Annotated in this window: 115 protein-coding genes (2 of these 115 only partly in view); 47 read left to right on the top strand and 68 right to left on the bottom strand. The window is 59.6% G+C overall.

What is annotated here, in order from left to right; translation table 11 throughout:
• Positions 1 to 400: the 5' portion of a response regulator gene (locus tag JNB91_RS00865; protein WP_220323625.1), read on the bottom strand. The gene continues 323 nt to the left of window position 1, outside the view; the window shows 400 of its 723 coding nt (coding positions 1-400); its start codon is at positions 398 to 400; its stop codon lies beyond the left edge, outside the window.
• A gap of 454 nt (positions 401 to 854) precedes the next feature.
• Between JNB91_RS00865 and JNB91_RS00860 the strand changes: the two genes are divergently transcribed.
• From JNB91_RS00860 to JNB91_RS00850, 3 genes are all read left to right on the top strand, one after another.
• Positions 855 to 1,151, top strand: coding sequence for a hypothetical protein (locus JNB91_RS00860; protein ID WP_220323624.1), 297 nt, complete (start codon positions 855 to 857; stop codon positions 1,149 to 1,151).
• A 404-nt stretch (positions 1,152 to 1,555) separates the two neighbouring features.
• On the top strand, positions 1,556 to 1,945 hold the full coding sequence (locus JNB91_RS00855) for a group II truncated hemoglobin (RefSeq protein ID WP_220323623.1): 390 nt from the start codon (positions 1,556 to 1,558) through the stop codon (positions 1,943 to 1,945).
• A 55-nt stretch (positions 1,946 to 2,000) separates the two neighbouring features.
• The gene (locus JNB91_RS00850) at positions 2,001 to 2,318 is read left to right on the top strand and encodes a DUF423 domain-containing protein (protein WP_220323890.1); all 318 of its coding nucleotides are present in this window, start codon (positions 2,001 to 2,003) and stop codon (positions 2,316 to 2,318) included.
• A gap of 22 nt (positions 2,319 to 2,340) precedes the next feature.
• Here the strand turns inward: JNB91_RS00850 and JNB91_RS00845 are convergent, their stop codons facing one another.
• From JNB91_RS00845 to JNB91_RS00825, 5 genes are all read right to left on the bottom strand, one after another.
• Complete coding sequence (locus tag JNB91_RS00845; protein ID WP_220323622.1) at positions 2,341 to 2,562, bottom strand: hypothetical protein; 222 nt, start codon at positions 2,560 to 2,562, stop codon at positions 2,341 to 2,343.
• Entirely contained in the window at positions 2,543 to 2,953 is a 411-nt protein-coding gene (locus JNB91_RS00840) for a DUF2325 domain-containing protein (RefSeq protein WP_220323621.1), read from the bottom strand. Before JNB91_RS00840 ends, JNB91_RS00845 begins: the two co-directional genes overlap by 20 nt.
• Before the next feature lie 263 nt (positions 2,954 to 3,216).
• Complete coding sequence (locus JNB91_RS00835; RefSeq protein WP_220323620.1) at positions 3,217 to 3,540, bottom strand: FliM/FliN family flagellar motor switch protein; 324 nt, start codon at positions 3,538 to 3,540, stop codon at positions 3,217 to 3,219.
• Between the two features lie 166 nt (positions 3,541 to 3,706).
• Positions 3,707 to 4,132, bottom strand: coding sequence for a hypothetical protein (locus JNB91_RS00830; RefSeq protein WP_220323619.1), 426 nt, complete (start codon positions 4,130 to 4,132; stop codon positions 3,707 to 3,709).
• Between the two features lie 376 nt (positions 4,133 to 4,508).
• Positions 4,509 to 5,504, bottom strand: coding sequence for an MDR family oxidoreductase (locus JNB91_RS00825; protein WP_220323618.1), 996 nt, complete (start codon positions 5,502 to 5,504; stop codon positions 4,509 to 4,511).
• A 222-nt stretch (positions 5,505 to 5,726) separates the two neighbouring features.
• Here JNB91_RS00825 and JNB91_RS00820 point away from each other — a divergent pair, with 222 nt between their 5' ends.
• The 3 genes from JNB91_RS00820 (at position 5,727) to JNB91_RS00810 (ending at position 9,824) form a co-directional block, all read left to right on the top strand.
• Entirely contained in the window at positions 5,727 to 7,088 is a 1,362-nt protein-coding gene (locus JNB91_RS00820) for an NAD(P)-dependent oxidoreductase (protein WP_220323617.1), read from the top strand.
• Between the two features lie 15 nt (positions 7,089 to 7,103).
• Entirely contained in the window at positions 7,104 to 8,417 is a 1,314-nt protein-coding gene (preA, locus tag JNB91_RS00815) for an NAD-dependent dihydropyrimidine dehydrogenase subunit PreA (RefSeq protein ID WP_220323616.1), read from the top strand.
• Between the two features lie 450 nt (positions 8,418 to 8,867).
• Positions 8,868 to 9,824 carry a hypothetical protein gene (locus JNB91_RS00810; protein ID WP_223217997.1) on the top strand — a complete coding sequence of 319 codons (957 nt, stop codon included), beginning with the start codon at positions 8,868 to 8,870 and terminating at the stop codon, positions 9,822 to 9,824.
• On the opposite strand, the gene JNB91_RS00805 is transcribed toward JNB91_RS00810, so the two are convergent.
• From JNB91_RS00805 to ftrA, 4 genes are all read right to left on the bottom strand, one after another.
• Positions 9,808 to 10,665: a Gfo/Idh/MocA family protein gene (locus tag JNB91_RS00805; RefSeq protein WP_220323614.1), complete on the bottom strand. Its 858-nt coding sequence runs from the start codon at positions 10,663 to 10,665 to the stop codon at positions 9,808 to 9,810. The two genes, JNB91_RS00810 and JNB91_RS00805, sit on opposite strands and share 17 nt — an antisense overlap.
• A gap of 9 nt (positions 10,666 to 10,674) precedes the next feature.
• Positions 10,675 to 11,760 carry an NAD-dependent epimerase/dehydratase family protein gene (locus JNB91_RS00800; protein ID WP_222857413.1) on the bottom strand — a complete coding sequence of 362 codons (1,086 nt, stop codon included), beginning with the start codon at positions 11,758 to 11,760 and terminating at the stop codon, positions 10,675 to 10,677.
• Between the two features lie 20 nt (positions 11,761 to 11,780).
• Positions 11,781 to 13,094 (bottom strand): class I SAM-dependent methyltransferase, encoded by a 1,314-nt coding sequence (locus tag JNB91_RS00795; protein WP_346269236.1) that lies wholly within the window; start codon positions 13,092 to 13,094, stop codon positions 11,781 to 11,783.
• Positions 13,095 to 13,571: 477 nt separating this feature from the next.
• Entirely contained in the window at positions 13,572 to 14,591 is a 1,020-nt protein-coding gene (gene ftrA, locus JNB91_RS00790; protein ID WP_220323612.1) for a transcriptional regulator FtrA, read from the bottom strand.
• Positions 14,592 to 14,673: 82 nt separating this feature from the next.
• Here ftrA and JNB91_RS00785 point away from each other — a divergent pair, with 82 nt between their 5' ends.
• The 3 genes from JNB91_RS00785 (at position 14,674) to JNB91_RS00775 (ending at position 18,257) form a co-directional block, all read left to right on the top strand.
• Entirely contained in the window at positions 14,674 to 15,078 is a 405-nt protein-coding gene (locus JNB91_RS00785) for a rhodanese-like domain-containing protein (RefSeq protein ID WP_220323611.1), read from the top strand.
• A gap of 389 nt (positions 15,079 to 15,467) precedes the next feature.
• The gene (locus tag JNB91_RS00780; protein WP_220323610.1) at positions 15,468 to 17,375 is read left to right on the top strand and encodes a methyl-accepting chemotaxis protein; all 1,908 of its coding nucleotides are present in this window, start codon (positions 15,468 to 15,470) and stop codon (positions 17,373 to 17,375) included.
• A 261-nt stretch (positions 17,376 to 17,636) separates the two neighbouring features.
• A complete protein-coding gene (locus JNB91_RS00775) occupies positions 17,637 to 18,257 on the top strand; it encodes an acetate uptake transporter (RefSeq protein ID WP_148145775.1) in 621 nt (206 codons plus the stop codon).
• Positions 18,258 to 18,320: 63 nt separating this feature from the next.
• On the opposite strand, the gene JNB91_RS00770 is transcribed toward JNB91_RS00775, so the two are convergent.
• Positions 18,321 to 19,241, bottom strand: coding sequence for a LysR family transcriptional regulator (locus JNB91_RS00770; RefSeq protein ID WP_220323609.1), 921 nt, complete (start codon positions 19,239 to 19,241; stop codon positions 18,321 to 18,323).
• Positions 19,242 to 19,355: 114 nt separating this feature from the next.
• Between JNB91_RS00770 and JNB91_RS00765 the strand changes: the two genes are divergently transcribed.
• Positions 19,356 to 20,393: a YeiH family protein gene (locus tag JNB91_RS00765; RefSeq protein WP_220323608.1), complete on the top strand. Its 1,038-nt coding sequence runs from the start codon at positions 19,356 to 19,358 to the stop codon at positions 20,391 to 20,393.
• 46 nt (positions 20,394 to 20,439) lie between these two features.
• On the opposite strand, the gene JNB91_RS00760 is transcribed toward JNB91_RS00765, so the two are convergent.
• On the bottom strand, positions 20,440 to 20,631 hold the full coding sequence (locus JNB91_RS00760) for a DUF2735 domain-containing protein (RefSeq protein WP_220323607.1): 192 nt from the start codon (positions 20,629 to 20,631) through the stop codon (positions 20,440 to 20,442).
• Positions 20,632 to 21,050: 419 nt separating this feature from the next.
• On the opposite strand from JNB91_RS00760, the gene JNB91_RS00755 reads away from it, so the two are divergent.
• Positions 21,051 to 22,085, top strand: coding sequence for a glutamine synthetase beta-grasp domain-containing protein (locus JNB91_RS00755; RefSeq protein ID WP_220323606.1), 1,035 nt, complete (start codon positions 21,051 to 21,053; stop codon positions 22,083 to 22,085).
• 181 nt (positions 22,086 to 22,266) lie between these two features.
• On the opposite strand, the gene JNB91_RS00750 is transcribed toward JNB91_RS00755, so the two are convergent.
• Positions 22,267 to 22,905 carry a TetR family transcriptional regulator C-terminal domain-containing protein gene (locus JNB91_RS00750; RefSeq protein ID WP_220323605.1) on the bottom strand — a complete coding sequence of 213 codons (639 nt, stop codon included), beginning with the start codon at positions 22,903 to 22,905 and terminating at the stop codon, positions 22,267 to 22,269.
• Positions 22,906 to 23,146: 241 nt separating this feature from the next.
• On the opposite strand from JNB91_RS00750, the gene JNB91_RS00745 reads away from it, so the two are divergent.
• The 9 genes from JNB91_RS00745 (at position 23,147) to JNB91_RS00705 (ending at position 31,200) form a co-directional block, all read left to right on the top strand.
• Positions 23,147 to 24,397: a Zn-dependent hydrolase gene (locus JNB91_RS00745; protein ID WP_346269246.1), complete on the top strand. Its 1,251-nt coding sequence runs from the start codon at positions 23,147 to 23,149 to the stop codon at positions 24,395 to 24,397.
• On the top strand, positions 24,394 to 24,870 hold the full coding sequence (locus JNB91_RS00740) for a GNAT family N-acetyltransferase (RefSeq protein ID WP_346269235.1): 477 nt from the start codon (positions 24,394 to 24,396) through the stop codon (positions 24,868 to 24,870). The genes JNB91_RS00745 and JNB91_RS00740 overlap by 4 nt, the downstream gene beginning before the upstream one ends.
• Before the next feature lie 112 nt (positions 24,871 to 24,982).
• The gene (hydA, locus tag JNB91_RS00735; RefSeq protein ID WP_220323603.1) at positions 24,983 to 26,437 is read left to right on the top strand and encodes a dihydropyrimidinase; all 1,455 of its coding nucleotides are present in this window, start codon (positions 24,983 to 24,985) and stop codon (positions 26,435 to 26,437) included.
• A 7-nt stretch (positions 26,438 to 26,444) separates the two neighbouring features.
• Positions 26,445 to 27,236 carry an ABC transporter ATP-binding protein gene (locus tag JNB91_RS00730; protein WP_220323602.1) on the top strand — a complete coding sequence of 264 codons (792 nt, stop codon included), beginning with the start codon at positions 26,445 to 26,447 and terminating at the stop codon, positions 27,234 to 27,236.
• 181 nt (positions 27,237 to 27,417) lie between these two features.
• The gene (locus JNB91_RS00725; RefSeq protein ID WP_220323601.1) at positions 27,418 to 27,801 is read left to right on the top strand and encodes an endonuclease domain-containing protein; all 384 of its coding nucleotides are present in this window, start codon (positions 27,418 to 27,420) and stop codon (positions 27,799 to 27,801) included.
• The gene (locus JNB91_RS00720; protein ID WP_220323600.1) at positions 27,798 to 28,133 is read left to right on the top strand and encodes a hypothetical protein; all 336 of its coding nucleotides are present in this window, start codon (positions 27,798 to 27,800) and stop codon (positions 28,131 to 28,133) included. The genes JNB91_RS00725 and JNB91_RS00720 overlap by 4 nt, the downstream gene beginning before the upstream one ends.
• Positions 28,133 to 29,032, top strand: coding sequence for an ABC transporter permease (locus JNB91_RS00715; RefSeq protein WP_220323599.1), 900 nt, complete (start codon positions 28,133 to 28,135; stop codon positions 29,030 to 29,032). Before JNB91_RS00720 ends, JNB91_RS00715 begins: the two co-directional genes overlap by 1 nt.
• A complete protein-coding gene (locus tag JNB91_RS00710; protein WP_220323598.1) occupies positions 29,029 to 30,156 on the top strand; it encodes an ABC transporter permease in 1,128 nt (375 codons plus the stop codon). Before JNB91_RS00715 ends, JNB91_RS00710 begins: the two co-directional genes overlap by 4 nt.
• 78 nt (positions 30,157 to 30,234) lie before the next feature.
• Positions 30,235 to 31,200: an ABC transporter substrate-binding protein gene (locus JNB91_RS00705; RefSeq protein ID WP_220323597.1), complete on the top strand. Its 966-nt coding sequence runs from the start codon at positions 30,235 to 30,237 to the stop codon at positions 31,198 to 31,200.
• On the opposite strand, the gene JNB91_RS00700 is transcribed toward JNB91_RS00705, so the two are convergent.
• Complete coding sequence (locus tag JNB91_RS00700; RefSeq protein WP_220323596.1) at positions 31,178 to 31,321, bottom strand: hypothetical protein; 144 nt, start codon at positions 31,319 to 31,321, stop codon at positions 31,178 to 31,180. The two genes, JNB91_RS00705 and JNB91_RS00700, sit on opposite strands and share 23 nt — an antisense overlap.
• 223 nt (positions 31,322 to 31,544) lie before the next feature.
• Here JNB91_RS00700 and JNB91_RS00695 point away from each other — a divergent pair, with 223 nt between their 5' ends.
• From JNB91_RS00695 to JNB91_RS00685, 3 genes are all read left to right on the top strand, one after another.
• Positions 31,545 to 32,756: an efflux RND transporter periplasmic adaptor subunit gene (locus JNB91_RS00695; RefSeq protein ID WP_220323595.1), complete on the top strand. Its 1,212-nt coding sequence runs from the start codon at positions 31,545 to 31,547 to the stop codon at positions 32,754 to 32,756.
• Positions 32,753 to 36,091, top strand: coding sequence for an efflux RND transporter permease subunit (locus JNB91_RS00690; RefSeq protein WP_220323594.1), 3,339 nt, complete (start codon positions 32,753 to 32,755; stop codon positions 36,089 to 36,091). Before JNB91_RS00695 ends, JNB91_RS00690 begins: the two co-directional genes overlap by 4 nt.
• A gap of 151 nt (positions 36,092 to 36,242) precedes the next feature.
• Complete coding sequence (locus JNB91_RS00685; RefSeq protein WP_220323593.1) at positions 36,243 to 36,926, top strand: Crp/Fnr family transcriptional regulator; 684 nt, start codon at positions 36,243 to 36,245, stop codon at positions 36,924 to 36,926.
• Between the two features lie 190 nt (positions 36,927 to 37,116).
• Here the strand turns inward: JNB91_RS00685 and ureG are convergent, their stop codons facing one another.
• Positions 37,117 to 37,728 carry an urease accessory protein UreG gene (gene ureG, locus JNB91_RS00680; RefSeq protein ID WP_220323592.1) on the bottom strand — a complete coding sequence of 204 codons (612 nt, stop codon included), beginning with the start codon at positions 37,726 to 37,728 and terminating at the stop codon, positions 37,117 to 37,119.
• Between the two features lie 288 nt (positions 37,729 to 38,016).
• Between ureG and JNB91_RS00675 the strand changes: the two genes are divergently transcribed.
• On the top strand, positions 38,017 to 38,208 hold the full coding sequence (locus JNB91_RS00675) for a hypothetical protein (RefSeq protein WP_220323591.1): 192 nt from the start codon (positions 38,017 to 38,019) through the stop codon (positions 38,206 to 38,208).
• Between the two features lie 39 nt (positions 38,209 to 38,247).
• Here the strand turns inward: JNB91_RS00675 and JNB91_RS00670 are convergent, their stop codons facing one another.
• From JNB91_RS00670 to urtA, 18 genes are all read right to left on the bottom strand, one after another.
• Positions 38,248 to 38,919, bottom strand: coding sequence for an urease accessory protein UreF (locus JNB91_RS00670; protein ID WP_220323887.1), 672 nt, complete (start codon positions 38,917 to 38,919; stop codon positions 38,248 to 38,250).
• A gap of 54 nt (positions 38,920 to 38,973) precedes the next feature.
• Entirely contained in the window at positions 38,974 to 39,471 is a 498-nt protein-coding gene (gene ureE, locus JNB91_RS00665; RefSeq protein ID WP_220323590.1) for an urease accessory protein UreE, read from the bottom strand.
• A 135-nt stretch (positions 39,472 to 39,606) separates the two neighbouring features.
• On the bottom strand, positions 39,607 to 40,149 hold the full coding sequence (locus tag JNB91_RS00660) for a peroxiredoxin (protein WP_220323589.1): 543 nt from the start codon (positions 40,147 to 40,149) through the stop codon (positions 39,607 to 39,609).
• Positions 40,150 to 40,403: 254 nt separating this feature from the next.
• Entirely contained in the window at positions 40,404 to 41,231 is an 828-nt protein-coding gene (locus JNB91_RS00655; RefSeq protein WP_220323588.1) for a D-hexose-6-phosphate mutarotase, read from the bottom strand.
• 661 nt (positions 41,232 to 41,892) lie between these two features.
• Positions 41,893 to 42,333 carry a GNAT family N-acetyltransferase gene (locus JNB91_RS00650; RefSeq protein WP_220323587.1) on the bottom strand — a complete coding sequence of 147 codons (441 nt, stop codon included), beginning with the start codon at positions 42,331 to 42,333 and terminating at the stop codon, positions 41,893 to 41,895.
• Between the two features lie 6 nt (positions 42,334 to 42,339).
• Positions 42,340 to 44,049 (bottom strand): urease subunit alpha, encoded by a 1,710-nt coding sequence (gene ureC, locus JNB91_RS00645; RefSeq protein ID WP_220323586.1) that lies wholly within the window; start codon positions 44,047 to 44,049, stop codon positions 42,340 to 42,342.
• 72 nt (positions 44,050 to 44,121) lie between these two features.
• The gene (locus tag JNB91_RS00640) at positions 44,122 to 44,514 is read right to left on the bottom strand and encodes a lysozyme inhibitor LprI family protein (RefSeq protein WP_223218014.1); all 393 of its coding nucleotides are present in this window, start codon (positions 44,512 to 44,514) and stop codon (positions 44,122 to 44,124) included.
• Between the two features lie 27 nt (positions 44,515 to 44,541).
• Positions 44,542 to 44,901, bottom strand: coding sequence for a GFA family protein (locus JNB91_RS00635; RefSeq protein ID WP_220323584.1), 360 nt, complete (start codon positions 44,899 to 44,901; stop codon positions 44,542 to 44,544).
• Between the two features lies 1 nt (position 44,902).
• Positions 44,903 to 45,208: an urease subunit beta gene (locus tag JNB91_RS00630; RefSeq protein ID WP_220323583.1), complete on the bottom strand. Its 306-nt coding sequence runs from the start codon at positions 45,206 to 45,208 to the stop codon at positions 44,903 to 44,905.
• A gap of 11 nt (positions 45,209 to 45,219) precedes the next feature.
• Positions 45,220 to 45,483 carry a DUF1272 domain-containing protein gene (locus JNB91_RS00625; RefSeq protein ID WP_220323582.1) on the bottom strand — a complete coding sequence of 88 codons (264 nt, stop codon included), beginning with the start codon at positions 45,481 to 45,483 and terminating at the stop codon, positions 45,220 to 45,222.
• 10 nt (positions 45,484 to 45,493) lie between these two features.
• Positions 45,494 to 45,796 carry an urease subunit gamma gene (locus tag JNB91_RS00620; RefSeq protein ID WP_220323581.1) on the bottom strand — a complete coding sequence of 101 codons (303 nt, stop codon included), beginning with the start codon at positions 45,794 to 45,796 and terminating at the stop codon, positions 45,494 to 45,496.
• Between the two features lie 33 nt (positions 45,797 to 45,829).
• A complete protein-coding gene (locus JNB91_RS00615) occupies positions 45,830 to 46,651 on the bottom strand; it encodes an urease accessory protein UreD (protein ID WP_220323580.1) in 822 nt (273 codons plus the stop codon).
• Entirely contained in the window at positions 46,588 to 47,820 is a 1,233-nt protein-coding gene (locus tag JNB91_RS00610; protein WP_220323579.1) for a CE1 family esterase, read from the bottom strand. The genes JNB91_RS00615 and JNB91_RS00610 overlap by 64 nt, the downstream gene beginning before the upstream one ends.
• A gap of 128 nt (positions 47,821 to 47,948) precedes the next feature.
• Entirely contained in the window at positions 47,949 to 48,644 is a 696-nt protein-coding gene (urtE, locus tag JNB91_RS00605) for an urea ABC transporter ATP-binding subunit UrtE (protein ID WP_220323578.1), read from the bottom strand.
• Between the two features lie 265 nt (positions 48,645 to 48,909).
• The gene (gene urtD / locus JNB91_RS00600) at positions 48,910 to 49,671 is read right to left on the bottom strand and encodes an urea ABC transporter ATP-binding protein UrtD (RefSeq protein ID WP_220323577.1); all 762 of its coding nucleotides are present in this window, start codon (positions 49,669 to 49,671) and stop codon (positions 48,910 to 48,912) included.
• Between the two features lie 4 nt (positions 49,672 to 49,675).
• The gene (urtC, locus tag JNB91_RS00595) at positions 49,676 to 50,851 is read right to left on the bottom strand and encodes an urea ABC transporter permease subunit UrtC (protein WP_220323576.1); all 1,176 of its coding nucleotides are present in this window, start codon (positions 50,849 to 50,851) and stop codon (positions 49,676 to 49,678) included.
• Positions 50,848 to 52,455 carry an urea ABC transporter permease subunit UrtB gene (gene urtB, locus JNB91_RS00590; RefSeq protein ID WP_220323575.1) on the bottom strand — a complete coding sequence of 536 codons (1,608 nt, stop codon included), beginning with the start codon at positions 52,453 to 52,455 and terminating at the stop codon, positions 50,848 to 50,850. The genes urtC and urtB overlap by 4 nt, the downstream gene beginning before the upstream one ends.
• A 247-nt stretch (positions 52,456 to 52,702) precedes the next feature.
• Positions 52,703 to 53,992, bottom strand: coding sequence for an urea ABC transporter substrate-binding protein (gene urtA, locus JNB91_RS00585; RefSeq protein ID WP_220323574.1), 1,290 nt, complete (start codon positions 53,990 to 53,992; stop codon positions 52,703 to 52,705).
• Positions 53,993 to 54,209: 217 nt separating this feature from the next.
• On the opposite strand from urtA, the gene JNB91_RS00580 reads away from it, so the two are divergent.
• The 5 genes from JNB91_RS00580 to JNB91_RS00560 all read left to right on the top strand — a co-directional run bounded on the left by JNB91_RS00580 (position 54,210) and on the right by JNB91_RS00560 (position 60,336).
• On the top strand, positions 54,210 to 54,941 hold the full coding sequence (locus JNB91_RS00580; protein ID WP_220323573.1) for a DUF1194 domain-containing protein: 732 nt from the start codon (positions 54,210 to 54,212) through the stop codon (positions 54,939 to 54,941).
• Positions 54,942 to 55,036: 95 nt separating this feature from the next.
• Positions 55,037 to 55,603, top strand: a complete 567-nt coding sequence (locus JNB91_RS00575; RefSeq protein WP_220323572.1) for a TetR/AcrR family transcriptional regulator — start codon at positions 55,037 to 55,039, stop codon at positions 55,601 to 55,603.
• Positions 55,600 to 55,944 (top strand): DMT family transporter, encoded by a 345-nt coding sequence (locus tag JNB91_RS00570; protein WP_346269232.1) that lies wholly within the window; start codon positions 55,600 to 55,602, stop codon positions 55,942 to 55,944. The genes JNB91_RS00575 and JNB91_RS00570 overlap by 4 nt, the downstream gene beginning before the upstream one ends.
• 86 nt (positions 55,945 to 56,030) lie before the next feature.
• A complete protein-coding gene (locus tag JNB91_RS00565; RefSeq protein WP_220323571.1) occupies positions 56,031 to 59,417 on the top strand; it encodes a hybrid sensor histidine kinase/response regulator in 3,387 nt (1,128 codons plus the stop codon).
• A complete protein-coding gene (locus JNB91_RS00560; protein ID WP_220323570.1) occupies positions 59,410 to 60,336 on the top strand; it encodes a response regulator in 927 nt (308 codons plus the stop codon). The genes JNB91_RS00565 and JNB91_RS00560 overlap by 8 nt, the downstream gene beginning before the upstream one ends.
• Positions 60,337 to 60,668: 332 nt before the next feature.
• On the opposite strand, the gene JNB91_RS00555 is transcribed toward JNB91_RS00560, so the two are convergent.
• From JNB91_RS00555 to JNB91_RS00500, 12 genes are all read right to left on the bottom strand, one after another.
• Positions 60,669 to 61,169, bottom strand: coding sequence for a PAS domain-containing protein (locus JNB91_RS00555; protein WP_220323569.1), 501 nt, complete (start codon positions 61,167 to 61,169; stop codon positions 60,669 to 60,671).
• Between the two features lie 182 nt (positions 61,170 to 61,351).
• Positions 61,352 to 62,473: a branched-chain amino acid ABC transporter substrate-binding protein gene (locus tag JNB91_RS00550; protein ID WP_220323568.1), complete on the bottom strand. Its 1,122-nt coding sequence runs from the start codon at positions 62,471 to 62,473 to the stop codon at positions 61,352 to 61,354.
• Positions 62,474 to 62,615: 142 nt separating this feature from the next.
• A complete protein-coding gene (locus JNB91_RS00545) occupies positions 62,616 to 62,969 on the bottom strand; it encodes a DUF6867 family protein (protein ID WP_220323567.1) in 354 nt (117 codons plus the stop codon).
• Positions 62,970 to 63,008: 39 nt separating this feature from the next.
• Positions 63,009 to 63,737: an ABC transporter ATP-binding protein gene (locus JNB91_RS00540; protein ID WP_220323566.1), complete on the bottom strand. Its 729-nt coding sequence runs from the start codon at positions 63,735 to 63,737 to the stop codon at positions 63,009 to 63,011.
• Positions 63,737 to 64,600 carry an ABC transporter ATP-binding protein gene (locus JNB91_RS00535; RefSeq protein WP_220323565.1) on the bottom strand — a complete coding sequence of 288 codons (864 nt, stop codon included), beginning with the start codon at positions 64,598 to 64,600 and terminating at the stop codon, positions 63,737 to 63,739. The genes JNB91_RS00540 and JNB91_RS00535 overlap by 1 nt, the downstream gene beginning before the upstream one ends.
• The gene (livM, locus tag JNB91_RS00530) at positions 64,600 to 65,988 is read right to left on the bottom strand and encodes a high-affinity branched-chain amino acid ABC transporter permease LivM (RefSeq protein ID WP_220323564.1); all 1,389 of its coding nucleotides are present in this window, start codon (positions 65,986 to 65,988) and stop codon (positions 64,600 to 64,602) included. The genes JNB91_RS00535 and livM overlap by 1 nt, the downstream gene beginning before the upstream one ends.
• Before the next feature lies 1 nt (position 65,989).
• Positions 65,990 to 66,892 carry a branched-chain amino acid ABC transporter permease gene (locus JNB91_RS00525; RefSeq protein WP_220323563.1) on the bottom strand — a complete coding sequence of 301 codons (903 nt, stop codon included), beginning with the start codon at positions 66,890 to 66,892 and terminating at the stop codon, positions 65,990 to 65,992.
• A 268-nt stretch (positions 66,893 to 67,160) separates the two neighbouring features.
• A complete protein-coding gene (locus JNB91_RS00520) occupies positions 67,161 to 69,587 on the bottom strand; it encodes a GcvT family protein (RefSeq protein ID WP_220323562.1) in 2,427 nt (808 codons plus the stop codon).
• 180 nt (positions 69,588 to 69,767) lie between these two features.
• Entirely contained in the window at positions 69,768 to 70,316 is a 549-nt protein-coding gene (locus tag JNB91_RS00515; RefSeq protein ID WP_220323561.1) for a sarcosine oxidase subunit gamma, read from the bottom strand.
• Between the two features lie 5 nt (positions 70,317 to 70,321).
• Positions 70,322 to 73,279, bottom strand: a complete 2,958-nt coding sequence (locus tag JNB91_RS00510; RefSeq protein WP_220323560.1) for a sarcosine oxidase subunit alpha family protein — start codon at positions 73,277 to 73,279, stop codon at positions 70,322 to 70,324.
• Entirely contained in the window at positions 73,276 to 73,548 is a 273-nt protein-coding gene (locus JNB91_RS00505) for a sarcosine oxidase subunit delta (RefSeq protein ID WP_220323559.1), read from the bottom strand. Before JNB91_RS00505 ends, JNB91_RS00510 begins: the two co-directional genes overlap by 4 nt.
• Before the next feature lie 8 nt (positions 73,549 to 73,556).
• The gene (locus JNB91_RS00500) at positions 73,557 to 74,810 is read right to left on the bottom strand and encodes a sarcosine oxidase subunit beta family protein (RefSeq protein ID WP_220323558.1); all 1,254 of its coding nucleotides are present in this window, start codon (positions 74,808 to 74,810) and stop codon (positions 73,557 to 73,559) included.
• A gap of 271 nt (positions 74,811 to 75,081) precedes the next feature.
• Between JNB91_RS00500 and JNB91_RS00495 the strand changes: the two genes are divergently transcribed.
• Both JNB91_RS00495 and sciP read left to right on the top strand, forming a co-directional pair.
• The gene (locus JNB91_RS00495) at positions 75,082 to 76,113 is read left to right on the top strand and encodes a DUF2793 domain-containing protein (RefSeq protein WP_220323557.1); all 1,032 of its coding nucleotides are present in this window, start codon (positions 75,082 to 75,084) and stop codon (positions 76,111 to 76,113) included.
• A 243-nt stretch (positions 76,114 to 76,356) separates the two neighbouring features.
• Positions 76,357 to 76,632, top strand: a complete 276-nt coding sequence (sciP, locus tag JNB91_RS00490; RefSeq protein ID WP_105414767.1) for a CtrA inhibitor SciP — start codon at positions 76,357 to 76,359, stop codon at positions 76,630 to 76,632.
• 68 nt (positions 76,633 to 76,700) lie between these two features.
• On the opposite strand, the gene JNB91_RS00485 is transcribed toward sciP, so the two are convergent.
• Entirely contained in the window at positions 76,701 to 77,165 is a 465-nt protein-coding gene (locus JNB91_RS00485; protein ID WP_223217996.1) for a paraquat-inducible protein A, read from the bottom strand.
• A 111-nt stretch (positions 77,166 to 77,276) separates the two neighbouring features.
• Here JNB91_RS00485 and JNB91_RS00480 point away from each other — a divergent pair, with 111 nt between their 5' ends.
• Positions 77,277 to 77,555: a GNAT family N-acetyltransferase gene (locus JNB91_RS00480; RefSeq protein WP_220323555.1), complete on the top strand. Its 279-nt coding sequence runs from the start codon at positions 77,277 to 77,279 to the stop codon at positions 77,553 to 77,555.
• A gap of 124 nt (positions 77,556 to 77,679) precedes the next feature.
• Here JNB91_RS00480 and JNB91_RS00475 read toward each other — a convergent pair whose 3' ends face one another.
• On the bottom strand, positions 77,680 to 78,030 hold the full coding sequence (locus tag JNB91_RS00475) for a flagellar export protein FliJ (RefSeq protein WP_112454130.1): 351 nt from the start codon (positions 78,028 to 78,030) through the stop codon (positions 77,680 to 77,682).
• A gap of 423 nt (positions 78,031 to 78,453) precedes the next feature.
• On the opposite strand from JNB91_RS00475, the gene ctrA reads away from it, so the two are divergent.
• Positions 78,454 to 79,155, top strand: a complete 702-nt coding sequence (gene ctrA / locus JNB91_RS00470) for a response regulator transcription factor CtrA (RefSeq protein ID WP_046794530.1) — start codon at positions 78,454 to 78,456, stop codon at positions 79,153 to 79,155.
• Positions 79,156 to 79,299: 144 nt separating this feature from the next.
• Here ctrA and JNB91_RS00465 read toward each other — a convergent pair whose 3' ends face one another.
• On the bottom strand, positions 79,300 to 79,662 hold the full coding sequence (locus JNB91_RS00465) for a response regulator (protein WP_220323554.1): 363 nt from the start codon (positions 79,660 to 79,662) through the stop codon (positions 79,300 to 79,302).
• 122 nt (positions 79,663 to 79,784) lie between these two features.
• The gene (gene chpT / locus JNB91_RS00460; protein WP_220323553.1) at positions 79,785 to 80,432 is read right to left on the bottom strand and encodes a histidine phosphotransferase ChpT; all 648 of its coding nucleotides are present in this window, start codon (positions 80,430 to 80,432) and stop codon (positions 79,785 to 79,787) included.
• A gap of 507 nt (positions 80,433 to 80,939) precedes the next feature.
• Between chpT and JNB91_RS00455 the strand changes: the two genes are divergently transcribed.
• Together JNB91_RS00455 and JNB91_RS00450 are read left to right on the top strand one after the other, a co-directional pair.
• Complete coding sequence (locus JNB91_RS00455) at positions 80,940 to 81,449, top strand: DUF1134 domain-containing protein (protein ID WP_394344639.1); 510 nt, start codon at positions 80,940 to 80,942, stop codon at positions 81,447 to 81,449.
• A 106-nt stretch (positions 81,450 to 81,555) separates the two neighbouring features.
• A complete protein-coding gene (locus tag JNB91_RS00450) occupies positions 81,556 to 82,707 on the top strand; it encodes a hypothetical protein (protein WP_220323551.1) in 1,152 nt (383 codons plus the stop codon).
• Positions 82,708 to 82,710: 3 nt separating this feature from the next.
• Here the strand turns inward: JNB91_RS00450 and JNB91_RS00445 are convergent, their stop codons facing one another.
• Both JNB91_RS00445 and JNB91_RS00440 read right to left on the bottom strand, forming a co-directional pair.
• Complete coding sequence (locus JNB91_RS00445) at positions 82,711 to 83,532, bottom strand: TrmH family RNA methyltransferase (protein ID WP_220323550.1); 822 nt, start codon at positions 83,530 to 83,532, stop codon at positions 82,711 to 82,713.
• Complete coding sequence (locus JNB91_RS00440) at positions 83,532 to 83,918, bottom strand: hypothetical protein (RefSeq protein WP_220323549.1); 387 nt, start codon at positions 83,916 to 83,918, stop codon at positions 83,532 to 83,534. Before JNB91_RS00440 ends, JNB91_RS00445 begins: the two co-directional genes overlap by 1 nt.
• Before the next feature lie 27 nt (positions 83,919 to 83,945).
• Between JNB91_RS00440 and JNB91_RS00435 the strand changes: the two genes are divergently transcribed.
• The 7 genes from JNB91_RS00435 (at position 83,946) to JNB91_RS00405 (ending at position 90,062) form a co-directional block, all read left to right on the top strand.
• The gene (locus JNB91_RS00435) at positions 83,946 to 84,971 is read left to right on the top strand and encodes an RluA family pseudouridine synthase (RefSeq protein ID WP_220323548.1); all 1,026 of its coding nucleotides are present in this window, start codon (positions 83,946 to 83,948) and stop codon (positions 84,969 to 84,971) included.
• A gap of 123 nt (positions 84,972 to 85,094) precedes the next feature.
• Complete coding sequence (locus tag JNB91_RS00430; protein ID WP_430736231.1) at positions 85,095 to 85,925, top strand: helix-turn-helix transcriptional regulator; 831 nt, start codon at positions 85,095 to 85,097, stop codon at positions 85,923 to 85,925.
• 119 nt (positions 85,926 to 86,044) lie between these two features.
• Complete coding sequence (locus tag JNB91_RS00425; RefSeq protein ID WP_220323547.1) at positions 86,045 to 86,218, top strand: hypothetical protein; 174 nt, start codon at positions 86,045 to 86,047, stop codon at positions 86,216 to 86,218.
• A gap of 81 nt (positions 86,219 to 86,299) precedes the next feature.
• Positions 86,300 to 86,599 carry a DUF1127 domain-containing protein gene (locus JNB91_RS00420; RefSeq protein WP_220323546.1) on the top strand — a complete coding sequence of 100 codons (300 nt, stop codon included), beginning with the start codon at positions 86,300 to 86,302 and terminating at the stop codon, positions 86,597 to 86,599.
• A 326-nt stretch (positions 86,600 to 86,925) separates the two neighbouring features.
• Positions 86,926 to 87,711 carry a class I SAM-dependent methyltransferase gene (locus JNB91_RS00415; RefSeq protein WP_220323545.1) on the top strand — a complete coding sequence of 262 codons (786 nt, stop codon included), beginning with the start codon at positions 86,926 to 86,928 and terminating at the stop codon, positions 87,709 to 87,711.
• Between the two features lie 196 nt (positions 87,712 to 87,907).
• A complete protein-coding gene (gene rpoH, locus JNB91_RS00410; protein WP_220323544.1) occupies positions 87,908 to 88,810 on the top strand; it encodes an RNA polymerase sigma factor RpoH in 903 nt (300 codons plus the stop codon).
• A 196-nt stretch (positions 88,811 to 89,006) separates the two neighbouring features.
• Complete coding sequence (locus JNB91_RS00405) at positions 89,007 to 90,062, top strand: 2,3-butanediol dehydrogenase (RefSeq protein WP_220323543.1); 1,056 nt, start codon at positions 89,007 to 89,009, stop codon at positions 90,060 to 90,062.
• Between the two features lie 78 nt (positions 90,063 to 90,140).
• Here the strand turns inward: JNB91_RS00405 and JNB91_RS00400 are convergent, their stop codons facing one another.
• The 4 genes from JNB91_RS00400 to JNB91_RS00385 form a co-directional block, all read right to left on the bottom strand.
• A complete protein-coding gene (locus tag JNB91_RS00400) occupies positions 90,141 to 91,550 on the bottom strand; it encodes a PepSY-associated TM helix domain-containing protein (protein ID WP_220323542.1) in 1,410 nt (469 codons plus the stop codon).
• Positions 91,551 to 91,665: 115 nt separating this feature from the next.
• Positions 91,666 to 92,109: a DUF2946 family protein gene (locus JNB91_RS00395; protein ID WP_220323541.1), complete on the bottom strand. Its 444-nt coding sequence runs from the start codon at positions 92,107 to 92,109 to the stop codon at positions 91,666 to 91,668.
• Between the two features lie 150 nt (positions 92,110 to 92,259).
• The gene (locus JNB91_RS00390; RefSeq protein WP_220323540.1) at positions 92,260 to 94,602 is read right to left on the bottom strand and encodes a hypothetical protein; all 2,343 of its coding nucleotides are present in this window, start codon (positions 94,600 to 94,602) and stop codon (positions 92,260 to 92,262) included.
• Between the two features lie 58 nt (positions 94,603 to 94,660).
• Entirely contained in the window at positions 94,661 to 95,959 is a 1,299-nt protein-coding gene (locus tag JNB91_RS00385) for an adenylosuccinate synthase (protein ID WP_220323539.1), read from the bottom strand.
• 272 nt (positions 95,960 to 96,231) lie between these two features.
• On the opposite strand from JNB91_RS00385, the gene JNB91_RS00380 reads away from it, so the two are divergent.
• Positions 96,232 to 97,122, top strand: coding sequence for a DMT family transporter (locus tag JNB91_RS00380; RefSeq protein ID WP_220323538.1), 891 nt, complete (start codon positions 96,232 to 96,234; stop codon positions 97,120 to 97,122).
• 86 nt (positions 97,123 to 97,208) lie between these two features.
• On the opposite strand, the gene JNB91_RS00375 is transcribed toward JNB91_RS00380, so the two are convergent.
• On the bottom strand, positions 97,209 to 97,439 hold the full coding sequence (locus JNB91_RS00375; protein ID WP_220323537.1) for a hypothetical protein: 231 nt from the start codon (positions 97,437 to 97,439) through the stop codon (positions 97,209 to 97,211).
• 167 nt (positions 97,440 to 97,606) lie between these two features.
• Positions 97,607 to 98,944, bottom strand: a complete 1,338-nt coding sequence (locus JNB91_RS00370) for a DUF3422 family protein (RefSeq protein WP_220323536.1) — start codon at positions 98,942 to 98,944, stop codon at positions 97,607 to 97,609.
• Between the two features lie 212 nt (positions 98,945 to 99,156).
• Here JNB91_RS00370 and JNB91_RS00365 point away from each other — a divergent pair, with 212 nt between their 5' ends.
• Entirely contained in the window at positions 99,157 to 99,726 is a 570-nt protein-coding gene (locus JNB91_RS00365; protein WP_220323535.1) for a transglycosylase SLT domain-containing protein, read from the top strand.
• A gap of 105 nt (positions 99,727 to 99,831) precedes the next feature.
• Here JNB91_RS00365 and JNB91_RS00360 read toward each other — a convergent pair whose 3' ends face one another.
• The 7 genes from JNB91_RS00360 to galE all read right to left on the bottom strand — a co-directional run bounded on the left by JNB91_RS00360 (position 99,832) and on the right by galE (position 107,319).
• Positions 99,832 to 101,706: a diguanylate cyclase gene (locus tag JNB91_RS00360; protein WP_220323534.1), complete on the bottom strand. Its 1,875-nt coding sequence runs from the start codon at positions 101,704 to 101,706 to the stop codon at positions 99,832 to 99,834.
• Positions 101,707 to 101,952: 246 nt separating this feature from the next.
• Entirely contained in the window at positions 101,953 to 103,377 is a 1,425-nt protein-coding gene (locus JNB91_RS00355; protein WP_220323533.1) for an aldehyde dehydrogenase family protein, read from the bottom strand.
• A gap of 88 nt (positions 103,378 to 103,465) precedes the next feature.
• Entirely contained in the window at positions 103,466 to 104,086 is a 621-nt protein-coding gene (locus tag JNB91_RS00350) for an alpha/beta hydrolase (RefSeq protein WP_220323532.1), read from the bottom strand.
• Positions 104,087 to 104,140: 54 nt separating this feature from the next.
• Entirely contained in the window at positions 104,141 to 105,070 is a 930-nt protein-coding gene (locus JNB91_RS00345) for a VOC family protein (RefSeq protein ID WP_220323531.1), read from the bottom strand.
• 146 nt (positions 105,071 to 105,216) lie between these two features.
• Positions 105,217 to 105,909: a uracil-DNA glycosylase gene (gene ung / locus JNB91_RS00340; protein WP_220323530.1), complete on the bottom strand. Its 693-nt coding sequence runs from the start codon at positions 105,907 to 105,909 to the stop codon at positions 105,217 to 105,219.
• Positions 105,910 to 105,921: 12 nt separating this feature from the next.
• Positions 105,922 to 106,317 carry a VOC family protein gene (locus JNB91_RS00335; RefSeq protein ID WP_220323529.1) on the bottom strand — a complete coding sequence of 132 codons (396 nt, stop codon included), beginning with the start codon at positions 106,315 to 106,317 and terminating at the stop codon, positions 105,922 to 105,924.
• Positions 106,318 to 106,329: 12 nt separating this feature from the next.
• Complete coding sequence (gene galE, locus JNB91_RS00330) at positions 106,330 to 107,319, bottom strand: UDP-glucose 4-epimerase GalE (protein WP_220323528.1); 990 nt, start codon at positions 107,317 to 107,319, stop codon at positions 106,330 to 106,332.
• Positions 107,320 to 107,507: 188 nt separating this feature from the next.
• Here galE and JNB91_RS00325 point away from each other — a divergent pair, with 188 nt between their 5' ends.
• Positions 107,508 to 107,864 carry a YbaN family protein gene (locus tag JNB91_RS00325; protein WP_220323527.1) on the top strand — a complete coding sequence of 119 codons (357 nt, stop codon included), beginning with the start codon at positions 107,508 to 107,510 and terminating at the stop codon, positions 107,862 to 107,864.
• Positions 107,865 to 107,867: 3 nt separating this feature from the next.
• On the opposite strand, the gene JNB91_RS00320 is transcribed toward JNB91_RS00325, so the two are convergent.
• Genes JNB91_RS00320 through JNB91_RS00310 form a run of 3 tightly spaced genes read right to left on the bottom strand, consistent with a single transcriptional unit; the run spans position 107,868 to position 110,628 of the window.
• Positions 107,868 to 108,650, bottom strand: a complete 783-nt coding sequence (locus JNB91_RS00320; protein WP_220323526.1) for a heme ABC transporter ATP-binding protein — start codon at positions 108,648 to 108,650, stop codon at positions 107,868 to 107,870.
• Entirely contained in the window at positions 108,647 to 109,717 is a 1,071-nt protein-coding gene (locus JNB91_RS00315) for a FecCD family ABC transporter permease (RefSeq protein WP_223217994.1), read from the bottom strand. Before JNB91_RS00315 ends, JNB91_RS00320 begins: the two co-directional genes overlap by 4 nt.
• A gap of 14 nt (positions 109,718 to 109,731) precedes the next feature.
• A complete protein-coding gene (locus tag JNB91_RS00310; RefSeq protein ID WP_220323524.1) occupies positions 109,732 to 110,628 on the bottom strand; it encodes a heme/hemin ABC transporter substrate-binding protein in 897 nt (298 codons plus the stop codon).
• 165 nt (positions 110,629 to 110,793) lie between these two features.
• On the opposite strand from JNB91_RS00310, the gene hmuQ reads away from it, so the two are divergent.
• Positions 110,794 to 111,141, top strand: coding sequence for a heme-degrading protein HmuQ (hmuQ, locus tag JNB91_RS00305; protein WP_112454187.1), 348 nt, complete (start codon positions 110,794 to 110,796; stop codon positions 111,139 to 111,141).
• Positions 111,142 to 111,150: 9 nt separating this feature from the next.
• Positions 111,151 to 111,669 (top strand): heme utilization cystosolic carrier protein HutX, encoded by a 519-nt coding sequence (gene hutX / locus JNB91_RS00300; RefSeq protein WP_220323523.1) that lies wholly within the window; start codon positions 111,151 to 111,153, stop codon positions 111,667 to 111,669.
• 79 nt (positions 111,670 to 111,748) lie between these two features.
• Here the strand turns inward: hutX and JNB91_RS00295 are convergent, their stop codons facing one another.
• Positions 111,749 to 111,792, bottom strand: the final stretch of a protein-coding gene (locus JNB91_RS00295; RefSeq protein WP_220323522.1) for a DUF3008 family protein. 145 nt of this gene lie beyond the right edge of the window; the window shows 44 of its 189 coding nt (coding positions 146-189); its start codon lies off the right edge, out of view; its stop codon occupies positions 111,749 to 111,751.

Raw genomic sequence — 111,792 nt, 5'->3', positions numbered from 1 at the left:
CATGCTCTCCACCCAGCGATGGTGCGGACGGCTCGTAACGCCTCAGAATGGCCTTGATCCTGGCCACGACCTCACGCGGATTGAACGGCTTTGCAAGATAATCGTCTGCACCGAGTTCCAGCCCGATAATACGATCCGTCTCTTCGTTGAGAGCACTCAGCATCAGGATGGGGATTTTACTTGTCGTGCGAAGACGATGGCAAATGGCCAATCCATCTTCACCTGGAAGCATGACGTCGAGAACGACCAGATCGATCCCTCCGGACATCAATACCCGGTCCATCTCCTTGCCGCCATCGACTGCGACCGCCCGCATGCCGACCTTCTCCAGATAGAGTTTTAGCGCCTCGCGAGTTTGCGCATGATCGTCGACAATCAGAATGTTGGGCGAATTCGTCATTGGAGCGATTTATCCGATGGCTGACCACCACGCATCAGGAATTTTGTAACGGCACGTCGCAAAAGGCGATCATGCGACAGGCTGATACCATAATGGCTTTTGTCAGGGATAATCCCGAGACAAAAATCCGCTATGAAATTCCTGTCAATGTCGCGTTGAAGGGTTTGAGTTCCCTTCCCCGGTCAACTGACAGGGAATGCATCCGTCACAGACGTTGACGCCGTGAAAAGAACCACCTTTCATGGCTATCCGCTTTGGAAGCGCAACTGTAAACGCCGGTTCAATCTCGACCTCCAGTCAGGACACCACTCAGTTGCGCTTCCAGCCTCAGCTTTCCGCCTTGTCGGATTTGCCCTGCGCGCCCTATCTTTCTTTCACCGCGTCCTTGAACTAAATCCCGTCTTGCGGGTTTCCTGAGATCGGAAAATCCGCGCCGACTGAAGGACGTTATCAAATGAAACGACTGCTTGTCATGGCCATTGCGGCTTTAGCGCTGACGGCCTGCAATTCCACGGGCAATCCCGAATTCCGTGCCATCGATTACGGGCCGGGCATTGCGCCGATCGCCGGCAGCATCACCTATGGCGGGCAACCGAAAGGCCGGCGTGCCAACATGCCGGTGGGCCACACCTTCACCCACGAGTTCATCAGCAGCTTCGGAAACCGCGTCGAGGAGCGCTATCGTGTGCTCGAGGATGGCAGTCTCGACATTTACAGCCGCAGGATCACATCGATCACCATCGGCCGCTAACCTCTGGCTGCGTGATCCGGAAGGAACCGATGACCGCAGAAACCGTTTTCCTCCAAAGAAGAAAACGGAGGCAACAATGGCCGAAGATAGAGAAGCGCGGGACGCTGTTGAGAGTGGCAGTAGGTACACGGGAGCCGGACGGCATCCCGTAGCAGGTCCCCATGCGAAAGATCACCTGACAGATCACGACAAGACACCGGGCACAGGCTCCCTGCCAGCAAAGGACAGCAAGGACACCGATTCCGGCCCCGAATGAGGCAGCGGGCGAAGTGTATTTTGGATGCCTCACTGCCGTTACCCCACTGGCGCTACCCCACTGGCGCATGCGAGCGATACCATCAATCTCCTTGCCCACCACCTTCCCGCCGGTTAACACCGCATGACGACAATGCGGGCAAAGCGGAATGACGGGAGAGACCATCACACTCTATGAGGCGATCGGCGGCGATGCCACTGCGCGCGCGCTGGCGAAGCGTTTCTATGAGTTGATGGATACGCTGCCCGAAGCAAGGAACTGCCGGGCAATCCATCCGCCAAGCCTGGAAAGCAGTGAAGCCAAATTCTACGACTATCTGACCGGCTATCTTGGCGGCCCACCGGTCTACGTCGAGAAATATGGACATCCCCGCTTGCGTTCCCGCCACTTCGGCGCGGCCATCGGCCCTGCGGAACGCGACGAATGGCTGCTGTGCTTCAGGCGCGCGCTGGACGAAACCATCGAAAACCCGAAACTTCGCGAGATTATCTGGCCACCGATCGAACGGCTTGGCCACCACATGCAAAACAAGGAATAGGCTCTTGGAAAGCTTAGGGAAACTGCGGCCGTTGGTTCTTTTTGTCAGCGGGCTGATGGGGCTGTCGGGAGTAGCTTTGGCCGCAGCGGCAAGCCATGGCGGCGACACGCATTTCCTCGGCAACGCATCGACCATGTGCCTTGCGCATGCCCCGGTTCTTCTGGCGCTCTATGTAGGACACGCCACGTTCAGAACGGCAACGCTCTCCGCGCTCGTCCTATGCCTCGGCACGATCCTGTTTGCCGGCGATCTCGTCGCGCGGCACTATTTCGGGGACCGACTGTTCCCGTTTGCGGCGCCGATGGGCGGCACGTTGATGATGCTCGGCTGGCTGCTGATCGCGGCGGGCGCTTTTTTCGGTCGCCGCGCCTGACAGTTCACTGGTTCCGCCGTTCTTACCGGCGGAACAACAACACCTTGCCTGCTTCCGACGACGGAACGGTCGTGGCGCTCACCGTGGCATGGGCGGGAAAACGGATGACATTGTCATCGCGCCGGTCTTCCCGGCTGCGGCCTGCCAGAATCTCATAAAGCTCCGGCACCAGTCCCTCACCATTCTGCTCCGCCAGCTTGTGCAGGCCGATAAACAGGCTGGTGTCAGGACGCTCGTCTCTCATCACTCTTTTCCTTCATCGTCTGGAGCGCACGTTCAAGGCTCGATTTCGAGCCATTGCGCAGCGGGACGAAGGTGACGCCGAACTTCTTGCAGCCGGTCTTCACCCTCAGACACGCATCGTGGCTGATACAGTCGATGGGGCAGAAAACGCAGTCGACGGATGGCAGAACGGTATCGATGCGGGAAACCGCCTCGCGCAGACCACCATCGTGGTGGATCAGCTCGGCGCCGTGTCGAGTGGCGATTGCACGCAAATGAGCGACCTGACAGTCACGGCCGCCGACATAGAGGAAGCTGCGGACATCGATCGCGTCGCGATCCGGTTTTGCCTGCTGGGCTGCAGCCGCCACCTCGTTTGCGCCGCCGTTCTTCCGTTTCTGCTTCTTCGCCATCACGCCTCGCCTGATCGATTCTCATCTCGGGAACCTTCGGTGAGCGGCACCATAGATAAGTTGACTATCAGAGTAAAGATTAAACGTGAGGATCATACTCATATTTATTTTTGAGCAATTCCGGCAAAAATGGAAACCGGCTTTACGCCCGAAATTGCTGCTCGATAAAGAGACGCACCAATGCTTCGCTTCAACGATAGGCGGAAGTGTTCGGCAGAAAGTATGCAGTTGGCAACGGCTGCCGATTGCCTTCCCCAGCCTGATTAAAGGCGGTTCTCGACGGACGTCATGCGGATGCCGACGAAATTGTCCCGATCATCGGATACGATTTCACCATGGCCGATCGTCTTTCCGTTCACCTGGATCTCGACCGGCTCGCCAAAGCGCTTATCCAGTCTAAACCAGGATCCCTGCTTGGCTGCCGCGAGTTGAGCAACGGAAACCTTCGCCCTGCCGATCACGACCTGGACCTCTACGGGGATCTCTCCGAGCAGCGCACGAGACGGCGCCGGCTGCATGGAGCTCTCCTCCGACAACGGAAACTCGGGAAACAAGGGAGACGGCTTGCCGGCAGCGTCATCGATCATAATGGTCACCTTCTGAAATATATTTGCGGGGCGCGACTCACTCAAAAATAAACGCCGCGACACCTCGCTTCGCGCCGGACTGCCCACGACGCTTAACGATCCGTTAACATCCACAATTGACGGATCATAAAGATCCAGTTTCGATGCTGGTCGGTAAAAGGACCGATTAATGTCCGCTGCGCGTCGTGCGGGTTCGCACAACCGTCGAAGCCCGCATCCGCTTCAATGTTGCGAGCGGCAACCCACCCTTAGCCAACGCATTGATAAAAAAAGCATCTTCAGCTTGAGAAAAGACGAGGACCATTTTGTCCTTCATCACGTTCCGCTTGGCACAGGTGAAAATCACCTCGTTTTCGCCAAGACACAGATAGAAATGGTCAGGCAAAAACTCCACCGCGGCAGTCTGGATGAGAGCGCCGGTCTCGCATATGCCCACGATCCGCAACTGAAGGCTGGAAAAGGATTTTACACCGCCACCATTCGGATAAACCGCACGCGCAACAAGATTGGTTCGGCGATATCGAACCTTGGGATTATCGTTCGCCCCATAGAACTGGGCAAGATAATGCCGAGGCTTGCCGTTCTCCAACATGGTGCGGTCCTGAAACAGTTAAAACAATCCTAACCATGTATCGTAATGGGAAAAGGCGGACAATTATCAGATTTAGGGGTAATTTCAGTAGTTTGACATATATGAAGTGCAATAAAACCTCGTCGCCGCTCAACAATACGCTGTCCGCGGGACGTCCATTCTTCAGCCGGGATGGTCATTGATCGGGGCGAATAAATATGATCGGCAGGATTGGCTTGCTGCCAAATCTAACCAGAAGATCGGGATGGTGAGGCGTGTCTGCGCCACTGAGATCCGAATGAAACCCGGTTCACGACACAGGCATTGTTGAATAGGCAGTTAACTACGGCAGCCCTCACGTGTTGCAAGGGCTGCCGTTGTCAGGTTGGACAGACGATCAGGCTGTCACGTCGATCACGACCCGACCCCTGACCTTTCCGTCGACGATCGCCTGCGCAAGTTCCGGCAGTTTCGACATCGGCTCGACCGTCGTCATGGCGTCCAGCTTGGCCTTGTCCATATCGCGTGCGAGCCTGCTCCAGGCAGAAAGACGCTGTTCCCTCGGAGCCATGACGGAATCCACGCCGATCAGCGCGACGCTGCGCAGAATATGCGGCAGAACGGTTGCCGGAAGATCCGCACCTCCCGCCAGGCCGCAAGCGGCAATCGCTCCGCCCCGCGCGGTCTGCGCCAGCGCATTGGCAAGCGTGATCGAACCGACGCTGTCGATGCCGCCGGCCCACCGTTCCTTCTGCAAAGGTCCGTCCTTCTGCTGCAGCTCGGCCCGATCGATGAATTTCGTCGCCCCAAGCGATTCCAGATAGGCATGGGTTTCAGGCCGCCCAGTGGAGGCCGTGACATTGTAGCCGCGAGCGGAAAGCAGCGCGATCGCCACCGAACCGACACCGCCGGCAGCGCCGGTCACCAGCACCTCGCCCTCACCCGGCTTGATCGCGCCCCATTTTTCAAGCGCATCGACGCAAAGCGCGGATGTATAGCCCGCCGTGCCGATCGCCATCGCCTGCTGCAGGGAAAATGCGTCCGGCAGCGGGATCAACCATTCGGCCTTTACGCGCTGATAGCGCCCATAGGCGCCCGGTTCGGTCTCCGAAAGACCCCATCCGTTCAGGATCACCTTGTCGCCCGGCTTCCAATCTGGAGACCGCGACTCGATCACCGTACCGGAAATATCGATCCCGGCGATCAAAGGCGTCCGGCGGGCGATGCGCCCCTTTCCCGTAATAGCCAGCCCGTCCTTGTAGTTCAGCGTCGAATAGGCGATCTCGACGAGGACATCGTTGTCGGGCAAGTCCTTGAGGGAAACCTCGCGAAAACCCGCTGCCGGCTTGCCGTCGACAGTGTCGATGACCATCGCTCTGAACGTTTCAACCATTTCGTCACTCCAATTGCTTTGATCTACGGTTCGGTATTTAGGGCCGCCGCAGGTTCCGGCTATTGATGCAGGTCACGATAGCCGGAACCGGAGACCATGTGATCCGCCGCATGAGGCGTTATCGGCACCTCCTTCGGTAGAAATTTTACCGTTTGATAAAATTTTGAGCCGTGTTACGATCTGCCCAATAGTTGTCCATAACCATATAATGAGGGAACTCGGATGGAACGACTGGGAAGCGGGATCGAGGCCGGCAGGCTCTCGACCAACGAATACGCATCGAATTTTTCCGACCTTCACCCGCGCCTCGACCGCCACGAGGCACTGGTGGCAGCAGACCGCTGTTACTTCTGTTACGACGCGCCGTGCATGACGGCCTGTCCCACCGCCATCGATATCCCGATGTTCATCCGGCAGATATCGACTGGCAACCCGCTCGGATCGGCCCAGACCATCTTCGCCCAGAACATTCTCGGCGGCATGTGCGCCCGAGTCTGTCCCACCGAAACGCTGTGCGAGGACGTCTGCGTCCGCAACACGGCGGAAGACCGCCCGGTCGAGATCGGCAGGCTGCAGCGTTATGCAACCGACATCGCCATGGAGGAAGGGCGGCAGTTCTTCGAGCGCAAGGCCCCAAGCGGCAAGAAGATCGCCGTTGTCGGCGCGGGCCCCGCAGGCCTTGCCGCAGCGCATCGCCTGGCGGTGAACGGCCACGACGTCACCATCCTCGAAGCCCGCGAAAAATCCGGCGGCCTCAACGAATACGGCATAGCCACCTACAAGGCGGTTGATGACTTTGCCCAGCGCGAGGTCGATTATGTCACCGCCATCGGTGGCATCACCATCGAGCACGGCAAGGCTCTCGGCCGCGATTATTCGCTGTCCGACCTGAGTGCAGAATATGACGCCGTCTTCCTCGGCATGGGCCTTTCCGGCGTCAACGGCCTCGGCATCGAGGGCGAAGACCTGTCCGGCGTCGAAGATGCGGTCGATTTCATCGCAACGCTACGCCAGGCTGAAGACAAGGCGACCATCCCGGTCGGACGCCGCGTCGTCGTCCTCGGCGGCGGCATGACCGCCATCGATGCCGCGATCCAGGCAAAGCTGCTCGGCGCGGAGGAAGTGACGATCTGCTATCGCCGCGGCAAGCAGAACATGAACGCCTCGGAATACGAGCAGGATCTCGCCGCCTCGAAAGGCGTCATCATCCGCCACTGGCTGGCGCCGAAATCGATCATCGGCAAGGATGGAAAGGTGGTCGGCATCGAGGTCGAATATACCGCGATGACCGATGGGAAGCTCACCACCACCGGCGAAACCGGCATCATCGCCGCCGACCAGATTTTCAAGGCCATCGGCCAGAGCTTCTCTGCTACCGGCCTCGGCGCACTGCAGTTCGACAAAGGCAAGATCGTTGTCGACGATCAGGGCCGCACGTCGATCGAAAACGTCTGGGCCGGCGGTGACTGTATCGGCACCGGCGAGGACCTCACCGTTTCGGCCGTCGCGCAAGGGCGCGATGCTGCCGAAAGTATCAACCGCATGCTCGCAGCCGGTGCTCAACCGGCCAGTGCAGTGGCCTGAGGGGAGTTTTCAACCATGGCTGATATCCGCAACAACTTCATCGGCATCAAATCCCCCAACCCCTTCTGGCTCGCCTCTGCCCCGCCGACAGACAAGGCTTACAATGTCGAGCGCGCCTTCAAGGCCGGCTGGGGCGGCGTCGTCTGGAAGACGCTGGGCGAACAGGGCCCGCCGGTCGTCAACGTCAACGGCCCGCGCTACGGCGCGATCTGGGGCGCAGACCGCAGACTTTTGGGCCTCAACAATATCGAACTGATCACAGACCGCGACCTCTACACCAATCTCATCGAGATGAAGCAGGTGAAGAAGAACTGGCCGGATCGGGCCATCGTCGCCTCGATCATGGTCCCTTGCGAGGAAAACGCCTGGAAGGCGATCCTGCCGCTGGTGGAAGAGACGGAAGTCGACGGCATCGAACTGAATTTCGGCTGTCCGCATGGCATGTCGGAGCGCGGCATGGGCTCCGCCGTCGGCCAGGTGCCGGAATATATCGAAATGGTGGTGCGCTGGTGCAAGCAATATACCCGCATGCCGGTCATCACCAAGCTGACGCCCAATATCACCGACATCCGCCATCCCGCCCGCGCCGCCAAGCGCGGTGGCACCGATGCCGTCTCGCTGATCAACACCATCTCCTCGATCGTCTCCGTCGATCTCGACAGTTTTTCGCCCAACCCGTCGATCAACGGCAAGGGATCGCACGGCGGTTATTGCGGCCCGGCGGTCAAGCCGATCGCGCTCAATATGGTCGCCGAAATCGCCCGCGATCCGGAAACCTACGGCCTGCCGATCTCCGGCATCGGCGGCGTGACGACATGGCGTGATGCCGCCGAATTCCTGGCGCTGGGAGCCGGCAACGTGCAGGTCTGCACCGCCGCCATGACCTACGGCTTCAAGATCGTCGAGGAGATGATAACCGGCCTGTCCAACTGGATGGACACCAAGGGCCATCGTACCCTCGATGACATCACCGGCCGCGCCGTGCAGAACGTCACCGACTGGCAGTATCTCAACCTCAACTACATCGCCAAGGCGCATATCGACCAGGACGCCTGCATCAAATGCGGCCGCTGCCACATCGCCTGCGAGGACACCTCGCATCAGGCGATCACCGCGATGGTCGACGGCGTCAGGCATTTCGAGGTAAAGGAAGAGGATTGCGTCGGCTGCAATCTCTGCGTCAACGTCTGTCCGGTGGAAAACTGCATCACCATGGAAGCACTGCCCGCAGGTTCCCTCGACCAACGCACAGGTCGGCCGGTCGATCCAAACTACGCCAACTGGACGACCCACCCCAACAACCCGATGGCGCGGCAGGCGGCGGAATAGCGAAGCCTGCTGAAAAGACGTATCCCGGCAGGCCACCCGCCTGACCGGGAACACGGATGCCGTCAAAGATTCAAAAAAATGATGAGCGCTTGCGCAGATGCCAGGCGTGACAGTGTTGGAAGCGATGACACGCAGGGATGAGAGCCATCCAGCTGCAGAAAGTCTCATGCGGCTCTCTACACAGCAATCGAAGATCTAACTGCGGCAGAAGCTTAAGCCGCTGAAGTCAGCTTCGACATCATTATAGATAACGGGTGAATTTTTCGCGGGCCTAAGCGCAAAGCCAACCTCACGCAAGTAAGAGTGTTCTATAGTCCGGTCGAAATTCATAAACATTTCAGGAACATTTAACTTCAGAGTTTTAGAAAATTTTCCGGAAAAGCTGGAGCGGAAACAACCCCATGGTACAAGGTTGAGACGATCGGGCGAAAAATATTATGAGAGATGGGCATGCAGCTAGAAGAGTGGAACGTGCAGAAGGAAGCCCGCCGAAAGGTGTTTTCCGAGGGCATGGCCCTGCGTTCGCAGACGCAGGTTCGGTTGAGTGAAGGGATATTCAGCAAGGCCGAGACTAGCGACCTGATATCATTGGTAAACCTGAAGGCCATCGAAAAGTTCGAGCCCGACACGATCTATATACTGAACAGCAATGATGTCGCCCAGATTGGGCAGAAGTATATGGGCATGTTTCTCCAGCAGCCACGTGCTCATATCTGCATCTGGGATTTCGATAATCATCATGCGATTAACGAATCACAGAAATTGGCGCTCTTGTCCGACTTCTACGTGCCCTGCCATCCTCACAACAATGAGATTTACGCTGGCCTGACCAAGGCGATGGGAACGCCAGTAAGCGCCGCGGTCATCCAGTGGTCACGCGCCTTTCTGAGCGAACATCGCGATCGCCTTCTGGCCGCAGCGCGTGATCCGCAACCCCTCGGGCGTCACATCCTCTATCCGCAATTCCCCGAGCGCAATGCGATGCTCAGGACGTTGAGCGCGTATTTCAAGCACGTCGGCCCGGCAACGCGGGTGTATCATGAGCGCACGGAATTGGACCGGCTAGACGAATGGGCGGCCCATATGAGCCACTGGATCGTCCCGACCCGAGGCGATCTGCCGATCCGCGTCTTTGATGCATTGATTACCGGGGGTGTACCGATCCTTCCGGCCAGCCTGAAAGATCTTCCGGCCCTAGCCGATCTGCAGGAGCATCTGTTTTATTTCGAGCCGAACGATGTGGAGGCTCCTCTGGCCATTGCTGCGGCGGCGAATGCACATTTCGGCAAGCAGGGCGAGGCCGGCATAATCGCGCGTCACGAACTTGCCATGGCAAAAGGCCATATGGACTCGCGCGTTCAGGACATTCTCGCGCAGATCCACGAACACCTCAAACCGGCCAATTGATCGCGACCGGAGCGCCTTCTGCTGCTGCGGAGCGCTCGATGGCATCCAGGCTGCGCAGCACGTCCTCTGCCGCATAGAGTGGAGAGGGATTGTCGCGCACGCCACGGATCAGATCGACGAAGGCGCGAAGTTCGCGGGTTAGAGGCAATTCGGGATCATAGGCAAGGGCGACACTCTCACCGTCACGCATCAATGTGACTTTCTGCGCGGCCTTGTCGTCAAGGATGAGGCGCCCCCCCGTGCCCGTGGCGGTGATCCGAAAGGCCGGTTCGGGCGATAACCAGCTGGCCTCGAGGTCGAAAACTCGGCCCTCGTAGGACAGTTGCGCAGCCACGCGAAGTGGTCTCGCTCCGCCTTCAAGCGACCGGGCCGTCGCGCGGTCTGCCGGAGTGCCGAAGATCCGCGCCGCCAGCGACAAGGGATGCGGCAGCCAATCCCAGATCACGGAAGTATCGTCACGCGGCTTGCCATTGGCGCAGAACGCGGTTGCCGATTGAAGCTCACCGATCTCCGGCAAAGCCGCACAGAAAGCCTCTGCGGCGTGGTTGAACCGGTGCAGGTGCCCGGCAAAGACATGGCTGCCCGAAGCATCGGCCGCCGCCTTGAGGCGCAAAAAATCCTCAAGGCTGGTTGCGACAGGCTTTTCAATAAAGCACGCCACCCCCGCCTCCACGAACGGGAGGGCCGAGGAGACATGGTCCTTGCTCCTGTTGGCGATGATGACGCCGTCGACAGAAACGCCGGGGCCGCTCAACGGCACCCAGCGCAGTTCGGGCAGGCTGTCCAGGGTGGCGCCAATGATGCGCGCCCAGGCACCCCGCCCGATAAGACCGATAGTCACCACCTGCCGTTATCCGGCCAGCTTGACCGCCACCTCAGGCTCGAAATCGATATAGCTCTGCTCACGGCGGGCCCAGTCGATAAAGCGCGCCAGACCTTCTTCGACATCCACCTCGGCGGTATATCCAAAGGTCTCCCGTGCCTTGGTGATATCGGGGCAGCGACGGTTCGGTTCTCCAGCCGGATAGGTGTCCGGGTAATCGATCCTGGTGAAGGAAGCGCCGGGCACCAGCTTGGGATACATCTCCGCCAGGCTGGTCATCGAGATCTCGTTATCGGGGTTTCCGATATTGTAGGCCTCGCCGCGCCGGCCGTTGAGCAGCGTCATCAGGAAGCCATAGATGGCATCGGTGATGTAGCAGAAGGTGCGTGTCTGCAGGCCGTTGCCATGCACAGGGATCGTTCGGCCATTGAGCGCCTGATAGGTGAACATCGGGATCACGCGGCGGTCATTGTGACCCATGCCGGGACCAAAGACGTTGAACGGGCGCACGATCTTTGTCGGCACGTTGTAATGCTCATTATAGATCGTGCAGAGCGTCTCGCCCAGGCGCTTGGATTCGTCGTAGCAGGCGCGCGGACCGACTGTCGAAACGTTGCCGTGGTAATCTTCCTTGGTCGGCACCGCGCGAGGATCGGGGTCGCCGTAGATCTCGGAGGAGCTGAAGAACAGGAAGCCTTCGAGGTTATTGTTGCGCGAAGCCAGATCCAGAAGGTTGCGTGTGCCATGCACCGCGCTCTCGATGGTCTCGAGCGGATAGCGCATGTAATAAACCGGCGAGGCGATGCCCGCGCCCTGGATGATAAAGTCGATATCTTCGCGCACCGGCAGCGGATGGGTCACATCGGCCCAGACCTGCATGATGTTGGGATCGCGCACGATGCTTTCATCGAGGTTCTTGGTGCCGGTGATGTAATTATCCACCGAGATGACCGAGCACGGCTTGTCCAGCACATCGCGGTTCAGCGCCTGAAACACCTTGAGGAAGTGCTTGCCCAGGAAACCAGCCCCGCCAGCCAGCAGGACAGTCTTTCCCGAAAACCGATGGGCATCGGCACCAAGACGCTCGACGATACGTTGAATTTCTTTCGACATTTCTTTCACCACTTCAGTGATCAGGAAGCTTTGAGTTCGACAAGCGGAATCGGCATGTAATAGTCATACGCATTGCCAGTTTTTTTCCGGATGTCATCGATGTATTCGTATGCGAAGACCAGGAGAACCTCGGGCTTGTAGGTCTCAAGTTCAGAGGCAGCCACGACCGGAATATGCGCGCCGGGCGAGGTGCGTCCCTGTTTCAGCGGGCTGTCATCAATCGTGAAGGGCAGCAGTTCGGCGTCGATGCCACCGAAATTGGTAATGGTCGAAAGCCGTGCAGGTGCGCCGTAGCCCGCCACCTTGACGCCGTCCTGCCGCCAGCGCTTCAGGCCGGCAACCAGCTTGTCGGTCAGATCGCGGCAGCGCTGGCCAAAGTCCGTCAATGCGGCAGTGTTCAGCACCTTCAACTCGGTCGCAATCAGCGCCGCCAACTCAGGCGCCTCAATGCCAGCGGTAGCGCGCATCAACGTGAAGCGAAGGGAGCCGCCATGCTGGGCCACGGGCTCGACCGCAGTGATCACCATGCCGTGCTTGCCGAACAGCTGCTTCATCGACGAGATCGAGTAGTAGAAGATCCGGTCGAGATAGAATCGCTCGAACTGAACCTGACTGATCATGTTGAGGATATACTCGACTTCGATCACCAGCTTGCCGTCTTCAGCCAGCAGGATGTCTGCCGCACGGATGAACTGATCCGGAGCGTCGAGATGTGTGAAGACGCTGCTGGCAACGATCACATCTGCCGGCCCATGGCTCTCCAGCACCTGCCGCGCCGAGTTTTCCTCGAAGAAGGCGCAGAGTGTTTCCAGCCCCTCGTCATTGGCAAGCTTGGAAACATTGATGGAAGGCTCAACCCCCAGCGCCCGAACGCCTAGACCTTTGAGTGGACGCAGCAACACGCCATCATTGGAGCCCACATCGACGACGAATTTGGCCGTTTTCAGCTGCTCGGCGAGCGCTTCGAAATGGCGAACCAGCCCCCCGTTGACCGAACTCAGGTAATAGTAATCCTCGAACATGATGGATCGCGGGACCATTTCGCCGAGCTGAACATTCTTGCAGTCATCGCAAAAGAACACCTCAAGCGGGAAGAACTTCTCCTCCTGAAAATCAGCCGGCTTGGGATACTTGTTTGCAAGAGGCTGGCGCCCCAGATCCAGAAACTTGTTCAAAAACTGCCCATCACACAGGGAACAGCACTTCGACATCGGGAACCCTTTTAATAAAACGTGAAAAACTACTTCGAATCGACGGTAGCGGCGGTGCTCTGGACAAAGGTTCCTCAAGGAAAGACTCCGGTGGCGAGAGCGTTTCGCAATCTGCCTTTCCACCCGCTACGGCATACTCCCGAAACTTGGTTTGCACTCCCAAAACCTGTTCATTCCCGGCCTTTGCCTCGACATTCGAAACGGCCAGGCACCGAAAAAGGGATGCCAGACAGTTCGCTGCGCCATTGTGAAGGGCATGCGCGTTTCCATTGCTTTACGGTACCCGCAGTTAAGCTTGCCTACGTCAGCCCACTACGCTTTCCGTTAGCTGCGTTCCTAGAGATTTAAGCTTGCGGGAAGCTGTCTAGTGCCCGATCCAACTCTTGCAATATTTTGCGCCTTGCTTTGGCAACACTACGTGACAGAGACCGATACTCTCTGCCCTTGCCAAATGAACATTGCCTCTCTCTGGAAATGGCGCTCCGTTTCAAAAAAAAGCATTTGGCCTGTCGATGGACACGTTGATGCGAATGCACAACAGCCTCGATATCGCTCGGGCGCAGTGCAGGAAATAGGAGAGCAACCTCCTCCTCTACTGCCTCAAATCGCGTCCGTGAGACGGCCCGCAAACGTCTTCCTGTAAGCCGCCGGGCTCGTCCCCAGCCGCTTGCGAAAATGATGCCGCAAGGTTGCCTGCGTGCCGAAACCACAGGCGATCGCGATATCGTCCAGCGAGGATGATATTTGTTTTTCGAGCAGCTCGCGCGCCAGCCTCACACGCTCTTTGACCAGCCATTCCCCGACACTGTCGCCGGTCGCCGCCTCGAAACGGCGCTGGAAGGTACGCGTGCTCATGCCGGCCCGTTCCGCCAGCATCCGGATCGGCAGCTCCTCGAAAAGCCGCTCGCGCATCCATTCGATCAGCGGGCCAAGCCGAAGCCCCTCCCTTTCCTGCGGCACCGGCGAGGTGATGAACTGCGCCTGCCCTCCTTCGCGATGCGGCGGCACGACAAGCCGGCGCGCAACGCTGTTGGCCGCTTCGACACCGAAATCGCCGCGCACCACATGCAGGCAAAGATCGATCCCGGCAGCGCTTCCCGCAGCCGTCAGCGTATTGCCCTCATCCATATAGAGAACATCCGCATCAAAGGCGGCATCGGGATAGGCCGCGGCGATCGCCTCGACATACCGCCAATGCGTGGTCGCACGCCTTCCGTTCAGCAGGCCGGCAGCCGCAAGAACCGCGACGCCCGAACACAGCGACATGACCCGCGCGCCCTGTCTATGCGCCGTCTGCAGCGCCTCGATCAGAAGACCCGGCACCGGCTCGCCGATCCCGCGCCAACCCGGAACGATAATAAGGTCGGCCTCCGCCAGCGCCTCCAGTCCTGCATCGACGGAAACGGTCAGGCCGCCGGCGGCGCGCAACGGTCCCGGTTCGACGCCCGCGACAGAGAACCGATACCAGCCCTCACCCATCTCCGGTCGCGCCAGACCGAAGACCTCATGGGCAATGCCGAATTCGAAGGTGCAGAGCCCGTCATAGACAAGGGTGACGACATGCGGGCCGTTTGTTCGGTGAGTAGACAGTTTTGGCATGATCTTTACGCTACAAGTCATGATGGCCAATTCCGAACATCCCTATCATCAGGCATGATCACCCGCAACAGAGCCTCCCGCAACACAAGGAAAGGAACGCCTCATGCCAAGCCCCGTCTCGGATTTTCCCGCCGCCGCCCCACAGGATGCCGTCGACCACTTTTCCCGCAAGCTCGCCTTTGAAGCTGACTGCTGGGACGTGCATGCCTCTTTTGCCTCCGGCATGGTCGATTTCGTCCTGCTTGATGTGCGCTCCCCTGCACTCTTCGCTCAGGCTCATGTTCCTGGCGCGCTCAATCTGCCCCACGGCAAGATGACCGCACATAAGATGTCGCAATGGAAGGCGGATACCTTGTTTGTCGTCTATTGCGCCGGGCCTCATTGCAACGGCGCAGACAAGGCCGCACGGCGCCTCTCCGGCCTCGGCCTCGCCGTCAAGGTGATGATCGGCGGCATGACCGGCTGGGCCGACGAAGGCTTCATCTACGACACCGCTGCAGCGGCATGACAGGAGATGAAACGGTTGCGCGGTTGCATAAACGGCGCCCGTTTCTGACAAAAAGCAGGAGGGTCGAGAAAATTCCCGGCACGCCAAACAAAAAAATCAACTATATGCTGCACTGCAGCAAAGCATCCAGTTAATCACACGCGCAGAAGATGAAGTGTCGGGCAAATAAGGAATTTTAGTCGCATCTTTTACGAGCAATTGCTCGAGTTTAGATGTTTTGCTCAAAAATAATCATGAAAGTGCGGCAGGCCTGAAAGCAAATAACGCGGCATCGAAAGCATTTTAACTCACAATTAGTTCAACCCTGACAATAATTTAGCGCGGCATCCTGACACGTCTCTGAAGACGGCAGCGAGCTGACGTGTTGGGCAAACTAAGTGGTGTGCATTATGGCATTTCGAGATATGGCTATTTCGAAGAAACTCGGTCTCGTCACCGTCGTGATGGGCCTTTCTTCCCTGATTATTGCAGGTGTTGCAGCGTCCGGCCTTTTCGGCCTGCAGAAAGCGATGATTTCCGTCGGCGCGCGCGAGGAAGTCGCTCGCGAAGCGATGGATTTGCGCGTCGATATCATCGCCATCAGCCGCATGACCTACCAGCTGGCGGCAGCGCCGGATAAGGCGAAGGATTTCCGCGCCGAAACGGACAAGCGCTCTTCCGAAATGCTCGGCCGCCTGCCGAAGATCGAATCCACCGCAGATGCGACCGAAAAGGATCAGCTCAAGGCGATCCGCGGCGCAATGGATAGCTATTTCGGCATGATCCGCGCCATGGTCGACACCGCCGAGAAGAACCCGGCCGATACGACAGCGATTTCCGCCGCCCTGAAGACCGCGCTCGATGGCCAGAAGGTCGTCACAGATACGGTCAAGGTCTACAGCACCTATTCCGGCAAGTCGCTGGCCGAGGCGCGTGAATCCGCCGTCGCCTCTTCGACGACCGCAATCCTCATCTCGGCCGTCTCCGCCGTCGTCTTCATCATCATCGGCGCAGCAATCAGCCTGATGGTTGCGACCCGCGGTATCGTCAGCCCGATCCGTTCGCTGACCCAGGCGATGAGCCGCCTTGCCAATGGCGAACTCGACAACCTCAAGATCGACGCTGCCCGCAAGGACGAGATCGGTGAAATGGCCCGCGCGGTCGAGGTTTTCCGCACCAATGCGCTCGCCATGGATGAACTGAAAGCCCAGGAAGCCGCCCTGCATCGCAGCAGCAGCGACCTGCAGTCGAGCATTTCGACGGTCGTCGCTTCCGCCGTGGCCGGCGACTTCTCCGGCCGCATCTCGAAGGACTACCAGAACGAAGACCTCAACCGCTTCGCCTCCGGCGTCAACGAACTGGTCGCAAGCGTCGAATCCGCAACAACCGAAGTCCGTCGCGTCATCGCAGCCCTTGCCGATGCCGACCTGACGCAGAGCATGAACGGTCAGTTCCAGGGCGCCTTCGCCGAGCTACAGACCAACGTCAACCACACGATGGTCCGCCTGCGCGGGACTATGAACAACGTTCGCGGCGCTGCCGGTACCATCAACAACAACTCCGCCGAACTGTCGTCCGCCGCCAACGACCTGTCCAAGCGCACCGAACAGCAGGCCGCAGCACTGGAAGAAACAGCAGCCGCTCTCGACGAGATCACCGCAACCGTCCGTGCCGCCTCGTCGCGCGCCACCGAAGCACGCGACATGGTTCATGCCACCAAGCAGAGCGCAACCAAGTCCGGCGACATCGTCCGCTCGGCCGTCACCGCCATGGGCCGCATCGAAGACTCATCCAGCAAGATCAGCCAGATCATCGGCGTGATCGACGAGATCGCCTTCCAGACCAACCTGCTGGCCCTCAACGCAGGCGTCGAGGCAGCCCGTGCGGGTGAAGCCGGCCGCGGCTTTGCCGTCGTCGCTCAGGAAGTCCGCGAGCTGGCCCAGCGCTCCGCAAATGCTGCCAAGGAAATCAAGACGCTGATCAGCGCGTCTGCCGCCGAAGTCGAAGGCGGTGTCTCGCTGGTCCGTTCGACGGGTGACGCACTGCTGGAGATCGAAGGCCTCGTCAACAAGGTCAACGAGCATGTGGAATCGATCGCCACCGCCGCTCGCGAACAGGCAACGGCGCTCGCCGAGATCAACTCCTCGGTCAACCATATGGACCAGATGACCCAGAAGAATGCGGCCATGGTCGAAGAAACCACCGCCGCCAGCGAAACGCTTGCCGAAGAAAGCCGCCAGTTGCAGCAGATCCTGTCGAGCTTCAAGCTCGGCGGCGTCGAGGCAACTGCCTCCCGCGGCATGCGCTACGCAGCCTGACCGAAACATCGACAACAAACGCGAAAGCCCGGCATTGCCGGGCTTTTTTGGTTGAAGCGTCGCACAGTCCTCCGTCACTCGAGACGCATCATCGGGGCCGGATATTGCAAAACGCAAACGGCAGATGAGACCAACCGCCGCATTTGATCGAGATCACTCTCACCGGGCAAACACCACGCTAGTCAGCGCACCCTAATGCGCGCTGCACACATGAGGAGGGTGGCAGCATGTGAACACAGCCACCCCAACCATGGATCAGTTATGAACGCGAACGTCCCCCCATCCTCCACCAGCACGGCAACACCGACTGAACACGCCGCAGCCTCGCATGGCGGCCACGGCAACCCTGCTGTTGTCGGCCTTGCCGGTTTCGGCATGACCACCATCGTCCTGCAGTTCCACAATGTCGGCTGGGCCTCGCTCGGACCGGTCATCTGGATGGGTCTGATCTTCGGCGGCCTCGCCCAGCTGATCGCCGGTTTGCATGAAGGCAAGATCGGCAACAATTTCGGCTACAGCGCCTTCACTGCCTATGGCTGCTTCTGGATCGCCCTTTGCCTGATCCAGATCGGCAATGCGATGGGCCTTTTTGCCGTCAGCGAAACCGATCTCGGCTGGTTCCTGGTCATCTGGGCCATCTACACCGCCATCATGACCCCGGGCGCGATGCGCGCAAGCACCGGCCTCGGCCTCGTCTTCATCACCCTGTTCATCGGCTTCGTCCTGCTCGTCATCGGCCATTTCGGTCCGCATGTCTTCAATGTCATCGCCGGTTACGAACTGATGGTCTGCGGCGCGCTGGCGCTCTATGTCATGGCGCACCAGATCTATAAGGACGCCTTCGGCCGCGACGTGCTGCCGGTCGGCAAGCCGATGATCTGAACCAGATAGCGACACTATCGGAATTGCACGGCCTCGTCATTTCAAGGACGGGGCCGTTTTGTTTCATCTCACCTCGGTCACGCCTGCCAACTCCTCGTCTCCAAAGTCCTGGTCGAGAAGATCGAGCATCGAGCGCAAGGCACGCGTCACATGGCGCTCCGAGTGATAGACGGCGGAAAACTGGCGTAGCGGCATGGGAAAATCCACCACATGCAGCCGCCCGGCCATCGAGTGAAACTGGGTTGCGCGGCTGGAAAGCACAGTCGCCGAAAGCCCCGCCTCCACCGCCGCCATCACCGCCTCGTTCGACGGCAGTTCGAGAACGACCGACAAAGCCTGCTGATCAAGGCCGAGGCTTGAAAGCTGGCTCTCGAATGCGGCTCTCGTGCCCGACCCTGCCTCACGCATGATCCAGTTGGTCTCAAGCAGGTCATCCGCCTCAAGCTTTCGGCCATCCGCCCAGGCATGACGCCGACCGACAACGAGAACGAGCCGATCCTCCGCAACCGTCGAGCGCGTGAGACCCGAAGCTGTAACCTCGCCTTCGACCACGGCAAGATCCGCCTCGCCCGTCACCACCGCCTCAACCGCACTCTGTGTATTGCCGACGGAAAGCCTCAGGTCGACGCGCGGAAACCGCTCGTGATAGGCGACCAGCCGCAACGGTAGCCAATAACTCGCCACCGTCTGGCTCGCATGGACGCGCAGAACGCCGGAAGCCGAACCGCCGAGATCGGCAAGCGCCAGCTCGGCCGCCCTCGCCCGCTCCATCACCGCCCGCGCCTCATCGACGAAAAGCCGCCCCGCCTCCGTCAGCGCGATACGCCGCCCGACCCGATCGAACAGGATGACCCCATGACGGGCCTCCAGCGCCGAGATTGCGGCGCTGACCGCCGACTGCGTAAGACGGAGCGCTTCCGCCGCACGCGTCACATGCTCCAGCCGCGCAACTTCAAGAAATATCTTCAACTGTTCCAGCGTCATCGGCTCACCATTCGATTTTATCGAACGATATCACAAAACTTATGAATTTGATTTGTTCTTTCTCGAAATGGAGAATGACATTCGAGAATCCTGTAATTTCGTGGAATTTAAACAATGTCATTTTCAGACTGGGCAGAACGTCCTTATTCATCCCTTTCGGGATTGAAGCCGCTTCTGCCCGGCTTGGCACTGACGGCCGCAATCGCTGCGGCGGCATTGACGATCAGATCGGCGACCGGGTGGATGGCGCTGAGCCCGCTAATTCTCTCCATCATCCTCGGCATGCTGATCCGCAACACCATCGCCCTGCCGCAGGCCGTCGAAGCCGGCATCCAGTTCTCGCTGAAACGCATCCTGAGGGCCGGCATCATCCTGCTCGGTCTGCAGGTCACGATAGCCCAGATTCTGTCGCTCGGCGGCTCGGCCCTTCTAATGGTGGCACTGACGCTGGTGGCGACATTTCTCGCGATACGCCTGACCGGCAGGCTGATGGGGGTCGACAGGCAACTGACCGATCTGATTGCAGCCGGAACCTCTGTCTGCGGCGCATCCGCCGTTATCGCGGCCAATACCGTCGTGCGCGGCAGGCAGGAACATGTCGCCTATGCCGTCGCCTGCGTCACCCTTTTCGGCTCGATCTCGATGATCGCCTATCCGCTGCTGGCTGCGCCGCTGGGTCTTGATGAACGCGCCTACGGCCTCTGGTCCGGCGCCACCATCCACGAGGTCGCGCAGGTCGTAGCCGCGTCCTTTCAGGCCGGCGACGTGGCTGGCCAGTTCGGCACGATCTCCAAGCTGGCACGCGTCGTCCTGCTCGCCCCACTGATCATGACGCTGGCCTTGGCCATGCGATCAGGGTCCGGCGCCAACTTGAACGACGGCCAGCGCGTATCGTCACCCATTCCGTGGTTCGTCCTCGGTTTCGTCGCAATGATGTTGGTAAACAGTGCGGTTTCCATCCCCGCGGATCTGACCGGAAACATCGTCATGCTGACGAATTTCCTTCTGTCCATGGCGCTTGCCGCCATGGGCCTGCAGGCGAATATCGGCAAACTGCGTGCTGAAGGATGGCGACCGCTGGCGCTCGGCGCATTCGGCTGGATTTTCATCGCTGCCTTCGGCTATGCCGCATTGAAGCTCTTCGGCTTCTGATCAGACCACCCGCGATCGGGTGGCTTCAGACATTATGAAACCGATGTCAGCAGGGTTTCGGCGCGTCGTGCGCGTGCTCATCCTCGCGAATGGCCTCGCCGTGGTACCAGCAGGTATCCACCACGGAGAAAATCACCTCCTTGGAAGAAACCGGCGCGGTCAGCCCATTATCAAGACGTCTCCGCTGCATCAGGGGAAACTCATAAATCTTTGCTGTTTCACGATGGATGCTTGCCATCTATCGCCTCCTGAACGACTGCATCACATTGGACAGGCATCATTTCTGCCTATTTTTTAATCCAATTGCTGCATTTTACATCATTCCAACAGATTCCGCCAGCGGAGATTGTAAGCAAATAAGATTGCACAACGCCGCATGCTGTGAACTACGCTCAACGGTGATGCAGTCATTCGGGTTCCGGATGAAGCTGCCCGCATCCAAATTCGGCTTGTTTATTAAGCAAATCCAAACGCGACCGGCTTGTCCAAAACAGCCTGTTTGAGCGGCAGTGACATTTTTTTCATCGCTCGACACCGTAGACATCCAAACTGGCACGCAGCATGCATTCATTTGTTCAAGCCCGGGATGCCGACCCTGATGCAGGGAGGCGGTCTTCGGACGGCTCAACGATGAACACACGGCCTGAGAGACAAAACATGACCAAGTATAAGCTCGAGTACATCTGGCTGGACGGCTACACCCCCGTCCCGAACCTGCGCGGCAAGACGCAGATCAAGGAATTCGATTCTTTCCCGACGCTCGAGCAGCTTCCGCTTTGGGGCTTTGACGGTTCCTCGACGATGCAGGCCGAAGGCCGTTCGTCGGACTGCGTTCTGAAGCCTGTCGCCATCTACCCGGATCCGGCCCGCACCAACGGTGCTCTGGTCATGTGCGAAGTCATGATGCCGGACGGCGTCACTCCGCATTCGTCCAACAGCCGCGCAACCATCCTCGACGACGAAGATGCATGGTTCGGCTTCGAGCAGGAATACTTCTTCTACCAGGACGGCCGCCCGCTCGGCTTCCCGGAACAGGGTTACCCGGCTCCGCAGGGTCCGTACTACACGGGCGTCGGCTACAAGAACGTCGGTTCGGTTGCCCGCGAAATCGTTGAAGAGCACCTCGACCTGTGCCTCGAAGCCGGCATCAACCACGAAGGCATCAACGCCGAAGTGGCCAAGGGCCAGTGGGAATTCCAGATTTTCGGCAAGGGCTCCAAGCGCGCCGCCGACCAGATCTGGATGGCACGTTACCTCCTGCTCCGTCTGTGCGAACAGTACGGCATCGACGTCGAATTCCACTGCAAGCCGCTCGGAGACACCGACTGGAACGGCTCGGGCATGCACTGCAACTTCTCGACCAAGTACATGCGCGAAGTTGGCGGCAAGGACTATTTCGAAGCCCTCATGGCGCAGTTCGAAAAGAACCTGCAGGCTCACATCGACGTCTACGGCCCGGACAACCACCTGCGCCTGACCGGCAAGCACGAAACCGCTCCGTGGAACAAGTTCTCCTACGGCGTTGCTGACCGTGGCGCTTCGATCCGCGTTCCGCACTCCTTCGTCAACAACGGCTACAAGGGCTACCTCGAAGACCGTCGTCCGAACTCCCAGGGCTGCCCCTACCAGATCGCTTCCCAGGTTCTGAAGACGATCTCGGAAGTCCCGACCGCAAAGTCGGCCGCCGCCTGATAAAAGTCCTCCCAAGGATAAACGGAAAACGCCGGCTTCACGCCGGCGTTTTTCGTTTTGTCTCCAGGAGATCGACGAAGCATTCTAGGGAAAAATCCCCTCAACAACAAAATCTAAGACTTGGCTGAAGCTAAGATCTTAGAAATCGCAAGTGAGGGGATCCTGTCCGGGCAAAACGCCCTTACCGCACCCGCAACCCATCCATGAACAGCGCCTCCAGAAACCGCGCCGCATCCTCGAACCGTCCCTCGCCGGAATGCGCCTGCCCCAGCACCGCCCTCACCTGCACGTCGAAGTCGGCATAATGCTGCGTCGTCGACCAGATTGAAAAAATCAGGTGATAGGGATCGCATCTGGCAATCTTGCCAGCGCGCGCCCAGGCGCGGATGACAGCGGCCTTTTCGTCCACCAGCTCCTTCAGCGGCCCCTTCAACTCATCCTCGATCCGCGGCGCACCCTGTAGAATTTCATTGGCGAACAGACGGCTTTCACGCGGAAAATCCCGCGCCATCTCAAGCTTACGGCGAATATAGGAGCGGATCTCGCTTTCCGGGTCGCCATCGGCGTCGAACACCCGAAGCGGCTCCAGCCATGTGGTCAGAACCCGGTCGATCAACTGCCGGTGGATCGCTTCCTTGGTGCGGAAATAATAAAGAAGATTGGGCTTCGACATGCCCGCCGCCTCGGCGATCTGGTCGATCGTCGAGCCGCGAAAACCATTCTGCGAAAACACGTCGAGAGCAGCCTCGAGGATCAGTTCTTCCTTCTCCTCCTGGATGCGCGTGCGCCGCTGCGTCTTCGCCGCTCTGGAAATGGCCATGCCGTCCGGTACCCCTCGTGGCTCCCCATCGCCAAATCCTTCAAAACATCTGATGTGAGACGATTTTCAGCTTGAGTGCTGCTGGGGAAATTGTAAGCTTTTACCAAGCGGTTAAATTATCGGCGACAAGCGGTTCAAACGCAATGCCGATCTTCCGGCTTCAAAGCCGGACGAGGCCCATGGGAACGAACAGATTTACTGCCGGTCGGCAGAGCATAAACAGATAAGGAATTTGAAAATGGTGGCAGCACCGGGCGAGAACTTGCGCGTCAACGGCGACCGTCTCTGGGACATGTTGATGGATATGGCAAAGATCGGCCCCGGCATTGCCGGCGGCAACAATCGCCAGACCCTGACAGATGCCGATGGCGAAGGCCGCCACCTCTTCAAACGCTGGTGTGAAGCGGCCGGCATGACGGTCGGCGTCGACAAGATGGGCACGATGTTCGCCACCCGCGCAGGCAGCGACCCGGATGCGCTTCCCGTCTATATCGGCTCCCATCTCGACACCCAACCGACCGGCGGCAAGTTCGACGGCGTGCTTGGCGTGCTCGCCGGCCTTGAAGTCGTCCGCTCGATGAACGACCTCGGCATCAAGACAAAGCACCCGATCGTCGTCACCAACTGGGCAAACGAGGAAGGCGCCCGTTTTGCGCCTGCCATGCTCGCCTCCGGCGTTTTCGCCGGCATTCATACGATCGATTATGCCTACGCCCGCAAGGATCCCGAGGGAAAAACCTATGGCGACGAGCTGAAGCGCATCGGCTGGCTGGGCGACGAGGAAGTGGGCGCGCGAAAGATGCATGCCTATTTCGAATATCACATCGAACAGGGTCCGATCCTTGAAGCCGAGGAGAAGCAGATCGGCGTCGTCACCCACTGTCAGGGCCTCTGGTGGCTTGAATTCACCCTGACCGGCAAGGAAGCCCATACCGGCTCCACCCCGATGGCGATGCGCGTCAATGCCGGCCTCGCCTTCGGCCGCATCATGGAAAAGGTGCAGGAAATCGCCATGGCCGAACAGCCGGGCGCTGTCGCCGGCGTCGGCCAGGCCTTCTTCACCCCGAACTCCCGCAACGTGCTTCCCGGCAAAGTGGTCTTCACCGTCGACCTGCGCACGCCGAGCCAGGAAAAGCTCGACCGCATGCGCGCCAAAATCGAGGCGGCGGCAACGGAAGTCTGCGAAGCCTTAGGCGTCGGCTGCGCGGTCGAGGCCGTCGGCCATTTCGATCCGGTGACCTTCGATCCGACGCTGGTCGGCCGTGTTCGCGGTGCGGCAGAAAAGCTCGGCTACAGCCACATGGACATCATTTCCGGCGCCGGCCACGATGCCTGCTGGGCCGCAAAGCTTGCCCCGACCACGATGATCTTCTGCCCCTGCGTCGACGGCCTGTCGCATAACGAGGCCGAAGAGATCTCGAAGGACTGGGCCGCCGCCGGCTGCGACGTGCTCTTCCATGCAGTGGTGGAGACGGCGGAGATTGTCGAGTGACCGTCACGATTGCCATTGAGGAGCCGAAGCAGCCTGAAGTCGCCGCCCTGATCGGGCTTTCCGACGACTACATGGCATCGCTTTATCCGCCCGAAGGCAATTTCGCCGTCGATCTCGATGCTTTGTCCCAGCCCAACATTTCCTTCCTGGTCGCAAGGCTGGACGGCAAGGCGGTCGGCTGCGGCGGCATCAAGTGGTTCTCGGATGGCAGCGCTGAACTGAAACGCATCTTCGTTCATGACGATGCACGCGGCCACGGCATCGGCCGAAAGATCATGGCCGAACTCGAAACGCTGGCAGCGGTGCGTAATGTCATCCGTCTCTATCTCGAAACCGGCCCGCTGAATATCGAAGCCGTCCGGCTATACGAAGCGCTCGGCTACCAGTCTTGCGGCCCGTTTGCGGATTACGAGGAAAATCCGCACAGCCTGTTCATGATGAAGGATTTTAAACAGCGGGAGGCAGCGCAATGAGCGCCTCCGTCGCATCGAAACCAGGAATACAACGATCACCACCCGAGATGTTCAGTCCCTGAGGTCCTCGATCTCGGGCGATTGACTGCGGCACACGATAAGGGGAACAACCATGGCCACAGTAATCAGAAACGGAACCATCGTTACCGCCGACCTGACCTACAAGGCGGATGTGAAGATAGACGGCGGCAAGATCGTCGAGATCGGCCCGGACCTTGCGGGCGAAGAAATACTCGATGCCACCGGCTGTTATGTCATGCCGGGCGGCATCGACCCGCATGTCCATCTCGAAATGCCCTTCATGGGCACCTATTCCGCCGACGATTTCGATAGCGGCACCCGCGCGGCACTTGCTGGCGGCACGACGATGGTGGTCGATTTCTGTCTTCCCGATCCCGGCCAGTCCATGCTGGATGCGCTGAAACGCTGGGACAACAAGGCGACGCGCGCCCATTGCGACTATTCCTTCCACATGGCCGTCACCTGGTGGAGCGAACAGGTTTTTGACGAGATGAAGACGGTGGTTGAGGAAAAAGGCATCAACACCTTCAAGCATTTCATGGCCTACAAGGGCTCGTTGATGGTCAATGACGACGAGATGTTCGCCTCGTTTTCGCGATGCGCCGAGCTTGGCGCACTGCCCCTCGTTCATGCCGAAAACGGCGATGTCGTCGCCGCCATGCAGCAGAAATTGATGGATGAAGGCAATAACGGCCCGGAAGCTCACGCCTATTCGCGCCCGGCCTCGGTCGAGGGCGAAGCCACCAACCGCGCCATCATCATCGCCGACATGGCCGGCGTGCCGCTTTATGTCGTCCACACTTCCTGCGAACAGGCGCATGAAGCGATCCGCCGGGCGCGCCAGAACGGCATGCGGGTCTATGGCGAACCGCTGATCCAGCACCTGACGCTCGATGAGAGCGAATATTTCGACAAGGACTGGGATCACTCAGCCCGCCGCGTCATGTCGCCCCCCTTCCGCAACAAGCAGCATCAGGATTCACTCTGGGCAGGCCTTGCCTCCGGTTCGCTGCAATGCGTCGCGACCGACCACTGCGCCTTCACCACCGATCAGAAACGCTATGGCGTCGGTGATTTCAGAAAGATCCCGAACGGCACCGGCGGTCTGGAAGATCGCTTGCCGATGCTGTGGACCTACGGCGTCGCCACCGGCCGCATCACCATGAACGAATTCGTCGCGGTAACCTCGACCAATATCGCAAAGATCCTCAATCTCTACCCGAGAAAGGGCGCGATCCTCGTCGGCGCCGATGCTGATCTCGTCGTGCTCGACCCGAAAAAGTCGAAGACCATCTCGGCCAAGACCCAGCAATCGGCGATCGATTACAATGTCTTCGAGGGCAAAGAGGTTACCGGCCTGCCGCGCTACACGCTATCGCGCGGCGTCGTCGCCGTCGAGGACGGCACGGTAAAAAGCCGTGAAGGCCACGGCCAGTTCGTCGCCCGCGAACCCTATCCGGCGGTATCGAAGGCGCTTTCCACCTGGAAGGAACTGACCGCACCGCGCAAGGTCGAACGAACGGGAATTCCGGCAAGCGGCGTGTGATCGTGACATGGCAGAGAACAATTTCTCCGTCGTTTCCGCGAAAAAACTCGGCCTGACCTTCGAGACGAGCGACGGTCCGGTTCATGCGCTGTCCGATGTGGATCTGGAGGTGAAGCGAGGCGATTTCGTCTCCTTCATCGGCCCGTCCGGCTGCGGCAAGACCACGTTCCTGCGCGTTATCGCCGATCTCGAAAGCGCCACGTCGGGCGAGATCACCGTCAACGGCATGACGCCGGAAAATACCCGGAAATCGCGCTCCTACGGTTACGTCTTCCAGGCACCGGCGCTTTATCCCTGGCGCACGATCGAAAAGAATATCGCCCTGCCGCTGGAAATCATGAACTACTCGACGGCAGAGCGGAAGGAGCGCATCGAGCGCACGCTCGATCTCGTCAATCTTGCGGGCTTCGGCAAGAAATACCCGTGGCAGCTTTCCGGCGGCATGCAGCAACGCGCCTCCATCGCCCGCGCACTCGCCTTCGACGCCGATCTCCTGCTGATGGACGAACCTTTTGGCGCACTCGACGAAATCGTCCGCGACCATCTGAACGAACAGCTTTTAAAGCTCTGGGCGCGGACGGAAAAGACCATCTGTTTCGTCACCCACTCGATCCCGGAAGCCGTCTACCTGTCGACCAAGATCGTCGTCATGTCCCCCCGCCCCGGCCGGGTGACGGACGTGATCACCTCGACACTGCCAAAGGACCGCCCGCTCGAAATCCGCGAGACGCCGGAGTTTCTGGCAATCGCCCATCGGGTTCGGGAAGGTCTGAGAGCGGGGCATAGTTATGAGGAGTGATGCCGCCTTGGGCAAAAAGTCCCCCTCTGGCCTGCCGGCCATCTCCCCCACAAGGGGGGAGAAGACGCGCGGCACTGTCTCACTCCATTACAAAACGACGGCAATGGGGGAACGGCAGGTTAAGCCCCTCCCCCTTGTGGGGAGGGGTTGGGGAGGGGACTTCCTTTTTGGAGGAGTGGGGATGCCGCATTCCAACATCGATCCGAAAACCCGCACCCGTGCGAAACATCTGCGCCGTGAACTCACCAAGGCCGAAGCGGCCATGTGGAACATGCTGCGTGACCTTCGCCCTTTCGGCGCCCGCTTTCGCCGGGAGACGCCGATCGGCCCCTACATCGCCGATTTTGCCTGGCTCTCGGCACGTGTCGTCATCGAAGTCGATGGCGACAACCACGAGACCAACTACGGCCGTAGGCACGATCAAAAACGCGACGCGTTCATGCGCGCCGAAGGCTTCACCATTATAAGGTTCGACAACCTTCAGATCCTCGACGGACCGGATTACGTTTTTATCGAAATCGAAAACCAACTGGCTGCCTTTCTGAGAAAGGGGCCCTCCCCATGACCCCCGCCTTCCTCCTCTGGCTCACCGGCGCCATGGCCACCTTCCTTGCTGCCGCCACCGCATCGCGCGCCTATATCGCCTCCAGCAACATGGCTCTGCTGATCCTGTCCCTGACCCTCTACTGCATCGGCAACCTGATGATGGTGAAGCTGATGCGGGAAGGCGGGCTGGGGCTGGCGATCTCGGTCTCGGCGATTGCGCAACTGCTGCTGATCAACCTCATCGCCTTCGCCATCTTCGGTGAACGCCTGACCTCCACCCAGCTTGCCGGCGTCGGCCTCGGTGTTGCGGCCATGGTGCTGATGCTGTTTCCGGTTGGAGCGAAAAGCTGATGGGACAGGAAAAACTCATCAGGCACAGGATCATGCCCGTCACGGTGATCGTCATCGCCATCATCGCCATCTGGTATGTCGGCGCTTACTTCATGAACGCGCCCTTCCAGCGCGATCTCGACCGCCGCGCCAACGTCACCTCGACAGTGATCGAGTTCCTCGAAAAGACCATGTCGCAGCCGAAGCCGACACTTCCCGCCCCGCATCAGGTCGCCGCGAACGTTTTCGAAAATACGTTTCTCAGGAAGGTCACCTCTAACCGCAGCCTCGTCTACCACGCCTGGGTGACGCTATCTTCCACCGCCGTCGGCTTCTCGCTCGGCACCATTCTCGGCATCCTCATCGCCGTCGGCATCGTCCATGTGAAGGCGCTGGATCGCAGCCTGATGCCGTGGATCATCGCCTCGCAAATGGTGCCGATCCTCGCGATTGCCCCGATGGTCATCGTCGTCCTCGGCGCGATCAACATCACCGGACTTCTGCCCAAGGCGCTAATCTCGACCTACCTCTCCTTCTTCCCCGTCGCCGTCGGCATGGTGAAGGGCCTGCGCTCCCCCGAACTCATCCAGCTCGACCTGATGCGCACCTACAATGCCAGCACCGCCCAGACCTTCTGGAAATTGCGCGTGCCCGCCTCCGTACCTTTCCTGTTCACCTCGATGAAGGTGGCGATCGCGGCAAGCCTCGTCGGCGCGATCGTCGGTGAACTGCCGACCGGCGCCGTCGCGGGCATCGGCTCGAAACTGCTCGCCGGCGCCTATTACAGCCAGACCATCGACATCTGGGCAGCGCTCATTGCCGGTTCCGTGCTCGCCGCCCTTCTGGTCACCATCGTGGCGCTGGCCGGCAGGCTCGTTGACCGCGCGATGGGTGCAAGACCGAGCGGGAGGCCGGCATGAGCAATCTGATGCGACCATGGCAATCTCTGCTGGCGCTGGCACTGTCGCTTTTAGCACTGGCCACGCTTCCGCTGCTGATGCCGCAAGCCCCGCTGGCCTTCAGCCTGATGCTGATGTTCTCCATCTTCGTCCTCACCATCGGCGCAGCCCTCGTCTCGCTGCTTCCCCTGCCCGCCCTGTTCCTGTCGGTCATGCTCTTCGTCTGCGCTCACTTTTCCACCGGCCTCATGATTGCCCGCCTTGCCGGCAATGAAGGTGCTGCATCCCCGGCATTCTTCCTCGTGCTCGCAGCAAACTGGCTGCTCGCCTGGCGCTGCGTCAGTCTCCTCTGCGAAATCCGGGTTCGCTCCAAGATGGCGGACAACCTTCTGCGCCTCGTCATTCCGGCGATCTTCGGCGCCTGGATCCTGATCCTGTGGGAAGCACTCACGCGGGGCCTCGGCATTCCCTTCATCATCCTGCCGCCCCCCTCCGCCATCGGCGCCCGGCTTGTGGCATCTGTCCCGACACTCTGGGCGGATGTGCAGCAGACCGTCTTCAAGGCCGTCATCTTCGGTTATGTCGTCGGCTGCGCAGCAGGCTTCGCAGTGGCAATCCTTGCCGACCGCATCGCCTTCTTCCGCCGCGGCTTGCTGCCGGTCGCCAATCTCATGTCGGCCCTGCCGATCATCGGCGTCGCCCCGATCATGGTCATGTGGTTCGGCTTCGACTGGCAGTCCAAAGCCGCCGTCGTCATCGTCATGACCTTCTTCCCCATGCTGGTGAACACGATCGCCGGCTTGGAAGCCGCAGGCTCGATGGAGCGCGATCTGATGCGCTCCTACGCTTCGGATTACTGGCAGACGCTGACGAAGCTCAGGCTTCCCGCCGCCATGCCCTTCATCTTCAACGCCCTGAAGATCAACTCGACGCTGGCGCTGATCGGCGCGATCGTTGCCGAATTCTTCGGCACGCCGATCGTCGGCATGGGCTTTCGCATATCGACCGAGATCGGCCGCATGAATGTCGATATGGTCTGGGCCGAAATCGCCGTTGCAGCCCTCGTCGGCTCGGTATTTTATGGTGTCGTCGCGCTCGGGGAGAGAGCCACGACATTCTGGCATCCGTCTAACCGCAGTCGTTAGGCGCCGATACCCGGCACGGGGAAATCCATGCCGGCACATGACCTGAGTAAACAAGCAGGCAACCAGAGGGAAACGACCATGAAAAAGATGATGATGGCATTGATGGCAGGCGCAATGTCGCTTGCCGCAGCACAGGCGCTCGCCGCCGAAAAGCTGACGCTGCAGTTGAAATGGGTGGCCCAGGGCCAGTTCGGCGGTTATTTCGTCGCCAAGGACAAGGGGTTCTATGAGGAAGAAGGCCTTGACGTGACGATCAAGCCGGGCGGCCCGGATATCGCGCCGGAACAGGTCATTGCCGGCGGCGGGGCGGATGTCACTGTCACCTGGATGGGGGCCGCCCTCGTCGCCCGCGAAAAGGGCGTTCCGCTCGTCAATATCGCCCAGCCTTTCCAGAAATCCGGCCTGCAGATGATTTGTCCGAAGGACGGCCCGGTTAAGACCGAGGCAGATTTCAAGGGCCATACGCTGGGTGTCTGGTTCTTCGGCAACGAATATCCGTTCTTTGCCTGGATGAACAAGCTGGGCCTGAAGACCGAAGGCGGCGCCGATGGCGTGACCGTGCTGAAACAGAGTTTTGACGTGCAGCCGCTCGTCCAGAAGCAGGCCGACTGCATCTCGGTCATGACCTATAACGAATATTGGCAGGCGATCGACGCAGGCTTCAAGCCGGAAGACCTCACCGTCTTCAACTATACCGCGCTCGGCAACGACCTTCTGGAAGACGGCCTTTATGTCAGCGAGGACAAGCTGAAGGATCCTAAGTTCAAGGAGAACATGGTCAAATTCGTCCGCGCCTCGATGAAGGGATGGAAATACGCCATCGACAACCCGGATGAAGCCGCCGAGATCGTCATGGACAATGGCGGCCAGGACGAAAACCACCAGAAGCGGATGATGGGCGAAGTCGCCAAGCTGATCGGCGACGGCAAGCTCGACATGGCAACCTATGAACGCACGGTGAAAGCGCTGACCGACCAGAAGATCATCAGCAAGGCTCCGGAAGGCGCCTATACGGCCGACATCACCAGCGCGGCGCTGAAATAGGAGCCAATCCGGCAAAAGCGGAAACCGGTTTTGCCAGCGAAACTGCGTTGAAATGGTGCTGAAACAATTCAGCACCAAAAGTCTCTGCTACTTCTTCCTGCCCGGCGTCATAGTCGGGCATTTTTTTGCCATCAGAACATGTCAACGCGTCTTAACTTGCATGGATTGATCGCCTGAAGACGAACACGTAAAGGTAGCTGCCCAAGCGAGCCCGAACTTTTCTCGGTTGAACCGAAGGAAAGTGTCGGATCAAGCTTTGGTCCCGCGTCATACAGGGAGGAAGTATGACCAGGGGATGCCGATGGTCGGCGCATGCCTGTTCCTCCAGACCGTGGATTTGCCGCATGCCGTATCGCCTGTTGAAATCGATCCCCGCCCTTGTTCTGCTGCTGTCCTGCGCCGCAGCGGCACCACTCGCAGCACAGGAAACCGGCCGGCCGGCAGCGGCGGAAGCCAAGCTTCCGTCGATCATCGTTACGGAAGCGGTCACGAAACCGCTCACCGACCGCATCATCGCGACGGGCAGCATCCGCCCCATCGACGAAATCTATGTGCAGCCGCTGGTCGAAGGCCTCTCTGTGAAAACGATCAATGTCGATGTCGCCGACGAGGTCGAGGCCAATGCCGTTCTCGCAACCCTGAACGACGACGCGCTTCTGCTCCAGAAGAGCCAGTACCAGGCAAACAGGGCAAAGGCGAAGGCCTCGGTCGCACAGTATCAGGCGCAGGTGATCGAGGCTCAGGCCAATCTCGACGACGCCACCAAACAGCGCGACCGTACCCAGAAGCTGAACCAGAGCGGCACGAGCACCGTCTCGCAGCTCGAACAGGCGAATGCCCAGGTGGATGTCGCCCGCGCCCGGCTGAATGCCGCCCGCCAGTCGGTTGCGGTCGCAGAGGCCGATGTCAACGTCATCGAAGCCCAGCTCGCCGATGTCGAACTGCAACTCGCCCGCACCGGCGTCAAGGCGCCGGTTGCCGGTGTCATCTCGGCCAAGAACGCCAAGGTCGGCGCGATTGCATCCGGCAATGGCGATCCGCTTTTCACCATCATCAAGGACGGCGCGATCGAACTGGTCGCCGACATTTCCGAATCCGACATCCAGAAGGCCAGGGTCGGCCAGAAGGCGCTGGTCACCGTTGCCGGCGGCCAGCGGGAGATCGAAGGCCGCGTGCGGCTTGTCTCTCCGACAGTCGATCAGACCACAAGGCTCGGCCTCGTCCATATCGAGATCGATCCCGATAGCGGCGCGCGCGCCGGCATGTATGGGCGCGCGGCAATCATCGTCGATGAAACCGAAGCGCTCGCCCTTCCACTTTCCGCCGTGACGACGGATCGGCAAGGCTCCTTTGCCCGCAAGGTCGAGGACGGCGTCGTAAGGCAAGTGAAGATCGACATCGGCTTCCAGGATGGCGGCTTTGTTCAGGTCTTGAATGGCCTTGAGGCCGGCGATGTTGTCGTCGCCAAGGCCGGCGCCTTCGTCCGTGACGGCGATCATATCGCGCCGGTTCCGGAAAAAGCGGCTACGGCCAAGGGAGCGGAGGTTTCGCAATGAACTTCTCCGCCTGGTCTATCCGCAATCCGATCGCTCCCCTGCTCGCCTTCGGTCTGCTGCTCTATGTCGGCCTGCAATCCTTCTTTGCGCTGCCGATCACCCGTTTCCCGAATATCGACGTCCCCGTCGTCTCCGTAACGGTGGTTCAGAGCGGCGCCTCGCCGGCCGAACTCGAGATGCAGGTGACGAAGGAAATCGAAGATGCCGTCGCCTCGATCAGCGGCATCGACGAGATCCAGTCGACCGTCACCGACGGACAGTCGCAGACCGTCATCGTCTTCCGCATCGAAAAGCCCACCGAAGAGGCTGTTCAGGACACAAAGGACCAGATCGACAAGATTCGCAGCGATCTGCCCGCCGGCATCGAAGAGCCGATCGTCACCAAGGTCGATGTCGAAGGACAGGCGATCCAGACCTTTGCCGTTTCTTCGCCGAACATGACGCTGGAGGAACTCTCCTGGTTCGTTGACGATACGATCACCCGTGACCTGCAGGGCAAACCCGGCATCGGCCGTATCGACCGCTACGGCGGCTCGGATCGCGAAGTGCGCGTCGCCCTCAACCCTGCCAAGCTCGACGCTTACGGCATCACCGCGGCCGACGTGAACACCCAGATCAAGGGCACCAATGTCGATCTCGGTTCCGGCCGCGGCCAGGTGGCGGGCAACGAGCAGACGATCCGCACGCTCGGCGACGCCCGCAATGTCCAGCAGCTTGCCGATACCAATATCGCGCTCTCCAACGGCCGCTTCGTAAAACTGTCCGAGCTCGGCCGCGTGACCGATACCTATGAGGAGCAAAAGTCCTTCTCGCGCTTCAACGGCACGCCGTCAGTCACCTTCGCCGTATTCCGCGCCAAGGGAGCAAGTGAAGTCTCGGTGGCCGAAACCGTGGCTGAGGGGCTGGACGGAATTCGCAAGTCGCATCCCGACGTCGCGATCGAAATGGTCGATGACTCGGTCTATTTCACCTACGGAAATTACGAGGCGGCACTTCACACGCTGGTGGAAGGCTCGATCCTCGCCGTCATCGTCGTCTTCCTTTTCCTGCGCAACTGGCGCGCAACCCTGATTGCCGCCGTCGCCCTCCCCCTGTCCGCCATCCCGACTTTCTGGATCATGGACATTATGGGGTTCTCGCTGAACCTCGTCTCCTTCCTGGCGCTGACGCTTGCGACCGGCATCCTCGTCGACGACGCGATCGTCGAGATCGAGAACATTGCCCGCCATATCAAGATGGGCAAGACACCCTATCGGGCATCGCTGGAAGCCGCCGACGAAATCGGCCTGGCGGTGATCGCCACCAGCTTCACCATCATCGCCGTCTTCGTACCCGTCTCCTTCATGCCGGGCATTGCGGGCCAGTATTTCATCCAGTTCGGCCTGACGGTCGCCTTCTCCGTCTTCTTCTCACTCGCGGTCGCGCGCCTCATCACACCGCTGATGGCAGCCTACCTGATGCGCGCCGAGGATGGCCGCGAGGATGACCACCACGACAATGACGGAAGGCTGATGAAGGCCTATACCCGCGTTGTCACCGCAACGACGCGCAAATGGTACTGGCGTTACGCAACCATGGTCGCAGCCTTCGCCTTCCTGGGCGGTTCGCTGTTCCTTCTGAGCAAGGTACCGGGCAGCTTCCTGCCGCCGGATGACAGTTCCCGCGTGGTTCTCTCTCTTGAGCTGCCGCCGAACGCGACACTTGAAGAAACGGATGCGGTCTCGACCAGCGTCTATGATGCGGTAAAGGATATCGATGGCGTCGAAAGTGTCTTCACTCTCGGCGGCGCATCGCCCAAGGGCGATCTCGAACTGCGCCGCGCCACAGTCCGCATCATCCTGCAGAATATCGACCATTCGCTGGCAAAGACGCTGGTCAACAAGGGCCTCGGCTCGATCCCGCTGATCGGCGATCTCCTGCCGAAACTGCCGGAGCATGGCCGCACACGCCCGCAATGGGATGTCGAAAAGGACATCTTCGCCGCCGTCCGCTCGATCCCCGACGTGCGCATCTCCAAGGTCAACGACCGCGCCGAACGCGAACTGTCCTTCAACTTCCTCTCCTCCAGCGAGGACGACCTGAATGATGCCGTAAGCCTGCTGGAATCGCGACTGCGCGCATCTCCGATCCTGGTGAATGTCTCCTCCGAAGGCGCCCTGCCCCGGCCGGAACTGCAGATCCGTCCGCGCATGGCGGAAGCCTCGCGCCTCGGCATCACCCCGCAGCAGATTTCCGAAACCGTGCGCGTCGCAACCATCGGCGATATCGACGCGAACCTTGCAAAGATCTCGCTAGACAGCCGCCAGATCCCGATCCGCGTGCAGACCTCGCTCGACACCCGCCGCGACCTTCAGTCGATCCGCAACCTCAAGGTCAAGACATCGTCTGGCACGATGGTGCCGCTCTACAGCGTTGCCGATATCGACTATTCGGAAGGCCCAAGCTCGATCAAGCGCAACGACCGCAACCGCGTCGTGGCGATCGGCTCCGACGTGCCCTTCGGCACGGCACTGGACACCTCGACTGCCGAGTTCAAGCGCATCGTCGACGAAACAGAACTACCGCCGACGGTGCGGCTGGCGGAAAGCGGTGACGCCAAGGTCCAGGCGGAAATGCAGCAGAGTTTCGGCAATGCCATGCTGATGGGCCTGATGCTGGTTCTCGTCGTGCTGATCCTGCTGTTCAAGGATGTCATCCAGCCCTTCACCATCCTGTTCTCCCTGCCGCTCGCCATCGGCGGCGTGGCGGTAGCCCTGATCGCAACGCAGAACGCGCTCTCCATGCCCGTCCTGATCGGCATCCTCATGCTGATGGGCATCGTGACGAAGAACGCCATCCTGCTGGTCGATTTCGCCATCGAGATGAAACGGCACGGGCTGGAACGGGTTCACGCCATGGTCGAGGCCGGCCGCAAGCGTGCAAGACCCATCATCATGACCTCGATCGCCATGTCGGCCGGCATGCTTCCGTCTGCCATGGGCGTCGGCGAAGGCGGCTCCTTCCGCGCGCCGATGGCGATCGCCGTCATCGGCGGCATCATCGTCTCGACCGTGCTGTCGCTGCTCGTCGTTCCTTCCTTTTTCCTCATCATGGACGATCTGTCGCGTCTGCTCGGGCGACTGTTCGGCCGCTTCGTTGGCAAGAAGGAAGAAGAGGACCTCATGTCTTCGGAAGAAGTCGCCCATCAGACACGGCAAAATCGTCGCAGTCTGTCGGAGCTTGAGGAACGGCTAGATCGTCTGGAAAACAACGAGAAATCAACAGCATCAGGCGCAAATCCGGGGGCACAGGCCGGCCAGCGCGTCCTGCGACTGCCGCCAATGGCGGCCGAGTGACCCACTCGGACGCCGATCTTCCACGTCTGATTGTCGGACAACCATCCAAATTGTGGTCTTGATTGATCGGTATCAAATCCCTCCTCTCCTCAAGCGCTATCTTTGCCGTCAAGGATTTGGCGATATTCGCAAGAAGGGAAGAGAGAGCGAGATGAACAGCAGTCTGAAACTCAGCAATCGGGACCGGGCAGTGCTCATGAAAGCACCGTTTCTGGCAGGGCTGGGCAACAGTGCCCTTGTCCGGCTGATGTCCATGATGACGATCAGCACGCTTCCGGCCCGCAAATTCGTGATGCGCGAAGGCGAAACCGCCGACGCCTTCTATTGCGTGCTGAACGGTTATGTCCGGCTTTTCCGGCTAAGCCGCGAAGGCCGTGAAGCCGACATCATGGTTTGCGCTCCCGGCGAGACATTTGCCGAGCACCTGCTGTTCAGCAACGATGTCTACAGCTGCAACGCACAGACGGCGGAACCCGCAACGCTCGCCCGTTTCGACATGCAGGCCGTGCGCGACCTCGCCCAGCAGGATCCGGAAATCGCCAAGGCGCTGATCTCCGCGATCTCCCGGCATCTGGTCGGCACGATGGACTGCATCGCCAACGACCGGCTTTTCACTGCACCGCAGCGCGTGGCCAACTATATCCTCAGCCGCTGCCCGGCTGACGGGAGTTCGGCTTCCATCCGCCTGCCGTTCCAGAAGAGCCTGCTCGCCGGCATGCTTGGCCTCGCGCCGGAAGCGCTCTCCCGCGCCTTCTCCAGCCTGCGCCGCGTCGGCGTAACCGTCAGGGGTCGCATCATTCAGGTCGGCGACGTTCAGGCACTCAGGAACATCTAGGCTCGAAGGCGCGCGAGACGACGCAGCCTTCGTAGCGGTCTGTTGCCACAGGGGTGTCCGGCGACAGGCCAGGCCGGCGGGTCATTAGACCGCCGGCCTTTTTTATGTCCCTTCTAGAGCATGTCTCCCGAAAGTGGTCACCGGTTTCGGGATAAAGACACGCGCAGAGACTAAAGACGCCAGGCAGACCTTAGAGCCCGCCCTGCCGTTTCAGAAACTCGACGATATGGCCGACCCCCTCGCCGCGCTTCAGGTCGGTGAAGACATGCGGCTTCATTTCACGCATACGCGCGGCATCCCGGTCCATCACATCCATATCGACGCCGACATAGGGCGCCAGATCCTTCTTGTTGATGACAAGCAGATCCGAACGGGTAATCCCCGGCCCGCCCTTGCGCGGAATTTCCTCCCCCTGGCAGGTGGAGATGACATAGATCGTGATGTCCGCGAGATCCGGCGAAAAGGTCGCGGCGAGATTGTCTCCGCCCGACTCGATGAACACCACATCCAGATCAGGGAACCGCTCGTTGAGGCCCGCGATCGCCTGCAGATTGATCGTCGCATCCTCGCGGATCGCCGTATGCGGACATCCTCCGGTCTCGACCCCCACGATGCGATCCGACGAAAGCGCCTGCATGCGCACCAGCGCATCGGCATCTTCCTTGGTATAGATATCATTTGTAACGACCGCGACGGAGAATTCGTCCCGCATCGCCTTGCACAGCTTTTCCGTCAGATGCGTCTTGCCGGATCCGACCGGCCCGCCAATGCCGACACGAAGAGGACCGTTTGCCGATTTCATGAAATGCCCTTTCAGTATGACAAAACGACAATAATCGGCGGGATGACCGACGCAATCGGAATTTGTCGCTCATAGTCCGTGAATGCATGCCCTGCTATTCACGCATCTTCTGCATCGGAAAAGTAAATTGTAATCCGGATTTCACGGATTAAGTATATCTTCAGATATCTGTAGAAAACGCGCCATTTAAATTGTGACGGAGCGGCACCACCGTCATAATACGTATTGTAGTTGCATCCTAATATCGCATGCTGAGACAGACCTGAACTGGGAAACGGGGAAATCAGAATGGATTATCAACCGATTGCATCCACATCCGAAGTATTGGAAAAACAACTCGACTGCCAGAAGGCAGCAGAAGCCGCGCTTTCCAGCATGCTAAAAATGCTGGAATCCTATGGTTTTGACCGCACGGAAATGCTTCTGTCGCTGGCAGACGCGATCGACGACGAGATTCTTCTCATCGCACAGGATGACTGAACCAGACCAGCAATAGATGGATGATGCTTCTCTGGCGGCTCAGGATCGAAACAGCCGGGAATGCTGTGTCTCGTGGCGAAGTGATGCGATCTCCGCCTGCACTGTCGCCCCTCCGAGGTCACCGAGGCCTGTAGAAGCCGCCCTTTGCGAAAGGTCGTCTATCACAGCTTCAAGTGCTGCAACGATAGCCACTCCTTCCGCCTGACCGGCAACGCTCAGCCGGATGCCGGCGGAAACGGCCTGTGATACGGCCGCGTGGAGGAATGCAGCCAGCGCCGGCACGCAGGGCACCTCGTGGCTTGCGGCGATTGCGCCCACGGCCACAGGAAACGGCACATCAGCCGGAAGTCGCTCGAACACCGGATGCGGCCATGCGGAAGCAGCAGTAACGAAAGCCTTGCCGAGCGAAAGCGTCTCGCTGAAACGTTCCGATGAGCCTGCAAGTGCCAGCCCCAGCGCCGCCACTTCGCCAATCGTTTTTCTGTCTTCCGCCTGCCGCCAGGCTTCTGAAAACAGCACGGCATCGTTCCACAACGCTCCGCGACGAAGCACGGTCGAGAGCCAGTCTTCAAGATCGCGAGCGTTTGCGACCAGCCCATCGGCAACCGCCCTCTCCAACCCGCCCGACCAGGCAAAACCGCCAATCGGGAAAGCCGGCGAAAGCCACGCCATCAGCCGTAGCAATGCTTTCGTATCCAACGCACCATTCATCGGTTCACTCGCCGCGCGAGCGGAAGGAAGCAGCTTTTCCATCACAGGGCGGGATCAGTCGTGATGATGACCATGGTCATGTCCATGGTGGTCGTGGCCGTGAGAGTGCCCGTGCCCGCCGTGAGAATGATAAGCGCCTCGCGCCGGCTGGAACGGCTCCTCGATATCACTGACATCAGCGCCCAGCCCCTGCAACATGGCCCGGATCACATGATCACGCAGGATCAAAATGCGGCCTTCCTCAATCTGGGCCGAAAGATGCCGGTTACCGAGATGCCAGGCAAGTTCGATCAGATGCAGCGTATCGCGCGCCTTTACCTCGAAAAGCTTCTCCGGTGCCGCCTGCACCTCGACCGTATCGCCATTCTCAAGCATCAGCCGGTCGCCGTGGTGAAAGAGCACCGCTTGCTTCAGGTCGAGCATCACCATGTCCCCGTTCGACAGATGCAGGAGCTTGCGGCGTAGATGCCGCAGGTCATGCGGCAGGCTGACGGTATCGATCGGCGGATCGGAAATCTCGCCGGCGGGACGATAGGAATGGATATGCTGCATGAAGGTTAACCCGTTGAACTGCAAATCTTTGCCATCATTGCCAAAGGTGCAGCGCTGCACAAGGGGTAGTTCTCAGTGGGCAACAAAAAGCCCGGCACGAGGCCGGGCTTGAAGATTTTCAGATCGCATCATGCCTTATTCGGCGGCGACCTTCAGGGCCTTGAGGCTTTCGAGAATGTTCTGCGGCGAGGACGCGCCATAAGGGTCGGTCTCGCAATTGTCGGAATAGCCTTCTTCCTCGAACCACTGCTCGACGACGCCATCGTTGACGATCGCGCCATAACGCCAGGAGCGCATGCCGAAGCCGAGATTGTCCTTGGCGACCAGCATGCCCATTTTGCGGGTGAACTCACCCGAACCGTCCGGAATGACGGTGACGTTTGCAAGGTTCTGGCTCTTGGCCCAGGCATTCATGACGAAAGCATCGTTGACCGACATGCAGTAGATGGCATCGATGCCTTCAGCCTGAAAATCGGGGAACAGCTTTTCGAAGTCGGGAAGCTGGAAGGTCGAGCAGGTCGGGGTGAACGCGCCCGGCAGCGAGAAGAGCACGACGCGCTTGCCGGCAAAATAATCCGCCGAGGTAACGTCCTGCCAGCGGAAGGGGTTCGGGCCGCCAACGGCCTCGTCGCGTACGCGGGTGCGGAAAGTGACGTGCGGAACCTTTTTGCCCAGCATCAATGCCTCCATGAGAATGAACATTCGCCCCGTCCAGGAGCAGATGAGAATGTCTCTAAAATGAATCTTGCCGCAACGCAGCATTCTTCTTGAAAAAATGTCGCACTGCAGGGCAGCTATTCACAGGAAGCAGGGCTACGCGGCGTAGCAGACAGACGAAGCCTGTCGCCACACCGGCAAGTCACCGACGCGATCCGCTACGAAAGCGGCCGGCCGTGGAGTAGATCCAACAAAAGTGGAAACTCTTTCAGCTTCTAGATCTCCTTGATCCGCTGAACACCACGCCATGTTTCACCCGGCGCAAGCGAAATCGGGTGCTCCACGACGGCTGCCTCGATGCAGACGAAATGCCGCCAGGCATCGTCGGGAAGATCAGCGATCGTCGCGCAGCGCTCGGGGCCCGGGTTCCAGACCACAACATCCGGCATGCCCTCGGCGGAAATCCGCAGCTTGCGGCCGCCCTCGTCCAGTATCCGATCTCCCACGGCGTTGTAGTAAACCCGGTCGAGCGGACGGTCGATCGACAGCAGTTCTTCCGTTTCCGTATGAATGGCATTGTCGACGATCTTGTCGAGATAGCGGATATTTTGGAGACCGCTGATCGTTACATCCTTGATCGCATTCACCCGGAAATAGGTGTGAAGCGCCGCGGTGAAGGTAAAACTGGAGGAACCGGTATTGGTCGCCGACAAGGCGATTTCGATGCCGTCATCCTCAAGCATCACCTTCAACTCGGCCTCGAAAGCCTGCGGCCAGATCGCCCGCGTCTCAGCCGTGTCGGTCAGGCGCAATCGGGCAACGGCCGGCTCGTCTGCGCCATCGACCGGCGTCCATGTCTGGTTGCGGAAGAAACCATGCAAGGGGAGATCACCGAGGATCGAGAATTGCGGAAAACAGATCGGCACGCCGCCACGAATGGCGCTGCCCGGCGAGAAATCGGCCCGCTCGGACAGATAGATATTTTCCGTCCCTTTCACAGAGGTAAAGGAAGCCAGATGCGCGCCATGATGCAACACGACAGCCGACGCGCCACCGGGAGAAACAAGGCGCACCACAGCGGGATCTTTTATCAGTGAATTCATAACCGTCCTCTTATCGATAAGCGCCAAGCAAAGCCTCCCGGCGCTCAATTCACAATCGGCTCTTCCTGAACAGGCAAAGAGGCCGCCCTCCACAGGCGGCAAATTACCCTGAACGAAGCCGGAAATCTGGTCGTTGACCTGGAGCAGGCGCCAACCGCGTCAATTCGGCTTGAACAGGCAAATATTCCAGGAGTTTCCGGGTCTATGGGGACGATCCTCACTCCCGCTCCAACAATCCCAACCACTTAGCCGCTCTTTCATCCCCACTCTCCAAACCCGTGCCTAGAATGCTCCCGTCCCGCTTCGGCTACACCGGACCGCATAACCGGCGAAGCGGGACCGGTGATCGGATGCGCCGCCCTTATGCAGGCGGACCGTCTGGGGCCGCGCAGAAAATGGTCTGCCTCTCCTCATCGCAGGGGACGTGCGTGTGTCGCACACATACCGGCCGGCAGTTCGCAAGAACATAAGCCCAGCCGCCGCAGACGGACCGGAGTTGCGCAGAGAAACACACCGAACGGGACACGCCGCGTGTCATTTATAAAATTCAATTCGAGGCACCCGACGTGTCCCGGCCGTCCTCGGGTTAAACCCGAGGATCAAAAAAACGCTCAAGCACCAGGGCGGAATCTGTCGAATAATGTCCTACATGAGGCACGGCTCAAATGGGCTTGCGGAAATACACGACGCGCTCGGTTTCCACAAAGCCCCAGCCCTCATGCGCAAGTTGCGAACCGTTATTGTCGATCGCCGCATCGGAGCAAAGCTCGACAAAACCTTCCGCCGCACAATCTGCCGCTATTATGTCGATAAGCATCCGGCCAACACGGCGGCAACGGTGGTCGGGCGCGATCCAGATACCCTCGAGGAACGGCACCGGCGAACGCGTCGCGCCATTGGCATAATGGCGGATGGAAATCTCGGCAAAGCCGACGGCTTCCTCCCCGTCGGTGAGGGCAAGATAGCCGCGCAGCATCACATCTGTCTCACTCGTCGCGATATCCGCGACATGCTCTTCGACAGATCCCTTCGGCCAGAGCGCATGCCGCAGCTGCGCCCAGTTGGCGTAGTCATTGGCATTGCAGCGCCGGACGGAATACATGGCCAATCAGAACAGGAAATATCGCTGCGCCATCGGCAGCACGGTTGCCGGCTGGCAGGTCAAAAGCTCGCCATCCGCGCGCACTTCATAGGTTTCTGGATCGACCTCCACATGCGGCGTTGCCGAATTGTGGATCATCGACGCCTTGCCGATGCCGCCACGGACGTTCTTCACCGCCACCAGCTTCTTGGCGACGCCCAGCCGCTGTTGAAGACCGCCGTCGAGCGAAGCCTGCGACACGAAAGTGACGGAAGAATTGGTGCGCAGCTTGCCATAGGCCGCAAACATCGGACGGTAATGCATCGGCTGCGGCGTAGGGATCGAGGCGTTCGGATCCCCCATAGGGGCCGCCGCAATCGAGCCGCCGAGCAGCACCATTTCCGGCTTCACGCCGAAGAAGGCCGGGCTCCAGAGCACGAGGTCAGCGCGCTTGCCGACTTCCACCGAGCCGATTTCGTGGGATACGCCATGCGCAATTGCCGGGTTGATCGTGTATTTTGCGATGTAGCGCTTGACGCGAAAGTTGTCGTTGTCGCCGGTCTCGTCCTTCAACTGGCCGCGCTGGCGCTTCATCTTGTCGGCCGTCTGCCACGTGCGGATCGCCACTTCGCCGACCCGGCCCATGGCCTGGCTGTCGGAAGAAATGATCGAGAAGGCGCCGATATCGTGCAGAATGTCTTCCGCCGCGATCGTCTCCTTGCGGATCCGGCTTTCGGCAAAGGCGATATCTTCAGGGATCGACGGCGACAGGTGGTGGCAGACCATCAGCATGTCGAGATGCTCGGCCAGCGTATTGACCGTGTAGGGCCGCGTCGGGTTGGTCGACGACGGGATGACATTCGGATTGCCGCAGACCTTGATGATGTCTGGCGCGTGGCCCCCCCCCGCCCCTTCCGTGTGGAAGGCGTGGATGGTGCGGCCCTTGATGGCGGCAACCGTATCTTCGACGAAGCCGCTTTCGTTCAGCGTATCGGTGTGGATCATCACCTGCACGTCGAATTGATCGGCCACAGTCAGGCAGTTGTCGATCGCAGCCGGCGTCGTGCCCCAATCTTCATGCAGCTTCAGCGAGGAAGCGCCCGCGAGGATCATCTCTTCAAGCGGAGCCGGCAGCGCCGCATTGCCCTTGCCGGCAAGCGCCAGGTTCATCGGAAACGCGTCGAAACTTTCGATCATCCGCTCGATATGCCAGGCACCGGTGCAGGTCGTCGCGAGCGTCCCATGCGCCGGACCAGAACCGCCGCCGAGCATGGTGGTGACGCCCGACATCAAGGCTTCCTCGATCTGCTGCGGGCAGATGTAATGGATATGCGCATCCATGCCACCGGCCGTCAGGATCTTGCCTTCGCCCGCGATCGCTTCGGTGGAAGGGCCGACGATGATCGTCACGCCCGGCTGCGTATCCGGGTTGCCGGCCTTGCCGATGCCATGGATACGGCCGTCCTTCAGGCCCACATCGGCCTTGTAGATGCCGGTATGGTCGATGATCAAAGCATTGGTGATGACGGTATCGACCGCCCCTTCGGCGCGTGTCGCCTGGCTCTGCCCCATCCCATCACGAATGACCTTGCCGCCGCCGAATTTCACCTCTTCGCCATAGGTGGTGAAATCGCGCTCCACCTCGATGAACAATTCGGTATCGGCAAGCCGCACCTTGTCGCCGGTGGTCGGACCGAACATCGAGGCATAGGCGGCACGGGACATCTTGTAGGACATGAATTACCTCAATCCTTCGGGCAATATGAGTTCGGACAAATTCATCGGAATGGCGATAGGCCATTCCAAAAATTACATCATGTTATCGACAAGCGCCTTCAACTCAGCGGTTCGTTTGCGCGTCAGGTCGGCCTCGCACATGGAGATCAGCATCGGCTCCATCGAGCCGCCGCGCGCCTGAAAACCAACGGAAGCACATTGCGCGTCACGATAGGCAAGCCAGGCCCGCTGCGCCTTCACTAATGCCTCTACGCCGCCCTTCAGCTCTGTCGAAGCATCGGCGTCACGCTCCTTCAGCACCCTGCGCGTCACCTGATATTGCGCGTTCAACGCCTTGTCAGCATCCGCCAGATCCTGACCGGCGCAGATCGTCATATCCGCCTGCGTCTGCGGCTCCTCGCAATCCGGCTGAACCTGTTGTGCGGAAGTCGGCGCATCAAGAAGAAGCACGCAACCGCAGAGCATCGGCAGGAGAGCGAGTTTCAGCATCACTCAGGCCGCCGCCCCGTCATAATGGTGTGAGGTCAGCGCCCGCGGATCGACGCCTTCCAGGCAGTTGACATTGACCGCTACCATCGGGGAACCGTCCATCGGAGAGTTGCCATAGGCAAACCCCTCGATGCCGCAGGTCTTGCAGAACAGATGCTGCAGCTTCTTCGTGTTGAACCGGTATTCGGTGAGATTGTCCTCACCGGATTTCAGCGAAAACGCATCAGGCGTCGCAAAGGCCAGAACGCTGCCCAATCGCTGGCAACGCGAGCAGTTGCAGGTCACCGTTTTGTCGAGATCGGCATCGACCTCGAAGGAAACGGCGCCGCACTGGCAGCTGCCGAGATAATGTTTCGTCGCCATCTCAGAGTCCTCCCATGATCTTCTGCTGGAAACCGAAGACGCGGCGCGCGCCTGAAAGCGGGATCAGCGTCACGGATCGGGTCTGGCCCGGTTCGAAACGAACAGCGGTTCCGGCAGGAATATCGAGCCGCATGCCGCGCGCCTTGTCGCGATCGAAGGATAGCCCATTATTGGTCTCGAAGAAATGGTAGTGACTGCCCACCTGTACCGGCCGGTCGCCGGTATTGGAGACGTCGATCGAGATTGTCGGCGCGCCTGCATTCAGTTCGATTTCTCCTGCTGCGGCAATGACTTCGCCCGGAATCATGAATCTCTCCCTTACGCCGTTAAAGCAGTTTGTTGTTTGCAGCCCTCGGCCTTGAGAACCCGCGCGGTCGAAGCCGGATTGCGGACGAGCGCTGCAGCCGGACGGATCGGACGCCGCACAAGCTCACCCGAGCAGTTCGGGCAGAACCCGGAGAGCACATCGGTGACACAGTCGGCGCAGAAGGTGCACTCGAACGTGCAGATCATCGCCTCGCGGCTGTCGGGAGCGAGATCCTTGTCGCAGCATTCGCAGTTCGGACGAAGTTCCAGTGCCATGGCGCGGCCCTTACCGGATAGGTTCGTGAACGGTCACAAGCTTGGTGCCGTCTGGAAACGTCGCCTCTACCTGCACGTCATGGATCATCTCCGGAATGCCTTCCATCACCTGATCGCGGGAAATCACATGCGCGCCGGCTTCCATCAGATCGGCAACGGAGCGGCCATCACGGGCGCCCTCGACGACGAAATCGGTGATCAGCGCGATCGCCTCAGGATAGTTGAGCTTCACGCCGCGCTCCAGCCGGCGGCGGGCAACCATTGCCGCCATGGAAATCAAAAGCTTGTCTTTTTCGCGTGGGGTCAGGTTCATGGAAATCCCGCAATCGGCTTTGGATATGGCAAATCAGATATGCCAGACTTTCGGCACTGGCGCGCCGTTACGCAATACGGAAATTGCCGGTACGAGGATTTTTCTCAGGTCGAAGCCGGTGGGCGCTGCGATGCGGGCAAGCAGCTTGCCGTTCCAGTAGCTTGCGCCACCGGCATTGCCGATGCACTCCCTCAATTTGGGCAGCATCGCTTCGCTTAAAGGACCCGTATGAAAAAGCGTGGCGAAGGCGACCTGACCGGAAAGAACCGCTGCGGCCTGTGCCATCTGCGCAATCTCGCCCTCGAAACGCATCTCTTCGGCATGAATCAGATGCCCATTGCGGCGCACCCGCCAGCGGTCGCGGAAAAACCCGTTGGCGACCGCCTCGCCCATCGCGCGGCGCCCGAGAAGCACGGCTTCGACGGCGAGGAATTCAGCACTTTCGGCAAGATCGACATCGAGGCGGCGGCTGAGCGAGGCCTGGTCGAACAGGATAGTTTCCTGGGGAAGCCAATGGACGGAAGCATTGTCGCCGGCGGTGATATGGGTGGAAACCGAGGCCGTGCCGGACGAGGCCTTGTAGATCTTCTCGTTCGCCTGGGTGGTAACGGACAACTTCGTGGAAGCCGCAGCGGCGACGGACCATTCGATCACGTCGCCGCCCGTCAGTCCCCCTGACGTATTGATGAGGATCGCCTCCATTTCAGGCGAAAAAGTTTCAGGCAGCCGTATTTTTGCGCAGCCTTCCTGAAAGAACTCGTCGAGCCGCGTGCGCCCGCCAAAAGCCTTTGTTACAAGGCGTCCTGAACCCCTTGCCCGCTGCGGCGCATAGTGCTCGACTGGGTATTGCTGCACGACGTACCTTCGATTGCTGCCTGTGTTGCGCAGTCAGAAGCAACGGCTGTGCCAGACTTCGCAGACGCGCTCGACTTTGCCGGTGTTGCAGTCGCAACCACATCCGTCGCGTCGGCCTTGCCGAAGAAGTCCCACATCCGGAAAGCCGGATCAACATTGGCGTCGAAGGCCGGCTGTTTTGCCGGGACGATGGCAGCGACCTTGGTAACGCTTGCAGCGCCATCCTTGGCGGCGGCCATCACGGCTTCCTTGGCGGCAATCGGCTTCGGCCAGTCATGCGTGCCTTTTTCGAAGACATAGGTCGCGATGCGTGCGCCGTTCTTGCAGGTGCCGAGCATCGTGAAGGTCACGCCATCGATCGTCTTCGGATCGCCATTGCCTTTGCAGCCGTCGAGATCGCTCCAGCGCTGGATCGCCGTGTTGAAACCGTATTGCCAATAGGCGGCGCCACCGCCGGCATAGGGGTTCTGGGCATCCTTCTCGCCGGCAAAGGCCATGATCGAGATCGGCTTGGCCGGATTGCAGTTGGCCTTGTCCGGCCCCCACTTGCCGTCGATTTCGACCGGACGGCCGGCGCGCAGCGAATTGACGAAACCGGCACCGGCAAAATCGTCCTGGCCGGAGCAGACATAGGCCGACAGCATGCGCCCGCCGCCGGAATAGCCGGATGCGAAAATGCGGTTCGGATCGACGCAGAAATCTTCCTTCACCTCATCGACGGCATCGTCGATGAAGGCGATCTCGTCTAGACCGCCGGCGGAGCCGGTCGGGATGATCGCCTTGGAGACCTCGACGCCCGGAACATTCCAGGCGAAGGTACCCGCCACCTTGCCCGGCAGGCTGCCCTGCAGCGCCACGGCGATGAAACCGTTCTTTTCCGCAACCTTGTCCCAGGAGGAACGGGTCAGCTGACCATCGGGATTGCTGTTACTGCCGTGAAAATCGAACACGACGGCAACCTTGTCTCTGCCGGTATAGGAAGACGGGACGTAATAGACTGCCTGGCGCTCAACACCATCGCTCTCGATCGTCATGGCATGACGACCCGGCGTCATGGATTGGCCGCAGCCGGCAAAGGCCGCACCGGCGGCCAGGAAAAACGCTCCAGTCGCAGTCAGGCGAACAAGAGCGGAGCGGGAACGGTGACCAGGAATGCATGCAAAGACCATCAGCGCCTCATCATGGGGTGCGGGTTGTCATCGATGTTCGGAGATGTCGTTCATCTGCCGTTCATCTAGCATACAGGTTCAGGTATTGAAACAGCGTCAATGAATAGAAGCCATGCAAACATTCACCATTAAACTGTTAGATGCCGCCTTGCTTCTGCCGTATCCAAGGTTTCGGCGGGGCCTTGATGCACAATCTCGCCACGATCCATGATGTAGACTTGATCAGCAAGCTCGCGGCAGAAGTCGAGATACTGCTCGACGAGCAGGATGGCCATGCCGGTTGAATCGCGCAAATAGCGGATCGCCCGGCCGATATCCTTGATGATCGACGGCTGGATGCCTTCGGTCGGTTCATCGAGAACCAGGATTTTCGGGCGCGTTACCATGGCTCGGCCGATCGCCAGCTGCTGCTGCTGGCCGCCGGACAGGTCACCGCCACGACGGCCGAGCATGGTTTTCAAGACCGGGAACAGCGAAAAAATCTCATCAGGAATGAAACGATCCTTGCGTGCCAGCGGCGCGTAACCGCTCTGCAGGTTTTCCTGCACGGTCAGCAACGGAAAGATCTCTCGGCCTTGCGGCACATAACCGATGCCGTGTTTGGCGCGGGAATAAGGGGCAAGCCCGTTCAGCATCTCGCCCTGAAAGCTGATCGTGCCGCCGGAAACCGGATGCTGGCCGGTGACAGCGCGGAGCAGCGACGACTTGCCGACACCGTTGCGGCCAAGCACGCAGGTGATCTTGCCCATCTCGGCGGTGATCGAGACACCACGCAACGCCTGGGCTGCGCCGTAATGGAGATTGACGTTGTCGACTGTCAGCATGGGGTGCCTCCCTGTTTGCTCAGGAGGGCGGCATTACCCCCCTCTGCCCTGCCGGGCATCTCCCCCACAAGGGGGGAGATCGGAAGGAGGCAATAACTCGCCCCCTGTTGAAGGTTGAGTGAAGGCCGGACGTGATCCTGCAAGAAAATCGAAGCCGAAAAAGATGCCAGCTTGAGGCAGAAGGCACGCTCCCAGCTGATCTCCCCCCTTGTGGGGGAGATGGCCGGCAGGCCAGAGGGGGGTATCACAGCCGCTGAGTTCACCATCACCGCCCCAGATAATTCTCGATCACCTTCGGATCGCTGGACACGAAATCGATCGAGCCTTCGGCCAGTACCGAACCTTCCGCGAGACATGTAACCTTCACGCCGAGATCGCGGATGAAGCCCATGTCGTGTTCGACGACGACGACCGAGCGCGTCTTGGCAATCTCGCGTAGAAGCACCGCCGTCTCGGCCGTCTCTGCATCGGTCATCCCGGCCACCGGCTCGTCGACCAGGAGCAGCTTCGGCTCCTGCGCCAGCAGCATGCCGATCTCCAGCCACTGTTTTTGCCCGTGCGAAAGGTTGGCGGCATATTCGTCCTTTCGATGCGTCATGCGGATCGTGACGAGTATTTCCTCGATGCGAGCTTTGTCTTCTGCCGTCAGCGTGTAGAACAACGTCGCAAACACGCCGCGGGAGCGGTTGAGCGCCAGTTCCAGATTGTCCCAGACGGTGTGGCTTTCGAAAACGGTCGGCTTCTGGAATTTGCGGCCGATGCCGAGCTGGGCGATATCGGCCTCGTCCTTTTTCGTCAGGTCGATCGTATCCTCGAAGATCACCTTTCCTGTATCAGGTCTCGTCTTGCCGGTGATGATGTCCATCATCGTCGTCTTGCCGGCGCCGTTCGGGCCGATGATGGCGCGCAACTCGCCCGGCTCGACCACGAGCGACAGCGAGTTGATCGCCTTGAACCCGTCGAAGGAGACGGAGACGTCTTCAAGATAGAGAAGGCTTTTGGTGCGGGTTTCCGAGATCGTGTTCATGATGTCACTCCGCTGCCTGGACCTGTTGCACGGTAGGTGCTGCGCCGGCATCCCTGCCCTTTTCCGCATCCGCTGCCGCCTTCAAGGCCTTGCGGGCGTTCCAGCCGTGCTGGATCGTGCCAACAATCCCCTTGGGCAGGAACAGCGTGACGGCAATGAACAGGCCGCCGAGCGCAAACAGCCAGAATTCCGGGAAGGCGCCGGTGAAGAAGCTTTTGCCGGCATTGACGAGGATCGCGCCGATGATCGGGCCGATCAGAGTTCCGCGGCCGCCGACAGCGGTCCAGACCACGACTTCGATCGAATTGGCCGGGGCAAATTCGCCCGGATTGATGATGCCGACCTGCGGCACGAAGAGCGCACCGGCAATGCCGGCAAACATGGCCGAGACGACGAAGGTGAAGAGTTTTATGTTTTCGACACGAAAACCGAGGAAGCGGACCCGGCTTTCCGCGTCGCGCACGCCGACCAGAACCTTGCCGAATTTCGAGCGGGTGATGGCCGAGGCAACGATCAGGCAAAGCGCCAGCATAAAAGCCGACATGGCGAAGAGAACCGCACGCGTGCCGCCGGCCTGGACCTGGAAGCCCAAAATGTCCTTGAAATCGGTCAGGCCGTTATTACCGCCGAAACCCATATCGTTGCGGAAGAAGGCGAGCATCAGTGCATAGGTCATCGCCTGGGTGATGATCGACAGATAGACGCCGTTGACGCGGGACCGGAAGGCGAACCAACCGAAGACGAAGGCGAGCAGGCCGGGCACGATCAGCACCATGGCCATGGCAAACGGGAACATGTCCAATCCGTACCAGAACCACGGCAATTCCTTCCAGTTGAGGAAGACCATGAAATCCGGCAGGTCGGGATTGCCGTAGACGCCGCGGGAGCCGATCTGGCGCATCAGATACATGCCCATCGCATAACCGCCAAGCGCGAAGAAGGCGCCGTGGCCGAGCGAGAGGATGCCGCAATAGCCCCAGACGAGATCGAGCGCCAGCGCCAGAAGCGCATAGCAGAGATACTTGCCCATCAGCGCCATGACATAGGTCGGGATATGGAAGGCGCTGTCCGGCGGCGTCAGGAGATTGAGCGCCGGCACGATGATGGCGACGGCGAGCAGAATGCCGACGGCGATGACGATCTTGCCTTCGAGGGCACGCAGGATGAAGCCGGTAATCATGCTTCCACCGCCCTTCCCTTGAGCGCGAAGAGACCGCGCGGACGTTTCTGGATGAAGAGGATGATGAGAACGAGCACGAGGATCTTTCCGAGCACGGCACCGACGGAGGGTTCGAGGAACTTGTTGAGGATGCCGAGCGAAAGCGCCCCGACCAGCGTGCCCCAGAGATTGCCGACCCCGCCGAAGACCACGACCATGAATGAGTCGATGATGTAGCTCTGGCCGAGATTGGGAGAGACGTTGTCGATCTGGGAAAGCGCCACGCCGGCAATGCCCGCGATGCCCGATCCGAGCGCGAAGGTGAGCGCGTCGACCCAAGGGGTGCGGATGCCCATCGAAGACGCCATGCGGCGGTTCTGGGTGACGGCGCGCATGTTGAGGCCGTAGGCGGTCTTTTTCATCACGAAGAGAAGCGCGAAGAAGATCGTCAATGAGAAGACGATGATCCACATCCGATTATAGGTGATCGTCATGCCGCCGAGCGGGAAGGAACCGGACATCCAGGAGGGATTGCCGACTTCCTGATTGGTCGGGCCGAAGATCGTGCGGATCGCCTGCTGCAGGATGAGCGACACGCCCCAGGTGGCCAGCAGCGTTTCGAGCGGCCGGCCGTAGAGAAAACGGATGACGCCGCGCTCGATGACGAAGCCGACGGCTCCCGTGACGAGGAAGGCGACGGGAAGCGCTATCGCCAGCGACCAGTCGAACAGGCCGGGCGCGTTTTCGCGGATCACCTGCTGCACCATGAAGGTGGAATAGGCGCCGAGCATGACCATTTCGCCATGCGCCATGTTGATGATGCCCATGACGCCGAAGGTGATGGCAAGGCCGATGGCGGCAAGCAGTAGCACGGAGCCGAGCGACATGCCGTACCAGACGTTCTGGGCGAGGTTCCAGAGCTGCTGTTCGTTCTGGATCGAGGCGATCGCCGCATCGAGATCGGGCTTGAGGCCGGGGTCGATCGTACCTGAAACGGAGTTCAGGACGCCGAGCCCTGAAGCGCCGAGACCGGCGATGGTTTCGATTGCCGCACGCTTTTCATCGACGGAACGATCGGAGGAGAGGAGTGACACGGCGCGCGCCTCTTCCATGCGGGCCTTCACTTCGCCGTCGGTTTCCTTGACGAGTGCGGCCTCGACCAGTTCGAGTGCTTCGGCGCTCGGAGCACGCAGTATGGCATCGGCGGCGGAAAGGCGCGCTCCACGATCCGGGCTCATCAGCGTCAATCCGCCGAGAGCCGCGCGGATGGCGCGGCGTAGATTGTTGTTGACCTTGATCTTAGTGACGGCACTCTTGGCCACCTGGCCGGCGCTCTCACCGGTGACCGGGTCGATCAGCTCAAGCTGCGAGCCGGCAGCCTTGGCGGCAAACACCGCCTTGTCGGACTTGCGGAAATAGAGATCGCCCTCGGAAAAGGCGTTCAGCGCTGGAACAACGCGCGGGTTCCCGGTCGCGGCGATTTCAGCGACGAGCTTTTCCGCAGCATTGAAGTTGGCATCGGCCAGCTGGTTAAACAGTGGCTTGGGGTCGGTGCCTTGTGCGAAAGCGGCACAGGCGAAAAGCAAGAAGGCGACAAAGGCCCCGGAAAAAATTCTAAAGGTCATGATGTGGCCCATCTCCGTCGACGTTTCCGCCGCAGATCCCCTCACTTGCGATTTCTAACACTTAGCTGCGCTAAGATGTTGAAATCGCTTTCTCTCCCACAAAGGGGAGAGATACTGGCGGGTGCGGCACCCTCGGCGCCTACCTCTCCCCTTGTGGGAGAGGTTACAAAATCAAGATCTTAGCCAAAGGCTAAGTCTTAGATTTTGTTGGTGAGGGGGTAAGCCCCCACCAACAAGAGGATGCCTATCAGCTACCCTTGCCGCCGCATTTGCCGGTGGCGACGTTGAAGTTGCCGCATTCCATCGGCTTGCGCCAATCGGAGATCAGGTCTTTGGAATCCGGCAGGTAATCCGACCATTCGTCACCGACGACGGCTGCGGTTTCCTGCACCACTTCGAACTGGCCGTCGGCCTGGATTTCACCGATCAGCACTGGCTTGGTGATGTGATGGTTCGGCATGACGGTGGAGGTGCCGCCCGAGAGGTTCGGGACGGAAACGCCGATGATCGAGTCGAGAACAGCGTCCGTCTCGGTCGTGCCGGCAGCTTCGACGGCCTTTACCCAGGCGTTGAAGCCGATATAGGCGGCTTCCATCGGGTCGTTGGTGACGCGCTTGTCGTTCTTCGTGTAGGCATGCCAGGTCTTGATGAACTCGGCATTGACCGGTGCATCGACGGACTGGAAATAGTTCCAGGCGGCGAGATGGCCGACGAGCGGCGCGGTGTCGAGGCCGGCGAGTTCTTCTTCACCGACGGAGAAGGCGACGACCGGAATGTCTTCGGCCTTGATGCCCTGGTTGCCGAGTTCCTTGTAGAAGGGAACGTTGGCGTCGCCGTTGATGGTGGAGACGACGGCGGTCTTCTTGCCGGCGGAGCCGAACTTCTTGATGTCGGAGACGATCGTCTGCCAGTCGGAATGACCGAACGGCGTGTAGTTGATCATGATGTCCTCTTCCGCGACGCCCTTGGACATCAGGTAGGCCTTCAGGATCTTGTTGGTCGTCTGCGGATAGACATAGTCGGTGCCGGCGAGAACCCAACGCTCGACGCCTTCGGTCTCAGCCAGATAATCGACGGCCGGGATGGCCTGCTGGTTCGGGGCGGCACCCGTGTAGAAGATGTTGCGCGAGGATTCTTCACCCTCATACTGAACCGGATAGAAGAGGATCGAATTCAGCTCTTCGAAGACCGGCAGAACGGACTTGCGCGAAGACGAGGTCCAGCAACCGAATACGGCGGCGACCTTGTCCTGGGAGATCAACTGGCGGGCCTTTTCGGCAAACAGCGGCCAGTCGGAAGCCGGGTCGACGACGACGGCTTCGAGCTTCTTGCCCAGCACGCCGCCCTTCTTGTTCTGCTCTTCGACGAGCATCAGCATGGCGTCTTTCAGCGTCGTTTCCGAAATCGCCATCGTGCCGGAGAGCGAGTGAAGAACGCCGATCTTGATCGTGTCGTCGGCCGCGAATGCGCCGTGGAAAGCGGTGGTGGAAAGTGCGGCAGCCAGCAGTGCTCCGCCCAGTTTCGCCTTGAAGCTCATAGGATCAAACCCCCTCTTTATTGGTTTCTTGGCACAACGGTGACGTTGACCGTTGCCTGAGGGGACTATCGGGCGCTGGACTGCAAAACCACATACGCAAAATGACGTAGGCAGCGGGGGCAAAGCTGCAGCTGTGATGAAGGCCAGACGGATTTCGTCATAGGCGCGTATTTCAATCTATGCTAAAACGCCTCGATCGAGAGGGCTGGAGGGCGAGATGTCTCGATGGGGGAAGGCAGCGTCACTGGCGCTGTGCATTTTTGCGTGCGGAGAGGCATCGGCAGAGCCGCTGACTTGCGCCGATGTGGCGCTGGTGCTGGCGATCGATGGATCGGGCAGCGTGACCGACACGGAATTCCAGTTTCAGAAATCGGCGATCGCCGCGGCCTTTCGCGACGAGAGCGTGAAATCCGCCATGCGCCAAGCGGGCACCGTGGCACTCGCCGCGGTCTTCTGGGGCGATGGCGAGTTCCCGACACAGGATCTCGGCTGGTTCATCGTGCCGCACGGTTTTGAAGCCGAGGATTTCGCTCGCCAACTCGAAAGGACCGAACGGCATGTCTATGGCGACACCAATATCGGCAGCGGCCTCTGGTCGGCACTCGACATGCTCTCCGATCAGCGATTATGCACCCATCGCGCCTTGATCAATCTCTCCGGCGACGGACGGGAAACGACGGCCCCGAAGCGTCGCCTGCGGGCGACACTCTATCAGGCCCGGTTGCGCGCCATGCGGATGGGCGTGACGATCAACGCACTCGCCATAACCAGCGACGACGAAGCACTCGCCTCCTATTATACCCGATCCGTTGTCAACGGCACCGGCGGCTTTACCATGCAGGTCGCCAATCAGTCGGATTACGCGCTTGCGATCCGCCGCAAGCTGGCGCGCGAACTCTCCCCGCAATTCGTCGCAGATATATCGCCCTCCCGGTCCCTGCCCCACTAGCCTGGATTGGCCGTGTTTTCCTGCAGGCCGGCTTTGCGAAAACGTGATGGCTCAGTCGATTGAAAAACAAACCGACCATCTGGTATGTTTCACCCATGAGTGAATCCCATGAGCGAAAGAAACAGCCCGAGATCGTCCGCCGCGCCCTTCTGGATTGCGCAGCGCAGATCTCGCTCGAACAGGGCCTGCCAGCCATGACGCTGCAGGCCGTGGCCGATGCCGCGCATGTCACCAAGGGCGGGCTTCTGCACCACTTTCCAAACAAGCAGGCTCTTGTTCAGGCAGTATTCCAGGATCTTCTTGAACAACTGGATGCTGAGATCGATGAACTGCTGGCAGAAGACCCGGAGAGCCACGGTCGCTTCACCCGTGCCTATATTCGCGCTTTTGCGACCGCCGAAAGTCAGGGTGCGGCCAATTGGAACGCCCTGCCGCTGTCATCCCTCACAGATCCCGAAATGAAGACCATGTGGTCGCAGTGGTATGCTGCGCGCCTTGAGCGCCACGCTGAAACCGACAGCGGGCCTAATCTCGGGATTGCCCGTTATGCCGCCGACGGTCTCTGGCTCGCCGGTTTTCTCGAATATTCGGGTGTGGAGGCTGAGACGCGCGAAGCGCTGGCTGAACACCTGCTCTCTCTCACATTCAAGGACAAGACGTGAATCCCGCCCTCATCACCTACGGCTCTCTGTTCACCGCCATCGCGCTCGAGGTTGTCGGTACGACACTGCTCCAGCAGAGCCAGCAGTTCACCCGCCTTCTGCCGACGCTCGGCATGGCTCTCTGCTACGGTGCCGCCTTCTTCTTCCTGTCGATCACGCTGCGCGAAATGCCGGTCGGCATTGCCTATGCGCTGTGGAGCGGTTTCGGCATCGTGCTGATTTCGGCAATCGGCGTCGTGCTCTTTCGCCAGTCGTTGGATCTCGCCGCCATCATCGGCCTTGGCTTGATCATCTCGGGCGTGATCGTCGTCAACCTGTTTTCGAAAAGCGTCTCGCACTGAACCCGTTAATTCGGTTGCAAAACCACGCGCCAACACCGAAACTGCCCAATTGACGGTCACTCCTCCCAAGGGATGAAAATTAGGGCATGGCGGCACGGCAGCGGATCATTCCGATCCGGCGAGATTACAATCGCTGGGTCGCGAACCAGACATTGGAAGACTATGCGCTGCGCTTCACCGCCAAAAGCGCACGCAGGTTTTCGTCGAGCCGCATTTCCCACACGGCCATCGGGGCAATCTCATTCCTGGCACTGGAAGCGATCGGCGGCGCGATCACACTCTCTTACGGCACCACCAACGCCTTTTTCGCCATCCTTGCTGCGGCGATCGTCATGCTCATCGTCGGCCTGCCGATCAGCCGTTATGCCATCCGCCATGGCGTCGATATCGACCTTCTCACTCGCGGCGCATCTTTCGGTTATATCGGCTCGACCATCACCTCGCTGATCTATGCGAGCTTCACCTTCATGCTCTTTGCCATCGAGGCCTCGATCATGACGGGCGCGCTGCAGCTCGCCTTCGGCATACCGCTCTGGATCGGCTACATCATCAGCGCGGTGGTGGTGATCCCGCTTGTCATCTACGGCGTGCAGCTGATTTCGCGTTTCCAGCTCATCACCCAGCCCTTCTGGATCGTCCTCAACATCCTGCCCTTCATCTTCATCGCCTTTCTCGACTGGGATAAATTCGATCTCTGGCGCGCCTTTGCCGGCGTCGGCCACTCGAATGCCGAGGTCGGTGGCACTGCCCCCTTCGATCTCGTCGAATTCGGCGCGGCCTCCGCCGTCATCCTGGCGCTGATGCCACAGATCGGCGAGCAGGTGGACTTTCTCCGCTTCCTGCCGCCGGAAGGCATGCGCAAATGGCGCCACAAGCTCGCCGTCTTCCTTGCCGGTCCGGGCTGGGTCGTGGTCGGCGTACCGAAACTTCTCGCCGGCTCCTTCCTCGCCGTGCTGACGCTGTCGACCGGCGTGCCGATCGATGAAGCGGCAGACCCGGCGCATATGTATTTTGCCGCCTTCGGCTACATGATCCCGAACGAGACTGCAGCCCTGCTGCTTATGGCAGCCTTCGTCGTCGTCTCGCAGCTGAAGATCAACGTGATGAACGCCTATGCCGGTTCGCTCGCCTGGTCGAACTTCTTCTCCCGCCTGACCCACAGCCATCCCGGCCGTGTCGTCTGGCTGGTCTTCAACGTGGCGATCGCGCTTCTCCTGATGGAACTCGGCATCTACCGCCTGCTGGAAGAAACGCTTGGCATCTTCTCCATCATCGCGATGAGCTGGCTCTGCACCATTTCCGCCGATCTCTTCGTCAACAAGAAACTTGGCCTTTCGCCACCCGGCATCGAGTTCAAGCGCGCCCATCTCTATGATATCAACCCGGTCGGCCTCGGCGCGATGTTCGGCGCGGCGACGATTGCGCTCGCCGCCCATTTCGGCCTGTTCGGCGAGCTGATGGTGTCGCTAGCCACCTATGTGACGCTGACTGCCTTCGTCATCTCACCGGCCATCGCCTTTGCCACGCGCGGCAAATATTATCTGGCCCGCAAACCCCGCCAAAGCTGGAAGACGCTCGGTTCGATCACCTGTTCGGTCTGCGAACACCCTTTCGAACACGAGGACATGGCCTGGTGCCCGGCCTATGCGGCACCGATCTGTTCGCTCTGCTGTTCGCTCGACAGCCGCTGCCACGACATGTGCAAGCCGCATGCACGCCTCAATACCCAGGTCGGCACCGTCGCCCGCACCTTCCTCTCCGAACATATCATCGCCAGGCTGACGACCCGGCTCGGGCGTTATGCAACGACCGCCGTCGTCTCGATTTCGCTGATGGGCGCGATCCTTGCCATGGTCGGCTATCAGGCGGGCGAAGCGGCACCGGCGAATGCCGAGATCATCTACGGCACGATCTCCATCGTCTTCTTCGTCTTCGCCATCATCGCCGGCATCGTTTCGTGGTTTTATGTTCTCGCCCATGACAGCCGCGTCGTAGCGGAAGAGGAATCCTCGCGCCAGAACACGCTGCTGCTCAAGGAAATCGCCGCCCACAAGAAGACCGATGCCGCGCTGCAGAACGCCAAGGAAAATGCGGAGGCGGCCAACCGCGCCAAAAGCCGCTATGTCGTCGGCCTGAGCCACGAACTGCGCACGCCGCTGAATGCCGTGCTCGGCTATGCACAGATTCTCGAACGCGACGAGACCATCCCTCCCCCGCGCCAGTCGGCGATCAAGGTTATCAAGCGTTCGGCCGACCATCTGTCGGGCCTGATCGACGGGCTGCTGGACATATCGAAAATCGAGGCAGGCCGACTGCAGGTCTATTCCAACGAGATCAACATCCAGGACTTTCTCGACCAGATCGTCGAGATGTTTTCGCTGCAGGCGCAGGCAAAGGGCCTGCAGTTCGAGCACGTTCGCGCAAAAGCTCTGCCACAATATGTGCGCACCGACGAAAAGCGGCTGCGCCAGATCCTCGTCAATCTTCTCTCCAATGCGATAAAATTCACCGACGAAGGCAAGGTCCGTTTCGAAATCGCCTATCGCAGCCAGGTCGCAACCTTCACGATTTCCGACACCGGCCGCGGCATCGCGGAGAAGGATCTCGGGCGCATCTATGAACCCTTCCAGCGCGGTGAGGCGGATAATATCCGCCCCATGCCGGGCCTCGGCCTCGGCCTCACCATTACCCAGCTTCTCACCAACACGCTCGGTGGCGAAATCGCCGTTTCGAGCGTCAAGGACGAAGGCTCCACATTCCGTGTCAGGCTGATGCTGTCGGCCATAGAGCGGCCGAACACGGCACCGGCAGCGGAGCGCAGGATCGTCTCCTATACCGGTCCGCGCCGCACGATCGTTGTTGTCGACGACAATCAGGATCACCGTGACCTGATGCGGGAAGTGCTCACCCCGATGGACTTCGTCGTGCTGACCGCATCCGATGGCCCGGAATGCCTGACGCTGATCGAGGGCGTGAAGCCGGACCTGTTTCTCGTCGATATTTCCATGCCCGGCATGAGCGGCTGGCAGCTTGTCGCGCGTCTGCGCGAGGAAGGGCAGATCGCGCCGGTCATCATGCTTTCGGCCAATATCGGCGACGGCGCGACCGCCGATACCACCGGCGAAGGCCATGACGATACGCTGGCCAAACCGGTCAACCTGCGCCGTCTGGCAGACAAGCTCGCCTCACATCTGGCACTCACCTGGATCTATGACGACGAGAAGCCGCCTGCCCCCGTTTCTGCGGCGAAAAAGCCGGTCAAAAGTCCGGGGACGAGCCATGTTCAGGACTTGTTGCGGCTTGGAGAGATTGGTTACGTGCGAGGGATAGAAGCAAAGCTTGCCGATCTTGCCGCAAACGACACACACCGTCCGTTTGCCGACGAACTGGGCCTCTATCTGAAGGCCTTCGACATGGCCGGCTATATGAAGTTCCTGGAGCGTCTTGAGAAGGAGGAGACGAGCGATGGCTGACACGACGACGCCCCGCGACATCATCCTCCTCGTCGACGACAGCCCCGACGCATTGGGCTTTCTGACCGAAGCGCTGGAACAGTCCGGCTTTTCCGTGCTGATTGCCACATCCGGCCAGTCGGCGCTCAACATCATCGACAAGATCACCCCCGACCTAATCCTTCTCGATGCTGTCATGCCGGGCATGGACGGGTTCGAGACCTGCCGGCGACTGAAGACCAATGCCGGAGTCGCCCAGGTGCCGGTCATCTTCATGACAGGCTTGACGGAAACGGAACATGTCGTCCACGCGCTGGGTTCCGGCGGGGTCGATTATCTGACCAAGCCGATCAATATCGATGAGCTCAGAGCCCGCATCCGCGTCCATCTCGCCAATGCCCGTTCCGCCCAGAGCGCCCGTGTGGCGCTCGATGCCGCCGGTCGCCACCTGCTGGCTGTCAGGGCTGACGGCAGCATCCAGTGGTCGACACCCCAGGCGACCCGGCTGATCAATGCCGCCACCAACAGCGACGATGGACTGGACATGGTTGCCGCGCGTGTCGCCACCTGGATGACGGAGCGCGACCGTCCGGGCTTTTCACGCGAGGCCGCCTTTTTCCTCGACGAGGCGGCGGAAAAGGGACTGCAGCTTTCCTATCTCGGTGGCCTGAGTGCGGACGAGTTTCTCTTCCGCCTGACAGCCAACAATCGTCTCCCCGACACGGAAGTCCTGCGCCAGCATTTTCCGCTGACCGCGCGCGAATCCGATGTCCTTCTCTGGATCGCCAAGGGTAAGTCGAACCGCGATATCGGCGAAATTCTCGGCCTGTCTGCGCGCACGGTCAACAAGCACCTGGAGCAGATCTACGTCAAGCTGGGCGTGGAAAACCGCGCTTCCGCGGCCGTAAGGGCTGCTCACGTGCTGCACGAGGGCAGCTGAACGCGACACCCGATTTCCGTTTTCGCCGTTTGCGCGAGCGAAATCAGAAATGTGCGCATCAGTTACATTCGCCTATTAGAATATACTATATATCAAAGATACAATCTGGCATTCGTTGTTGCGGCGCAACGGAAAGGGTAGTGAATCGCTTCACACAACAAGGCCACCTTGATGACATCCGATACGAATTCCTCGCTTGCATCCCTTCTCAGCCTCGTTCAGACATTGAAGCGCGACGGCAACGGCACCCGGCTGTCACCTTCCGAGAGAGAAGCCAGGATTTCTGCTGTCATCGAGAGATTGTCGAGCGTGCAGCCGCTGCCCCTCTCCCTTCAGGCCGCACCGATGACTTTAAGCGCCGAAGAAAGATAACGCGCAGCAAGATCGTTCCCCCTTTTTTGGGCGATATCGAGCGCCGACCTGCAATAGCCGGTCAGCGGATCGGGCATGGATGAAGCGACACTATTCGAAACCTCCATGATCGTGCCGTTATAGATGAACGGGATTCCCGCATTATCCTTGAGGCACCGCCCGACGGACAGGACATCAACTGCGCCGCGTTTAGCGTGATCGATACGATATTGCTCCTGATAGACCTGCCCGCTGGTAATCGCCCGATGGATCGACGCGGCAACCCGCGCGCGGTCATCGATCGCAATACGGTCCATCAAGGCAAGAATTGGTAAGCCCGACGCCATGATGCTCTCTTCGATGCCAAAGAGTTCCGCCAGAGCAACATCACCATAAAACCGGTCTTCAGCCAGATCCCAGCTGAAAAAAGCCATTCCGCAGGATAAAAAAGCAGCACCAAGTTCAGTATTCAGCGGGAACATGCGAATCCTTTTCTGAAACATTCTCAGGTCACTTATTTTAGAACATTATAACTCCGTAAATTACAGTTTCTGACCCGTAAACAATTGGCCCCGAAGTCTAGAGCCTCGGCGAATGCTCACAAAAACGAGAAAAGCCCGGCTCGCGCCGGGCTTTCCCTTTATTTCTTGTTTCAGGCGAAGGCTTAGCTGCCCTGCTGGAAGTAGCTGTACTTGCCGTCCGGACCCTTCTTCCATTCGTACATGACGTAGCCCGGAAGCTTCGGGTCGCCCTTTTCGTCGAAGGCGATTTCGCCGAGAACGGTCTTGAACGAACCTTCCTTCAGCTTGGCCGCAACGGCTTCCGCATCATCGGCGCTACCCGCAGCCTTGATTCCTTCAGCGATGAGCTGGACGGCAGCGTAGGAATAGAGCGTGTAGGCTTCCGGGTTGAAGCCGGCGGCCTTGAACTTCTCGACCAGCGCCTTGTTTTCCGGGATCAGGGTCGGGTCAGGACCAAAGGTGTTGAGCGTGCCTTCGACAGCGTCGCCGGCGATCGAGGCGAGTTCGTTGGAGACGATACCGTCACCCGATACGAGCGTTGCCTTGAGGCCCTGGTCCTTTGCCTGACGGATGATCAGCCCGGCTTCCGTGTGCAGACCACCCCAGTAGATGATCGTAACACCGGCTTCCTTCATCTTGGCGATGAGGGCGGAGAAATCCTTGTCGCCGGTGTTGACGCCTTCGCGCACGACTTCCGTCTTGCCGGCAGCGTTATAAGCCTTTTTGGTCTCTTCAGCGAGGCCCTGGCCGTAAGGTGTCTTGTCGTCGATGATGGCGATCTTGGCGTCGGCAAACTTCTCAGAGAGATACTTGCCGGCAACGCCGCCCTGCTGGTCGTCACGGCCGCAAGTGCGGAACGTGTTCCACAGGCCGCGCTCGGTGAAGACCGGGTTGGTGGCGGCAGGCGTGACTTCGAGAATGCCGTTTTCGGCATAGACTTCAGACGCCGGGATGGAAACGCCGGAGTTGAAGTGACCGACGACATATTTCACGCCGTCAGCAACGAACTTGTTGGCGACCGAAACGCCCTGCTTGGCGTCGGACACGTCGTCACCCAGCGCGATGACCAGCTTCTCGCCATTGACGCCGCCTGCGGCATTGATGTCGGCGATGGCCTGCTCGGCACCCTTCTGCAGCTGCGCGCCGAAAGCGGCGTTCGGGCCGGTCAGCGGGCCGCCGACGGCGATCGTGATGTCAGCCCACGCATTGCCGCCGAAGGCAACCATAGCCGACAGCGCAACGGCGGAAAGAAGAGACTTCTTCATAGAATAACTCCCAGTTATTATGAGGTGAGAGGTTTTTTGGGATCCGGCGCAATACCCACCATTACTGCACCGGAAGCTGTTCCACCTTTTGGTGTATTTTTATATTTGCCAAACCCGATCTGAATTCAGATCCTGTCTGGTGTCAATCTTTCTTCTTCCATGAGAAAGCTGAGGTCGGCTCATAGAGCCAGTAGTAATTCTGCACCATCTGGCGCGTGCGGCGAACCCGGAAACCGGCCAGCGCGAAGGCCAGCAGCAGAACCAGATCAAGCACATAGTAGAAGGCGTTGATGAACGGTCCCTGGAAGAGGGCATAATGCAGGAACTGCATGGCGACAGCCAGAAGCACCGCATAGATCACGACTTCGCGATAGCCGTCCCAGCCTTCGGCGGCAGCCTTGCCGGAGCGCCACGCGGTCCAGAAACCAAGCAGCAGAACGAGGCCGCGCAAAAAATAGCGAACAACGGTATCCGTTTCGAAAAACAGGCCCTGCATGTCAGTTCCCCCCGCCGGAGATGATGATGGTAAGCGCGCTCAATGCCGGCCTCCTTCGAGATAGGCCGCACGGACTTCCGGATTGGCGAGAAGCTCCTTGCCGGAGCCGCTCATCGTCACCTTGCCGTTGACCATGACATAGGCGCGGTCCGACAGTTTCAGTGCCGCGAATGCGTTCTGTTCGACGAGGAAGACGGTCAGCCCCTCTTCCTTGTTGAGCTTCTTGATCGCTTCGAAAATGCCCTTGACGATCAGGGGCGCGAGACCGAGTGACGGCTCATCGAGCAGAAGCAGTTTCGGACGCGACATCAGCGCACGGCCGATCGACAGCATCTGCTGTTCGCCGCCCGAAAGCGTGCCGCCGCGCTGGCTCTGGCGCTCCTTCAGGCGCGGGAACATCGCAAAGACCTTCTCGACGTCTTCCTTGAAATATTTCAGGTTGTCGAGATTGGCGCCCATCTGCAGGTTTTCCAGCACCGTCATGCGCGGAAAGATGCGGCGACCTTCCGGCGACTGCGCGATACGCTTGCGGGCAATCAGGTGCGTCGGCAGCTTGGTGATATCCTCGCCGTCGAAGATGACCTGACCGTTCTTGGCCTGCGGGCTACCGCAGATGGTCATCATCAGCGTCGACTTGCCGGCGCCATTGGCGCCGATAAGGCTGACGATCTCGCCCTTGTGGACTTCGACATCAACGCCCGAAAGCGCGCGGATATTGCCGTAATAGGTTTCGACACCCTGGACTTTCAGAAGGGTTTCACCGGCCATCAGACGGTCCCCTCATCGAGCTTTTCCTCGATTGCTTCAACTTCATCATCCTCGACGCCGAGATAGGCTGCGATCACCTTCGGGTCGTTCTTCACGTGATCGGGCGTGCCGTCGGAAATCTTCTGGCCGTATTCCAGAACGACGACATGGTCGGAAATCTCCATGACGACGGACATGTCGTGCTCGATCAGGAGCAATGACGTGCCTTCGTCGCGGATGGCGCGCAACAGCGTGTTGAGCGTCAGCGATTCCTTCGGGTTGAGACCGGCCGCCGGTTCATCCAGGCAGAGCAGTTCCGGCCCGGTGCACATGGCGCGAGCGATTTCCAGACGGCGCTGTGCGCCATAGGAAAGGTCACCGGCCGGATCGTCGGCACGATCGATGAGATCGGCCATTTCCAGCCAGTGACGGGCCTTCTCGATCGCCTCCGCGGCTGCGGTTTTGTAGGCCGGCAGGCCGAGCAGTCCGAGGATCGTATAGCCCGACGCCTTCATCAGCACGTTATGCTGCGCGACCAGCAGGTTTTCCAGAACCGTGAGACCCGAGAACAGGCGGATATTCTGGAAGGTACGGGCAACGCCCGCAACCTTGTTGATCTCGAAGTCGCGCAGGCGCTCCAAGAGATAATCCTGCCCATCCTTGCGCTTGAGCGTGATCATGCCCATCGTCGGCTTGTAGAAACCGGTAATGCAGTTGAACACGGTGGTCTTGCCTGCACCATTCGGCCCGATCAGCGCGGTGATTTCGCCACGTTTCGCCTCGAACGAGAAGTCGTTGATCGCCATCAGGCCACCGAACTTCATCGACAGGTGATCGACCTTGAGGATCGCGTCTTTTGTCATTGTTGTCGTCCCGGTCGTCATCAGCCGTGGCCTTCCTTGGTGAAGCTGCCGGAGACAGCTTTTCTCTCCTTCAGGAAGGCGGTTGGCTCACGGGTGCCGACAAAGCCACGCGGCTTGAACAGCATGACTATGATCATCGCTAGGCCGAAGAGCAGCATGCGGTAGAGTTCAGGCGTGAAGTCCGGCCCGAAGACGTGCTTGAGGAATTCCATTTCGCGCAACAGTTCCGTGCCGCCGACCATGACCACCGCAGCGATCGCAATGCCCGTCAGCGACCCCATGCCGCCGAGAACGACGATGGCGAGGATGACGGCGGATTCCAGGAAGACGAAGCTTTCAGGCGACACGAAACCCTGGCGCGCGGCGAAGAAGGAGCCGGCGAAACCGCCGAACATTGCACCCGTCGCAAATGCCGTGAGCTTGGTCGTGACCGTGTTGATGCCGAGCGAGCGGCAGGCGATCTCATCTTCACGAAGCGCTTCCCAGGCACGGCCGATCGGCATGCGGCGCAGCCGGATCGTCACGTAGGCGGTGATCAGGCAGAGTGCCAGGATCACGTAGAACAGGAAGATCTTGTAATAGACCGACGAAGACGGAAGTCCCCAGGCTTTGTTGAAGTTGTTCGCCGCGCCGACATCGAAGGACCAGATGCCGAAGAACGATGCCTTGGCGATACCGGAGATACCGAAAGTACCGCGGGTTACATCCGTCCAGTTGATCAGAACGAGGCGGATGATTTCACCGAAGGCAAGCGTCACGATCGCAAGATAGTCCCCTCGCAGTCGCAGCACCGGAAAGCCGAGGATGATGCCCCAGAAACCGGCCAGAATGCCCGCCATCGGCAGCAGCAACCAGAAGGAAAAGCCGAAATTGGCCGACAGAAGCGCGTAGGAATAGGCACCAACGGCATAGAAGGCGACATAACCCAGATCGAGCAGACCGGCGAGGCCGACGACGATATTCAGGCCCCAGGCGAGCATCACGTAGATGAGGATCTGAATGCCGAAATTGTCGACATATTTCAGCGAGCCCTGACGGCCGAAGATCAGCATGGCCAGAAACGGGTAGCAGAGCAGGAAGAGCAGCGCGATCTTCAGGAAATTCCTGTGAAAGAAGCTCTTGTCCGTCGAGATGTCGAGGACACCGCTCTTCGCCTTGGCGAGCTTGCGCTTGTCCAGATGCGGCTTGATGAAACCGACCGTCAGGAAGCGGCCGATGGCGGCCACCGCGACGAAGACGGCCAAGAGGCCCCAGCGCGTGCGCCATGTGAGCTGGTTGTTGATGTCCTGATAGGTCTCGATACCGACGAACAGAAGGAACATGCCGAAGGCGATAACGCCGGCGAAAATGCCTTCCTTGACGGCCTTGGCCATGAGGCTGGATGAATTGTTTTCCGCAGTGTAAGCCATATCAGACCTTCTCCACTTCCGGACGGCCGAGAATGCCGGTCGGCTTGAAGATCAGGACGATGGCAAGGATGGCGAAGGTCGCGACATCCTTGTAGGCGATCGAGAAATAGGCCGACCACAGGCTTTCGATCAGGCCGATCAGCAGCCCACCGAGAACGGCGCCCGGCAACGAGCCGATACCGCCGAGAACGGCTGCGGTAAATGCCTTGACGCCCGGAATGAAGCCGTCATTGAAGCCGGCGACACCGTAATACATCAGATACATGGTACCGGCGACGGCAGCCAGAGCGGCGCCCATGATGAAGGTGATGGAGATCGTGCGGTCGACATCGACGCCGAGCAGCGCCGCCATCTTGCGGTCCTGTTCGGTGGCGCGCTGGGCGCGACCAAGCGGCGTCTTGTTGACGATGTACCAGAAGGCGAAGAGCAGGACCGAGGTGATCACCACGATCAGGATCTGCTTGAGCGAGATGGTGATATTGCCGAGGTGGTAGACGTCGGTCACCAGCGGCGGGATCGGCTTGTTGCGCGGGCCCTGCGTCACCTGGATGAAGTTGGACAACACGATCGACATGCCGATCGCCGTGATCAGCGGCGCCAGGCGGAAGGACCCGCGCAGCGGCCGGTAGGCCACGCGCTCGATCGTCCAGTTCCACAGCCCCGTCATCAACATGCCGACCAGCAGCATCACCAGCAGCAGCAGCGCCACCGGAATGCCGGCAAAGAAGGATGTCAGGATCAGGAAGATGATGAGGGCAGCAAAGCCGCCGAGCATGAAGATATCGCCATGGGCGAAGTTGATCATGCCGATGATGCCGTAAACCATCGTATAGCCGATTGCCACGAGGCCATAGATGGATCCGAGAGTCAGCCCGTTGATGAGCTGCTGGATAAAGTATTCCATACAGTTTCCCCTAATGCGGTCCTTTGGCGGCCGCACCATTCTTTCAAAGACCTGATGAGATCTTCAATTTTTTTGATTCCTATCCGTTTCGTTAAAAATGTGAAGTGCAAAATAAAGAGGCAGATCAATTTTCACGAGCTTTTGCCCACGATGGCGCAAATACGCTCAAAAATGCCAGAAATGCGGCACTGAGATCACAGAAATTGAGCGTTTTTGGCGTGTAAAAACGCGCCGTCCAACTCCCGATTTTCTATAGAGTTTACAACTATCAAGAGCGCATCCGAGACCCGTTTGAGTCAAACAGTGGCACCGGCTGCAGAAAGGCCGGTCGCATTTCTCCCAGAATTTCGATTTGCCATCCGGAAGCCACCTCGGCTATCTCCCTGGGTACATAGCCCATCGCAACGGATACTCCGGATGCGTGGGCATAACCGCCCGAAGTGACCCATCCCCTCACCTCGCCGTTCAGCGAAATCGGCTCATCGCCAATAACGTCTGCATCCCCGGCATCGACGATCAGGGTGATAAGCCGCATCGCCCCGCCGGACGCCTTCTCGCCGAGTGCCGCCTGCTTTCCGATGAAATCCGCCTGCTTGCCATAGGAAATGAAGCGGCCAAGCCCCGCTTCCAGCGGCCCATAGAGCGGCCGATATTCCCGCGACCAGCTGCCGAAGGTTTTTTCGACGCGAAGAGCATTGAGCGCACGCAGACCGAAAAGCGAGATGCCGAATTCACGGCCTGCCTCCATCAGCGCATCGAACAGATAGTGCTGGTATTCCGGCTTCATCCAGATCTCGTAGCCAAGATCGCCGGTATAACTGACGCGCCCGAGGATGACCGGCGCCATGCCGAGATCGATCTCACGCACCGACATGAATGGAAGGGCTTGATCCGACAAGTCGAGATGAGTCAGCTTTTGCAAGACTTCGCGCGCCTTCGGCCCAGCAACGGAAAGCCCCAGCAGACCGAGATTGAGCGCCTCGACTTCGACCGAACCATCCTCCGGCAGATGCTGCTCGAACCAGCGCATGTGATAGTCCTCCGCAATGCCGGAGCCGATCAGCAGGAACTCCTCGTCTTCAAGCGTCGCAAGCGTAAAGTCACCTATCAGCTTGCCCGCATCGTTCAGCATCGGCGTCAGAGCCATGCGCCCTTCCGGCGGTATTTTGCCGGCAAGAATGCGGTCCAGCCAATTCCGCGCACCCTCTCCGGCAATCAGATATTTGGCAAAGCCCGAGGTTTCCATCATGCCGACCGAGGCGCGCACTGCCTTCGCTTCACGGCCGACATGCTCGAAATCAGTCGAGCGCCGCCAGGAAAACGCATCCTCGACACCCGCGGGTGCAAACCAGAGCGGCGTCTCCAACCCGTAGGACGCGCCGAACACGGCACCGGCCGCCTTGAGCCTGTCATAGATCGGCGTAGTCAGCAGCGGCCGCGCGCCCGGCAGCTCTTCGTTGGGATAGCGGATCGAGAAGCGGCGCGAATAGTTTTCGCGCACCTTGGCGTTCGTATAGCCGAGCGTCGCGTAATCACCGTAGCGGCAGACATCCATGGCGAAAACGTCGAAGCCCGGATCGCCGTTGATGATCCACTGCGCCAGCGCCAGACCGACACCGCCACCCTGCGAGAAACCGGCCATGACCGCGCAGGCCGACCAGAAATTCGTCATGCCGCGCACCGGCCCGACCAGCGGATTGCCATCCGGCGAGAAGGTAAAGGGGCCGTTGATGATGGTCTTGATCCCGGCAGTATTGAACGCGGGAAAATGCCGGAATCCGACTTCCAGTTCGCCGGAAATCCGCTCGATATCCTCGGCCAGCAATTCGTGGCCGAAGCTCCACGGCGTCTCGATCGGAGACCATGGGCGGCAGTCCGTTTCATAGGTGCCCATCAACATGCCGTTGCGTTCCTGGCGGATATAGATTTCGCCATCGAAATCGACGCAATGCATCAGCTCGCAGCCGGACTTTTGGTTGAACTCGATCACCTCGGGCATGTCCTCGGTGATCAGATACATATGCTCCATGGCGAGCACCGGCAGTTCCAGCCCGACCATGCGACCGACCTCACGCGCCCACAGCCCAGCGGCATTGACCACATGCTCGGCGCGGATCTCCCCCTTGTCCGTCACCACCCGCCACATGCCGTCCGGCAGTTGGATCAGTTCCTCGACCTTGGTGTGCAGATAAATGTCCGCCCCGTTCTTTTTCGCCGATTTGGCATAGGCGTGCGTCGTGCCGTAAGGATCGAGATGGCCTTCATGCGGATCGAAGACAGCGCCGACGAACTCTTTTGGATCAAGCAGCGGCATCATTTCATGCGCCTCCTCGACAGAGACGAGCCGCGCCTCACCGCCGGCATACTTGCCCTTGGCGAGCAGCGACTTGAACCAGTCGAACCGCTCGTGGGTGGCGGCGAGCATCAGGCCCGACGTCATGTGCAGGCCGATATCCTGGCCGGAATAGGCTTCGATCTCCTTGTAGAGCTCGACCGTATATTTCTGCAGCTTGGCGACATTCGGATCGCCGTTGATCGTGTGCATGCCGCCCGCCGCATGCCAGGTGGAACCGGAGGTGAGCTCGGACCGCTCGACCAGAACCACGTCGCTCCAGCCGAATTTCGTCAGGTGGTAGAGGATGGAACATCCGACGACACCGCCGCCGATCACGACAACCCGGGCATGGCTCTTCATTCAAATTCTCCGGTGAGAGCAAGACTTTCGTCATGCGTTGAATGCTGCAACTCACCGCAGCGTAATGACAATCAGAACGGCTCAGTAGACCGTTCTGCGAAGCCCAATGTCGCTTTGCGAAAAATACCTATCCAGTGAGCGCCACCAGATCACCGGTTCAAGGATTGATGATCCGCCTCGTCAATCCGCAAAAGCGGCAGTCAGCGCAAACTCGCGGCCCATCTCCATCATCTCCTCGAAAACCGAGCCTGCGAAGGAACGCGGCACGGTGATCTCGAACGTATCGGCACCGGTACGGGCCAGATTGGCCGCAACATGGCAGCACAGCATGTTGGCCGAAGCGCCGATGGCAAATGCATCGGCATGCAGATCCACCGCCACGCATTTCGCCAGGATTTTACGCACATTGGGGCCGGAGATTTGAAGCAGTACGCGACTATCGCTCTGATCGACGGCCGACGCGCCGGCGATCTCGCCGAGAAGGTTCTCTATCGTCGAGGCGCCTGACGTTGTCGAGACGACCAGCCATTCTCCCGGAGCGCAGTTCCGCAGCTGGATGCTCTCAATCGATTTCAGCCCATCTTCAACGAGAACCTCGCTTCCGCGATGCGCCAGAACCGAAAAGATCGCCGGACGGCGGATGACGGAGAGATGGTTCGGATTTGCCTTGGCCTCGAAGCCTGCGAGATAATCTTCCAGAACATGCCGGTGAAAGAGAGTGAGCGACATGATGCTTACCCCTGAAGCTTGCTGTTGTCGGGATCGACGAAGACGGGCGGGCAGACCTGCGCCAGCACCTCTTTTCCGCGCAATCCATCCCAGACCACGATGGTTTCGCCATAGCGTTCCCGGCCGGATTTCAGCATGGCCAGGCCGATTGTATGACCGAGCGTCGGCGAATGGCAGACGGAGGAAACCCAGCCCTGATCACTCGCCATCGAAGGTGGCACGTCCTCCTTCAGCAGATGCGCGCCGGCCAGAAACTCCTCGAGTTTTTCCAGCGGCCTCAGGCCCACCAGCTGCAGCCGGTCGGCGGCGGTAAGGCCGAAGCGGCTCGACTGCCGCTTGCCGATGAAATCCGGCTTCTGCAGCGCCATCATCCGGCCGAGCCCAAGATCGTCCGGCGTCGTGCGGCCATCCATTTCGCTATGGGTGACAAAGCCCTTCTCGATACGCAGCACATTGAGCGCTTCGACGCCATAAGCGCAGATCCCCTCGTCCTTGCCGGCTCCCATAATCGCATCCGCGACCGCCTCACCGTAACCGGCCGGAACGGCAAGCTCGTAAGCCAGTTCGCCCGAAAACGAGATGCGGAACAGCCGCGCCTTCAGCCCGCCCCGAAGCGTCACGGCTCTGGCGGCGAGATAGGGGAAGGCCGCATCGGAAATGTCGTCTTCCACCACCCGGCTCATGATCGTCCGGGCGCGGGGTCCGGCAAGCGACATCTGCGCCCACTGATCCGTGACGGAGACGAAGCGAACATCGAGATTTGGCCAAAAGGTCTGCGACGCAAATTCGAGATGCGCCATGACCTCTGCTGCATAGGCGGTCGTCGTGGTCATCACGTAATGGTTTTCGGCAAGCCGGCTCGTCGTGCCGTCGTCGAAGATCATTCCGTCCTCGCGCAGCATCAGGCCGTACCGCGCCCTGCCGACCGGCAGCTTGAGGAAATTGTTGCAATAGATGCGGTTGAGGAATTCCGCCGCATCCCTGCCGAAAATCTCGATCTTGCCGAGCGTCGAGACATCGCAGAGCCCGGCATTGCTGCGGACATTGTTGACCTCGCGGTCGACGCTTTCGCGCCAATTATTCTCCCCCGCCCGCGCAAACCAGGCTGAGCGATGCCACAGACCGGCTTCGACAAAAGTGGCGCCGTTCTTTTTCGCCCATTCATGCAGCGGCGAGGTGCGAACCGGAGCGGCATGCTCGCCGCGCGATGTCCCCGCCAAAGCTCCGAAGGAAACCGGGGTGTAGAACGGCCGGAAGGTCGTGGTGCCGATCTCGGCCGGCGAAACGCCGCGCATGCCGGCAACGATGCCGACCGTGTTGACGCCGCCAAGCTTTCCCTGGTCGGTCGCCATGCCGGCGGTCGTATAGCGCTTGGTATGCTCGATATGACCGAACCCTTCGCGCTGGGCGAGCCCGAGATCGCTGACCGCCACATCGTTCTGGAAATCGACAAAGGCTTTGTCTTTCGCCCCCGGCACGTACCAGACCGGCGCGAAGGCCGGATCGTATTCGCCTTCCACCTCGGGGATGTTGATCTCGTAGGCGGCAAAGCCGAGTTCGCGCGCAAGTGCTGTGGCCTTACCCGCACCATCCTTCAGGCAGGCCGAAATCGTCTCGGCCCCTGCGGCGGAACCGGCGGCAATGAAAGCCGACCCGACATCCGGCGCCATGAAGGCCTGGGCCTCGTCGGACCAGACGGGCTTTGCGCCGCGCTGGCACATCAGGTGTACGATCGGCGACCAGCCGCCCGAAATCGCCAGCGCATCGCAGGCGATCTCCTCTTGAAAACCCGACCGTTCGGCAATCAGCGCATCGATGCGCTTGCCGCCCTTGGTACCGACGACGCCGCCATTGCGGATCACCCGCACACCGTCCGGCACGGCATCCGCAGACTGTGCGCGTGCATCGATGATTGCCGTGATATCGACACCGGCGGCGACCAGATCGGCCGCGGTGCGATAACCCGATCCGCCATTGGTGAAGACGGCAACGTTGCCGCCCGCCGCTACGCCATATCGATTGGCATAGGTACGCATGGCATTCGCCGTCATCACGCCCGGCTTGTCGTTGCCGCCGAAAACCAGCGGCCGCTCTTCCGAGCCGGACGCCAGGATGGCGCGCTTGGCGACGATGCGCCAGAGCCGTTCCATCGGCAGGTCGGGCGATGGCGTCGAAACATGTTTCTGCACCCGCTCGACGGCACCGAAAACCATGTCGTCATACCAGCCGAACACGGTCGTTCGCGGCATCAGCGTGACATTCGGCAGGGCAGCCAGTTCCTCGATCATCGCCTTGGCAAAATCGGCAGCCGTAACGCCGCCGACGGATGCGCTTTCCGACAGAAACGATCCGCCCAGCCGAAACCCTTCGTCCGCGAGGATAACCCGAGCGCCGGCACGCCCCGCGGCAAGTGCCGCCATCAGGCCGGCCGGACCGGAGCCGATGACCAGCAGATCGCAATGCGCCCAGGATTTCTCGTAGCGGTCCGGATCGGCCTGCATCGTCAGCTTGCCGAGACCGGCTGCGCGACGGATGACCGGTTCATAGAGCTTTTCCCAAAGCGCTGCCGGCCACATGAAGGTCTTGTAGTAGAAGCCAGCACCCAGCATCGGCGAAAGCAGGCCGTTGATCGCGCCGATATCGAACGACAGCGAAGGCCAGCGGTTCTGGCTGGCCGCAGTCAGCCCGTCGTAAAGCTCGGCAACGGTCGCGCGCACATTCGGCTCGGAGCGAGCACCGGTGCCGATCGTCATCAGCGCATTGGGTTCGGCAGAACCGGCCGTCACCGGCCCGCGCGGGCGGTGATATTTGAAGCTGCGGCCCATCAGCATCTGGTCGTTAGCCAGCAGGGCAGACGCGAGCGTGTCGCCCTCGAAACCCTTGTAGGTCTTGCCGTCAAACGTGAAGGTCAGCGGCTGGCCGCGATTGACCCGGCCGGCGGATCCGAGACGATAGGAGGTCATTCGCTCATCCCTCTGATCGCTACGGCATCGACGACGCTGAACACGTCATGGGTCACGTTATCGCGCTCGACGATCAGGAAGCGACGGCAGCCACCGGCATGATGCCAGTATTCCTGATATCGGCCTTTCGGGTTTTCCCGCAGATAGACATAGGCGTGCCAGTCCTCCTCGCTCGCGGCAGGATGCGGGCGCGCCAGCGCCGTGCCGCGAATGGAAAACTCTTCCTTGGGTCTGGTGCCGCAATGCGGACAGGTAATCAGGCTTGCCATGGACTATCTCAGTGAATGTTCGGCTGGGGGCCTTTGCCCGCTTCGTCGATCATGTGGCCGCGCTCGAAGCGGTCGAGCCGCAGGAAGCGCGAAACATGGTGGCTCTCGTTCTTGGCGATCAGATGGGCGAAACAGAAGCCCGAGGCAGGTGTCGCCTTGAACCCGCCGTAACACCATCCCGCATTGAGGTAGAGATTGTCGATCGGCGTGCGGTCGATGATCGGCGAACCATCCATCGACATGTCCATCACACCGCCCCAGGAGCGCAGCACCTTGGCGCGCGAAAGGCCGGGAATGAGCGAGACGCCCTCTTCCATCGTATGCTCGACGGTCGCGAGATTGCCGCGCTGGGCGTAGGACGAATAATAGTCGATGTCGGCACCGAAGACCAAGCCGCCCTTGTCGGACTGCGAGATATAAAAATGCCCGGCACCATAGACGATCACATGGTCGATCGCCGGCTTGATCCCTTCGGAAACGAAGGCCTGCAGCACATGGGTTTCGATCGGCAATTCCAGCCCCGCCATCCGCGCCGTCTCGGAAGAATGGCCAGCCGTCGCCAGCGCCAGCTTGTTGCAGCCGATAAAGCCCTTGTTGGTATCGACGCCCGTCACCCGCCCCTGCTCGTCGCGGCGGATGGCGTTGACCTCGCAATGCTGGATGATATCGACGCCGCGCATATCGGCGCCGCGCGCATAACCCCAGGCGACCGCATCGTGCCGCACAGTTCCGCCGCGCTTCTGTAAAAGGCCGGCAAGGATCGGGAAGCGTGCATGGTCGTAATTCAGGTAAGGCATCAATGCCTGAAGCTGCTTGCGGTCGAGCAGTTCCGCATCGACCCCGTGCATGCGCATCGCATTGCCACGCCGCGCATAGGCGTCGCGCTGCCCATCGGAATGCGCCAGCATCATCACGCCGCGCTGGCTGACCATGGCATTATAATTGAAATCCTGCTCAAGCCCTTCCCACAGCTTCAGCGAAAATTCGTAGAAGGGGATATTGCCTTCGAGCAGATAGTTGGAGCGGATGATCGTCGTATTGCGGCCGACATTTCCCGAGCCGATATAGCCTTTTTCCAGCACCGCGATATTGGTGATGCCGAATTCCTTGGCGAGGTAATAGGCCGTCGAAAGGCCATGCCCGCCGCCGCCGACAATGATCACATCGTAATGCGATTTCGGCTCAGGCTCACGCCAGGCCGGTTTCCACAGCCGGTTGCCCGAAAGCGCCTGCTTGATGATCGAATATGCCGAATATCGCATCCATCCGTCCCGTTCATGTCCAGCCCACCTTCGCATATGCGGGGATAAGGACAAGCGCAATCAGGACACCAACAGTTCCGTTTGCGACAACTTTCCCAGCATCATCAGGCTGTTGCGCCGATAGGACGCATACTTTGGGGCAGCCCTCGAAGCAGACAACGGGGATGAATAGCAAGGCCGCGTCAGTGCTTTCAATAGCTTGACCTCAACTTCGTCCCCGCATCATCGCAACAGTCTTAAAATCCGGCAGACACGTTTTCCGGAGACGACCATGAGCGACCGCACCACCAATCTAGACATGCCCTTCATCATGCCTTCGCAGGCACAGAAACACGTCATCCATAACGAGGCCCTGCTGCTGCTGGACGCAATCGTTCAGCTTTCTGTTGTCGATGAGCGCAGCAGTCCGCCACAGACACCGCAGCCGGGAGAGCGATTTGTCGTTTCAACCGGCGCCACAGGGGCGTGGAGCGGCCGCACCGGCCGGATCGCGATCTGGCAGGACGGTTACTGGGCCTATGCCAAACCAAGAACCGGGTGGCGTGCATGGTTTGCAACGAGCGGCAGGCTGAAAGTATTTGACGGATCGGCTTGGCAGGATTTGCCTTTGCCCGAAAATGCAAACGTCATGACACTCGGCATCTCCGCTACGGCCGATGAGACCAACAGGTTCGCCGTCTCCTCTCCCGCCAGCCTCTTCAATCACGCAGGCGACAGCCATCGGCTGAAGATCAACAAGGCATCGGCAACCGATACCGCAACACTCCTCTTCCAGTCAGGCTGGACAGGACATGCTGAAATGGGGCTGGCAGGAAATACCGACTTTTCCATCAAGGTCAGCAATGGCAGCGAATGGAAAACGGGGCTGGCGATCGATAGCGCCGGCCGCGTGACCACGCCGAACCAGCCCGCGGCCTCTGCCTATCGCAGCGGCACCACCTTCGCTCCGACCTCGGGACAGCAAAGCGGCCTGTCGAACTTCGCACTGAACCAGGGCGGCTTCACGCTTGGGTCGGCGGTCGCAGGTGGCGGCAACACGCTCGTTGTTCCGGCCACAGGCCTCTACCTTGTCGCCCTCACCCTGTCGCTGGCCTCAGCATCGGCCGCCTATAGTGTCACGGTTTCGCGCAATGGTAGTTCCACCGTCCTCAGGATCGCCGGATCGACCGGCACCGCCACCACGCTGTCATCTGCAGCGGTCGCTCAATTGCAACAAGGCGATACACTGACATTCAGCCATTCCGGTTCCGCCACGTTCAATGCCGGCGCGACCGGAACTATCCTTTCAGTCGCAATGATTTAGCGAAAAAACTTCAAAAAATGATACAGGCCCGTGCCAAATTCGCACAGCCCAAGCCGCTCAATTCAATTTTTTCGCCCGTTCCCCCTCCCCTGCAGGCCTTATTTTGCAGGGGATTGAGGGCTAAAGCACAGAAAAAATACGACCTTTGCGAGTTAGGTCACATTTGCGGAACCTGTTTAGTCAAATGTTAAAACTGCCGGACTAGGCTCTCCGGCGTGGTCTTGTGTTGTGTAGAGAGTTCCAATGACCGAAATGATCCGTCCACGAGTTAAATATGTCATCGGCCCCGATGGCAGCCCGCTGACGATTGCGGACCTTCCCCCGGCCAATACGCGCCGTTGGGTTATCCGTCGTAAGGCTGAGGTTGTCGCGGCTGTTCGCGGTGGCCTGTTGAGCTTGGAGGAAGCCTGCGACCGTTATACGCTTACCGTCGAAGAATTCCTCTCCTGGCAGTCGTCGATCAACGATCATGGCCTTGCCGGCCTGCGTACGACGCGTATCCAGCAGTATCGCCACTAGGCGCATTTGGCGAAAGCCACCCTTTCAAGGGTGCCGTGGCCCAGGTCGCGGCATCCTTTGTTTTATCCTTATTCCGATTGCCGTTCCGTCTTTCCCAGTTTGACCACAGAGGGAAAGATGGCAGCAATCACCGCAGACGCCGCATAGCACCAGAAGCCGGGAAGTGTGACGGCAGTCGCAAGGCCGCTCGTCTTTGCCGCGAAGATAACGATCGCGACAAGCATCACGTCCATCATCGACCATCTGGCAAGATGCGGCATAGCTTGGCCCAGCAATTGCGACCTCCCCTCGCCGGCCGCGACCTCAAGCCCGAGAACGATCAACTTCGCAGCTGGAAACGCGAGCGAAAATGCGCCGACCGCGGCAGCCAGTCCGACATTTCCATCTCCCCACAGTTCTGCGACAAGTTGCAGCAGCGACGGCTCGCTGCTGAAAAAATAAAGCTGATCGAACCGCATGATCGGCAGGGTGACGCCGAATGCGAGCAGCACAGCCGATAGACCCAGTATCGAAAGCGGCACAATCCGGCTCAAACCAACTCCCTGAAAGATGCGGCCAATCTTCGCTTGCACGCGAAGCTTCATAACATGGCGCAAATCAGTTTATCCTCCAAGCCGACATGTGAGTGCGATTGGAGCAGAGAAATGGAAATCAGCCGCGAAGAAAAAACATCAGGTGGGCGTTATGCCGCAAGCGTTGAGGGGCATGAGGCCGAAATGACCTATTCGCGCACCTCGCCGCAACTGATCATCATCGATCACACCGGCGTCCCGGACGCATTGCGCGGCAAGGGCGTCGGCCAGGCTCTGGCAAAATTCGCGATCGAAGACGCCCGAAAAGGCGGCTGGAAAATCATTCCGCTCTGCCCATTCTTCAAGGCCCAGGTCGAGCGCAATCCCGACTGGCAGGATGTCATTAAATAATTCAGCGCTTCACTTCGAAGCAGGAGAGGATCGGCTGAGCGATCCGCAGCCGTAGAGGAAAAGGAAAAAGGGCGCCGCCCCTTGCGGGTCGCCCTCTTCAGCCCCTCGATATTTGCCGGCGCTTTTAGGCGCGGGCCCGCATCCCGCCGTCACGCTCTTCGAGCGCGGAAGCCTTGGCAAGTTCTGCCTCCGCCTCTTCCAGTGCCAGTTCGGCACTATCCTGCTGAACCTTCAGTTCCCGAATTGAGACCTGCAGGTTATCCGCCCGCTGGCGAGCGGCCTTTGCAAAGGTCGGATAAGCGAAATGACCGGGATCCGTAATTCCCGATTTTTTCTCTTCAAGCGTGATCTGGTGTTCCAGTTCCTTCGCCATCCGTTCGAATTCTGCCATCATCATCTGCAGCTGCTGCAGCTGACGACGCTTTTCGTTAACCTGAAATCCCTTCAGGCGAACAAGGCTGTCACGCGACTTCATACGCAATACTCCGTGGATACAAACACCCCGGCCCGTGATCTGTCTGTTACACTGCAGATCAAAATAATTTCTGACGCGTTAATAAATTTGACGCGGCATTAACTTTTCGTTTACGGGCATCATTAATGATAAAGACGATCGTTTAAGGGTCGGTAAATACCAAGTCCTAATTGGACCGCGGCAATGTGTCAGTCGCAAGAATCACTTAGCGGGAAGTCCTCGACCGCTGATTCAACATGGTGATGTCCAATCCGTAAAGGAAAACAGGCTGCTGCTTATTTTGCTTAATAAATTGATGCACCTTGCCAAATCAGGTCACAGTTTGTTAACCATTTGGTGGCAGCTTCCAAATCAGGCACAGTCTGGATCCGTAACGAGTGAGGGGGCAAAAGGTAACCTTGCGCGGCGGTAAAGGGGAAAAATATGCGGGTTCTACTCATCGAAGATGACAGCGCAACAGCGCAGAGCATCGAGCTGATGCTGAAATCGGAAAGCTTTAATGTCTACACCACTGATCTTGGTGAAGAAGGCGTCGATCTTGGCAAGCTATACGACTATGACATCATTCTTCTTGACCTGAACTTGCCCGACATGTCGGGTTATGAAGTTCTGCGGACGCTGCGTCTGTCCAAGGTCAAGACACCGATCCTGATCCTGTCCGGCATGGCCGGCATCGAGGACAAGGTTCGCGGTCTCGGCTTCGGCGCCGACGACTACATGACCAAGCCCTTCCACAAGGACGAACTGGTTGCTCGCATTCATGCGATCGTCCGTCGCTCCAAGGGTCACGCCCAGTCGATTATCATTACCGGTGAACTGATCGTAAACCTCGACGCCAAGACCGTCGAAGTCGGCGGCCAGCGCGTTCACCTGACGGGCAAGGAATACCAGATGCTGGAGCTGCTTTCGCTCCGCAAGGGTACGACGCTCACCAAGGAAATGTTCCTCAACCACCTTTATGGCGGCATGGACGAACCGGAACTGAAGATCATCGACGTCTTCATCTGCAAGCTGCGCAAGAAGCTCGCAAATGCTGCAGGCGGTGCAAACTACATCGAAACCGTCTGGGGCCGTGGCTATGTGCTTCGCGAGCCGGATGGTGCGGAATACGCCGAAACGGCCTAAAGCCGACGGAATTCCCCTTTGCCTTAAAACCCGCTTGGTGCGCCAGGCGGGTTTTATTTTGCCCGGTCGACGCTCTTGAATGTCACGAACAAAAACGGCGACCGAAGGCCGCCGCAAAAAACACCGTGATCAGAAGACGCCCCTTCAGGCGGCAGCAGCATAGGGAGAAAAGACCGAAGTCAGGATCTTGCGATCGAAGGGCTTGAGCAGGAATTCATCGGCCCCTGCCCGCTTGCCGGCCATCATCTTCTTCAGATCGGCTTCGATGACGCAGTAGAAAATCTTGACGTCCTTGCCATTCGGCAGGGCGCGAACGGCCGCAATCAGATCCAGGGCACCGTCGAGGCTCGCATCAACGATCATGAAATTCGGCAGCTCGGCCTGGCAGCCACGCAGCGCCTCGTGCGCATCACCGGCCTCGGCAATCAGAAAGCCGAGTTCGGACAGAATGCGCTTGCCGACTTTTCGCACAATATCGGAATTGTCTGCGATCATCAGACGCTGCATAACCCGCTCCCCTTCAGCGACCTGTCAAGCGGTCGACCGTTAAGATATAGCCCGCTGCGACTAACGAAAGGTTAGCGGCTCCGGCGGCCCACATGCGCCACCGGAAACTTGCTTAAATGGCTTCAGGCAGCAGCGATCTCGGCGATGAACGTAATCCTGTCTTCGCCAACGATATGCTTCAGCTCCATGTCGGACTCTTCTGCGAGAAGAACGGTATAGTAGGGCTGGATGGAATGGGCATCGACCGCCTCTTCCAGTGTGCCGCTGCAGATCTCGACGAACTTGGCCGGCACGCGCATCATCCGGCCCTTGACCACGATCTCGAACCGGGCGTTTCCTTCCGGGTCTTCCAGCGTCACATCGATGGAGCCACCGCGCGGAATGCCGGCATAGGCGACAAGGAAAAGGTTGAGCAGCAGCTTGACGCGGTTCTTCGGAATGATCGCGCGCGGACCATTCCAGGTCACTTCGGTCTTCTTTTCCGCGACGGCAAAATCCTTGGCAGCCTTCTCGGCCTCGCCGGTATCGATGGAGGCACCGACCGAACCGGACGCGCCGAAGGCAAGACGAGCGAACTTCAGGCGAACCGACGCGTTGGTCGCAGAGGTGCGGATCAGGTCGAGTGCGTCGGCATCGGCAGCCCCCTCGTCGAGAAGCTCAAGACCGTTATTGATCGCGCCGACCGGCGAGATGACGTCGTGGCAGACGCGGCTGCACAGGAGTGCCGCCAGATCCGGACCGCTAAGGGTGAGATTGGGATTTTTCGGCATGCTATTCTCCTGATGCATCTGGTGCCAATCGCCGCTCTTTGCCATGGCAAGATTGCGTGGGGATGGAACGATAAGGCCGGCATATTGACACTACGTTTGGTAAACTGACCATTAAGTACACACGCAGGAAGACGACAAAGATCGCGGATTTGTATTATTTCGGTATTTTCCGCCCCATGCAGGCGCAGTTTTGCGCCTCAACAAAGACAAGTTCGGCGAGCGTATGATGCTGTCGCGACAGGCGGTGTTTACCCGCCGAAGGAACGGAAAGATCGGACCGGATACCAAGCAGTGATATTCATAGCGAACGATATCAACACGTTAGCATTTAAAATGCTTAACTGGTTGTTAATATCATCTCGCCAGAATGGTGCCAGCTGAAGCATGATGCTACGCCCTATGGACGAATTAAAAACGGACCTGAACATGCGCCGCCTCCACGTCTCCGCTCTCGCCCTTCGCCTGAAAGCCCTGATCGTCGCTTTTGCGGCCGTCTGGCTTTCTGCAATGCCGGCTGCCGCGCAGCAGAACAGCAGCCAATATTCGCTGCAGGAAGTTGTCGATGCTGGTCACGGCTTCTTCGGTTCGACCAGCGGCGGACTGGCAAAGGTCGTGGAAAACGCCTTCCAGAAATTCGGCCTGCCGAATGGCTACATCCTCGGCCAGGAAGGCTCCGGCGCATTCATCGCCGGCCTGACTTACGGCGAAGGCCAGCTCTACACAAAGAATGCCGGCCAGCATCCGAGCTTCTGGCAGGGCCCGTCGCTCGGCATCGACTATGGGGGCCAGGGCACGCGCGTGATGATGCTCGTCTACGATCTGCCCTCGGTCGATTCTCTCTATGCCCGTTTCGGCGGCGTCTCGGGTTCCGCCTTTGTCGTTGCAGGCGTCGGCATGACCGTGCTGCGCAATGAAAACGTCGTCCTGGTCCCGATCCGCACCGGTGTCGGCGCGCGTCTCGGTGTCAATATCGGCTATCTCAAGCTTACCCGTTCGCCGACCTGGAACCCTTTCTGAGTTCCGCAACGGCTTGGCAGCAACCGTCAGCGAAGTGTGCTTGATGCATCTTCGCCCGCATGCTTAAACGTGTATTCCCGCATATCTACAACGAATCGGCTCGATCGTGATCGAATTTGCTCTGCTTTTTGGCCTTGGCTTTTTGAGCGCCCTGCTGATTGCAATGCTGGTTGCACCGGCAATTCACCGCCGGATCGTTGTCTTCACTGAAAATCGCATCAGGGCCACGGTTCCGATCAGCCCGCAGGAAGTGCGCGCCCAGCGCGACATGGCGCGCGCCGTCTATGCCGCGGAGAATGCCCGTACCAAGCAGGAACTGATTCAGGAAAAGGACAAGGTCGTCTCCCTGATCTTGCAGGGAGACAATCTCAAGGACGAGATTCGCAGACTGTCCGCAGACAATATCGATCTGAAGGCCATCGCGGAAAATCTCGATGTCGCGGCTTCCGATCTCAAATCGCAGCTGCGCCAGGAAGAAAGCCATATCGCCGAACTGACCGCAGCGCTGGAAGCCTCGGAAGAGCAGAGCATCGGCAAGGATATGGATATCGATGAGCTGAAACAGCAGATCGAGCTTCTCGTATCCAAGCGCGACAACACAAGAATAGACCTGTCGACACGCGAGACCGAAGTCGAGAACCTGAAATTCCGCGTCAGCGCCCTGCGGGAAGAGCGAGACAACCTCCGCAAGGATGTCCGCATCCAGACGGCCAGAGCCAAGGAAGCCGAAACACGCCTGGCCAACGCGGAATATCGCTCCACCAAGCTGGAAGACAAGCTGACCAAGGAAGTATCCCTGCGCACCGACAAGGAAACGGCGCTCGAGCGTCGCAACGAGGAAATAGCCCGTTTGCGTGAAAAGATGACGCCACAAGCCGGCCCCACCCCTACTCCATCAGCAAAACAGGACGCCGGCACGGCTGCCAAGCCCGCACCCAAAACGTCTTCAGCGAAAATAGATAGTGATACGGATGTCGAAGCCCGGATCACCCAGCTTTCCGGAGACGCCAGGAACCGTGCGACAGCACTCTCCGAGCGCATTTCGAACGGCAAGACCACAGCCAACGATGAGGTGTTGCGCGAGGAAATGGCAACCATCGCCGCCAACATGGTGGCCATGACGTCGTTATCCGAAGGCAAGACCTCGCCGATCAACGCCATGATTGCGGGAAAACCCGCAAGCGGTAAACGCAAGAGCCTCGCGACCCGCGCCCGCTCGCTGCTCGACACGAACAGTGGCCCTTCGTCGGACCAGTAATCCTCAGATGATTTCTTGCGCGCTTGCGATCTGGTAAAGCGCAATGCCGGTTGCCGTTGCGGCATTGAGGCTGTCGAGGCCCGGCACTTGCGCGATGCCGGCGGTCTCGATCTTTTCCATCAACTCAGGCGGCAAACCATGCCCCTCGCTTCCGGTCAAAAGCGCCATTCTCGGAGCAGCCTGAACCTTGCGGATTTCAGTGCGTCCGGCAGGTGAAAGCCCCCAGACCGCAAAGCCGTTTTCGAAAAGCCCGGACACAAGCTCCTGCATCGTTCCGCCGCGCGCGTAAGGAACCTGCAGCACGGCGCCGACCGACACCCTGAGCGCCTTGCGATAGAGCGGATCGCAGCAGCTTTCATCCAGCAGCACAGCGCTGACACCGAAAGCCGCCGCGTTACGAAAGATCGAGCCGATATTGTCATGGTTGGATATGCCGATTGCGGCCGCCACCAGCGCGCGCTCGGGAAGTGATGCAAGCAGTTCGCAGATCGACGGCTCCCTCACCCGCCTGCCGACCGCCAGAATGCCGCGATGCAGGTGAAAACCGACAATGCCATCAAGAACCGTGCTGTTGGCAACATAGACAGGCACATCGGCGGGAAACTCCGACAGGATCTCGGCCACGCCTGAAAGCCGGTTTTCGAGGATAAGGATTTTCTCGGCTAAAAACTCGCCGCCTCTCTTATGCGCCGCCGCCAGCATGCGCAGCACCACCGTTCCTTCGGCTATGAAGCGTCCATGCCGACCGACGAGATCCCGCTCACGAATGGAGCGGAACTCGTCGATACGGGGATCGTCCGCATGCTCGATGCGGATCACAGTCATCAGCGGCCCTGGCCGACCGTTACGTCGGCAATCACGCGGCCGACCGTAAGGTCGAAGATGAAAAGCTTCGGCGTGCCGTTCAAGGCACCGTAAAACAGCACCTGGCTTCCGGAAAGCGAAACCTGCTGGATATCGAAGCCCGGCGGCAGTGCCGCAGTTGCGACGAGCGGGTGATCGGCAGGAACCGAGAAACCACCGGAAGTAGCGGCAACCGCAGGCGCTTCCGGGCGCTGGGAGATCTTGTAGACAATGGCGGCGATGACCGCCATAAAGCACACCACAAAGATACCGCCCGAAATAAGCTGCAGGCGCACCATCTTCTGGCGGATACGCTCCATGACCGGATCGAGTGGCTGTTCGTTTTCCTCTAGATCGGGCTGCGGCATAAACTGTCCTTTAAACGGAATGATTGAATGAGCGAGACCTTTAGCGAAGCCGGGCAGCCAAGGAAAGTCCTGAATGCCGGCGAAGACGACGGCGGCAGGCTGGATGCCTGGTTGGCGGCGCAGGTTGACGGAGAATTGTCCCGCAGCCGCATCAAGGCGCTGATCGAGGAAGGCGCGGTTTCGATCAACGGCAAGGTCGTCACGGAGCCGAAAAAGAAGGTTCAGCCCGGTGATGTGATTGAACTCATTCAGCCCGAACCCGAGGATCCGGAGCCCAAGGGCGAGGATATTCCGCTCGAGGTTCTCTATGAAGACGATGACCTGATCGTTATCGTCAAACCGGCCGGCCTCGTGGTGCATCCCGGTGCCGGCAACTGGACCGGCACGCTGGTGAACGCGCTCATCCACCATTGCGGCGCGAGCCTTTCCGGCATCGGCGGCGTCAAGCGCCCTGGGATCGTCCACCGCCTCGACAAGGAGACGAGCGGCGTCATGGTCGCCGCCAAGAACGATATCGCCCACCGCCACCTCGCCGAGCAGTTTGCCGACCACGGCCGTTCCGGCGATCTCGAACGCGCTTATCAGGCCATCGTCTGGGGCCGCCCCAGCCAGCTGAAGGGCACGATCGACGCGCCGCTCGGACGCGCCACGGGCGACCGCACCAAACGCGCTGTCAAGCGCGAGGATTCCGCTGACGCCCGCCATGCGGTCACCCATTACGAGGTGATGGAGCGCTTTCAGGAAACGCCAGACGCGACGGCACTCGCCTCCCTGATCGAATGCCGGCTTGAGACGGGCCGCACACACCAGATCCGCGTTCACATGGCCCATGTCGGCAATCCGCTGGTTGGCGACCCGGAATATTCCGGCGGCTTCAGGACCAAGGCCAACCGTCTGCCGGAGCCGGCGAGAAGCGTCATCGCTGCCTTCCCGCGACAGGCACTGCATGCCTTCCTGCTCGCCTTCGAACATCCCCGAACCGGCGAGATCATGGAATTCGAAGCGCCGACGCCCGATGACATGGAAGCTTTGATCGAGGCACTGCGCGGCTGAGGCAAGCCCGGAAAAGGCGGAGTGCTGTCTTCAGTACAGCGCTGCCTTCCATAAATCCGGGATGGAAACAAAACACGAACAGGCGTATATCTCGGCGACGATCACCGGGAGCACGCCATGTCCGTGAGCCACATGCAATCGACAAAGCTGCTGGAGACAGATCTCGTCACGGTTTGGGATGTGATCTGCGATGGCGCATGCCGGCACCTGAGTGAAGAGGAGACGGCCGATAATACGTGCCTCGTCTTTCCCTATCGCGGCGTCTTCATGCGCCATATTGGCGATGACGAGGCGGTGGCGGAAGCAAGCCAGGTCCTGTTCTTCAACAAGGGCGACATCTACCGGATCAGCCATCCGGTCGAGGGTGGAGACGCCTCGATCAGCGTCAACCTGCCGGAAGCGTTGCTCGATGAAATCGTGCCCGACGCCCATCGCCGCCCGCAAAAAAGCTTTGCCTTCAACAAGCAGCGCCTCGGCATCGATGCACGCGCGCAGGCACAGGTAGCCCTGCTGCGTCACAGCCTGCTCAGCCGCACGGCCGAGCCGCTGGAGGGCGAGGCCTTGGCACTTACGCTTGTCCGCCGCTCTGTCGGTGAACGGACCGCACGTCCTCCGACACTTGGATTCAGCACCCAGAAACTCGTCAACCGCACGAAACTCCTGCTTTCCTCCGATCTCGCTCGCCGCTGGACATTGTCGGAGATCGCGAAAGAGACCGGCGTTTCACCCGTCTATCTCACTCAGGTCTTCCGCAAGGTGGAAGGCATGCCGCTTTATCGATACCAGTTGCGGCTCAGGCTGGCCCGCGCACTGGATCTGCTCGGCAGCTATGATGACCTGACAGAACTCGGGCTCGATCTCGGCTTTTCCAGCCACAGCCACTTCTCCTCGTCCTTCCGGCAGGCCTATGGGCGCACCCCGGCGGAATTCCAGCGCTTCGCCGGACTGAGATAGCGCGACAGCCAGATCGACGGACCAGTAACTTGGGAGGCAGATCGCTAAAGATTTTGACAGCGCAGAATCTCCCGACGGTGTTTCCTCTCGGCATCAACATTGAGCACTGGAGAGATGAGATGAAGGACAATACCTGCGCCGTCTGCGACTGCGAACTCGACGACACCCGCATTGCCGTCAAAATCGGCGGAAAGACCGTCGAAGTCTGCTGCGAGGAATGTGCCACCGTTTTGCGTGAGGCAGAGGCTGCGGCCCGCGCAGTTGCTGCAACGGCGGCCCACTCCGGCCACTGATCTTTTGAAGAGAACGGAGCGGCCGAACGGCCGCCCCTCCCCGGCCCGATAAATCGAGGCCGATCACCCCAGGAGGACATCATGAAAAACGAAAACCGGGCGGCCTTTGGCCGCGCGCCGGAGCCCGTAGACTATGCTTTCGCCCTGCCGCCTGACGATGACGGAAATACCGGCACCACACCGTCATCCGAAGGAAATCCGCTGACCCGGCTTGCCCGTCGGCTTCTCGCATGGATGCGGCGACGCCGCACGGCATTGGCGCTTATGGAGCTGAACGACAAACAACTCAAGGATATCGGCATCTCCCGCTGCCAGGCCTGGGGCGGATATAGCCGTTATCGGCGAAGCACCGCACATGACCTGGAAAGACACGGCCGCTAGCGCGACGTCGATTTCAAGAGTGATGCAGGGTCGAGGATCTAGGATCCTCGACCCTGCATCACAATCCGAGAAAAAAGCAGGAAACAAACTTAAATCCCGAGTCATAATCAATAAAAACGGAAGCCGTTAGAATTATAAAACAGAATTTATCTTGAATACTGAAAAATGTACTTATTTACTTGAATATGAATGGAGATTGACTCTTCAATAAGGGCGACAAAGTTTTGCTCAATTTCTCTCGATTGCTGCAGCGCAGAATGAATAGTCAAGATACGAAGATTTCATCTTCGTCGCATCGACGCACGCGCATTCGGAATACCGGCAGCATGAATGCAGATATCCGGAAATTCATCTTCAAGGATCTGCAGACGGTCGAGGGCTATATCGACCCGCCGGATGCGCTCGTCTTTCTGGCTTTGCTTCAGGCCCAGAACGCACATCAATTGAGCGGCGGCATCGCCGAAATCGGCGTCTTCTACGGCCGCTCCTATTTCCTGTTCAGAAAAGTATGCGGCGGCAGCGAAAAAATCCTCGCCATCGATCTGTTCGATATCGACCAGGAAGCAGACGAGACCGTGACGCAATATAGCCGTTTCATCGAGAATGGAGAGCGGCTTCACCTGCCGGTGGATCAGGATCTGCTTATCCGCGGCGATAGTACCCAACTTCGGCCTGAGGACATAACCGGGAAGATCGGCCAGACGCGCTTTTTCAGTATAGACGGCGGCCACATGCTGCATCACGTCGTTTCCGACAGCGCCCTAGCTCTCGACACACTTGCCCCGCACGGCATCATTGCTTTCGACGATACGTTCAATCCGGCATGGCCGGAAGTGACGGTCGGCGTGACCGACGTCCTGCGACAGCGACAGGACGAGCTCGCAACCTTCTGCATGACAAAGTACAAGACCTATGTCTGCCGCAGGGAGTTCCACGATTTCTATTGCCGTGTCATCCATGAAGCGCCGGACCTCCATGCCTTCGACCATGTCGAAACCGATTTCCTCGGCTCGAAAGCAATAAGATTGCACAATCCGATGGCCCGCCGGATGATCTATGAAATGATGGTCAGGTCAGGCATGCGCGCGCTTTCGGAACGGATCTATCGCTGACCCGAAACGGCGCGGAAGCATTACCAAAACGTAATGATATAACGCCTTCGTGATATCTTGAATCACTGTTCCGCCGTACTTATTTGTCACTTGCATTGGTGCGGGATCGGGAACGATCCGCGCCATATTCGGTTCGCCTTCAAGCAAGGACAGTTGACGTCTGAGGGAGCCGACAACGTTTGGAAAGGGGTGCTTTATGGCCCGCAATACTTTGCCTTCCATTACCGCCGGCGAAGCCGGTCTCAATCGTTATCTCGACGAAATCCGCAAGTTCCCCATGCTGGAGCCGCAGCAGGAATACATGCTTGCGAAGCGCTATGCAGAACATGGTGATCGCGACGCCGCCCACAAGCTGGTGACCAGCCACCTTCGCCTCGTGGCAAAGATCGCCATGGGTTATCGCGGCTACGGCCTGCCGATCGGCGAAGTCGTCTCGGAAGGTAATGTCGGCCTGATGCAGGCCGTGAAGAAGTTCGATGCCGAACGCGGTTTCCGTCTTGCCACCTATGCCATGTGGTGGATCAAGGCCTCGATCCAGGAATATATCCTGCGCTCGTGGTCGCTGGTGAAGATGGGCACGACCGCCAACCAGAAGCGCCTGTTCTTCAACCTGCGCCGTCTCAAGGGCAAGATCCAGGCGATCGACGAAGGTGATCTGAAGCCCGATCAGGTGGCCGAGATCGCCACCAAGCTGAACGTCTCCGAGGAAGAGGTCATCTCGATGAACCGCCGCCTTTCCGGCGACGCATCGCTGAACGCCCCGATCCGTGCTTCGGAAGGCGAATCCGGCCAGTGGCAGGATTGGCTGGTAGACGACTCAGACAGCCAGGAAGCTGTCCTGATCGAACAGGACGAGCTGGACACGCGTCGCCGCATGTTGGCCAAGGCGCTTAGCGTGCTGAACGATCGCGAACGCCGCATCTTCGAGGCCCGTCGCCTGACCGAGGATCCGATCACGCTCGAAGAGCTGTCGTCGGAATTCGATATCAGCCGCGAGCGCGTGCGCCAGATCGAAGTCCGCGCCTTTGAGAAGGTGCAGGACGCCGTTCAGAAGGAAGCCCTCGCTCAGGCTCAGGCGTTGCGCGTGGTCGACGCCTAAGCGCTAGAAGTACAAGACTAATTTAGAGGAACCGCAACTTTCGGGTTGCGGTTTTTTTGTGCCTTCATCTGTCTCACGGATGCGACACTTTGGCCAGGTTTCGACTTGTCGTCGCGCGGTCGTGCATCAAGTGGATCACCCTTCCCCGCTAGAACCACCGGACTGCGCAAGTCAGAGCCTAGAGGAGAATAAAGCAATGAAAGCAGCACGCTGGTACAGCGCCAAGGATATCCGCGTCGAGGAAGTCACGGAGCCGAAGCCGTCAGCCGGACAGGTCAAGATCAAGGTCAAATGGGCCGGCATCTGCGGCAGCGACCTGCACGAATATGTGGCTGGTCCGATCTTCGTACCGGTCAAGGCTCCGCATCCGGTCAGCCACGACGTCGCCCCGATCATCATGGGCCACGAATTCTCCGGCGAAGTCTCCGAGGTTGGCGAAGGCGTCGAGCGCGTCAAGCCGGGCGACCGCGTGGTGGTCGAGCCGATCCTCGCTTGCGGAAAATGCGACGCCTGCTTTCATGGCAAATACAATCTCTGCGACAATCTCGGCTTCCACGGCCTGTCCGGCGGCGGCGGCGGTTTCGCCGGTTATACGACTGTTGGCGAGCGCTGGGTTCACAAGATGCCCGAGGGCCTGTCCTTCGAACAGGGCGCCCTCGTGGAACCGGCAGCGGTCGCCCTGCATGCCGTGCGGATTTCCAGCCTCAAGGCCGGCGGCACCGCGGCCGTCTTCGGCGCCGGCCCGATCGGCCTGCTCGTGGTCGAAGCCCTGAAGGTCGCCGGCGCTTCCGCCATCCATGTCGTCGAACTGTCGCCGCAGCGTGGCGCCAAGGCGATCGAACTCGGCGCAACCAGCATCATCGACCCGTCGAAGGAAAATGCCGCAGAGCGCATCCGTGAACTGACGCCCGGCGGTGTCGATGTCACGTTCGAAGTTACCGGCGTTCCTGCCGTCCTGCAGCAATGCATCGACGCGACCCGCTATGAGGGCGAAACAGTCATCGTTTCGATCTGGGAAAAGGAAGCCTCCTTCCAGCCCAACACGGTGGTCCTGAAGGAAAAGAGCCTGAAGGGCACGATCGCCTATCGCGACGTCTTCCCGGCCGTCATGAACCTGATGGTTCAGGGCTATTTCTCGGCAGAGAAGCTGGTGACCAAGCGCATCGAACTGGATGACATCGTATCTCAGGGTTTTGACACGCTGGTTGCGGAAAAGAGCCAGATCAAGATCCTCGTCCGCTCGCCGGATTGATTGATCAGAAAATCACCTCAATAAACGACAAGCCCACGGCCACCACCGCGGGCTTGTTTCATTCATCGGTCTCCCGCCTCAGCGCATGCCCGGCGGCATGTTGCGCTGTTCGGCCGCCATCATCTCCGCCAGTGCCGCGCGGAAGAAATCGATCAGCAGGAAGACCAGCAGGCTGACACCCATTACCGGCAGGGCGATACCGAAGACAAGAGCCACCGCCAGTGCACAGATCTTGGCAACGGGCGGCAGGTAGGAAAAGCTCCGGATCAACGTACGCGGCGAACTGCCGGGTGCGGGACGACGCAGCCACCACATGCGGTAACCGTAGATGATCATCGCCGTCAGTGCGATGCCGAATGCTGCCATCAGCGCCTGATTGGCGACACCGAAGAGCACGCCCATATGCGCATCGATGCCCCAGCGGATCAGTTTTGCGACGATCGGGAAGGTTTCGAAATCGGCCCGGCTCGTGATGTTGAAACTGGTCGGATCGATGGCGATCGTATCGACCTGCGTCGGCCAACTGCGATCATACTCGCTGACACGGAATGCCTGGTCGACGGTCCTCGGCGGACGGATCTCGATCATCGGTGAATCGATACCAACGGCACGGGCGGATGCGACTACTCGATCAAAACGGGCAATCATATCCGCTTCGGAAACCGCAGGTGCCGTCTCGACCGCAGCACCCATGCCATGCGCCGCATGCTCGCCGAGCACCGGCGCTTCCGCCTGCGGATTGAGCGCCGTCGTGATCGCCGGCGTGATCCAGCCGACCTCATTGCGGAACGTATCGATATTGCCACCCGCCCAGCGCGACCAGGTAAGCCCTGTGGCGGATAGGAACAGCAGGCCCAGCGCCGTCCACAGGCCGATCAGCGTGTGGAGCCTGCGCGAACGCTGCCAGTTGCTGACCTTGGCAGTCTTTGATCGCGTCACGTTTCGCTGCCAATACCACAGCAGCAAGCCACCGAGGATCGAGAACCACAGCCAGGACGCGGCAAGCTCGCTGTAATGCCGCCCGATATCGCCAAGCAGCAGATTGCGATGCAGGTAATCGAGCGTGATGCGGAACGGCAGAATGCCGCTCGTACCATAGGTGATCATCTCCCCCTGCACCGCCAGCGATGCCGGATCGACAAACACAGTCCGGGTTTCGGACTCGCCGAGATCCGGCTGGGTGAACATCACCCGCGTCGTCAGCCCGGGTGCAGTCGCGGGCCTGACGGCAAACAGCCTTGGCCCCTCGCCGATCGAAACACGCGCGGCCGCGATCTGCTCCGACAGCGGACGCTCGGGGCCGACAGTGCGCGCCACCAGCTGGTCACGGTAAAGCAGGCTCTCGATCTGCGGCGTCAGCACGTAAAGCGTGCCGGTTACCGCCGCGACCAGCAGGAAAGGCCCGACGAACAGGCCGACATAGAAGTGCAGGCGCGTGATGAACTGTCGAATAGTGGCAAAGGTCGGTTGCGCGGGTTCAACCTGCATATGCGCCTCCATGGATGGATGCTGCGCACAGAGATACCGGAAGGACGATCCGGGAAAAGGTCATGATGATCTCCAATAGGACGACAGCCGGTAGAAACCGGCAGGAAAGGTGACGTCAGACTGGATGAATTGGCGGCCCTCTTGCATCGCCACTGAGACCGAGTTTTCGCGGTGTGACAGACGCCTCGAAAACGGCGACGAGAACCGCCGCGTCGATCGCGATCAGCCCGACAGGTGCCGGCGCCTTGGACGGGATGCCGACATGAACCGCGGCCGCCACCTGGCAGGCGGTCAGGCAGCAATCCTTTGCGTGTTTGGCGTTTTTCGGCTCACCCGAACCCTGCATCGCGCCATGGCCGGCATGCGGACCAACCCCATGCTGCGCATGATCACCGGCACTGTCGGTGGAACAGATGATCATGTCCGCGGAGGAGGCAAATGCCATCGCTCCCGTACCAAAGCCGCCTATCAGAGCCTGCAGCGCCAAAAGAACAGCGATCAGCGCGGCCAGAGGGCCGCCGCAAAATCCGTCTCTGATCAGGTGCCGAAGGAAGCGCATGGCCGCAGTTCATCACCGCCAGGCTGATGATTGTCAATGCGACATTAGCGCATATCGCCGCGCGACATTTGGTCGGCTCGCAACCCATGAAAAGAAAAAGCCCGCGAGGTTTTCAAACCCGCGGGCCTTTCGATCTCATATGCGCAACACTTACTGGCCGGTCTGGCCACCCGTGTTCTGGCTCCACTCGCGGATCGCCTCATCGAAGGCCTTCACGCCTTCAGGTCCCTTCTGCAACGTCAGGAGAGCGCGGCGTCCGTTGCGATAGGCAAGCGGGATGTCGATCCAGTTGCGGGTTCTCAGGAGCTCGAGATTGGTCCGCTGCGCATCCGGGAAGTCGTTGAGTGCGATCATGTGGAAATCGTCGGTGATCTTTGCCGGAACGGCAACCAGTGCGTTTCCACGATCCTGCTCGGTTTGCTTCATCGCAATGCGCAGAACGCTGTCGATAGCGCCACCTTCGAAATCCGGCGGAACCGCGAAGACGATCTCGATCAGATGGCTCGCCGGCAGCGACGAATCGCTGTTTTTCTTGACCGTCAGAAGAGCCGTCAGGCCACGCCCCGGAACGGTGATGCGCCCCTGAACCACGGGTTCTGCCGGACCGCCATTTTGAGCGGGTTCGCGCTGTAGCGACCAGGAGACCGAGCCTTCGATCGCCGTCGGCGCAGTCTGGCCGATGCGCTCCTCATAGAGGAACATCTTTTCGCCGGCAGCGGCCGGTGCTTCGGTGGCTACAGCACCCGAAGCTGAAGGCGCAGGCGTAGCGCCACTCGCAGGCGGAGCCGCACCGTCGGCAGAAGGCGTTGCAGGCGCAGGATCGGCCGGCGGCGCATTGAGCTGCGCGACCGACTGGCCCTCGGCATTCTGCGCCAGGCTGCCGGCATCACCCGGACCTGCATCGACTTCGGAACCATTTTCCAGAAGCCTTTGCGTAAACTTGGTGGCCGTCGACGAACCATCAGCCGGCGGCGGAGTATTCGCCTGTGGCTGGGCCGGTGTGCTCTGCTGTGGCTGATCAGCGGAGGCCTGCGGCGAAGGTGCTGAAGGCGCAGTCGAATCGGCCGGAGCGCTGGCAGAAGGCGTCTGCTCGACCGTCTCGCTGCTGCTGGTGTTCGACGGCATGAGCCCACCAACCAGATCGTTGAGCTGGTCGCGATACGTCCATGCGCCGTAAGCACCACCACCGACAATAATCAGGCCAAGCAGGCCAAGAGCCAAGCCGGCATAGTTGCGCTTGCGAACCGGGGTAACGCGGTAAGGCTTGGCCGGCGGCGACAGCAGGTCGCTGAAATCGTCGTCTTCAGCCGCCTTTTGCGGCTTCTGTTCGGAAGCGGGAGCATCCTTCGTATAGCCGATCAGATCTTCCAGATCGCTCCACGGATCACGCTCATCCTGCTGCGGTTGCGCCTTTACGGGCGACTGCGCGGAAGAAGGCTGATCAGGCGCGGAAGGTTGGGCGTTCACATAGGCCGCGAACGGATCTTCGTCTGCCGGACTATCATTCGTCTGCGGCGAGGTTTGCGGCATATCGGCGGCTGGCGGCATGCGGACAGGTTCTGCGGACGCCCGCATCTCCTCGCCGAAATGTGCGGCAACTGGCTCGCTGCGCTGACCTGCATCGAGATGGCGGGTAAGGCCATCGACCTCGTCCCATACCGACGCAGCGCGCTGATCTTCCGTCGGCTGGACAGGTTCGGGTTCGCGCTCGGCCCATGTGCCATGATCAGGCGACACGCTTTCCGGCGTCACGTAATCCTGGGCCGGAGCATGATGTTCAACCTGCCATTCGGCAGAAGCGGCTTCCTGCTCGGCGAAGGATGGCGTCTCGTGGCGCTCTTCAGCGACCGGAGAAATCTCTTCCTGCGCGGCATCCGGATAGGTGTAACTCGTTTCCTCTACAGCGGCCGGCTCTTGATATTCGGCCTTCTCCTCGGGAACATCATCGCGCCAGTCGCCATAACGCTCGACGGCCGGCTCTGCAGGCGTCTCACGCCAGTCGTGTTCGACCGTCTCGGCGGCGGGCTCCGAATGTGCCGGCTCCTCCTGATAAGCCTCTTCCCGATAGCTTTCCGCTGCGTGGTAGGTTTCGGCGACGGGTTCCGCCGCAACCGGCTCCTCCTCGCGATAGGGCTCCGCATGAGAATGCTGATCGGCATAGTCTTCCACCGGAGCGGGCTCTGCGGCGGCTACCGGCTCGTCAGCCTGCTCCTCGACAGGTTCCGGCGCCTGATAGGGCACCGGTGCAGGCGCGACAGCGACCTCCGGCTCAGCCGGAAGCGCTTCGGAATGCTCGGTCTCCACCTCGACGATGGCTGCTTCCAGCTTGTCCATCTGCCGCCGCAGCATCTCCTCCGGCGGGCGTGGCTTCATATTCTCAAGCTGGCGCTGGACGGCACCGCGAGCCTTTTCATAAACTCGCGTGCGCGCCTCGGGCGTGTTGGTCGCCAAACCGTCAACAGCGCGGCGGATCACCGCTACAAAATCAGCCATCAGCACTTTCTCATGGTAGCCGGCATTAGTCGGCCGAATGGATAATCATTTCTTGACATTAATCTTCAAACGGGTCGGTCACAAGTATCGTGTCGTCGCGTTCTGGACTTGTGGACAACAGAGCGACCGGAGCACCGATAAGTTCCTCGACCTGACGCACATATTTGATCGCCTGAGCAGGAAGTTCCGCCCAGGTGCGCGCACCAACCGTCGACTCTTTCCAGCCTTCGAGCGTGATGTAGATCGGCTCGACACGGGCCTGAGCGGCCTGCGAAGCCGGCAGATAATCGATTTTCTGGCCGTCCAGCATATAACCGACGCAGATCTTCAGCTCTTCGAGACCATCGAGGACATCGAGCTTGGTGAGCGCGATGCCGGTAATGCCGTTGGTCGCAACCGACTGGCGCACGAGAGCCGCATCGAACCAGCCGCAACGACGCTTACGGCCCGTCACCGTGCCGAATTCATGTCCTTTTTCCCCAAGAAACTGGCCGATTTCGTCCGTCAGTTCGGTCGGGAACGGGCCTTCGCCGACGCGAGTCGTATAGGCCTTGGTGATGCCGAGGATATAACCGAGCGAACCCGGGCCCATGCCGGAACCGGCAGCGGCCTGGCCGGCAACCGTGTTCGACGAGGTGACGAACGGATAGGTGCCGTGGTCGATATCGAGCAGCGAGCCCTGAGCGCCTTCAAACAGAATGCGCGAACCCTTGCGGCGCTCCTTGTCGAGCAGCTGCCAGACGCTATCCATGAACGGCAGAACGGTCTCGGCGATGGAGGTCAGTTCCTCCATGATGTCCTTGTGCTCGACTTCAGGAGCACCGAAACCGCGGCGAAGAGCATTGTGATGGGTGAGAATACGCTCGACCTTGGCTTCCAGCGCATCGCGGTCGGCCAGATCCATGACGCGGATGGCGCGACGGCCGACCTTATCTTCGTAGGCCGGGCCGATACCGCGACGGGTCGTGCCGATCTTGGTGCCGCTATTGGAGGCTGCATCTTCACGCATGCCGTCAAGCTCACGATGCAGCGACAGGATCAGCGTGGCATTTTCAGCGATTCGCAGGTTTTCCGGGGTAACCTTGACGCCCTGGGCAGCGAGCCGGCCCATTTCGGCAATCAGCGCGTGCGGATCGACAACGACGCCGTTGCCGATGACGGCCATCTTGCCCGGACGCACGACGCCGGAAGGCAGAAGCGACAGCTTGTAGCTTACACCGTCGATGACGAGCGTATGGCCGGCATTGTGACCGCCCTGGTAGCGCACAACGATGTCGGCGCGCTCCGAGAGCCAGTCGACGATCTTGCCCTTGCCCTCATCACCCCATTGCGAACCTACGACTACACAGTTCGTCATATCTGCTTCCTGCCCTTTGGACGACCCCGCCCGTCAAGTGGTCCATGACCCCGATCGACGGCGAGCTTAACACCAGTTCTTTTTCTCGAATGCCGGTCAGCCATGGCCAACGGCTCCACAAACGCGCGCATCTATAATGCCTTGCCGTGAGGAAAGCGACCTGTTTGTGACTGCGACAAGGTTTTTGCGTGACAAAGACCGAAACAGAACGCTAATCCTCATCACCATAGTTCAATCGGACACGCCGTTGCATCGACGTGTGAGTGAGTGCGATGCATCGCCGTGCATATCTTTTTCTCATCGTCGCCACCTTGTGCTGGGGCGGCAACGCCGTCGCAGGCAAGCTTGCGATCGGTCACATCAGCCCGATGATGCTGACATTCTGGCGTTGGTTCTTCGCGGTCGTCATCATCTTCTCGATCTCGCTGAAGGATCTACGCCGCGATTGGCCCGTGATCCGCAAACACATTCCCGTCCTCGCATTTCTCGGCATCGTGGGTTACGTCGTGTTCAACGCCGTGCTTTACACGGCAGTCACCTACACCAGCGCGATCAATGTCACGGTCGAGCAGACCCTCATTCCAGCATTGATATTCGCCCTGAATTTCGTCTTGTTCAGGACGAAAGTATCCTGGCTGCAGATACTGGGGTTCGGTCTCACCGCGATTGGCGCTCTGCTGACAGCGGCCCATGGAGATATTGCGACACTCCTCACCCTGACGGTCAATTTCGGCGACGCGATCATGATCATAGCGATCGCTGCCTATGCGATGTACACGATCGCACTGCGGTGGCGCCCACCGATCAGCTGGAAGAGCCTTATGGCGGTGCCCGCGCTTTTCGCGCTCATTTTCAGCGTTCCGTTGGCATTCTGGGAATATTCCGCAGGCAACATGATCTGGCCGGATACGACTGGCTGGATCGTGGCGCTATACACGGCGGTTTTTGCATCCCTGGTAGCGCAGGTTTTCTATATCCTCGGCGTTGCGGAAATCGGAGCCAACCGCGCCGGTCTGTTCATCAATCTGGTGCCGGTCTTCGGCACACTGCTATCGGTCGTCATCCTCGGCGAACACCTGCAGCTCTTTCACGTAGCCGCACTGGTTCTGGCCATGGTTGGCATTGCAATAGCGGAACGGGGAAAGCCGGCTCTCACCACCTGAGGTGCCGCTTTTTTCTCGCCTACGCGTCAAGCATCAGACGTCGGCAAAGTACGGACTAACCGTCGGAAATAGCGCAACAGGCTGCGTCAGATATCGATGCAGTCGAAACAATCCTGCTGCACCGCGGGCTTGGCCTCTTCGATAGCGAACATGCCCAGATAGGCGTCGACTTCATCGATCGCATAACCGGCATCGGCCTGACTGACGACGACAGAGGCAAGATCACGCGCAAAACTGGCCGGACCGGCAGCGCTGGCTTCCTTGCCGTAGATGAGCGCGGTCAGAACGGCCGCCGAAATAATGAGCTTCCTGATCATTGCCTGAACCCTGTTTTACGGACGACTCTGCGGCCATCGCGTTTCGTTCTGGCACGAAATTAGGCCCCACAGCTTTTCGGCGGCTTAAATGGAAAGATGCAATTTTATTGAAATCCCAGTTTTTCCCACCTTGGCACAGGAGAGATGGCGCTCCCATTTGATGGACGTCAGACAACCGTCTGCTTGTCGCTCTCACGCGCCTGCGCGCGACGTTGACGCCAGCCGAGCTTGCGGGTGCCGTCATCGTCATGCCGGTTGCGGATACGCCGGACGAGCAGCCATATCGCAATGACGACAAAAGGCACGGAAGCTCCCGTAAGCGCCTCCGGTGTGATGGTCGAACCGGTATAGTGCAGCAGCTTGGCAAGATAACCGACCAACCCGATCACGTAATAGGAAATCGCGGCCACCGACAGCCCTTCGACCGTCTGCTGCAGGCGCAATTGAAGATGGGCCCGCTTGTCCATGGATGCGAGGATTTCGGTATTGAATTTCTGCAGGTCGACATCGATCCAGCTGCGCAGCAACGCCGTGGCGCGGGTCAGCTTGCGCGACAGGTTCACCTGCCGCTCTTCGACCGACTGACAGGTTCGCATTGCCGGTGCCAGACGGCGGTGAAGAAAGGCTCCGAGCGTCTCGCTGCCGGCCAAGGCCTTTTCCGCCAGCATGCCGACGCGGTCAAGAACGATGTCGTTATAAGCGCGGCTTGCGCCGAACCGATAGAGGCTGAAAGCGGCATTGGCTTCCAGCTCGGCTGCCAGCGTCGTGATTTCTAGCAGCATGTCGTCCGCCTCGTCACGGGCGTGCTGCTTCATGCGTTGAGTGATCGCGGTAAACCGCGCCTCGAACTGCCGGATTTCCGGCGAAAGGCTCTGCGCCATCGGCAGTCCCATCATCGCCAGCGTACGATAGGTCTCGATATCGAGAATACGCTGCACGAGCATGCCGCGCGCCGCATCGGTCATGCCATGATCGAGGATCAGGAATTTTGTCAGCCCGTCGCCATCCTGACGGAAATCGGTGATCAGCGTCGCCTTGTTGTCGGCGACCATGCTTTGACAGAGGCTGGTCGGGTCGAAACGGGCGGTGATATCCGACATGTCGTCGCCGGCCGGCCGAACTTCGATGCGGACACCGGAAATAAACGGACCGGGCGCAGCAAAGCTTGCACCGAAAGGATTGACCGGGATCTCAGCACCGAATGCGGCAGGAGCCGGCGTGTCCCAGAAATAGGTCGAGAACTCCGTATGCCGTTCCCAGCGCAGGGTCCCGCTGCCCCAGGTCATCGTGTGATGGCTGGTATCGGGAGACGGTGCCGGCACCCCCTGCCCCAGCGAGAGCTCCGCCAGAATGGCATGATCTGCCGCCATGTTCGCTTCGGTAAGGAACGCCAGCTGGAAGATAACCCGCGGCAACGGCAGCAACGTATAGGGGCGCGCATGGATCTCACCGAGCGCACGCGCTCTGACATCAGCGACCGGAAACGAAAAACTGCGCTTGGACATGCATGCTTCCCCAACAGGACCTTCGAGGCCCACCTTCATGCTTGACTATTATCAAATGCGCGTGAGTGCACGACGTGGCGCTTTGCCGCAGAAACCCTGCTGATGACCGCATGGTGAGAGCCGCGCTGTTCACAAGTCGGCAGAACACGCAGTCCTTAAACTTTTCATTAAATCTTAAGAGTCATCTATCGGGCATGACCCGAGTTTCTGCGATGCGTATTGCGTTTTTCATCGCGCTCCTCTCTCTTGCCGGCTGCGCCAGCGCGCCGAGCAGGATATCGAATGTCTGCGCGATTTTCGACCAGAGGGACGGCTTCTTCAACAATTGGCAGCGTCAGGCCCGTGCGGTCGAGCGCGAATACGGCGTGCCCGTACCGATCCTGATGGCGACGATCTATGTCGAATCGAGCTTCCGGCCCAATGCCCGGCCGCCGCGCAAATGGTTCCTTGGCTTCATTCCCGGCAAACGGGCATCATCCGCCTATGGTTACGCCCAGGCGCTCGATGGCACATGGGAAACCTATCAGCGCGCCACGGGCCGCTGGGCCGCACGCAGGAACAACTTCGGTGATGCGATCCGGTTTGTCGGCTGGTACCACAACCAGACATCCACCCGGAACGGCATTGCCCGAAATGATGCCTACAATCTCTATCTCGCCTACTATTCCGGGCATGCAGGATATGAGCGCGGCAATTTCAGCGGCAGCCTGAAGCAGACCGCGCAGAAATCCGCCGGAGTGGCTGCCCGGTATGCGGCGCAGTTGAAGGGCTGCGGATACTGATCAACTGGAAGGCCGCACTTGGCTTTCCAGGGATTTTGCAGAAAAGCCGCAGAAAACAATTCACGCAGCCTCTCCCTCGCGTCTGAAAGGCTTGTGGACCGAAGCTTACGTGCGCCCGCCATCCGAATGTACGATGCGCGGGCGGCTCGGTTCCCACAGTCTGACGCCGTCACGGCCATCTCGTTTCGCCGTATAAAGAGCCTCGTCGGCTCGGGCGATAAGGCGCGCGGCATCCGTCGGGAGAGAACCGCGCGCAAGCGTGGCGACGCCTATGCTGACGGTAACGATCCCCTTGTCGCTTCCGGTATGGGGAATACGCAGGTCACGCAGCCGCTCGCAAAATTCCTCCGCAAGAACGACGGCCGCCTTTTCGTCGGTATCCGGCAGGATCAGCGCCAGTTCCTCGCCACCATAACGGGCGGCCCGGTCATCCGTCCGACGCGCGGTCGCACGAAGGCAGTCCGCCACGCTTTTCAAGCAGGAATCACCTGCGCCATGGCCATAGGTGTCGTTGAAGCGCTTGAAGTAATCGACGTCGATCATCAGCAAGGAGAGCGAACTGTCGCCACGCTCCACTCTGGCAAGCTCGTCAGCCATCACGGCATCGAAGGCACGCCGGTTCAAAAGGCCGGTCAGACTGTCGGTTTCGGCGAGTACCGAAAGCCGGTCATTCATGTTCTGCAGCTCGAGCTGGTGCTGCTTCGATGCGGTAATATCCGAGCAGATGACGAAACAGGCACCTTCCGGTGTCGGGCGCGTGCGTGATTCGATCCAGCGCCCATCGGCAAGCGGGAATTGCACGGTGCCGCCTTGTCTCAGCCGAGAAAGCGCAGTGTCCACCCACTGGGTGACCTGTTCCTGCGGGATCCCGACGAATTCGCCGCGAGCAATCGAGGCATACAGGATGGCCGCGGCAGGTGTACCCGGAACGCGAAGATCCGCCGTTACGGAGAACATCGAACGGTAGCGCTCGTTGCAGAAAACAAGTGTGAGATCCTTGTCGAACATGACGAGACCGTCGGAAATGCTCGACAAAGCCTCGGCAGCGCGCCGGTCGCTTTGTGCGAGCGCCGCTTCCAGCAGTTTCTTGTCCGTCGTATCGCGACTGTGGGTGATCAGTCCGATGATATTGCCATCGACATCCGTAAACGGCGCCTTGAGGGTGGAAAGATAGGTCTTGCTGCCGTCCATCCGGGCCAGCATCTGCTCCTCGACTATCGGAATTTCGGCCTTCAGTGCCTTCTCTTCATCGCTCCGAAAGGCCGTGGCCACTTCCTGGCAGTAAAAATCGAAATCCGTCTTCCCGATCAGCGCATTGGCATTTTCCGCCTGCATCAGCTGCGCAGTTGCGGGATTTGCCATGATGAACCGCCCGTCGCGATCCTTCACGTTCAGCGCTTCCGGCAGGCTGTCGATGACGTGGCGGTACATATGGTTGCGCGCCTCCGTCTCCCGCCGCCTGATTTCATTGCCGAGCGCAAGACAAGCCATCAGCGTCGCGACGAAGACGAGCGTCATGTACGGCAGACGGATCTGTGGACCGCTATAGATGTCCTGCGCCAGCGCAATGATGAAGGCCGGTGCCATTGCACAGATAGCCATGACCAGCGAGAAAAGCAGGCTTTCCTTCAGGTCGGGCGCTTCCGCCGACTTCAATCGATACCCTAGAAGGCCTGCGGCGCAAGCCAGCGCAATGCCGACAAGCCCGATCAAAACGCCCGCACCACCCAGATAAAGGCGAAAGACTGTTGTAATGCCCGCAGTCACCAGTCCTGCGATCGGCCCGCCGATAAAAGCGGCAGTCCCGATCAACGTCATTCTGAGATCGATGAAGAAACCCGGATTGAGCTGGAAGGGGATCAACATGGCGCCAATAGCGCCAAGCCCGAACAGCAGACCGAAAGCATAGTGTTGAGCAGATTGATTTCGGCCGAAGACCGGAAGACGAATATTGGACCACAGCGAAATGACCAGTGCCACCACCGCCATATTCGCAAGCAATCCAACCCAGAGACTATTCAAACTTTAAACCCTCGCGCCAACATCATGCTGGCCATTTCCCGGCCATTGTACGGTTTCGCACACAAGGTTGGATTAGCGGAGATCTAAGCCCAGGGGAAAAGCTTTGACGAGAGTTAACAGAATCTTGCTCGGTTTTTTCGATGTGATGCGGAAGTCACATGCAAATATCCGCGAGCGGCACCACCGCTCGCGGATAGCAGAAGTTCAATTCCCGTAACCGACTACACTCTTGATCTCGAGGAAATCGTGAATGCCCCAGTCGGCATATTCGCGCCCGTTGCCCGACTGCTTGTAGCCGCCGAAGGAGGAGAACAGGTCCCAGTCCGGATAGTTGAGATAGACTGACCCGGCCCTCAAGTGCGGCGCGATCTTTCGCGCATGTTCCGGTTTTCCCTGCACATAGGCGGCAAGCCCATAGGGCGTGTCATTGGCGATCTCGATCGCCTGCTCCTCGCTGTCGTAAGGCAGGATCGACAGGACCGGACCAAAGATTTCCTCCCGCGCGATCGTCATGTCATTGGTGACATTGCCGAACACGGTCGGGCGAATGTAATAGCCGCGATTGAGGTTTTCCGGCCGACCCGGACCGCCGGTCACCAGCGTCGCGCCTTCCGAGATCCCCGCCTCGATCAGCCTCTGGATCTTGTCGAACTGCACCTTGCTGACAACCGGGCCGAGATTGATGCCATCGGCTTGCGGATCACCGGTAACAAGCTTCTCGGCAGCTTCCTTCGCCACCGTCAGCGCCTCATCGTGCCGGTCACGCGGCACCAGCATGCGCGTCGGCGCATCGCAGGACTGGCCGGAATTGCCGAAACATCCGGTCACGCCATCGGCGACGGCCTGTTTGAGATCTGCATCGGCCAAGATGATGTTTGCGGATTTGCCGCCAAGCTCCTGCGCCACGCGCTTGACCGTATCCGCCGCCGTCTTGGCAACGATGATGCCGGCGCGGGTCGAGCCGGTAAACGACACCATGTCGACATCCGGATGGCCGGCCATCACCTGCCCGACATCCGGGCCGGTGCCATTGATCATGTTGAAAACGCCCTTCGGCACGCCCGCCGCTTCCATCACTTCCGCGAAGATGACGCCAGAGATCGGCGCGATTTCGGACGGTTTGAGCACCATCGTGCAACCCGTGGCGATCGCCGGACCAACCTTGCAGGTAATCTGGTTGAGCGGCCAGTTCCACGGCGTGATCAGCGCCACGACGCCGATCGGCTCCTTGACGATCCGCGTCGTGCCGCGATCCTCAGTGAACTTGTAGCTTTCGAGTGCGGTGATCGTGGCGCTCAGATGCCCGTGGCCGGCTGCCACTTGGCTGTCGCGGGCAAAGGCGATCGGAGCGCCCATTTCCCGGCTGACCGCCTGGGCGATATCCTCGGCGCGCTTCTCGTATTCCCAAAGAATGCGCTTCAGGAGCGTAAGCCGCTCGGTCTGTGTCCATTGAGAAAAACTTTTGAACGCAGCCTTGGCGGCCGCGACGGCCTTGTCCACATCCGCCTTGGAGCCGACTGCGATCCGCGTGAATGGCTCTTCCGTAGACGGATCGATGACATCGAGCGCAACGGGGACCACCGGTTCCACCCATTCGCCATTGATGAAGAATTTAAGGTGATTGCTCATGCCGTCCTCCGGGCTTGCGCGCTATGATCAAGCCACTATCGGCCAAATCCAAGCGCTTCCGCAAGCCCGGAGAAGAGAGTTTGCAGGATCAGGCCTGACCACCGTAAGGCGCGAGAAAAGCCTTGATCGCCTCGATCTCGTTCGGCCGGATTTCATGGCCGCCGGCATGCCAGTCGAGCGTCACCGTATCGCCCTGGCGCTTGAAATAGTCGGCAAGCTCGAGCGTCATCGGCACCGGGCAGATCGGATCACGCTCACCGGCGGTAATCAGCACATGCGCCTTGTCGGCCACTTTGCGCTCTGCCGGCTGGAACGGGATCAGCGGATGCATCAGCACGCCGGCTTCGAACAGACCGGGTTTCTCGATCATGATATTGGCGAGAATGTTCGCACCATTGGAAAAGCCCAAGCCCAACACCGTCGAGGATTCGTAACGTTCGCGGTTAGCAGTCACGAAATCGCTCATGCGCTCGGTGGCGCGGGCAAGGTCGTCGCAGTCATAAACGCCTTCCGCCTTGCGACGGAAGAAGCGCGCCGCACCATGTTCGGAAACGTCGCCGCGTGGCGAAACCACGGTCGCGCCGGGCAGAAGCCGTGAGGCGAAATCGAAGAACTGGTTTTCATCGCCGCCCGTGCCATGAAAGACGAACAGGATCGGCGATCCGGGTGCACCGGGGCGCACCCGATGCAGATAACTGTCGTAACTCATTGAAATCTCCTGAATGACGGTGGCAGGGCGAATACGCCCTGCCCTGAAATGACCTTAGCCAATCGGCTCGAGATGTTCCTCGAGCGCCTTGCGCAGATGCTCGTGCTGGGTCGGCAGCTTCAGCGCCTCACCGAGATGTGCGGTATCCTCGTCACGATCGAAACCCGGCTCGTTGGTGGCGATTTCGAACAACACACCACCCGGCGTGCGGAAATAGATCGCCCAGAAGTAATCGCGGTCGATGGCCGGCGTGACCTGATAACCGGTATCCATCAGCGCCTTGCGAACTTCGAGCTGTTTTGCGCGGTTCTCGACGGCGAAGGCGATGTGGTGCACGGAACCGGCACCGAGACGGGCGCTCGAAATATTCGGCATCGTCTCGACATCGATGAAATCGGCACCATTGCCGCCCGGAATGCCGAAGCGTGTCACGCCGTCCTTCGCATCGACCTGCTCATAGCCCATGAACTTCAGAAGCTCGGCGGTCGACCCTTCGTCGCGAAGCCGCATCGAAGCGGAGTGAAAACCACGGATAGCCTCTTCGGCGCCGACGCCATTGCCGATCCAGGGCGCACGATTATCGTCCTTCACCTCGACCAGCGCGAAACCGTCGCCATCGGGACCGGCGAAATGCAGGCGCTTTTCACCAAAGGCTTCATCGGCCTTCAGACCATCGGCTCCGGCCTTTGCCAGCCGGTCGGTCCAGTAACCGATCGAGCCCTGCGGCACGGAAAATACGGTAGTACCCACTTCACCGGTGCCGGGACGGCCCTGCGCGATATGCGGGAAGGGAAAGTAAGTCATCACCGAACCGGGTGTGCCGACTTCATCGCCGTAATAGAGATGATAGACATCCGGCGCGTCGAAATTGACGGTCTTCTTCACCCGGCGCAGGCCGAGCGTGTCGGTGAAGAACTTGTTGTTGGTGGAAGCACTCGCCGCCATCGACGTGACGTGGTGCAGGCCCTTGATCTGGGTAAGCATGTCAAACCCCTTGTCTCTACGGGGCCGCCCGTGCGGCCCGCTGTTCATGGGGTGATATTTGGTCGATCAGGCCCGGATTGGATAGACGGACACATCCGAACGGATTGTTCGAAAAACGTTGACGAGAACTCGCCAACGTTCACCAATCAGACAGTTTCCGGCAGTTGCCAATTGATCGCATCTTTGCCGATCGACTGGAGATAGTCGTTCGTCTTGGAAAACGGCCGCGAGCCGAGAAAGCCGTTATGGGCTGAAAGCGGCGACGGATGCGCCGATTTCAGCACCAGATGCCGCTCCTGATCGACGAAGGCTGCCTTCTTCTGCGCGTAGGAACCCCAGAGGATGAAGACGATGCCGTCACACTCATCGTTGACCGTGCGAATGACCGCATCGGTGAACTTTTCCCATCCCTTGCCCTGATGCGCAGCCGCTTGGCCCTCTTCCACTGTCAGCACGCTGTTCAGAAGCAACACGCCCTGTTCCGCCCAGCTTTCGAGAAAGCCGTGTTTTGCCGGCGGAATATCAAGATCGGCCTGCATCTCCTTGTAGATATTGACGAGCGACGGCGGCGTTTTCACGCCGGGCTGGACCGAGAAGCACAGACCATGCGCCTGGCCTGCCCCGTGATACGGATCCTGGCCGAGGATGACGACCTTCACCTCGTCGAGTGGGGTAAGGTCGAGCGCGCGAAAATACTCGGAACCCTTTGGGAAGATTCGTTTTCCGGCCTGCTTTTCTGAGACGAGAAAACGCTTGAGATCGGCCATATAGGGATCGGCAAACTCACCCTCCAGAGCGAATTTCCAGCTCTCCTCCAGCTTGATCTCACCTTCAGCCATTGCATTCACCCCTTACTGAAACCTGCCACCGCGCTGGATGACTTCCGTCTTGTAGCCATCCGGATCGGTCACGAAGAAGAACTTTGCGAACGGCTTGCCCTCATGCGGCATCTCGACGAGCTTGCCGACGGTGAGGCCCAGATCGGTAAAGCGCTTGTATTCGGCTTCGATATCCTCAACCGTCACCGCCAGATGGCCGTAACCATTGCCGAGATCGTAAGGCTCTGTGCGTCCCGAATTTACAGTCAGTTCCAGCTCGAACCCGGTTTCCGGGTTCGAGAGATAGATCAGCGTGAACCCGTCGAAGGGCACGCGGCTGGCGACTGTCAGACTAAAGGCCTTGTCGTAAAAATCGACCGACCGCGCCTCTTCGAGCACGCGGATCATCGAATGGACCAATTTGGCCATGAACAATCTTCCTTACTGCAGAACGTGGTTCGAGCGGGAATGCCAGTCCCACGCGGACTTAATGATGTCGTTGAGCGAATATTTCGGTTCCCAGCCCAGCACCTCGCGCGCCTTGTCGTTGTTGGCGACGAGCGAGGTGGAATCGCCCTCGCGACGCCCGACATATTCCACCGGGAACGGCTTGCCGGAAACCTCCGAAATCGCCGCGAGCAGCTCTTTCACGGTCGTGCCGGTACCGGTGCCGAGATTGAGTTCGACCATCTCACCACCTGCAAGCAGGTAATCAACGGCGCGGACATGCGCATCGGCAAGGTCGAGAACGTGGATATAGTCACGCACACAAGTGCCGTCGCGCGTGTCATAGTCATCACCAAAAACCTTGAAACCCTGGCGGCGGCCGAGAGCGGCCTCGATGGCGAGCGGGATCGCATGGGTTTCCGGCGTATGCCATTCACCGATGCGGCCCTCGAAATCGGCCCCGGCTGCATTGAAGTAGCGCAGCATCACGGACTTCAGGCCCATATACTGGCCATAATCCTTCAGCGCCTGTTCGATGATGTATTTGGTGCGGCCGTAAGGGTTGATCGGCGCCTGGCCATGGGTCTCGTCCATCGGCACCTGAACCGGCAGGCCATAGGTCGCGCAGGTCGAGGAAAAGACGAAGGCCTTGACGCCCGCCTTCATTGCAGCCGACATCAGCGTCAGCGCGCCGACCACATTGTTGTCATAAAATCCGACCGGATTCTTGACCGATTCCCCCACCTCGATCAGCGCTGCGAAATGCAGAACCGCTTCCGGCTTGTGCTTGGCAAACACTTCATCGAGACGGTCGTGGTCCCGGATATCGCCCTCTTCGAGTTCACCCCAGCGGACGAATTCCGCATGTCCATTCGAGAGATTGTCGAAAACGACGGGCTCGTAACCTCTTTCAGCCAGTACCAGACACGTATGGGAACCGATATAACCGGCACCGCCCACCACAAGCACTTTCTTCTTCGACATCATGTCCTCAAAGGTTGTTGAAGCCGGCGGCAATATAGCTCCCCGGGATCAAATGGGAAGGGCGCATGCTGCACATGCACAGCAGCTAAAAATTGCGGTGCGATCTTGCCCCGCCGAGTTGACTCTTTACATGAGGACGCGGCAAGCAAACTTGTCTATCCTGTTCAGGTTTTCGCCATAGGCCCTTCATGCGTTACGTCTTTCTCTGTCTCGGCTGGTTTTTCGTCGCGCTTGGCGTGATCGGCGCATTTCTGCCTGTCCTGCCGACGACGCCTTTCCTGCTGCTGGCCGTCGCCTGTTTCGCGCGCTCGTCACCGAAGCTGGAGGCATGGCTGATGGAGCACAAGACCTTCGGCCCGCCGCTGAAAAACTGGCGCGAGCGCGGCGCGATTTCACGGCGTGCGAAGATAACGGCGATATCGCTGATGGCGCTGAGTTATGCCGGTTTCTGGTTCGGCTCGCACCCAGCCACTTGGCTTGCAATCCTGGTCGCGGCCTGCATGATCGGGCCTGCAATCTTCATGCTGACCCGACCGAGCAACTGAGTTTTACCGGTGGCGTGACTGCGGCAAAACATAGGGAATATGCGCCGCCGGCACACGCCCGACGGCACCGGCGATACCATAGACGGACGCAATGATATCGTCGTTCACCGTCTCATGGCAGGCACCTTCCGCCACCACCCGGCCGTGATGCAGCACCACGAGATGATCGGCAAATTCCGCCGCCAGATTGAGGTCATGCAGGATGGCAAGCACCATGCCGCCCGCCGAGGCAAAGTCCCGCGCCGTTTCCAGCACCGAAATCTGATGGCCGAGATCGAGGCTTGCGGTCGGCTCGTCTAGAAAGAGCGCCCGCGGGGCGCCATCGACAACCGCCTGCGGCACCTGCGCCAGCGCGCGGGCAAACTGTACGCGCTGCTGCTCGCCACCCGACATGGACGGATAGGGACGGCTCTCGAAACCGCGCAGTCCGACGCGCGACAGGGCCTTACGCGCTTCTTCGCTAGGGTTGAGCGCACCATGTGCGACAGCGCCCATGCGCGCGATTTCCAGTGCCGTGAACGGGAAGGCCAGCTGCGTCGCCTGCGGCAGCACCGCACGACGCTTTGCCAGATCAGCCGGCTGGCAGAGATCGACGCTCGTCCCGTAATAGGAAACAATGCCGCTATCCGGCTTCATCTCGCCCGACAAAACCTTCATCAGCGTAGACTTTCCGGCTCCGTTCGGGCCGATGACGACGGTGAACTGGCCGGGCTTCAGCTCGATCGAGATCGTATCGATCAGCTTGCGACCCGAACGGCTGACGGTAACCTTCTCCGCGATGATCATGGCAGATCCCTTGCGCCGATGCCGTTCTTGCCGATCAGCAGGAACAGGAAGACAGGTGCGCCGAAAAGCGCGGTCACGACACCGATCGGCAGCTCCATAGGTGCCGCAACGGTTCGCGACACCGCGTCGGCAATCAGAAGCAGCGCGCCCCCTCCCAATGCGCACCCGGGCAGCAGGAAGCGATGCGACGGCCCCATGGCAAGCCTCAAAAGATGCGGCACGACGATGCCGACAAAGCCGATCGAGCCGGCAACCGCAACGGTCGCACCACAGGCGGCAGCCACGGCAACGATGACGATCCGCTTCAGGCGCTGTACCGGGACCCCCATATGGAAGGCCGCGGCATCGCCGAGGATCAGCGCATCCAGCCCCTTGGAGACAAAGGGAATGATCGCCATGACGAAAGCAATGAAGGGCAGGATCGAAAGCACGCGGCCATAGGTAGCCCCACCGAGCGACCCGAGGCTCCAGAAGGTGATGTCGCGCAATTGCCGGTCATCGGCAACCACGATCAGCAGCCCCATAAGCGCTCCGGCAAGCGCGCCAATGGCAATCCCGCAAAGAATGAGCGCGGTGGTCGACGTACGTCCGTCCCGCGTGGCAATCGCATAGAGAACCCATGTGACGATCAGACCGCCGAAAAATGCCATCAGCGGCAGGAACTGGCTTCCGAGCAGCATTGCGACGGGAGCAAGCACGCCGCCGCCGAGCACGATGGCGCAGACCGCGGCGAGCCCCGCACCGGATGTCACACCGACAATGCCGGGATCGGCCAGCGGATTGCGAAAAAGGCCCTGCATCATGGCGCCGGAGACGGCGAGCCCCGCACCGATCAGCAGCCCGAGAGCCGTGCGCGGCAAGCGCACCGCTTCGAGGATAACCCGCTCCTGCGTCGTCAGGCTTTCTCCATTGCCGGTGAGATAGGCGAACAGATCGCGCAGCCCCACGCCGGTCGGCCCCACATGCAGAGAGATCAGACAGGAGAGGACGAGAAGAATGGCCAGGAGAAAGAGCACCAGCACGCCCTGAGACGTCCTGTCTCCCTCACCTGTTCGGCGAAAGGGCATGGCGAGCGCTTTCATCAGTTGATCTCGCCCGGATAGATTTTCGCCGCGAGTGCACGCGCTGCTTCCGGCGTACGCGGACCGAAGCCGAGCAGCATCAGTCCGTCCATGGAAACCAGCGCCTTATTGGCTGCAGCGGGTGTTGTCTGCATGGAAGGTAAGGCAAACATCTGTTCCGGCGTGATCGAGTGGTCGCCGCGCGACATGGAGAGGATCACATCCGGTGCCGCGGCAATCACCGCCTCGTCTGACATCGGCTTGTAACCGTTGATCGTCGGAGCAGCATTGACGCCGCCCGCCATCTCGATGATCGCGCCGGCTTCGGTATCTGCACCACCTGCCATCAGGCGACCATTGGCGACGGAGAGAACGAACAGCACCTTTTTCTTCTGGCCACCGTTCTTTTCACTGATCTTTGCGACATCGGCGGCCACCGCCTTCAACCCATCCTCGGTCTTCGTCGCCAGCGCCTCGGCCTTGTCCGACAAGCCGACAGCCGCGCCGACATCACGGATCTTCTGACCGATCTTGCCGGCTTCCGGCGGTGTCGGGATGATGACCATCGGCACTTCGCTGGCTTTGAGGATTTCCAGAACCGGCGGCGGGCCGGAGCCCTCTTCCATCAGGATCAGATCCGGCTTCTGGCCGAGAATGCCTTCCGCGGAAAGCTGGCGCATATAACCGACATCCGGCTTGGAATTGGCGTCAGCGGGATAGAAGCTGGTGGAATCGCGCGCCACGATACGGTCCTGCGCGCCGAGATCGTAAAGGATTTCAGTGATCGTGCCGCCGACCGAAACGATGCGCTTCGCGTCCGGATTGCCCTTGTCGGCCGCGAGAGCGCCACCGGCGCTTAAAGCCGAACCAACCAGAATGACCGCGAACAGACGTCCGAACCTGGAACAGGAAACCATGATGATCCACCCTTTGGCGTTGCCGCATATTTGATGAAAAACAAGAACGGACAGCGCTGCAAAACTCAATAACTTGAGTTGACTACGCAAGTTTTTTTAGCTTTTCAAGGGGAGAGCCGGCAGATAAGTTGACCGGCGAATGAAACTTAAGTGAGGGAAGTTTCCATGTATATTGCAATGAACCGTTTTCGCGTCGTTCCGGGCTTCGAGGAAGCCTTCGAAGCGATCTGGCGCGATCGTCAGGGCCGCCTTGCGGAACTGCCGGGTTATATCGAATTCCACATGCTGAAAGGCCCCAAGGCCGAAGACCATTCGCTCTACGCATCCCACACGGTCTGGGAAACATTCGAACATTTCAAGGCCTGGACGACGTCCGAACAGTTCCGCGCGGCTCACGCCAATGCCGGCAACAACCGTGGCAAGGTCGAATACCTCTCCGGCCCGCATTTCGAAGGTTTCGAAGTCATCATCCATGAAGACAAGAACGGCGTGCGCGCCGCCGATGCGGCTTGAGGATCATCGATGAACGCCGTAACCGAAATCACAGCTGATCGTCGCGAGCGGGCGCTGGCTGCACTGGCCGAGAAACCCGACGGTATCGTCGAGTCGATCGCGGCTGCTGCCGACGTGACAACCGCTGAAATTCTCGAAATCCTGCCCGAGGGCTCGGCCGTCATTGCGCCGAAAGAGAGCTTTCTCGACATCTGGAACGAACTGACCACCTGGGGCGTCGTGCTCTTCCTCGTCCATACCGAGGACGTCGTTGCCGAAATCGATGGCGAACTGCCGGTTGGCTCAGAGGGTCATGGCTGGTTCAACATCCATGGCGACAGCCCGATCGGTGGTCACATCAAGAAGGACAATTGCGCCTCGATCACCTTCGTCGACCGCGCCTTCCACGGCCGCCGTTCCTGTTCCATCTGGTTCATGAACGCCAAGGGCGCACCGATGTTCAAGATCTTCGTCAAGCGCGACGAAGCACGCGAACTGCTGCCCGAGCAGCTGGCAAAATTCGAAGCGTTGCGCGCCAGCTACGCCTGATCGACAAAAAGAAAAGGCGGGTGCCTGCTGAAGCACCCGCCTTTCCGGGAAGTCCGGGTTCGGACCGGAAATATTGAAGTCAGCGATGCGCGACGTGCTCGGGTTTGCCCTTATGCTTGGTCG

The sequence above is a fragment of the Aliirhizobium wenxiniae genome, from assembly GCF_019511445.1.
In the GTDB taxonomy this organism is placed as follows: domain Bacteria; phylum Pseudomonadota; class Alphaproteobacteria; order Rhizobiales; family Rhizobiaceae; genus Neorhizobium; species Neorhizobium wenxiniae_A.
The sequence above is the reverse complement of the archived record's forward strand: the minus strand, read 5'-3'. Positions and strand labels throughout refer to the sequence as shown.

What these genes read in the sequence shown, in the direction of transcription:
- JNB91_RS00625 (WP_220323582.1), bottom strand. Translation starts at nt 45,483, where the DNA reads ATGGCACTGGAACTTCGTCCGAACTGCGAATGCTGCGACAAGGATCTC.
- JNB91_RS00445 (WP_220323550.1), bottom strand. Translation starts at nt 83,532, where the DNA reads ATGACTGTGATCCGCATCGAGCATGCGGACGATCCCCGTATCGACGAG.
- JNB91_RS00710 (WP_220323598.1), top strand. Translation starts at nt 29,029, where the DNA reads ATGAGCAATCTGATGCGACCATGGCAATCTCTGCTGGCGCTGGCACTG.
- JNB91_RS00560 (WP_220323570.1), top strand. Translation starts at nt 59,410, where the DNA reads ATGGCTGACACGACGACGCCCCGCGACATCATCCTCCTCGTCGACGAC.
- ung (WP_220323530.1), bottom strand. Translation starts at nt 105,909, where the DNA reads ATGGCTGAAGGTGAGATCAAGCTGGAGGAGAGCTGGAAATTCGCTCTG.
- JNB91_RS00640 (WP_223218014.1), bottom strand. Translation starts at nt 44,514, where the DNA reads ATGCTCTGCGGTTGCGTGCTTCTTCTTGATGCGCCGACTTCCGCACAA.
- JNB91_RS00800 (WP_222857413.1), bottom strand. Translation starts at nt 11,760, where the DNA reads ATGTCGAAAGAAATTCAACGTATCGTCGAGCGTCTTGGTGCCGATGCC.
- JNB91_RS00375 (WP_220323537.1), bottom strand. Translation starts at nt 97,439, where the DNA reads ATGATCAGGAAGCTCATTATTTCGGCGGCCGTTCTGACCGCGCTCATC.
- JNB91_RS00400 (WP_220323542.1), bottom strand. Translation starts at nt 91,550, where the DNA reads ATGCAGGTTGAACCCGCGCAACCGACCTTTGCCACTATTCGACAGTTC.
- JNB91_RS00425 (WP_220323547.1), top strand. Translation starts at nt 86,045, where the DNA reads ATGAAGGACAATACCTGCGCCGTCTGCGACTGCGAACTCGACGACACC.
- ftrA (WP_220323612.1), bottom strand. Translation starts at nt 14,591, where the DNA reads ATGACTTGTAGCGTAAAGATCATGCCAAAACTGTCTACTCACCGAACA.
- JNB91_RS00695 (WP_220323595.1), top strand. Translation starts at nt 31,545, where the DNA reads ATGCCGTATCGCCTGTTGAAATCGATCCCCGCCCTTGTTCTGCTGCTG.
- JNB91_RS00860 (WP_220323624.1), top strand. Translation starts at nt 855, where the DNA reads ATGAAACGACTGCTTGTCATGGCCATTGCGGCTTTAGCGCTGACGGCC.
- JNB91_RS00730 (WP_220323602.1), top strand. Translation starts at nt 26,445, where the DNA reads ATGGCAGAGAACAATTTCTCCGTCGTTTCCGCGAAAAAACTCGGCCTG.
- JNB91_RS00545 (WP_220323567.1), bottom strand. Translation starts at nt 62,969, where the DNA reads ATGCAGGGCCTGTTTTTCGAAACGGATACCGTTGTTCGCTATTTTTTG.
- JNB91_RS00345 (WP_220323531.1), bottom strand. Translation starts at nt 105,070, where the DNA reads ATGCTTACCCAGATCAAGGGCCTGCACCACGTCACGTCGATGGCGGCG.
- preA (WP_220323616.1), top strand. Translation starts at nt 7,104, where the DNA reads ATGGCTGATATCCGCAACAACTTCATCGGCATCAAATCCCCCAACCCC.
- ureG (WP_220323592.1), bottom strand. Translation starts at nt 37,728, where the DNA reads ATGAAATCGGCAAACGGTCCTCTTCGTGTCGGCATTGGCGGGCCGGTC.
- JNB91_RS00690 (WP_220323594.1), top strand. Translation starts at nt 32,753, where the DNA reads ATGAACTTCTCCGCCTGGTCTATCCGCAATCCGATCGCTCCCCTGCTC.
- JNB91_RS00385 (WP_220323539.1), bottom strand. Translation starts at nt 95,959, where the DNA reads ATGACGAACTGTGTAGTCGTAGGTTCGCAATGGGGTGATGAGGGCAAG.
- urtC (WP_220323576.1), bottom strand. Translation starts at nt 50,851, where the DNA reads ATGATTACCGGCTTCATCCTGCGTGCCCTCGAAGGCAAGATCGTCATC.
- JNB91_RS00850 (WP_220323890.1), top strand. Translation starts at nt 2,001, where the DNA reads ATGGGGCTGTCGGGAGTAGCTTTGGCCGCAGCGGCAAGCCATGGCGGC.
- hydA (WP_220323603.1), top strand. Translation starts at nt 24,983, where the DNA reads ATGGCCACAGTAATCAGAAACGGAACCATCGTTACCGCCGACCTGACC.
- JNB91_RS00575 (WP_220323572.1), top strand. Translation starts at nt 55,037, where the DNA reads ATGAGTGAATCCCATGAGCGAAAGAAACAGCCCGAGATCGTCCGCCGC.
- JNB91_RS00635 (WP_220323584.1), bottom strand. Translation starts at nt 44,901, where the DNA reads ATGGCGACGAAACATTATCTCGGCAGCTGCCAGTGCGGCGCCGTTTCC.
- urtA (WP_220323574.1), bottom strand. Translation starts at nt 53,992, where the DNA reads ATGAGCTTCAAGGCGAAACTGGGCGGAGCACTGCTGGCTGCCGCACTT.
- sciP (WP_105414767.1), top strand. Translation starts at nt 76,357, where the DNA reads ATGACCGAAATGATCCGTCCACGAGTTAAATATGTCATCGGCCCCGAT.
- hmuQ (WP_112454187.1), top strand. Translation starts at nt 110,794, where the DNA reads ATGTATATTGCAATGAACCGTTTTCGCGTCGTTCCGGGCTTCGAGGAA.
- galE (WP_220323528.1), bottom strand. Translation starts at nt 107,319, where the DNA reads ATGTCGAAGAAGAAAGTGCTTGTGGTGGGCGGTGCCGGTTATATCGGT.
- urtB (WP_220323575.1), bottom strand. Translation starts at nt 52,455, where the DNA reads ATGACCTTTAGAATTTTTTCCGGGGCCTTTGTCGCCTTCTTGCTTTTC.
- JNB91_RS00825 (WP_220323618.1), bottom strand. Translation starts at nt 5,504, where the DNA reads ATGGTTGAAACGTTCAGAGCGATGGTCATCGACACTGTCGACGGCAAG.
- JNB91_RS00835 (WP_220323620.1), bottom strand. Translation starts at nt 3,540, where the DNA reads ATGATCGATGACGCTGCCGGCAAGCCGTCTCCCTTGTTTCCCGAGTTT.
- JNB91_RS00555 (WP_220323569.1), bottom strand. Translation starts at nt 61,169, where the DNA reads ATGTTCCCGCTGAATACTGAACTTGGTGCTGCTTTTTTATCCTGCGGA.
- JNB91_RS00705 (WP_220323597.1), top strand. Translation starts at nt 30,235, where the DNA reads ATGAAAAAGATGATGATGGCATTGATGGCAGGCGCAATGTCGCTTGCC.
- JNB91_RS00365 (WP_220323535.1), top strand. Translation starts at nt 99,157, where the DNA reads ATGCGTATTGCGTTTTTCATCGCGCTCCTCTCTCTTGCCGGCTGCGCC.
- JNB91_RS00855 (WP_220323623.1), top strand. Translation starts at nt 1,556, where the DNA reads ATGACGGGAGAGACCATCACACTCTATGAGGCGATCGGCGGCGATGCC.
- urtE (WP_220323578.1), bottom strand. Translation starts at nt 48,644, where the DNA reads ATGCTGACAGTCGACAACGTCAATCTCCATTACGGCGCAGCCCAGGCG.
- urtD (WP_220323577.1), bottom strand. Translation starts at nt 49,671, where the DNA reads ATGAACACGATCTCGGAAACCCGCACCAAAAGCCTTCTCTATCTTGAA.
- JNB91_RS00715 (WP_220323599.1), top strand. Translation starts at nt 28,133, where the DNA reads ATGGGACAGGAAAAACTCATCAGGCACAGGATCATGCCCGTCACGGTG.
- JNB91_RS00720 (WP_220323600.1), top strand. Translation starts at nt 27,798, where the DNA reads ATGACCCCCGCCTTCCTCCTCTGGCTCACCGGCGCCATGGCCACCTTC.
- JNB91_RS00515 (WP_220323561.1), bottom strand. Translation starts at nt 70,316, where the DNA reads ATGTCGCTCACTCTCTTTCACCGGCATGTTCTGGAAGATTATCTCGCA.
- JNB91_RS00670 (WP_220323887.1), bottom strand. Translation starts at nt 38,919, where the DNA reads ATGAATGGTGCGTTGGATACGAAAGCATTGCTACGGCTGATGGCGTGG.
- JNB91_RS00565 (WP_220323571.1), top strand. Translation starts at nt 56,031, where the DNA reads ATGGCGGCACGGCAGCGGATCATTCCGATCCGGCGAGATTACAATCGC.
- JNB91_RS00475 (WP_112454130.1), bottom strand. Translation starts at nt 78,030, where the DNA reads ATGAAGTCGCGTGACAGCCTTGTTCGCCTGAAGGGATTTCAGGTTAAC.
- JNB91_RS00510 (WP_220323560.1), bottom strand. Translation starts at nt 73,279, where the DNA reads ATGACCTCCTATCGTCTCGGATCCGCCGGCCGGGTCAATCGCGGCCAG.
- JNB91_RS00610 (WP_220323579.1), bottom strand. Translation starts at nt 47,820, where the DNA reads ATGGTCTTTGCATGCATTCCTGGTCACCGTTCCCGCTCCGCTCTTGTT.
- JNB91_RS00755 (WP_220323606.1), top strand. Translation starts at nt 21,051, where the DNA reads ATGACCAAGTATAAGCTCGAGTACATCTGGCTGGACGGCTACACCCCC.
- JNB91_RS00770 (WP_220323609.1), bottom strand. Translation starts at nt 19,241, where the DNA reads ATGACGCTGGAACAGTTGAAGATATTTCTTGAAGTTGCGCGGCTGGAG.
- JNB91_RS00725 (WP_220323601.1), top strand. Translation starts at nt 27,418, where the DNA reads ATGCCGCATTCCAACATCGATCCGAAAACCCGCACCCGTGCGAAACAT.
- JNB91_RS00845 (WP_220323622.1), bottom strand. Translation starts at nt 2,562, where the DNA reads ATGAGAGACGAGCGTCCTGACACCAGCCTGTTTATCGGCCTGCACAAG.
- JNB91_RS00700 (WP_220323596.1), bottom strand. Translation starts at nt 31,321, where the DNA reads ATGCCCGACTATGACGCCGGGCAGGAAGAAGTAGCAGAGACTTTTGGT.
- JNB91_RS00315 (WP_223217994.1), bottom strand. Translation starts at nt 109,717, where the DNA reads ATGCCCTTTCGCCGAACAGGTGAGGGAGACAGGACGTCTCAGGGCGTG.
- JNB91_RS00655 (WP_220323588.1), bottom strand. Translation starts at nt 41,231, where the DNA reads ATGAATTCACTGATAAAAGATCCCGCTGTGGTGCGCCTTGTTTCTCCC.
- JNB91_RS00760 (WP_220323607.1), bottom strand. Translation starts at nt 20,631, where the DNA reads ATGGCAAGCATCCATCGTGAAACAGCAAAGATTTATGAGTTTCCCCTG.
- JNB91_RS00420 (WP_220323546.1), top strand. Translation starts at nt 86,300, where the DNA reads ATGAAAAACGAAAACCGGGCGGCCTTTGGCCGCGCGCCGGAGCCCGTA.
- JNB91_RS00415 (WP_220323545.1), top strand. Translation starts at nt 86,926, where the DNA reads ATGAATGCAGATATCCGGAAATTCATCTTCAAGGATCTGCAGACGGTC.
- JNB91_RS00620 (WP_220323581.1), bottom strand. Translation starts at nt 45,796, where the DNA reads ATGAACCTGACCCCACGCGAAAAAGACAAGCTTTTGATTTCCATGGCG.
- JNB91_RS00785 (WP_220323611.1), top strand. Translation starts at nt 14,674, where the DNA reads ATGCCAAGCCCCGTCTCGGATTTTCCCGCCGCCGCCCCACAGGATGCC.
- JNB91_RS00630 (WP_220323583.1), bottom strand. Translation starts at nt 45,208, where the DNA reads ATGATTCCGGGCGAAGTCATTGCCGCAGCAGGAGAAATCGAACTGAAT.
- JNB91_RS00780 (WP_220323610.1), top strand. Translation starts at nt 15,468, where the DNA reads ATGGCATTTCGAGATATGGCTATTTCGAAGAAACTCGGTCTCGTCACC.
- rpoH (WP_220323544.1), top strand. Translation starts at nt 87,908, where the DNA reads ATGGCCCGCAATACTTTGCCTTCCATTACCGCCGGCGAAGCCGGTCTC.
- JNB91_RS00580 (WP_220323573.1), top strand. Translation starts at nt 54,210, where the DNA reads ATGTCTCGATGGGGGAAGGCAGCGTCACTGGCGCTGTGCATTTTTGCG.
- JNB91_RS00495 (WP_220323557.1), top strand. Translation starts at nt 75,082, where the DNA reads ATGAGCGACCGCACCACCAATCTAGACATGCCCTTCATCATGCCTTCG.
- JNB91_RS00750 (WP_220323605.1), bottom strand. Translation starts at nt 22,905, where the DNA reads ATGGCCATTTCCAGAGCGGCGAAGACGCAGCGGCGCACGCGCATCCAG.
- JNB91_RS00675 (WP_220323591.1), top strand. Translation starts at nt 38,017, where the DNA reads ATGGATTATCAACCGATTGCATCCACATCCGAAGTATTGGAAAAACAA.
- JNB91_RS00480 (WP_220323555.1), top strand. Translation starts at nt 77,277, where the DNA reads ATGGAAATCAGCCGCGAAGAAAAAACATCAGGTGGGCGTTATGCCGCA.
- JNB91_RS00535 (WP_220323565.1), bottom strand. Translation starts at nt 64,600, where the DNA reads ATGACGACCGGGACGACAACAATGACAAAAGACGCGATCCTCAAGGTC.
- JNB91_RS00390 (WP_220323540.1), bottom strand. Translation starts at nt 94,602, where the DNA reads ATGGCTGATTTTGTAGCGGTGATCCGCCGCGCTGTTGACGGTTTGGCG.
- JNB91_RS00440 (WP_220323549.1), bottom strand. Translation starts at nt 83,918, where the DNA reads ATGCCGCAGCCCGATCTAGAGGAAAACGAACAGCCACTCGATCCGGTC.
- JNB91_RS00405 (WP_220323543.1), top strand. Translation starts at nt 89,007, where the DNA reads ATGAAAGCAGCACGCTGGTACAGCGCCAAGGATATCCGCGTCGAGGAA.
- JNB91_RS00765 (WP_220323608.1), top strand. Translation starts at nt 19,356, where the DNA reads ATGTCATTTTCAGACTGGGCAGAACGTCCTTATTCATCCCTTTCGGGA.
- JNB91_RS00465 (WP_220323554.1), bottom strand. Translation starts at nt 79,662, where the DNA reads ATGCAGCGTCTGATGATCGCAGACAATTCCGATATTGTGCGAAAAGTC.
- JNB91_RS00395 (WP_220323541.1), bottom strand. Translation starts at nt 92,109, where the DNA reads ATGCGCTTCCTTCGGCACCTGATCAGAGACGGATTTTGCGGCGGCCCT.
- JNB91_RS00335 (WP_220323529.1), bottom strand. Translation starts at nt 106,317, where the DNA reads ATGGCCAAATTGGTCCATTCGATGATCCGCGTGCTCGAAGAGGCGCGG.
- ureC (WP_220323586.1), bottom strand. Translation starts at nt 44,049, where the DNA reads ATGTCCTACAAGATGTCCCGTGCCGCCTATGCCTCGATGTTCGGTCCG.
- JNB91_RS00325 (WP_220323527.1), top strand. Translation starts at nt 107,508, where the DNA reads ATGCGTTACGTCTTTCTCTGTCTCGGCTGGTTTTTCGTCGCGCTTGGC.
- JNB91_RS00820 (WP_220323617.1), top strand. Translation starts at nt 5,727, where the DNA reads ATGGAACGACTGGGAAGCGGGATCGAGGCCGGCAGGCTCTCGACCAAC.
- JNB91_RS00660 (WP_220323589.1), bottom strand. Translation starts at nt 40,149, where the DNA reads ATGCTGGGCAAAAAGGTTCCGCACGTCACTTTCCGCACCCGCGTACGC.
- JNB91_RS00500 (WP_220323558.1), bottom strand. Translation starts at nt 74,810, where the DNA reads ATGCGATATTCGGCATATTCGATCATCAAGCAGGCGCTTTCGGGCAAC.
- JNB91_RS00310 (WP_220323524.1), bottom strand. Translation starts at nt 110,628, where the DNA reads ATGGTTTCCTGTTCCAGGTTCGGACGTCTGTTCGCGGTCATTCTGGTT.
- livM (WP_220323564.1), bottom strand. Translation starts at nt 65,988, where the DNA reads ATGGCTTACACTGCGGAAAACAATTCATCCAGCCTCATGGCCAAGGCC.
- JNB91_RS00355 (WP_220323533.1), bottom strand. Translation starts at nt 103,377, where the DNA reads ATGAGCAATCACCTTAAATTCTTCATCAATGGCGAATGGGTGGAACCG.
- JNB91_RS00320 (WP_220323526.1), bottom strand. Translation starts at nt 108,650, where the DNA reads ATGATCATCGCGGAGAAGGTTACCGTCAGCCGTTCGGGTCGCAAGCTG.
- JNB91_RS00810 (WP_223217997.1), top strand. Translation starts at nt 8,868, where the DNA reads ATGCAGCTAGAAGAGTGGAACGTGCAGAAGGAAGCCCGCCGAAAGGTG.
- ctrA (WP_046794530.1), top strand. Translation starts at nt 78,454, where the DNA reads ATGCGGGTTCTACTCATCGAAGATGACAGCGCAACAGCGCAGAGCATC.
- JNB91_RS00840 (WP_220323621.1), bottom strand. Translation starts at nt 2,953, where the DNA reads ATGGCGAAGAAGCAGAAACGGAAGAACGGCGGCGCAAACGAGGTGGCG.
- JNB91_RS00685 (WP_220323593.1), top strand. Translation starts at nt 36,243, where the DNA reads ATGAACAGCAGTCTGAAACTCAGCAATCGGGACCGGGCAGTGCTCATG.
- JNB91_RS00455 (WP_394344639.1), top strand. Translation starts at nt 80,940, where the DNA reads ATGCCGGCTGCCGCGCAGCAGAACAGCAGCCAATATTCGCTGCAGGAA.
- ureE (WP_220323590.1), bottom strand. Translation starts at nt 39,471, where the DNA reads ATGCAGCATATCCATTCCTATCGTCCCGCCGGCGAGATTTCCGATCCG.
- JNB91_RS00650 (WP_220323587.1), bottom strand. Translation starts at nt 42,333, where the DNA reads ATGTATTCCGTCCGGCGCTGCAATGCCAATGACTACGCCAACTGGGCG.
- JNB91_RS00775 (WP_148145775.1), top strand. Translation starts at nt 17,637, where the DNA reads ATGAACGCGAACGTCCCCCCATCCTCCACCAGCACGGCAACACCGACT.
- JNB91_RS00380 (WP_220323538.1), top strand. Translation starts at nt 96,232, where the DNA reads ATGCATCGCCGTGCATATCTTTTTCTCATCGTCGCCACCTTGTGCTGG.
- JNB91_RS00505 (WP_220323559.1), bottom strand. Translation starts at nt 73,548, where the DNA reads ATGGCAAGCCTGATTACCTGTCCGCATTGCGGCACCAGACCCAAGGAA.
- hutX (WP_220323523.1), top strand. Translation starts at nt 111,151, where the DNA reads ATGAACGCCGTAACCGAAATCACAGCTGATCGTCGCGAGCGGGCGCTG.
- JNB91_RS00525 (WP_220323563.1), bottom strand. Translation starts at nt 66,892, where the DNA reads ATGGAATACTTTATCCAGCAGCTCATCAACGGGCTGACTCTCGGATCC.
- chpT (WP_220323553.1), bottom strand. Translation starts at nt 80,432, where the DNA reads ATGCCGAAAAATCCCAATCTCACCCTTAGCGGTCCGGATCTGGCGGCA.
- JNB91_RS00435 (WP_220323548.1), top strand. Translation starts at nt 83,946, where the DNA reads ATGAGCGAGACCTTTAGCGAAGCCGGGCAGCCAAGGAAAGTCCTGAAT.
- JNB91_RS00830 (WP_220323619.1), bottom strand. Translation starts at nt 4,132, where the DNA reads ATGTTGGAGAACGGCAAGCCTCGGCATTATCTTGCCCAGTTCTATGGG.
- JNB91_RS00370 (WP_220323536.1), bottom strand. Translation starts at nt 98,944, where the DNA reads ATGTCCAAGCGCAGTTTTTCGTTTCCGGTCGCTGATGTCAGAGCGCGT.
- JNB91_RS00520 (WP_220323562.1), bottom strand. Translation starts at nt 69,587, where the DNA reads ATGAAGAGCCATGCCCGGGTTGTCGTGATCGGCGGCGGTGTCGTCGGA.
- JNB91_RS00350 (WP_220323532.1), bottom strand. Translation starts at nt 104,086, where the DNA reads ATGAGTTACGACAGTTATCTGCATCGGGTGCGCCCCGGTGCACCCGGA.
- JNB91_RS00540 (WP_220323566.1), bottom strand. Translation starts at nt 63,737, where the DNA reads ATGGCCGGTGAAACCCTTCTGAAAGTCCAGGGTGTCGAAACCTATTAC.
- JNB91_RS00550 (WP_220323568.1), bottom strand. Translation starts at nt 62,473, where the DNA reads ATGAAGAAGTCTCTTCTTTCCGCCGTTGCGCTGTCGGCTATGGTTGCC.